At 39.8% G+C, this 115,343-nt stretch carries 93 protein-coding genes and 1 tRNA gene (2 of these 94 only partly in view); 49 read left to right on the top strand and 45 right to left on the bottom strand.

The features are described from left to right. From ACYVFA_RS20380 to ACYVFA_RS20360, 5 genes are all read left to right on the top strand, one after another. Positions 1–1,629, top strand: the 3' portion of a protein-coding gene (locus tag ACYVFA_RS20380; RefSeq protein ID WP_460473701.1) for a BamA/TamA family outer membrane protein. It extends 693 nt beyond the left edge of the window; 1,629 of the gene's 2,322 nt are visible here — the last part of the coding sequence; the start codon falls outside the window, past its left edge; it ends in the stop codon at positions 1,627–1,629. A gap of 111 nt (positions 1,630–1,740) precedes the next feature. After that, positions 1,741–2,292: a glycosyl-4,4'-diaponeurosporenoate acyltransferase CrtO family protein gene (locus tag ACYVFA_RS20375; protein WP_460473700.1), complete on the top strand. Its 552-nt coding sequence runs from the start codon at positions 1,741–1,743 to the stop codon at positions 2,290–2,292. Between the two features lie 49 nt (positions 2,293–2,341). Continuing rightward, positions 2,342–3,337, top strand: a complete 996-nt coding sequence (locus ACYVFA_RS20370; RefSeq protein WP_460473699.1) for a phosphotransferase enzyme family protein — start codon at positions 2,342–2,344, stop codon at positions 3,335–3,337. A 209-nt stretch (positions 3,338–3,546) separates the two neighbouring features. Next, positions 3,547–4,629, top strand: a complete 1,083-nt coding sequence (locus ACYVFA_RS20365; RefSeq protein ID WP_460473698.1) for a winged helix DNA-binding domain-containing protein — start codon at positions 3,547–3,549, stop codon at positions 4,627–4,629. A 9-nt stretch (positions 4,630–4,638) separates the two neighbouring features. Then, the gene (locus ACYVFA_RS20360) at positions 4,639–5,418 is read left to right on the top strand and encodes a helix-turn-helix domain-containing protein (protein WP_460473697.1); all 780 of its coding nucleotides are present in this window, start codon (positions 4,639–4,641) and stop codon (positions 5,416–5,418) included. Between the two features lie 2 nt (positions 5,419–5,420). Here the strand turns inward: ACYVFA_RS20360 and miaA are convergent, their stop codons facing one another. Next, positions 5,421–6,353 (bottom strand): tRNA (adenosine(37)-N6)-dimethylallyltransferase, encoded by a 933-nt coding sequence (miaA, locus tag ACYVFA_RS20355; protein ID WP_460473696.1) that lies wholly within the window; start codon positions 6,351–6,353, stop codon positions 5,421–5,423. Between the two features lie 269 nt (positions 6,354–6,622). Between miaA and ACYVFA_RS20350 the strand changes: the two genes are divergently transcribed. Continuing rightward, complete coding sequence (locus ACYVFA_RS20350; protein WP_460473695.1) at positions 6,623–7,258, top strand: DUF4230 domain-containing protein; 636 nt, start codon at positions 6,623–6,625, stop codon at positions 7,256–7,258. A gap of 40 nt (positions 7,259–7,298) precedes the next feature. Here the strand turns inward: ACYVFA_RS20350 and ACYVFA_RS20345 are convergent, their stop codons facing one another. Next, the gene (locus ACYVFA_RS20345) at positions 7,299–8,510 is read right to left on the bottom strand and encodes an acyl-CoA dehydrogenase family protein (RefSeq protein WP_460473694.1); all 1,212 of its coding nucleotides are present in this window, start codon (positions 8,508–8,510) and stop codon (positions 7,299–7,301) included. A 241-nt stretch (positions 8,511–8,751) separates the two neighbouring features. Here ACYVFA_RS20345 and ACYVFA_RS20340 point away from each other — a divergent pair, with 241 nt between their 5' ends. Further along, positions 8,752–10,668: a sialate O-acetylesterase gene (locus tag ACYVFA_RS20340; RefSeq protein ID WP_460473693.1), complete on the top strand. Its 1,917-nt coding sequence runs from the start codon at positions 8,752–8,754 to the stop codon at positions 10,666–10,668. 2 nt (positions 10,669–10,670) lie between these two features. Here the strand turns inward: ACYVFA_RS20340 and lysA are convergent, their stop codons facing one another. The 5 genes from lysA to ACYVFA_RS20315 form a co-directional block, all read right to left on the bottom strand. Next, positions 10,671–11,891, bottom strand: a complete 1,221-nt coding sequence (gene lysA / locus ACYVFA_RS20335; RefSeq protein ID WP_460473692.1) for a diaminopimelate decarboxylase family protein — start codon at positions 11,889–11,891, stop codon at positions 10,671–10,673. A gap of 322 nt (positions 11,892–12,213) precedes the next feature. Continuing rightward, entirely contained in the window at positions 12,214–12,606 is a 393-nt protein-coding gene (locus ACYVFA_RS20330) for a DUF3127 domain-containing protein (RefSeq protein WP_460473691.1), read from the bottom strand. A gap of 75 nt (positions 12,607–12,681) precedes the next feature. Next, on the bottom strand, positions 12,682–13,668 hold the full coding sequence (locus tag ACYVFA_RS20325; protein ID WP_460473690.1) for a DUF4249 domain-containing protein: 987 nt from the start codon (positions 13,666–13,668) through the stop codon (positions 12,682–12,684). Between the two features lie 6 nt (positions 13,669–13,674). Then, positions 13,675–16,071: a TonB-dependent receptor gene (locus tag ACYVFA_RS20320; protein WP_460473689.1), complete on the bottom strand. Its 2,397-nt coding sequence runs from the start codon at positions 16,069–16,071 to the stop codon at positions 13,675–13,677. Positions 16,072–16,546: 475 nt separating this feature from the next. Next, positions 16,547–17,437: a diacylglycerol/lipid kinase family protein gene (locus tag ACYVFA_RS20315; protein ID WP_460473688.1), complete on the bottom strand. Its 891-nt coding sequence runs from the start codon at positions 17,435–17,437 to the stop codon at positions 16,547–16,549. A gap of 78 nt (positions 17,438–17,515) precedes the next feature. Between ACYVFA_RS20315 and ACYVFA_RS20310 the strand changes: the two genes are divergently transcribed. After that, positions 17,516–18,835 carry an alkaline phosphatase D family protein gene (locus tag ACYVFA_RS20310; RefSeq protein WP_460473687.1) on the top strand — a complete coding sequence of 440 codons (1,320 nt, stop codon included), beginning with the start codon at positions 17,516–17,518 and terminating at the stop codon, positions 18,833–18,835. Positions 18,836–19,064: 229 nt separating this feature from the next. Beyond that, positions 19,065–19,592, top strand: coding sequence for a thioredoxin domain-containing protein (locus ACYVFA_RS20305; protein WP_460473686.1), 528 nt, complete (start codon positions 19,065–19,067; stop codon positions 19,590–19,592). 92 nt (positions 19,593–19,684) lie between these two features. Here the strand turns inward: ACYVFA_RS20305 and ACYVFA_RS20300 are convergent, their stop codons facing one another. From ACYVFA_RS20300 to ACYVFA_RS20285, 4 genes are all read right to left on the bottom strand, one after another. Beyond that, positions 19,685–20,926 (bottom strand): monooxygenase, encoded by a 1,242-nt coding sequence (locus ACYVFA_RS20300; protein WP_460473685.1) that lies wholly within the window; start codon positions 20,924–20,926, stop codon positions 19,685–19,687. 126 nt (positions 20,927–21,052) lie between these two features. Further along, positions 21,053–21,769: a hypothetical protein gene (locus ACYVFA_RS20295; RefSeq protein WP_460473684.1), complete on the bottom strand. Its 717-nt coding sequence runs from the start codon at positions 21,767–21,769 to the stop codon at positions 21,053–21,055. A gap of 50 nt (positions 21,770–21,819) precedes the next feature. After that, complete coding sequence (locus tag ACYVFA_RS20290; RefSeq protein ID WP_460473683.1) at positions 21,820–23,499, bottom strand: RagB/SusD family nutrient uptake outer membrane protein; 1,680 nt, start codon at positions 23,497–23,499, stop codon at positions 21,820–21,822. A gap of 28 nt (positions 23,500–23,527) precedes the next feature. Then, positions 23,528–26,809: a SusC/RagA family TonB-linked outer membrane protein gene (locus tag ACYVFA_RS20285; protein WP_460473682.1), complete on the bottom strand. Its 3,282-nt coding sequence runs from the start codon at positions 26,807–26,809 to the stop codon at positions 23,528–23,530. A gap of 431 nt (positions 26,810–27,240) precedes the next feature. On the opposite strand from ACYVFA_RS20285, the gene ACYVFA_RS20280 reads away from it, so the two are divergent. Then, on the top strand, positions 27,241–28,755 hold the full coding sequence (locus ACYVFA_RS20280; protein WP_460473681.1) for an McrB family protein: 1,515 nt from the start codon (positions 27,241–27,243) through the stop codon (positions 28,753–28,755). A 120-nt stretch (positions 28,756–28,875) separates the two neighbouring features. Here the strand turns inward: ACYVFA_RS20280 and ACYVFA_RS20275 are convergent, their stop codons facing one another. Further along, positions 28,876–29,961: an o-succinylbenzoate synthase gene (locus ACYVFA_RS20275; RefSeq protein WP_460473680.1), complete on the bottom strand. Its 1,086-nt coding sequence runs from the start codon at positions 29,959–29,961 to the stop codon at positions 28,876–28,878. 142 nt (positions 29,962–30,103) lie between these two features. Between ACYVFA_RS20275 and lpxK the strand changes: the two genes are divergently transcribed. After that, complete coding sequence (gene lpxK / locus ACYVFA_RS20270) at positions 30,104–31,153, top strand: tetraacyldisaccharide 4'-kinase (protein WP_460473679.1); 1,050 nt, start codon at positions 30,104–30,106, stop codon at positions 31,151–31,153. Here lpxK and ACYVFA_RS20265 read toward each other — a convergent pair. After that, positions 31,134–31,757, bottom strand: coding sequence for a hypothetical protein (locus ACYVFA_RS20265; RefSeq protein WP_460473678.1), 624 nt, complete (start codon positions 31,755–31,757; stop codon positions 31,134–31,136). The genes lpxK and ACYVFA_RS20265 overlap by 20 nt on opposite strands. 109 nt (positions 31,758–31,866) lie before the next feature. Between ACYVFA_RS20265 and queG the strand changes: the two genes are divergently transcribed. Then, a complete protein-coding gene (queG, locus tag ACYVFA_RS20260; RefSeq protein WP_460473677.1) occupies positions 31,867–32,802 on the top strand; it encodes an epoxyqueuosine reductase in 936 nt (311 codons plus the stop codon). Between the two features lie 41 nt (positions 32,803–32,843). Here queG and ACYVFA_RS20255 read toward each other — a convergent pair whose 3' ends face one another. The 6 genes from ACYVFA_RS20255 to ACYVFA_RS20230 form a co-directional block, all read right to left on the bottom strand. Beyond that, entirely contained in the window at positions 32,844–33,464 is a 621-nt protein-coding gene (locus tag ACYVFA_RS20255; protein ID WP_460473676.1) for an ABC transporter ATP-binding protein, read from the bottom strand. Continuing rightward, positions 33,454–34,254: an acyl-ACP--UDP-N-acetylglucosamine O-acyltransferase gene (gene lpxA, locus ACYVFA_RS20250; protein ID WP_460473675.1), complete on the bottom strand. Its 801-nt coding sequence runs from the start codon at positions 34,252–34,254 to the stop codon at positions 33,454–33,456. Before lpxA ends, ACYVFA_RS20255 begins: the two co-directional genes overlap by 11 nt. A 76-nt stretch (positions 34,255–34,330) precedes the next feature. After that, a complete protein-coding gene (locus ACYVFA_RS20245; protein WP_460473674.1) occupies positions 34,331–35,722 on the bottom strand; it encodes a bifunctional UDP-3-O-[3-hydroxymyristoyl] N-acetylglucosamine deacetylase/3-hydroxyacyl-ACP dehydratase in 1,392 nt (463 codons plus the stop codon). A 33-nt stretch (positions 35,723–35,755) separates the two neighbouring features. Continuing rightward, complete coding sequence (gene lpxD, locus ACYVFA_RS20240) at positions 35,756–36,814, bottom strand: UDP-3-O-(3-hydroxymyristoyl)glucosamine N-acyltransferase (protein ID WP_460473673.1); 1,059 nt, start codon at positions 36,812–36,814, stop codon at positions 35,756–35,758. Between the two features lie 132 nt (positions 36,815–36,946). Then, complete coding sequence (locus ACYVFA_RS20235) at positions 36,947–38,218, bottom strand: HD domain-containing protein (protein WP_460473672.1); 1,272 nt, start codon at positions 38,216–38,218, stop codon at positions 36,947–36,949. Between the two features lie 166 nt (positions 38,219–38,384). Further along, positions 38,385–39,755: a hypothetical protein gene (locus ACYVFA_RS20230; RefSeq protein ID WP_460473671.1), complete on the bottom strand. Its 1,371-nt coding sequence runs from the start codon at positions 39,753–39,755 to the stop codon at positions 38,385–38,387. Between the two features lie 175 nt (positions 39,756–39,930). Between ACYVFA_RS20230 and ACYVFA_RS20225 the strand changes: the two genes are divergently transcribed. Continuing rightward, positions 39,931–40,281 (top strand): immunity protein Imm33 domain-containing protein, encoded by a 351-nt coding sequence (locus ACYVFA_RS20225; RefSeq protein WP_460473670.1) that lies wholly within the window; start codon positions 39,931–39,933, stop codon positions 40,279–40,281. Positions 40,282–40,476: 195 nt separating this feature from the next. Next, positions 40,477–41,838: a vanadium-dependent haloperoxidase gene (locus tag ACYVFA_RS20220; RefSeq protein ID WP_460473836.1), complete on the top strand. Its 1,362-nt coding sequence runs from the start codon at positions 40,477–40,479 to the stop codon at positions 41,836–41,838. Between the two features lie 96 nt (positions 41,839–41,934). On the opposite strand, the gene ACYVFA_RS20215 is transcribed toward ACYVFA_RS20220, so the two are convergent. Beyond that, positions 41,935–42,555, bottom strand: a complete 621-nt coding sequence (locus ACYVFA_RS20215) for a hypothetical protein (RefSeq protein WP_460473669.1) — start codon at positions 42,553–42,555, stop codon at positions 41,935–41,937. 159 nt (positions 42,556–42,714) lie between these two features. Further along, on the bottom strand, positions 42,715–43,713 hold the full coding sequence (gene tsaD / locus ACYVFA_RS20210; protein ID WP_460473668.1) for a tRNA (adenosine(37)-N6)-threonylcarbamoyltransferase complex transferase subunit TsaD: 999 nt from the start codon (positions 43,711–43,713) through the stop codon (positions 42,715–42,717). A gap of 186 nt (positions 43,714–43,899) precedes the next feature. On the opposite strand from tsaD, the gene ACYVFA_RS20205 reads away from it, so the two are divergent. Continuing rightward, the gene (locus tag ACYVFA_RS20205; protein WP_460473667.1) at positions 43,900–48,489 is read left to right on the top strand and encodes a translocation/assembly module TamB domain-containing protein; all 4,590 of its coding nucleotides are present in this window, start codon (positions 43,900–43,902) and stop codon (positions 48,487–48,489) included. On the opposite strand, the gene ACYVFA_RS20200 is transcribed toward ACYVFA_RS20205, so the two are convergent. The 3 genes from ACYVFA_RS20200 to ACYVFA_RS20190 all read right to left on the bottom strand — a co-directional run bounded on the left by ACYVFA_RS20200 (position 48,486) and on the right by ACYVFA_RS20190 (position 54,760). Continuing rightward, complete coding sequence (locus tag ACYVFA_RS20200; RefSeq protein ID WP_460473666.1) at positions 48,486–49,802, bottom strand: porin; 1,317 nt, start codon at positions 49,800–49,802, stop codon at positions 48,486–48,488. The genes ACYVFA_RS20205 and ACYVFA_RS20200 overlap by 4 nt on opposite strands. A 162-nt stretch (positions 49,803–49,964) precedes the next feature. Beyond that, positions 49,965–51,380 (bottom strand): inorganic phosphate transporter, encoded by a 1,416-nt coding sequence (locus ACYVFA_RS20195; protein WP_460473665.1) that lies wholly within the window; start codon positions 51,378–51,380, stop codon positions 49,965–49,967. 209 nt (positions 51,381–51,589) lie between these two features. After that, positions 51,590–54,760, bottom strand: coding sequence for a PAS domain S-box protein (locus ACYVFA_RS20190; RefSeq protein ID WP_460473664.1), 3,171 nt, complete (start codon positions 54,758–54,760; stop codon positions 51,590–51,592). Positions 54,761–55,135: 375 nt separating this feature from the next. Here ACYVFA_RS20190 and ACYVFA_RS20185 point away from each other — a divergent pair, with 375 nt between their 5' ends. Further along, a complete protein-coding gene (locus ACYVFA_RS20185; protein WP_460473663.1) occupies positions 55,136–55,864 on the top strand; it encodes a gamma-glutamyl-gamma-aminobutyrate hydrolase family protein in 729 nt (242 codons plus the stop codon). A gap of 196 nt (positions 55,865–56,060) precedes the next feature. Further along, positions 56,061–57,623 carry a phytoene desaturase family protein gene (locus ACYVFA_RS20180; protein ID WP_460473662.1) on the top strand — a complete coding sequence of 521 codons (1,563 nt, stop codon included), beginning with the start codon at positions 56,061–56,063 and terminating at the stop codon, positions 57,621–57,623. A 4-nt stretch (positions 57,624–57,627) separates the two neighbouring features. Here the strand turns inward: ACYVFA_RS20180 and ACYVFA_RS20175 are convergent, their stop codons facing one another. From ACYVFA_RS20175 to ACYVFA_RS20165, 3 genes are all read right to left on the bottom strand, one after another. Then, a complete protein-coding gene (locus ACYVFA_RS20175; protein WP_460473661.1) occupies positions 57,628–59,307 on the bottom strand; it encodes an N-acyl-D-amino-acid deacylase family protein in 1,680 nt (559 codons plus the stop codon). Positions 59,308–59,441: 134 nt separating this feature from the next. Beyond that, positions 59,442–59,870 carry a nuclear transport factor 2 family protein gene (locus ACYVFA_RS20170; RefSeq protein ID WP_460473660.1) on the bottom strand — a complete coding sequence of 143 codons (429 nt, stop codon included), beginning with the start codon at positions 59,868–59,870 and terminating at the stop codon, positions 59,442–59,444. Positions 59,871–59,872: 2 nt separating this feature from the next. Further along, a complete protein-coding gene (locus ACYVFA_RS20165; RefSeq protein WP_460473659.1) occupies positions 59,873–60,319 on the bottom strand; it encodes a hypothetical protein in 447 nt (148 codons plus the stop codon). A 167-nt stretch (positions 60,320–60,486) separates the two neighbouring features. On the opposite strand from ACYVFA_RS20165, the gene ACYVFA_RS20160 reads away from it, so the two are divergent. Both ACYVFA_RS20160 and ACYVFA_RS20155 read left to right on the top strand, forming a co-directional pair. Continuing rightward, complete coding sequence (locus tag ACYVFA_RS20160; protein WP_460473658.1) at positions 60,487–61,494, top strand: sensor histidine kinase; 1,008 nt, start codon at positions 60,487–60,489, stop codon at positions 61,492–61,494. Continuing rightward, positions 61,491–62,192 carry a LytR/AlgR family response regulator transcription factor gene (locus ACYVFA_RS20155; RefSeq protein ID WP_460473657.1) on the top strand — a complete coding sequence of 234 codons (702 nt, stop codon included), beginning with the start codon at positions 61,491–61,493 and terminating at the stop codon, positions 62,190–62,192. The genes ACYVFA_RS20160 and ACYVFA_RS20155 overlap by 4 nt, the downstream gene beginning before the upstream one ends. Positions 62,193–62,276: 84 nt before the next feature. Here the strand turns inward: ACYVFA_RS20155 and ACYVFA_RS20150 are convergent, their stop codons facing one another. After that, a complete protein-coding gene (locus ACYVFA_RS20150; RefSeq protein ID WP_460473656.1) occupies positions 62,277–62,792 on the bottom strand; it encodes a dihydrofolate reductase in 516 nt (171 codons plus the stop codon). A gap of 174 nt (positions 62,793–62,966) precedes the next feature. Here ACYVFA_RS20150 and ACYVFA_RS20145 point away from each other — a divergent pair, with 174 nt between their 5' ends. Next, entirely contained in the window at positions 62,967–63,848 is an 882-nt protein-coding gene (locus ACYVFA_RS20145; RefSeq protein WP_460473655.1) for a DMT family transporter, read from the top strand. Between the two features lie 8 nt (positions 63,849–63,856). On the opposite strand, the gene ACYVFA_RS20140 is transcribed toward ACYVFA_RS20145, so the two are convergent. From ACYVFA_RS20140 to ACYVFA_RS20105, 8 genes are all read right to left on the bottom strand, one after another. Beyond that, positions 63,857–64,330 (bottom strand): nuclear transport factor 2 family protein, encoded by a 474-nt coding sequence (locus ACYVFA_RS20140; RefSeq protein ID WP_460473654.1) that lies wholly within the window; start codon positions 64,328–64,330, stop codon positions 63,857–63,859. Positions 64,331–64,535: 205 nt separating this feature from the next. Further along, complete coding sequence (locus ACYVFA_RS20135) at positions 64,536–65,294, bottom strand: hypothetical protein (RefSeq protein WP_460473653.1); 759 nt, start codon at positions 65,292–65,294, stop codon at positions 64,536–64,538. Between the two features lie 132 nt (positions 65,295–65,426). Then, on the bottom strand, positions 65,427–66,563 hold the full coding sequence (locus ACYVFA_RS20130; protein ID WP_460473652.1) for an iron-containing alcohol dehydrogenase: 1,137 nt from the start codon (positions 66,561–66,563) through the stop codon (positions 65,427–65,429). A 112-nt stretch (positions 66,564–66,675) separates the two neighbouring features. Beyond that, complete coding sequence (locus tag ACYVFA_RS20125) at positions 66,676–67,374, bottom strand: zinc metallopeptidase (RefSeq protein ID WP_460473651.1); 699 nt, start codon at positions 67,372–67,374, stop codon at positions 66,676–66,678. 79 nt (positions 67,375–67,453) lie between these two features. After that, entirely contained in the window at positions 67,454–67,933 is a 480-nt protein-coding gene (rfaE2, locus tag ACYVFA_RS20120; protein WP_460473650.1) for a nucleotidyl transferase family protein, read from the bottom strand. A 628-nt stretch (positions 67,934–68,561) separates the two neighbouring features. Beyond that, positions 68,562–69,554, bottom strand: a complete 993-nt coding sequence (locus ACYVFA_RS20115) for a lysylphosphatidylglycerol synthase transmembrane domain-containing protein (protein ID WP_460473649.1) — start codon at positions 69,552–69,554, stop codon at positions 68,562–68,564. Then, positions 69,551–69,901: an aspartate 1-decarboxylase gene (gene panD / locus ACYVFA_RS20110; protein WP_460473648.1), complete on the bottom strand. Its 351-nt coding sequence runs from the start codon at positions 69,899–69,901 to the stop codon at positions 69,551–69,553. The genes ACYVFA_RS20115 and panD overlap by 4 nt, the downstream gene beginning before the upstream one ends. Before the next feature lie 304 nt (positions 69,902–70,205). Beyond that, positions 70,206–71,093, bottom strand: a complete 888-nt coding sequence (locus tag ACYVFA_RS20105; protein ID WP_460473647.1) for an alpha/beta hydrolase — start codon at positions 71,091–71,093, stop codon at positions 70,206–70,208. A gap of 226 nt (positions 71,094–71,319) precedes the next feature. On the opposite strand from ACYVFA_RS20105, the gene ACYVFA_RS20100 reads away from it, so the two are divergent. The 3 genes from ACYVFA_RS20100 to ACYVFA_RS20090 all read left to right on the top strand — a co-directional run bounded on the left by ACYVFA_RS20100 (position 71,320) and on the right by ACYVFA_RS20090 (position 75,373). Then, complete coding sequence (locus ACYVFA_RS20100; RefSeq protein ID WP_460473646.1) at positions 71,320–73,527, top strand: carbohydrate binding family 9 domain-containing protein; 2,208 nt, start codon at positions 71,320–71,322, stop codon at positions 73,525–73,527. 2 nt (positions 73,528–73,529) lie between these two features. Further along, on the top strand, positions 73,530–74,222 hold the full coding sequence (locus ACYVFA_RS20095; RefSeq protein WP_460473645.1) for a hypothetical protein: 693 nt from the start codon (positions 73,530–73,532) through the stop codon (positions 74,220–74,222). A 245-nt stretch (positions 74,223–74,467) separates the two neighbouring features. Continuing rightward, a complete protein-coding gene (locus ACYVFA_RS20090; RefSeq protein ID WP_460473644.1) occupies positions 74,468–75,373 on the top strand; it encodes a hypothetical protein in 906 nt (301 codons plus the stop codon). 76 nt (positions 75,374–75,449) lie between these two features. Here ACYVFA_RS20090 and ACYVFA_RS20085 read toward each other — a convergent pair whose 3' ends face one another. Further along, the gene (locus ACYVFA_RS20085) at positions 75,450–76,658 is read right to left on the bottom strand and encodes a chorismate-binding protein (RefSeq protein ID WP_460473643.1); all 1,209 of its coding nucleotides are present in this window, start codon (positions 76,656–76,658) and stop codon (positions 75,450–75,452) included. 167 nt (positions 76,659–76,825) lie between these two features. Here ACYVFA_RS20085 and ACYVFA_RS20080 point away from each other — a divergent pair, with 167 nt between their 5' ends. From ACYVFA_RS20080 to ACYVFA_RS20070, 3 genes are all read left to right on the top strand, one after another. Further along, on the top strand, positions 76,826–78,157 hold the full coding sequence (locus ACYVFA_RS20080; RefSeq protein WP_460473642.1) for a thioredoxin family protein: 1,332 nt from the start codon (positions 76,826–76,828) through the stop codon (positions 78,155–78,157). Positions 78,158–78,471: 314 nt separating this feature from the next. Beyond that, positions 78,472–81,309 (top strand): DUF7133 domain-containing protein, encoded by a 2,838-nt coding sequence (locus ACYVFA_RS20075; RefSeq protein WP_460473641.1) that lies wholly within the window; start codon positions 78,472–78,474, stop codon positions 81,307–81,309. 57 nt (positions 81,310–81,366) lie between these two features. Then, entirely contained in the window at positions 81,367–82,419 is a 1,053-nt protein-coding gene (locus ACYVFA_RS20070; RefSeq protein ID WP_460473640.1) for a sugar phosphate isomerase/epimerase family protein, read from the top strand. Positions 82,420–82,476: 57 nt separating this feature from the next. On the opposite strand, the gene ACYVFA_RS20065 is transcribed toward ACYVFA_RS20070, so the two are convergent. Then, the gene (locus ACYVFA_RS20065; RefSeq protein ID WP_460473639.1) at positions 82,477–82,632 is read right to left on the bottom strand and encodes a hypothetical protein; all 156 of its coding nucleotides are present in this window, start codon (positions 82,630–82,632) and stop codon (positions 82,477–82,479) included. Positions 82,633–82,759: 127 nt separating this feature from the next. Between ACYVFA_RS20065 and ACYVFA_RS20060 the strand changes: the two genes are divergently transcribed. Beyond that, positions 82,760–83,683 (top strand): transposase, encoded by a 924-nt coding sequence (locus ACYVFA_RS20060; RefSeq protein WP_460473638.1) that lies wholly within the window; start codon positions 82,760–82,762, stop codon positions 83,681–83,683. Between the two features lie 15 nt (positions 83,684–83,698). Here ACYVFA_RS20060 and ACYVFA_RS20055 read toward each other — a convergent pair whose 3' ends face one another. Beyond that, positions 83,699–85,534 carry an asparagine synthase-related protein gene (locus tag ACYVFA_RS20055; RefSeq protein WP_460473637.1) on the bottom strand — a complete coding sequence of 612 codons (1,836 nt, stop codon included), beginning with the start codon at positions 85,532–85,534 and terminating at the stop codon, positions 83,699–83,701. Positions 85,535–85,594: 60 nt separating this feature from the next. Next, positions 85,595–85,879 carry a PqqD family peptide modification chaperone gene (locus ACYVFA_RS20050; RefSeq protein ID WP_460473636.1) on the bottom strand — a complete coding sequence of 95 codons (285 nt, stop codon included), beginning with the start codon at positions 85,877–85,879 and terminating at the stop codon, positions 85,595–85,597. A gap of 227 nt (positions 85,880–86,106) precedes the next feature. Here ACYVFA_RS20050 and msrB point away from each other — a divergent pair, with 227 nt between their 5' ends. The 4 genes from msrB (at position 86,107) to ACYVFA_RS20030 (ending at position 89,851) form a co-directional block, all read left to right on the top strand. Continuing rightward, positions 86,107–86,667: a peptide-methionine (R)-S-oxide reductase gene (msrB, locus tag ACYVFA_RS20045; protein WP_460473635.1), complete on the top strand. Its 561-nt coding sequence runs from the start codon at positions 86,107–86,109 to the stop codon at positions 86,665–86,667. Next, positions 86,667–87,473: a helix-turn-helix domain-containing protein gene (locus tag ACYVFA_RS20040; protein WP_460473634.1), complete on the top strand. Its 807-nt coding sequence runs from the start codon at positions 86,667–86,669 to the stop codon at positions 87,471–87,473. The genes msrB and ACYVFA_RS20040 overlap by 1 nt, the downstream gene beginning before the upstream one ends. Before the next feature lie 74 nt (positions 87,474–87,547). Next, positions 87,548–89,191, top strand: a complete 1,644-nt coding sequence (locus ACYVFA_RS20035; protein ID WP_460473633.1) for a serine hydrolase domain-containing protein — start codon at positions 87,548–87,550, stop codon at positions 89,189–89,191. A gap of 234 nt (positions 89,192–89,425) precedes the next feature. After that, complete coding sequence (locus ACYVFA_RS20030; RefSeq protein WP_460473632.1) at positions 89,426–89,851, top strand: thioredoxin family protein; 426 nt, start codon at positions 89,426–89,428, stop codon at positions 89,849–89,851. Here the strand turns inward: ACYVFA_RS20030 and ACYVFA_RS20025 are convergent. After that, a complete protein-coding gene (locus ACYVFA_RS20025) occupies positions 89,848–90,225 on the bottom strand; it encodes a co-chaperone GroES (RefSeq protein WP_460473631.1) in 378 nt (125 codons plus the stop codon). The genes ACYVFA_RS20030 and ACYVFA_RS20025 overlap by 4 nt on opposite strands. Before the next feature lie 240 nt (positions 90,226–90,465). Between ACYVFA_RS20025 and ACYVFA_RS20020 the strand changes: the two genes are divergently transcribed. The 3 genes from ACYVFA_RS20020 (at position 90,466) to ACYVFA_RS20010 (ending at position 93,095) form a co-directional block, all read left to right on the top strand. After that, positions 90,466–91,569, top strand: coding sequence for a WD40/YVTN/BNR-like repeat-containing protein (locus ACYVFA_RS20020; RefSeq protein ID WP_460473630.1), 1,104 nt, complete (start codon positions 90,466–90,468; stop codon positions 91,567–91,569). Positions 91,570–91,690: 121 nt separating this feature from the next. Beyond that, a complete protein-coding gene (locus ACYVFA_RS20015) occupies positions 91,691–92,317 on the top strand; it encodes a fibrobacter succinogenes major paralogous domain-containing protein (RefSeq protein WP_460473629.1) in 627 nt (208 codons plus the stop codon). A 166-nt stretch (positions 92,318–92,483) separates the two neighbouring features. Next, positions 92,484–93,095 carry a hypothetical protein gene (locus ACYVFA_RS20010; protein ID WP_460473628.1) on the top strand — a complete coding sequence of 204 codons (612 nt, stop codon included), beginning with the start codon at positions 92,484–92,486 and terminating at the stop codon, positions 93,093–93,095. A gap of 109 nt (positions 93,096–93,204) precedes the next feature. Here the strand turns inward: ACYVFA_RS20010 and feoB are convergent, their stop codons facing one another. Both feoB and ACYVFA_RS20000 read right to left on the bottom strand, forming a co-directional pair. Further along, on the bottom strand, positions 93,205–95,313 hold the full coding sequence (gene feoB, locus ACYVFA_RS20005) for a ferrous iron transporter B (protein ID WP_460473627.1): 2,109 nt from the start codon (positions 95,311–95,313) through the stop codon (positions 93,205–93,207). A 37-nt stretch (positions 95,314–95,350) separates the two neighbouring features. Further along, positions 95,351–95,596, bottom strand: coding sequence for a FeoA family protein (locus ACYVFA_RS20000; protein WP_460473626.1), 246 nt, complete (start codon positions 95,594–95,596; stop codon positions 95,351–95,353). Between the two features lie 338 nt (positions 95,597–95,934). On the opposite strand from ACYVFA_RS20000, the gene ACYVFA_RS19995 reads away from it, so the two are divergent. From ACYVFA_RS19995 to ACYVFA_RS19975, 5 genes are all read left to right on the top strand, one after another. Further along, on the top strand, positions 95,935–96,597 hold the full coding sequence (locus tag ACYVFA_RS19995) for a heme exporter protein CcmB (RefSeq protein WP_460473625.1): 663 nt from the start codon (positions 95,935–95,937) through the stop codon (positions 96,595–96,597). Positions 96,598–96,687: 90 nt separating this feature from the next. Next, positions 96,688–97,359 carry a cytochrome c biogenesis protein CcsA gene (gene ccsA / locus ACYVFA_RS19990; RefSeq protein ID WP_460473624.1) on the top strand — a complete coding sequence of 224 codons (672 nt, stop codon included), beginning with the start codon at positions 96,688–96,690 and terminating at the stop codon, positions 97,357–97,359. A 25-nt stretch (positions 97,360–97,384) separates the two neighbouring features. After that, positions 97,385–97,591, top strand: coding sequence for a CcmD family protein (locus tag ACYVFA_RS19985; protein ID WP_460473623.1), 207 nt, complete (start codon positions 97,385–97,387; stop codon positions 97,589–97,591). Further along, positions 97,588–98,040: a cytochrome c maturation protein CcmE domain-containing protein gene (locus ACYVFA_RS19980; RefSeq protein WP_460473622.1), complete on the top strand. Its 453-nt coding sequence runs from the start codon at positions 97,588–97,590 to the stop codon at positions 98,038–98,040. The genes ACYVFA_RS19985 and ACYVFA_RS19980 overlap by 4 nt, the downstream gene beginning before the upstream one ends. A gap of 4 nt (positions 98,041–98,044) precedes the next feature. Further along, positions 98,045–98,434: a thiol-disulfide oxidoreductase DCC family protein gene (locus tag ACYVFA_RS19975; protein WP_460473621.1), complete on the top strand. Its 390-nt coding sequence runs from the start codon at positions 98,045–98,047 to the stop codon at positions 98,432–98,434. A 55-nt stretch (positions 98,435–98,489) separates the two neighbouring features. On the opposite strand, the gene ACYVFA_RS19970 is transcribed toward ACYVFA_RS19975, so the two are convergent. Next, entirely contained in the window at positions 98,490–100,775 is a 2,286-nt protein-coding gene (locus ACYVFA_RS19970; RefSeq protein WP_460473620.1) for an ATP-dependent helicase, read from the bottom strand. A 232-nt stretch (positions 100,776–101,007) separates the two neighbouring features. Continuing rightward, positions 101,008–102,603 (bottom strand): hypothetical protein, encoded by a 1,596-nt coding sequence (locus ACYVFA_RS19965; RefSeq protein ID WP_460473619.1) that lies wholly within the window; start codon positions 102,601–102,603, stop codon positions 101,008–101,010. 218 nt (positions 102,604–102,821) lie between these two features. Between ACYVFA_RS19965 and ACYVFA_RS19960 the strand changes: the two genes are divergently transcribed. From ACYVFA_RS19960 to ACYVFA_RS19915, 10 genes are all read left to right on the top strand, one after another. Beyond that, positions 102,822–103,514 (top strand): XAC2610-related protein, encoded by a 693-nt coding sequence (locus tag ACYVFA_RS19960; protein WP_460473618.1) that lies wholly within the window; start codon positions 102,822–102,824, stop codon positions 103,512–103,514. A gap of 94 nt (positions 103,515–103,608) precedes the next feature. Then, positions 103,609–105,960 carry a glycoside hydrolase family 20 protein gene (locus ACYVFA_RS19955; RefSeq protein WP_460473617.1) on the top strand — a complete coding sequence of 784 codons (2,352 nt, stop codon included), beginning with the start codon at positions 103,609–103,611 and terminating at the stop codon, positions 105,958–105,960. A gap of 83 nt (positions 105,961–106,043) precedes the next feature. Then, positions 106,044–106,115: transfer RNA gene (locus tag ACYVFA_RS19950), tRNA-Arg, on the top strand. 332 nt (positions 106,116–106,447) lie between these two features. Next, complete coding sequence (locus ACYVFA_RS19945; RefSeq protein ID WP_460473616.1) at positions 106,448–107,656, top strand: phage integrase SAM-like domain-containing protein; 1,209 nt, start codon at positions 106,448–106,450, stop codon at positions 107,654–107,656. A 187-nt stretch (positions 107,657–107,843) separates the two neighbouring features. Beyond that, on the top strand, positions 107,844–108,008 hold the full coding sequence (locus tag ACYVFA_RS19940) for a hypothetical protein (RefSeq protein ID WP_460473615.1): 165 nt from the start codon (positions 107,844–107,846) through the stop codon (positions 108,006–108,008). 438 nt (positions 108,009–108,446) lie between these two features. Next, entirely contained in the window at positions 108,447–108,980 is a 534-nt protein-coding gene (locus tag ACYVFA_RS19935; protein ID WP_460473614.1) for a hypothetical protein, read from the top strand. Then, on the top strand, positions 108,922–111,240 hold the full coding sequence (locus tag ACYVFA_RS19930; RefSeq protein ID WP_460473613.1) for a hypothetical protein: 2,319 nt from the start codon (positions 108,922–108,924) through the stop codon (positions 111,238–111,240). Before ACYVFA_RS19935 ends, ACYVFA_RS19930 begins: the two co-directional genes overlap by 59 nt. Before the next feature lie 7 nt (positions 111,241–111,247). Continuing rightward, positions 111,248–113,272 carry a hypothetical protein gene (locus tag ACYVFA_RS19925; protein WP_460473612.1) on the top strand — a complete coding sequence of 675 codons (2,025 nt, stop codon included), beginning with the start codon at positions 111,248–111,250 and terminating at the stop codon, positions 113,270–113,272. 1 nt (position 113,273) lies between these two features. After that, the gene (locus ACYVFA_RS19920; protein WP_460473611.1) at positions 113,274–114,728 is read left to right on the top strand and encodes a hypothetical protein; all 1,455 of its coding nucleotides are present in this window, start codon (positions 113,274–113,276) and stop codon (positions 114,726–114,728) included. 92 nt (positions 114,729–114,820) lie between these two features. Then, on the top strand, positions 114,821–115,343 hold the start of the coding sequence (locus ACYVFA_RS19915) for a Clp protease/crotonase-like domain-containing protein (RefSeq protein WP_460473610.1). Its footprint extends 776 nt past the window's final position; 523 of the gene's 1,299 nt are visible here — the first part of the coding sequence; the start codon lies at positions 114,821–114,823; its stop codon lies beyond the right edge, outside the window.

Below are 115,343 nucleotides of genomic sequence, written 5' to 3'. Positions count from 1 at the left end.
ATCTGGAATTACATAGCTATGCGTTATGGTAAAGATAATATCTCGAATATCCTGAATCTGACCCGTATTATCCGTACCGAAGAATCGAGCATAACCAGCACATTGGGTATCTCTTACAACCGCTTCATGAAAGAGTGGAAAGATTTTTATCTGAGTGGGGCTTATGCCAATACCAACGAGAAACTTGACGAACCAAAAGAAAAAACAATTGTTTCGCCTAAAATAGAATTAACAAAACCTAAAGAAAAACTGGTTTTAGAAAAAGGAGAAGTAGACACAGATAATTATGAGTTCGATGCCGAGAATGTGATTAAATCGCTGGCCAACGAAACAGCTAGAGCAAAGGTTGATAACACGGATAAATCAATACCGAAATCGGGCAGATACAGAGAAACATTGAAAATCAAAGGCCCTTATGCCTATGAAAATCTCATGATTGCCAACGATATGAAGTTTGATTTCCTGATGGATCCGGTGCGCCGGATGGGAGTAAAACTAAATCTGGTATTGAATGATTTATTAGAAAATCATAATATCAAGCTAGGGCTTTTCGTGACTCCGATACTCAAAAATCATGATGTTTTCTTAGAATACAACAATAACGCTAAGCGTGTCGACTGGGGCTTTGGTATCATGCGTCGCTCTATTTCATTGGGCGAATTAGATTCCCGTAGTTTATATCTGTTCCGTCCGTTAGGTATTACTACCCCATCAACAGCCATTGTGCCTATGGATAGACGCTTGTATTATAACAAGTTTTCGGTCTATGCCAATTATCCTTTCAGCCGCAATCTGCGTGTAGGTATTTCACCTTATCTGATGACAACCACCGATATTGATTTGGCAGAATTAGGCCGTAAAACCCTGAGTTCTAATTACCTAGGGTATAAAGCTGAATTGGTTTACGATAATACTACACCGCTTTTCAGCAAAGTCTTGTTAGGAACGCGTGCAAAAGTGCGTTTAGAGCGCAATTACAGCCTTAACTCAAGTACCGAGAATTTCAGCCGTCTCGTAATAGATGCCCGTCATTATCAAAGAGTTCTGAACAGCTTTATTTTTGCGGCTCGTTTGTCTTATAGCCGTTCGTTGGGCAGCGCGCCAAAAGAGACATTTCTGGGTGGTGTTGAGAATAGCATTAACCGTAGCGTTGAGCAGATAAATGGGCAAGGTACAGGTATTCCACGTGATTTGCGCGATATTCTTTTCTACGATTATGCCGGAAACTTAAGAGGTTTCAATTTTGCTAAATTATATGGTACCAGCCATTTATTAACCAATTTCGAATTACGCCTGCCATTAGCGCAATATTTCTCGAAAGGCTCGCTTACTTCTAATTTCTTACGCAATATGCAATTCGTAGGATTCAGTGATATCGGTACAGCCTGGTATGGCAACAAAGGGCCATTCAACCGTCAGAATAGTTTGAATACAGAAGTAATTGGTGGAGGTGCTAACCCGTTCAGAGCAACCGTAACCAATTTCAAAAATCCATTCCTGATTGGTTATGGAATGGGTGTAAGAACCACGATTCTGGGCTATTTAGTAAAAGCCGATTATGCCTGGGGTCTTGAAGACAAAGAAGTAGGCAAACCAAAGCTATACATTTCGCTTGGTTACGATTTCTAATAGATACATAGCCTTCAGTTAGAATAAACGCTATCTGAAGATGATATAGAAAAACCCGTTCCTACCGAATGGGTTTTTCGTTTGTTTAGCACCCAACCAACCAATAACCTGATGAAGGCCGACCAGAAAAAAATCCAACAGACCGCTATTTTATACAACCAATTGATTAATTTCTTCTGGTCGATAATGGCATTTGCGCCTGTGGTTTATTTCTGCTATCAGTATCTGCCCCTAAAACTCTTGTATCTATTCACAGGCATTAGTTGCATAGTTATTTTCCTGCCTAATGCTATGCTTGATAAAATTCAGCTAAGCCAATCTTGCAATGCCTATCAAAAAATCGGAATCCGCTTCATTAAGAAATATACGCAGGATGGAGACTGGGTAAATAGATTCATCAAAACCCGGCACACTCAATATAAATATGTAGAGAACCGACAGGCTATTAAAAAGCTGATTAGTAAATCTTATATGCAGGAAAAATTCCATTATCTGGTTTTTGTATTCTTTCTCTGCCTCATGGTTTATGCCATTTTGCTTGGCCTCTTTGGTTGGGCAATTTTTATCGGCATAGCTAACATTATCTATAATATCTATCCCATTTTTCTGCAACAATATAATCGGATCAGGATTAATCACCTCTTGAAAAGGCAAACCAACTGAAAACAAAACCAATAAGCATTATCCACTTTTTTTAACCATCTTATAATCAATGAATCATTTTCCTGTTACTACCTCTACGCTTTCCGAGCCACACCTGGCCTTGTTTTTACAAGAGAAATACGGCCTCAGCACTAATACCACCTGTCGATTATTAAAGGCCGGAATCAACCATGCCTATCTGGTAAGTGATGGCGAGAAAAAATCTGTTTTCAGAATTTATAGCCTCAACTGGCGGAAAGAAAAAGAGATTTCAGAAGAAATCAGACTACTGAACTTGCTGAACGAAAATCAGATTCCTGTGTCGTATCCAATAGCCGATACCCAAGGAGATTATATTCAAACCCTGAATGCCCCGGAAGGAGAAAGATTCGGTCTGATGTTTTCTTATGCCAAAGGCGAGAAGATTCTTAATTTCTCACCCGAAGTGCATGAGAAAATAGGCATAATCATGGCAAAATTTCATCGTGTCACTCAGGATCTTTATTTAGATAGGGTTACCTACACGCCCGAAGAATTATTGATAAAGTCGCCGCAACATTTCTTTGGTTTTTTACCTGATGATGCCCCGGAAGTAGAATTCATCCGCTATGCACAAAAGCATCTGCTGGCGCAGTTGAAGAAAGTCGATGAAACGCAAGTGCGAAAAGGCGTAATACATCTCGACATCTGGTTTGATAATATGAATATTCTGAATGAAGAAGAAATAACCCTGTTCGATTTTGATTTCTGCGGCAATGGCTGGCAATGCTATGATATTGGCTACTATATCTTACAGATTCATAGCATAGAGGCAGATGAAAACGAGTATAAACTCAAAGCAGAAAGTTTCCTGAAAGGCTACGAGTCTGTCACCGCGATTAGTGCCGAAGAAAAACGTTTGCTACCTATGTTGGCCGAATGTATTTACCTGTTTTATCTGGGCGTGCAATGCCGGCGATTCAACAATTGGTCAAATACCTTTATCAATGATGTATATCTAACAAGGTTCATCAATCTTCGTATCAAACGGTGGTTTGATTATAATAAACTGGGTGAGCTTATCTAAGGCTCATACAAACTATCGTTTCGTATAGGAGATGTTCAAAATTTTGAACCCTTACCTCTCAAAATAAAACTTTTGACTATTAACAAAAACTTTGCATCAGATACTTTTCTAGGTGGGGTTTTAATTGGCAAACGGTCAATATAACAGGTTATTGAAAAATGCGACTTTGTTTGTAATTTTATCAATTAAATTACAAACGCAGAATACACATGACCAATAACGAAATCATTGCACATAGGCTTTATAACCAACAGATTACTGAAACCCAATTGACCAGACCAGAAGAAGTGGTTTCATGGCTGGTAGCGGTTCAGGCGCAGGAATACGCCATGTCAAAATGGGCGATAGGATTGAGAGTAAATGGTGTTAATGAAATCCAGATAGAGCAAGCCATCGACGAGGGCAAGATTTTGCGTACGCACCTCATGCGCCCAACGTGGCATTTCGTAAGCCCTGCCGACATCAGATGGTTATCGGCATTGACAGCCCCTAGAGTGCATGCCTTCAATGCCTATCAATATCGAAAAAACGGTCTGGATAGCTCGGTTTTTAACAAGTGCAATGATATTATGGTCAAAAACCTGGAGGGTGGCAAATCGCTTACCCGCGCTGTTTTAAATACCGCGTTTCAGGAGGCTGGTATTGCAACAGATACCATTGCTTTAAGCTGTATCATGATGCAGGCCGAACTGGATGGGATTATCTGTAGCGGCCCACGTCAGGGTAAGCAATTTACCTATGCCTTGATTGATGAGCGCGTGCCAGCTACTCAACCATTAAGTCAGGAAGAAGCATTAAGCCAGTTGGCATTGAGATATTTTACCAGCAGAGGCCCAGCCACAGCACAGGATTTTGTCTGGTGGTCGGGTTTAACCATGAAAGAGGCCAAAGCAGGCATAGCTAATCTCCCTCCATACTTTATTCATAAAAAAGTAAATGGGCAGGAGTACATTTATGCACCTGCCAATCCAAAAGAAATAGAACACCCGACACATTCGTTTCTGATGCCCGATTATGACGAATACGGTATTGCTTATAAAAACCGCGAAGCCATTTCGTTGCCTAAGAATAAAGTTGTTATTAATCAGGAAAAAAATGGTTTTCCATTTAACCGTATGATTATTATCAACGGAACGATTGCAGGGGCCTGGCAAAGAACCATAAAAAATAAAAAAATAAACGTTGAGCTTGCCCCATTTTATGCCTTTAATGAGCAAGAAAACGCCATTGTTGAGAAGTCTGTCAACCGATTGAAGACTTTCTTTGGTGGGGCTATTGATGATACTGAGTAATAGATTATTATGAGCCTGGTTACCTACATTCCGAGCGATATACTGAAACCTTATATAAGGTTATTAGCTATTTCTGAGGCTACTCAGGAGGCAGAATATAAGGTTTTGCCCGGCACTTCGCTGGTGATGGGGTTTCAATACAGAGGGCGTCTGGCAACGATTGAAGACATCAGTGTAAAACCTCTGGATACCGCAGGAATTACAGGCTTGCAGGATAAATTCAGAATATTTCAGAATTCAAATAATATTGGTACAGTGCTGGTTTTCTTCAATGAAACAGGAGCCGCTTACTTTTTCAAAGCACCTATGCATGAGTTGTTTGGAGAAAGCGTTTCTTTAGAGAATTTTACAGGGAAGTCGCTACTGAATGAAATAGAAGAACGATTATCTGAGGCACAGACTGCCCGGCAGCGGATTGATATAATCGAGCAATTTCTGATCAACCATTTACAACCTATCCAGGCCGATGCACTGGTACAATCAGCTATTCAGCAGATTCAATTGGCTAAAGGTAATATCCGAATTAGTGAACTGGCTAAACAATTATATACAAGTAAAAGCCCTCTTGAAAAACGATTCAGAAAGATAGTAGGGGCATCACCCAAAAAATTTGCCTCAATCGTCCGGTTCAATGCTTTGTTGAAAGAATCCACTCATGAAAAATCATTGACAGAATTAGGATATGATGCAGGCTATTTTGATCAGGCGCATTTCATTCATGATTTCAAGGTCTTTACCGGCGAAACACCGGAAACTTATTTCAATAAGAAAAACAATTCTCATAAATGACTCTATGAATCAGTGTCAGCTTTAATTTCCGATTGTATATATGCATAAACTCCCTTAGAATCCTCGGCATTAAACCATTGAAAATTATCTTGATTCTTGAACCAGGTCATTTGTCTTTTGGCATATCTTCGTGAATTGCGTTTCAATAATTCAACCATCATCGGGTAATCATACACACCATCCAGAAACTCAAAAACCTCTTTATAACCTACCGTTTGTAAGGCATTATGGTTTTTATAGTTGGTCAAGCCTTTCACCTCGTCCATTAAACCATTAGCCAGCATCATATCCATACGTCGGTTGATACGGTCGTAAAGTTCTTCCCGTGGGCGTTCAATGCCTATTTTGATGAACTCAAAACTTCGCTTTACTTTAGTCTTTTTATGAAATTCCGAAAATGGTTTGCCCGTACTCAAACAAACTTCCAAAGCCCTCACTACTCTTTGAGAATTCTGTAAATCAGCAGTGGCAGCGTATTCCGGGTCAAGCTTTTTAAGTTCTTCTGCTAATATCGCCACACCCTCAGTCTCTAGTCTTTGCATCAGGTTTTCGCGCAAGGCCAATGGCGCTTCAGGCATATCATCCAAGCCATCAGTGATAGCCTTCACAAATAAGCCAGAGCCCCCGGTCATGATTACTACGTCTTTCCGTTTGAAAATATCTTCTTCCAATATTCTGATGACATCTCTCTCAAAATCTCCGGCACTATAATAGGTATCAATGCTATGCGAATCAATAAAATGATGCACAACGCCATCCATTTCTTCTTTAGTTGGTTTGGCTGTACCGATACTGAGTTCTTTGTAAAACTGTCTTGAATCCGCTGAAATAATTTCAGTATCCAGTTGATGAGCTAATTTTATAGCCAAGTCAGTTTTGCCAACGGCAGTTGGGCCGACTAATAGAATTAAGTATTTACTGGGTGTTTGTGTCAAGTTTATTTAAAGTGCTTTTAGCTGCAAAAATACTGAAAAACGGCTTATGATATATCTTTATAAATGAAGAACTCTTATATGCCTTATGTTCTTTTGTTTTCATGGTCCTGGGCTATTACTTTTTTTCAGCTAAAAAAAGTAACAGCCCAGGACTATGAAAAACAAAATGATCTAAAGACAACAGCATCATACCGTAATATTTCTATATTTGATTAAGAAACCCTTATCTGAATTTTACGTCTCAATTAAAAAATTACGCTTTGGAAAACATGGACTTTCTGCTTTTTATTTTAGCGCTTGGTGTAGGTGGAATTGCCGCCTGGCAGGTTTTTAATTGGATGTACGGCAAGAAAATACGTGATAACCGCGAGCAATTGCGACGTGAATCAACTCTGTTACTTGAACGAATAGAGAAAGTATTCAAAGTAGTAGTAGCCGAGGGATATTTTACCGAGATCTACGACCATAGCAGCAAGAAAGACTTCTGGGGGCTTTTCAAAATCAATAAAAAGGCATTGGTAGTGTCAAGAGCAAAGGTTTCGGTAGGGTTTGATTTTGGTAAAATGAAAGTCAGACGAGATGAAACCACCCGCAAACTGATAGTAGAAGCGTTTCCAGCTGCCGAAGTAATCTCTATTGATACCGACTATAAATTTTATGACATAGACCAGGGCTGGCTCAATAAATTCAGCCATGAAGACTATACCAATATCCTGAATGAAGCCAAGAAACTGATGCAGGAAAAAGCACTGGAAAGCGACTTGCCCAAAGTAGCCAACCGCCAGATAGGCCTAATGATGAATCAACTAGCTGCCTGTGTTAATTGGGAAATCGACTACAAGCAACTGGAGACTAACAATAAAAAAGAGTTATCTGAATTCGGTGATTTTCAGGAGGTACAATAGCAATAAACAAGTTTAATTAATCACTAAATCACTCAATAAATTATTTGAACGCCGCAATCCCTGTAATGGCATTGCCTAAAATCAATAAATGTATATCATGTGTGCCCTCGTAGGTCACTACCGATTCGAGGTTCATCTGGTGGCGCATAATCGGATATTCACCAGTAATACCCATCCCTCCATGTATTTGTCTGGCTTCACGGGCAATTTCAAGTGCCATTGCCACATTATTTCGCTTCGCTAACGAGATTTGTGCTGAGGTTGCTTTACCTTGGTTTTTCAGATTCCCCAATCGCCAGCAAACCAGTTGCGCTTTGGTAATTTCAGTCAGCATTTCAGCCAGTTTCTTTTGTGTTAACTGGAAGGCCGCAATCGGTTTATCAAACTGGATGCGTTCCATGGCATATCTACGTGCAGAATCGTAGCAATCCATCGCAGCACCTAAAGCACCCCAGGCTATGCCGTAGCGGGCATTATCGAGGCACGACATAGGCGCTTTCAATCCATCGGCATCTGGTAAGATATTGGTTTTAGGAACCCTTACATTATCAAATACCAACTCACCCGTAATACTTGCTCTCAATGACCATTTGCCATGTATTTCAGGCGTGCTGAATCCTTCCATGCCGCGTTCTACTATCAAGCCCTTAATGCGTCCTTGTTCATTCTTTGCCCACACCACAGCTACATCTGCTTTAGGTGAATTCGAAATCCACATTTTAGAACCATTCAGAATCACATGGTCACCGTCTTCTACAAAATGAGTGGTCATGCCACTTGGATTTGAGCCAAAATCTGGCTCCGTCAAACCAAAACAACCTAAGAAATCTCCATTTCCAAGCTTAGGCAGAAATTTCTGTTTTTGTTCCTCACTACCATATTTATAGATAGGAAACATAACCAATGAGCCCTGTACCGATGCCGTAGAGCGCATCCCTGAATCTCCCCGTTCAATCTCCTGCATCATCAATCCATAGGATATATAATCCAACCCCTGTCCGCCATATTCAACCGGAATTGTTGGGCCGAAAACGCCCAATTCGCCAAATTTCTTCACAATAAACTCAGGAAATTCGCAACGTTGGGCGGCATCTTCAATAATGGGTGAGATTTCCCGCTTCACAAAATCACGAACAGCCGAGCGAATCATCAGATGCTCTTCGGTCAGTAAATCATCAATCCCATAAAAATCGGGTGATTCAAATGCATCTTTTTTACTTGAGCGATGGAAATTTTGTTCAGAGGCGATCATGTCAGTACTCTTATGGTTGATGCTTCAAATGTAAACAATCTCACAAAGTAGTCAAATGATCCTGATCACTTTTTACAATTTATCGATAGGTGTCTTCGCCTGCAAACACTAATTCTGAGAACAATTTTCAGAATTAACCTTGTTTTGATGAAAATCAGAGCTATTTTTACTGAACCAAACTGTACCCAAAATCTAAAAAATATACAATTACAGGGCTGCTGTCTGCTGTTGTTAAAAAAGTATGAAGTTTTTGCTTGTGTTACGAATGTCGCTGTGCATTCTTTTCTTTCATGCCTGTTGTCAGGCTCAGGTTAATTTTACTGATTTGCCCAAAGATTTGCAACTCTTCGCAAGAGATAATGCCAATAAAGCAATAGTCAAGCTGGCTGGTATGATTGAACCTTCCGATTTCAGGAGAATCAGTGTTTATGTGAAAAAAGACAATGCTTTCTTTTTTCATAAAGCCTCACCGCTGCGCACTAATTTTTCGCAGCCCTTTCCCTTTCAGTTTCAGGTCGAAATCTACGCTCAACCCCATGAGTATAATTTCAGTATTTATTTACACAATCCGACAGGGGATTCAGTAGAGATTTGCCGAAGAGAACGAATCGTGTGCGGAGATTTCTATGTTTTGTATGGGCAATCGAATATGATAGCTGCGGGTGGCATAGAAGAATTATATAGAGATTTTGATGATCGTTTGTTCAGAAACTTCGATTATGAAGGCACTAATTACCAGCCATCTGAATTGAAGTGGTTTTCGGGCGGGCAACCCTTTGCACATGTTGGCGGAATAGGGATGCACCTGCAAAAACTCATTCTGCAGAAATACGGTATTCCCACCTGTATCATTAACGGAGCAAAAGGAGGGTTGGGGATTCAACAATTAAGCGAAAGGATAGAGAGTAACCCGATGGCTCCGTGGACTTCCTACGGGCAATTATATGCCCGAGTTAAATACGCAAATGCCATAGGAAAAATAAAGGGAATTGTATGGCGGCATGGTGAATCAGAAGCCTGTGGGAATCCAATAGAAATAGATAATTATCCGATACATTTTGCGAATTTATATAATCACATGAAAGCAGATTTTGGTGGATGGGATAAATTCTATAATATACAATTGGCGATACAGGGATGTAGTTTTTTGGAAAAAGCAGGAGAATTGCGTGAATATATACGAAGAACCAAATATTTGTTTGATGGACTTGAAACTACAACTGCCCTTGGCATAGCTTTGGTCGATGGATTCCATCATTCAAAAGAAGGGAATCAACAATTAACCAGTGAGATTTTCAGTATGATACAAAGAGATACCTATCATGCGCCACAAAATGCTGAATTACACCCGCCTGATATTCAGAAGGTATTTTACTCGGCTGTTGATAGCACGCTTACACTCGAATTTGAACAGGGACAACAAATGCGCTATCCGGCTGATACAATGGTCGATTCAAGACTATGGCAGATGAGAAACGCTTTCTTTGTCAATAGCACAACCGATGCGAATACTTATCTGGTAGAAAGCGGAGTGGCACAGGGAAATAAAATTATACTGAAACTTAATTCTTCTATTAATGGTGGATTTTTAACTTATCTGCCATCTTATTCCAGACTTAATCCGCCTCAGCAACAGGTTCATCTGAAAAATAGCAGAGGTTTAAGAGCCCTGGCATTTTATCAGTTTCCTATTGCAAATAAATTGGTTAATTCAGAAATTGATTCAATCAGATATATCACCGAAGGGCAATTGAGACTATTTTTTAATAATGCCAATACTACCATTATTGAAAGAAGAAAAAGCACTGAAAACGGTTTTGCTGAAATTGCACGGGTCAACGGTGGTGTTTATACAGATAATTTAAATACAGATAATATAGAAAAAGTCTATTACCGGATAAAGAAGATAAACCCAACCTCAGAGTCTGATTATAGCCAGACAAAATCTATAACCTTAAGTGATTGTGCGAATAATCTGCTTGTGCTATCGGGTACTATTACCGGAACAAGCATAAAAAAGAGCCAGAAAATTGAATCAACTCAAAAAATAAGGGCCAATACCAAATATGCATTCAGCAAAAAAGTAGAATTAAAAGCAGGTTTTGAAACTACTAATAATTCTACTTTTGAGGTCAGTGTAACGGGATGCCCTGATTAATATTATATATCTAACACAACCTGATTTTTCAGGATGTCTTCCATTGTTTCACGCTTACGGATCAATTGTGCCTCGCCATTGTAAATCAATACCTCGGCCGGGCGAAAGCGTGAATTATAGTTTGATGCCATAGAGAAACCATAAGCCCCGGCATTCTTTATCACAATAATATCACCTTCTTTTACAGTCGGAATCGTACGGTCTTTCCCCAGCGTATCAGTCTCGCAGATATAGCCTACAATATCATATTTCTCTTTCTCTTCTCCTTCAGGATTCGACCCATTGATGATTTCATGATAAGCATCATACATCATCGGGCGAATCAAATGGTTTAAACCCGAATCTACCCCCACAAAATTACGTGCAGGATTATGTTTCACCACATTGGCACTTGTCAATAAATACCCGCACTCACTCACCAGAAACTTACCCGGCTCAAACCATAGCTGTACTTCTCTACCATATTTCTCACAGAATTCATTAAATACTTTCACTACGCTTTTGCCTAGTTTCTCCATATCCGTCACGTGGTCGTCTTCGCGGTAGGCTACTTTAAAGCCTGAACCCAAATCGATGAATTCCAGATTCGGGAAGTATTTGAAAGCTAAGTCGAACAGCTTCTCTGCGGCATCAATGATTACATTCGCATTTTTGAAATCTGAGCCGGTATGTTGGTGAAGACCAACTACTCTCAAATCGTATTTCTGTACAATCTCATATATTTCGTCAGCTTGCTCAATCGAAATTCCGAATTTAGAATCTTTGTGCCCGGTAGAGATTTTGATGGTACCACCCTCCATAATATGCGGATTGATACGTAAACAGATAGGCAATGAATTACCATATGTTTGTCCGAATTTCTCTAATAAGGGCAACGAATCCAGGTTCATTCTTAAACCCAGTGCTACGGCTTCCTGCACTTCGGCAAAAGCTACACCACTTGGCGTATATTGTATCTGATGCGGCTCGTATCCGGCCAGAATTGCCAGGTGAGCTTCCTGTGTAGAAACCACATCAATATCTACTCCGTTCTTTCGCATCAATTTCATTATATTGATGTTGGTAAGTGCCTTGCAGGCATATTTTAGCTTAAGGTTGGTACCTGCAAATGCCTTGCGCATCTTGCCGACTTGTTCCTCAATTTTATTGCCGTCATACACATACAAAGGTGTTCCGAATTGATTGGCTAAAGACTCAACTGTATAATTCTGAATAGAAAACATAGCTTTTGCTGTAAAAACAGCTATTTAAGAATGAATTAATGAGGTGTTTAGTACAATTGATTTTTGTAGAAATATATTAAATGATGGAGAGGAAATAGGATAATTTTAAAAATACAGACATTTGATATGATTTATACTAGGATTTCTATTGTTGTGGTAGGGGTTCAAAATTTTGAACCCCTACCAATTATCATATCATTATGTTTTTTATCAACCCCTATTTCCCAGCCAACAACACATACTATCTCTCTATTATTTACAAAGAAACACAGAGATTCATCAATCTCTGTGTTTCAATAAACTTCAGATATATTTTTTCTGATTAAAACGGCAAATCATCTTTGCTATCTTCAGCCGTAATCAAGAAATCAGGTGCCGGAGCCTTATTGGCTGATGGAGCACTTGTCTGTTGGTTTGCTGCTGCATAATATGGTTCAACCGGAGCGCCACCACCTGCTTCTTCTACTTTCCATGCTCTTACATCGGTATACCAACGTCCGTTAAACTCACGGCTTTCAATATCGAAAGATACATTTACTTCTTTGCCTACAACCAGCATTTGCTCGCTAACCTTGTCTCCCCATGCCGAGATACAAACTTTTTTAGGATATTGTCCTTCGGTTTCTATCACAAAATCCTGTTTTTTCCAGACACCATTTTTACCCTGACCTGTTTGTAGAGGCAATAACTGTACGATTCTACCTGTAATTTCCATTTGATTAAAAGTATTAAAGAATAAGGCCGCAAAGATACAAAGCAATAACAATAAATAAAACCCCAAGCAGGTAGATTAGAAAACAATTAACTGTATGGCTTTGTTAGATGCCGCAAAACAACCCAATCCGTTTCTGACATTGGTAGGTATAGGCACAGGTTCCACAAATGGGTTTCCACCCTGTCTGTTATTAATGCGCACAGCCCTATGATAATCATAATAGTTTTTATCGGTATTCAGGACTTCTAAATAAATATTGACATTTTTACCTATAACAGAGGCTTTGTATCGGTCGCCGTTATTAGTCATAACCTCATTGCTATATTGAAGAATTCCGGTAGGAGTTGAAAACACCGCTCCATCGCGGTTCGTATCGGTCTGGTATTGTGCCTGTCGGTTTTCTTCATCCCAGTAGCCTGTATAGGTAATGATTCTTTCCATTGGAATATTATACTGATTGCCGGGTGTAGGTAATAATAGCATTCTAGCATTTATACTGGCCTTCATGGTATAGTAATTTGTTTGTGAGGGAAGATCTTTCCAGTCGAAATTGATCCGGTAAGTCTTAAAACCGCCTTCTCGGAGCGTATCTATGGTATAGGCGGTTACAGGAGTAATATCTTTGGGTACTGTACAACTGGCCTCAACATTACCCTTAGGCGTTTCTGCCGTAATGGTATAAGTTTCCCCTGCTACAATCGGAAACTGGCGCGCATCCAGCATATAAAGTCCTTCACGCTTGATATAAGGGATACTAACCGATTGTTTTTTAGAGTCAGATAAAATAATAGTGGCATTTTCTATCACGCCACCTGTGTAATAAACAGTATCGTTGCCTATAATGGCATATCCATAACCGTTGTTTTTATGTATGCCCAATAAAGGACTTGATGCCGTAAGCTTTACCAGTATAGCCGTGTCTTGCGGGGTAATATAGGCGTGCAAAACCACTTTTTCTGTGCCTTTCGGTAGCTTGCTTTCGGGAATGGTAGTCACCAGACTTTCACAGGAAAATAAACCTCCTGTAATCCCTATCAATAGTATTTGAATGATATGTTTCATGTCTAATCAAAATTTAAAATTGTAGGAAAAAGCAGGCACAATCGGGAATAATGAATACTTTTTCAATACTGTTTTGGTCTCTGTCCCAGAGGTGGTATTCGCCGTTATTTCTGTTGAAAGGTCGTAAAAGAACGGATTCCGGCGGTTATAGGCATTATACAAGCTGAATTCCCAGGTACGTTCGTGGTGTTTGAGTTTCTTATGAAACTGAATCCCAAAGTCTAAGCGATGATATGCTTCTGCTCTGAACGAATTCTTTTCGCCATATTCATTTACCCGCTGGCTACTCCACTGGATACGGTCCAGAAATGTCGGGTTTCTCCGGTTATTATTAAATCGATCGGTATAGGCATCGTAGTTGGCAATAGGTAAAGTGAGTGCATTACCGGTGCCATATACCCAGGTACCCGAAAGTGTGATTCTAGGACTTAATTCATAAATCCCTACTACCGAAATATCATGTCGGCGGTCATATTTCGGGAAGAATTTCTTACCTCCATTTAGTTCAGGAAATTGCCATTGTGTCCATGATAAAGTATAACCTACCCAGCCGGAAAAACGCCCAACCTTGCGTTGCAAGAGAAATTCACCACCATAAGACCATCCTTTACCTGCTGTTACATTATCTTCCCAATTGACTTCCTGTGCGCCCAATCCATCCAGATTTAAGAAGGTTGATCCCTCTTTATAAGCCAGAATATTGTTCATGACTTTATAATATCCCTCTACCGTCAGCGTCAAATCATGCTTCGGGAAATCTTTGGCGATGCCTGCTGCCACCTGCTTCGAATTTTGTGGAGCTACCCGTTTGGTAGTAGGTACCCATAAATCGGTAGGTAAACCAATACCAGTATTTGAGAGCAGATGCACAAACTGATTCATTTCGGCATAAGAAGCTTTCGCTGATAGATTTTCTGCCAGTTTTAAAGCAGCCGAAAAACGTGGTTCCGGGCGAATATAATTACGTTGTTGCGCCAGAAAATAACTCAGGCGCATCCCTACATTCATTTTGAATTTATCGGTTACTTTCCAGACATCCTCACCGTAAATGCCTGATTCCAGCACATCAATCGGTGTCGCTTCTTTATCCAGATTCGCCTGATTGCTTTGCAACACAATAGCCGACGGAATAAAACGATGGCGGGTAGCAGCAATACCCATACGCACAGAATGCCTGTGGTCTGGGAAGTAATCAAAATCACTTTTGATTCCAATATCATTGATTCTGGAATTGTATTTCAGAGTATAATCTTCCGACGATTGTACTTTGTCTCTATAAAAACTACCGATACCAAACTGATAACGGCTTAGAATAAAAGATGTATTAGCAAAAAGCTTTTCGTTAAATAAATGATTCCAACGGGCGGTAGCCGTAATATTCCCCCAGTTCAGGTTCGATTCGTTGGTTTCAGAACTATTTTCTGAATCGGCATAGAAGCGGTCTTGTCCGAAGTAGCCACTCAGATAAACTTTATCTTTCCGCCCGAAATCATAGTTCAGTTTGGCGTTGAGGTCGTAAAAATAATAGCCCCCATTTTCTTTGCTGTCACTCTCGGCCTGAGCCTTAATAAAAGGACGGGCAATGACATCCAGATAAGTGCGTCGACCTGATATTAGAAAAGAAGATTTTCCTTTTTTGATAGGGCCTTCGAGTGTCAATCTTGAAGAAATTAGCCCGATGCCACCTTCTCCATGCAGCTTTTCTTTATTGCCTTCTTTCATATTCAAATCAATCACCGACGATAAGCGACCACCATATCGGGCAGGGAAACCACCTTTAGTAAGCTCTACACTTTTGAGTGCATCACCATTGAAAGTTGAAAAGAAGCCGAACAAGTGATTAGCATTATAGACAATGGCATCATCCAGAATAATCAGATTCTGGTCGGCACCACCGCCGCGTACATAAATCCCCGATTGTCCCTCAGAGCCTTTCTGCACACCGGGCATCAGTTGCAATACCTTCAACACATCTTTTTCGCCCAGAAAAGCCGGAATTTTCTTTATCTGATTCACAGGCAAATCTATGGTGCTCATTTGCACTGATTCACTGACTTTCTCTTCCTGTTTTCGGGCAGAAACCACTACTTCCTGCAATTGATTGGCTGGTTCTAAATCAATATTCAGTTCCAGATTTTTTTGCAGACCGATTCGTTTTTCGATGCGCTGATAGCCCACAAAGGAATAAATAACCGTAACCGAATCCTGTGCGGGAAGGGTAAGCGAATAAAATCCATAGGTATTGGAGGTAGTGGCAATAGATGAATTGGGTAGATAGACATTTACCCCGATTAATTGTTCCTGACTGCCTTTTTCACGGATATAGCCGCTTACAGTAAAGCGATTCTGTGCGAAAGTGGTGGTAGTGAGTAAGAGGAAAAAAAAAGTAAAAAGTTTATTCATAAAAGCGTTCTCGCAAGATTGACTCTTATGAATAACGAGCGTTGAGAAGCATTATTGAACATTTCAGAAGAAATAGTGTTTCCCTGAGCAACTACTCCACCTTCATAGAGAATGGCTGAAATACTTATTTAAAGAGTAAAAGTATGCCGAAGCTGATAGAACTGGCCTTGTAAGAGTCTCAGAAACAATCGTGGTCTGTAAAGTATTCTGGGAGAATTATGATGATGCACATACGCAGATATCCAGAGAAACGAACCATTATATCCTCGCAGAAAAAGACGGTGGGTTTAGTATTGTGGGATTGGTGATAACTGGGGAGTAGGCCAAGTGTCTATCAAGTGTGGCACGCGTATCCTCGTCAGAAAAAGCGCGTGTCACACTTACTTTGGACTATATAATTGCTGGTAACTCGGATTATATGTTGATAAGTAGCTTTATTCACTGAGTACTTATGCGTGCCAAACAGGTCTGTGTTTCACACAATCATCTCAATCCTATTCCCCAATACTTCACCCTGTACAGGCGTTTCTCCTTTTACTTCCCCATCAATCACTAATATAAGAGGTTCAGCCTCAATGCTGAAACGTTTGGCTTTTTTATAAATTACCAATGGTGAGTGAATATGCTTGCCTGAGAAAATTAAAGGAAATAAGCGAAGTAGATGAAAAAATGGTACGTGTTTAATGACCAGAATATCCAATAGTCCATCATCTAGTACAGCCAAAGGTGCTATTTTCATGGCTTTTCCGGTATGCTGGGTATTGCAGGCCAAAACAAAGCAGAAATTGCCTGTAAATGTCTCCTCATCCACTGTTACTTTTCCTGCAAATTTAGGATTCTTAAAGATATGGATAATGGCTGCCAGACTATATCGCAAACCACCCAGCCAACGCAGTTTCTCTGCCGTCAGGTTAATGTTCGATACCAAACCCCAGCCAATAATATTGAAGCCATAAAGCATTTTTTTGTTAACAGGAGCATTCGGGAATTCTACCCTAAAGATGTCTATTTGCTTGATATTATTCTGATGGAATTTCTGCATTGAACTTTCCCAATCCAGATTATTGATATCATGATTGAGCGCTTTCCCACCACCGCAAGGGAATAGCAGAAGGGGAGGGGTAGCGCCTTTTTCGGCAATACCATTGGTTACTTCGTGCATGGTACCATCGCCACCAAAGATGATGATTTTCTCATATTGGCTTAAGTCTTCTTTTTGTAAGAAATCAACAAAATGACCTTTATATTGACTCACAAGGGTGTTAAATTCATAGCCTGGTAAGTTTCGTTTGAGATATTCGCAGGCTGCTAGACTTTTGCCCGAACCCGAATAAGGATTAACCAGCAAAAGAAGTTTCTTAGGCATTTTACAGAAGTTTAATACAAGGTTTGTTCAGAATAGGTTAATTTTGTCGGGATTCGCGAATAATAATTTCTTAATATTATGATAAAAAAATTACATCTGCTAGTACTCATCGTTTTAATCGGTGCATCTTCGCTTTCCGCACAGATACAATCAGGGCCGATGCTGGGTTATTCTGAAATGCGTGAAGTGATGCTTTGGGTACAAACCAAAAAAGCGGCTTCGGTAAAATTTGTGTATTGGGACAAAGAAAAACCAGCCATAAAATATTCAACCGACGAAGTAAAAACCACTAAGGAGGATGTTTTTGTAGCAAAATTGGTAGCTGATGAAGTATTGCCGGGTAAAAAATATAGCTACGAAGTTTGGGTTGATAAAAAGAAAGTAGCAATCAATTATCCCTTAGAGTTCCAGACGCAAAGCCTTTGGCAATGGCGCACAGATCCACCTGCATTCAAGTTTGCAGTAGGAAGTTGTGCTTACATCAATGAAGATGGCTTTGATCGGCCGGGTACACCTTATGGTTCTGAATATGAAATCTTCACTAGCATCTATCAATCAAAGCCTGATTTTATGTTGTGGAGCGGTGATAATATCTACCTGAGAGAAGTAGACTGGAACACTAAAACGGGTATTCTGAAACGCTATACCCACACCCGTTCGTTGCCTGAAATGCAACCGATGCTAGGCAGTATACATAACTACGCCATATGGGATGACCATGATTTCGGCCCTAATGATGCCGATAGAGGTTTTGTGAGTAAAAAACAAACGCTGGATGCCTTTAAGCTTTTCTGGGGGAATCTGAATTATACTTTTAAAGACGAGGGTGTAACGGGCTCTTTCCAATGGTCAGATTGTCAGTTTTTTCTAATGGACGACCGTTGGTGGAGAACACCCAATGAACGCACTACTGGCAGCAGAGAGTATTTTGGACAAAAACAGGTTCAATGGCTGGTAGACGCTTTGAAATTCTCGAATGCGCCATTTAAATTTGTAATTGTAGGTGGACAGGTAGGTAATCCGGCGAAGATATTCGAAAACTTTGCCAATTATGAGGAAGAACGCAATCAATTATTTGATTTGATAACCAAAGAGAAAATTCCTGGTGTTATCTTTATCAGTGGAGACCGCCACTGGACATCCCTTTGCAAAGTCGACCGTCCAGGCTCTTATCCTTTATACGATTTAACCATTTCAGCCTTGACCTCAGGCCCCTCAAAACCAGTAAAAGAAGAGGCTGATGCTCCTTATGTAGAAGGTACAAGTGTTACCAAACACAATTACGGTTTATTGGAAATATCTGGCCCTCGTACTGGCAGAGTGCTAAAAATCAATGTATTGGATAAAGACGGCAAAGAATTATGGACAAAAGAGATTAAGGCTAGTGAATTGAGGTAGGATGATGGGAAATATATTGTTTTTTGTAGAGACGTAATGCATTACGTCTCATGGGCCTGTCTAATCCAACAAATGATGTTTAAAGGCAAAAAACAATAAATAATTTGTTTGACTATCGCAGGCCAATGGAAACGTAATGCATTACGTCTCTACAAAAAAATATAAAATGAACTCAAAAACAACCATAAAGCAAAAATACCTAAACCAGAGACAAACAAAATCTCTGTTAATGTTTTTACTTTATGGTTTTATTACCCTTAGCTCTTACGGGCAAAAACTCAAAAGCGATAATACCTCAAAATTCAATTTCTCCGACCTCAGCCAGAATAAAGCCTCAATAATTGTTTTTTTTGATATTGATTGCCCTATCTGTGAAAAATATACCAAACTGCTCAAAGAAATCAATCAGAAATATAGCCCGCTGGGTATCGGAGTTTATGTAGTGTATCCTCATAAATATATCGATTTAAACGCCATTAATTCGTTCAAAAAGGATTTTCAATTTGAATTACCCATTTATTTCGATAAAAAAAGAGAATTGCTTCACCGGCTCGGGGGCAGTGTAACTCCCGAAGTATTTTTGCTCAATAATCTGGGCGTAACCGTTTATCACGGAGCCATAGATAACTGGTTTTATAGCTTAGGTAAAAACAGAGCCCAAGCCACAGAAAACTATCTGCTAGATACAATTGAAGCTTTGATAAAAGGTGAAAGCGTGAAAATTAATTATCATGAAGCTATTGGGTGTGCGCTTTAGTTTATTGAGTGATTGTGTGAGTTAGTGATTGAATGATTAAAAAATATCTTTTAATGAACCCGGATATTTAGTAAATAATTGCAATCACTAAATCACTCTCTCTCCTCCACATAATACAAAACCAGATTCAACATTTCATCAGTCGTTCCCCAACCATAGGTAATGTCCCTTGGAGGGTCAAAAGGATTTTCTGGATTGTCAGCTGTATTATCATAGGTCGCTTCTACAATAAAAGTTGAACCTGCCGGAATTCTGAGTAGTTGTTTAAACTGATAAGTCATTTGCCAGTTAAAATCCCATTTATCTATTTTTACCAGATTGATTACTTCGCCAGAGGGTGTGACAGTAAATGCTCTCAAACTCTTGCCAATGAGGTGCATGTGTGGTAAAACAGAAATCAAAGAGACGGTTTTGTTTATTTTTTTTGATATATAAAAGGTCGGTTTTTCTCCTGCTTTAATAATAAAAGGCTTATTAGATATATCGTTTTCACGCAGGGTAAAGTTCTTTACTTCTCTTTCAACAGGGTTTTTAGCAAAATAGAGCCTGATTTCTGATTGGTCGATGCTACTCACTGGCGAGGGCGCATAATGCATATTCAGAATAAAATCAGAATGGGCATTCAATTTAACTCCCGTGCCAGGTGGAAAATAAATACGGTCATTGCCAGGTACCCAACCATAGAGAAATTCTTCCTTCAAGGCTGTTTTCTGAAACTCAACTACTTTAGGGTCGGTTTCAGCCAGGCCATCAATTTCTCGTATTTGGTTAGTAGTATCAACCATCAGACGACTATGATGGACTAATTTCTTATTGCCAGGCGAAAACTCAATAGAGGTAATGTACTGGTCTTGGGGCAGGTGTGTAGGTAAACTAAAGAAGCGGAAATCTTCGCTGTTATCTCCTGCAATGCCATAAGGTTTTTGCATTTTCAGCACTAAATCGGGTACAGCTTCATTGTTTGAAATAATAGGTTTATATTCTTTCTCTGTTTTTTTTACCCCTTCTTTCATGCCACCTTCAATCCAGAGTTGAATAGTGGCAATTTCGCCAACAGTCAGACTTCTTTCATTCAGGTAAGATTGGAATTTTCTATCTGCCGGAAAAGGTGGCATATATCTCGCCTGCGTGACTTTACCGATGAATCTTCCTCTTTTGCTCACATCTTCGTAGCTTATCAAGCTAAATGGTGCTGTTTGATTAGGCTGATGGCAAGGCGTGCAGTTTTTGTGAATGATGGGTGCAATATGGTCGTAGAAATTTATCTCGCTTGCTGATTGAGAAAAAGCGGCAGAGCTAACGCATAGAAGAAAGAAAAACAAAACCTGCCGCATAAATAGCAATTATATCTGGTGGAAAATAACCCCATCCATATCCTTCTCCAGTTTGGCATAAAGTAGCCAATCTGGAGAAGGGAATAGAGGGAATGGGGTATTTATCCTAATAAACAAACTATAAACCTAACGGACAGTAAAGGTCAACTGACAGTTCGAGTTAGCCTCAGAAACCGGAGTTGGGTCTGCACAGATCGAGTCAGGATTCCAGGTATTGAATACCTGACCATCGCTGGTAGTTAATACCCACGTAACTACAAAACTATCAGCACCTACACTGCCATAACCGGCTGTCTCGGCCGGTCTGAACCAGGCGCCCGCCGGACGGGGTCTTGCCGGGTTATTAAACACGTTCACTTTATTTACTTTGTCATAAGCAACCGAAGCATTTTTGTATGCCTCATATACTTGTTGCGCCGAAATACTATAAGTATTCCATTGGCGGTTAGCTGCAGGAGTACTGATGGTAGTAATCAGTTTACCTTTACCGTTTTCGCTCAGATCGGCTACTTTGGGGTTACCATCTGGGTCGTTATAAGACTCTAATACTCGCACATAAATTTCGATTTTGCTTACCGTCAATTTATTGTCTAAGGATACCCAACGGGTTTTCAGGTCAACTTTTGAGGTGTTCTGGCTAGTCTTAGAGAAATTTTTTGCATTGGCTACTTCATAAGGCTGAGGTCTTGCCAGAATATTTCCATTGAAATTGATGCCATCAAAAACCGTGAAGGCATGCACTCCCGGATCCCAACCCGGAAGGGGATTTAGCGATTCATCCCGGCATGCACTGAACGCAAACAAGAGAGATGTAATGACTGAAAGGCTTAATATTTTTTTCATGTTGTAATCAATTAAAATTTTTGAGATTAATTAAATTGTAAAACCATTGATTAAAACTCCCATTTCAATTTAATTTTATCCCAGAATACAGGGTCTCTGTCGAAAATCACTTCTGTTAGTTTTGGTGTAGCATTTGAGTTCAAACTACCCTCCTGAGATGGATAAGGCAAGCGCAACGCAAACTGACGGGAAGGCTTGATAATCGGGTTGTTGATGGTTGACGGATAACCCGTACGACGCAATGCATTCCAGATTTCATTCCCTTGTCCCCACGAACAGAACCACATTTGTTTCATTACTACATTCAATTTAGCTGTATTTGATGGGGCTGCATCATATAGGCTCAACATACTATTCACATAGGCATCAATATCGGTGCTTGCCGGAGCTTTGGCATTGGCTGCATCTACACTTAAACCTAAATCAACTACACGTTTGATATGCTCTCTCATGGCGGCTTCAAATATGCTTCTGGCATTGCCATCACCACCACCATCAAGGATAGACTCAATCTGATAAAACTTAACGTTATTGCTGGTCAATAAAGGCCAGATACCATTGCCTGAGCCTCTACCACCTGTCAAGGCTTTGGCAGCTACACTTCGGCCACCATATAAACCACCCGCAGGATAAGTTCCGGGAGCCGTACGTAAAGCACCATCTTGTGGCACACCTGTATTATCTCCTCTGTCGCGACCGAAGAATCCGGCTACATAGCTAGAATCAGCTTTGGTTGGTTTGCCAAATACCGTGTTCCATTTTTCCCAGAAAGCTGGTTTCAATACCAGATAAGAACCTCCGTAAGGAATAGTGCCTCTGTCAGTTGGGTTCGATGGATCAAGAATTTTATCTGTCTGACGGTAGAAGTAGAAATCCAGACGAGGATCTTTATTGAATATCATTTCAGACATCAACTGGTGACTTGGATAGGCAAAACCATTATCTGCCAGATAAGCAGAAGTAAACCAAGGATGACGGCCTTCTGGTGCTGATGAGGTACTGAATTTAAACATAAAATCATCGGCAGGGTCTGTAATGTATCCACCTGCGGCTAAAGCAGCTTTTAAATCAGCGTTGCCACTGGCGCGACCTTTACGAGAGGTTAGTAATAGCTTGATTTTTACTGTTTTAGCTAATTTAATCCATTTGGCGATACTTCCTTTATAAAGAAAATCTCCCCCTTCGGTAGCTACTGACACAGGGCTTGTTTTTGAAAGGTTCACTACGGCCTGGTCGCATAGCTTAATCAAGTCTTCATAAATATCAGAGTCCTTATCAAATTTTGGTGTCAGAATCGCCGTTTCAGCATTTCCTTTCCATGCTTCTGAGTAAGGCACATCGCCAAACATATCTACAAAATTACCAGTAGCCAAAGCCTTCAGTGTCTGCCCGATACCCAGATAATGCGGGCTGTTAGCACTGGCATTGATAATGGCCTGCACATTGTTCATATCACGGTAGAACGCATTCCATGTACCGTTATACGATTGATTATTCAAATCATAATTATCAGCACTACTCAATAAACCTGCAAAACCCAATGAGTTTTGAGAAAGAGTAGTAAGCGTATTCACCACAGCTGTTTCAGCTGTTGGCAACAAGAGTTTTACAGCAGCTACCGACGGGCGGTTCAAATCCTGGTTAATGTCCAGTTCCGTCATATCGCAACTACTCATGATACCGACAATACCAGTTGTCAGCACTAATTTTGATATATATCTTAATTTCATTGTTTCTGATGTTTAGGTTTTCCCGGAATTAAAATGTTACTGCAAGGTTAACTCCATAACGACGAGTAGAAGGAGCAGCCCCCAGGTCGAAACCCTGAACGTTTGAATCGGCAAAGTTTGATAATACCTCTGGGTCGAAGTTCAACCCTTGTAGCATATTTGGTGCTTTAAACCAAAGATTTCTGCCTGAACCTGAAATTCTCATGCTTCCAAAGAATGGTAATATTCTCTTCAGGAAAGCCTTTGGTACTGCATAACCCAACGAAACCTCACGCAGACGGATGGTAGTGATGTCATAGATATTAGTCTCATCTGCTCCATAAGCACCAAAACCGCTTGAGAAATGGTATTGGAAGGCTGTCATCGGAATCGTATTTCTGATTTCTTTACCTGATTCGTCCAGCAATGGTTTATAAGTTTGAGGGTCGCCCAATACACCCGGAATTACGCGCATACCTTCGCGGTCTTCAGAGTTTTTCAACTGGCCTCTCAATAATAAAGAAGCAGCCGTTGCCGAGAACATACTTCCACCATGACGATAATCCATCAAAGCTGTCAGAGTAAAGCCTTTGAATGAGAAGGTGTTTGTCCAGCCTACGGTAAACTTAGGAGCAGGATTGGCGATAATATCAGAAGTAGGGCTCAGAATTGGCAAACCATTGATTGGACTGATCAATAATTTACCATCTGCATCACGTGAGTTTTTAGATCCGTAAATCATCCCATACGGATAACCATTGCGGTGCATCGTACCTGTTGATGATAGACCAGTACCACCCAGGAATAATTCACCACTCGGACCAGCATCAACGATTTCAGAACGCAGACGGGTAAAGGCTACAAAAGAGTTCCAGGTGAAGCCATTGCTCAATTTTACAGGCACAAGGTTCAAGCCGATTTCAAGCCCTTTATTTTTGATTTTTCCGGCATTGGTCGCTTTATAATCAAAACCTGTTGAGGTTGGCACGCGAGCTGTTACAATCAAATCGGTTGAAGTACGGTCGAAATAAGCGACGTCCAGACCAATACGGTTTTTGAAGAATTGCAATTCAGCACCTACCTCTACCTCAGCCGTAAACTCAGGTTTTAATCCGGCGTTGTTCAGCGTAGTTGGTAAACTTTCTGACGAAATAGGAGTGGCATTATAATAAGTAGCTCCTAAGTTATAGGCTGTATAAACCTGATATGGATCGGCATCCTTTCCTACTTTAGCGTAGTTGGCACGCAATTTACCAAAACTCAATACATTAGTTGGTATTTTGAACGCCTCTGTGAATACAAATGAAGCACTTACTGAAGGGTACAAATAACTATTATTGGCTTTTGGTAGAGTAGAAGAGTGGTCATTACGAACGGTTGCTGTCAGGAACAGGATATTGTTATAGCCAGCAGTATATTCAGCGAAGAAGCCATAAAGTCTTCTTTTTTCACGATATTCAGAAGCAAACTGCGCATTAGTACCACCAATTACAGGTAAGTTCGGGTCAATAACTGTATTACCTGTAACAGAGCTGTAACTCTTGGAACGTTGGTTGGCATTGAAACCTACCATCAGTCGCATATTTAGTTTTTCGCCGAAATCCTTAGTGGCAGTAGCCAGGAACGTGAAGTCAATTTCAGTATTAGTAATATCACGACGGCTTACACTTCCCAATGGAACACTGGCACCACCCGGACGAAAAACACTGCGACGAGTCTCGCTATATGTATTCATACCGCCTTTAGCAGTCAGATTCAACCATGGAGTAACATCATAATTCAGCGCCATATTACCGAATACACGGTTTACAGTACTATTATATAGATTGTATTTTGATGTCCAGAGCGGGTTATCCAACGCACGGAAATAAACGTTTGAACCATCCACAGGGTTTTCGAATGGGTATCCATTCAAATCGTAGTTACGTGGTTGGTAGAATAAACGCCCGTAGATAGAACCCCCAAAGCCCAACCCACCGTAGTCAGCATAGTAACCTGCACCAGATTGTGGCGATTGTTGCTCTGTATTTACGTAGTTTACATTACCACTCATCGTAATCTTATTTGCCAGAACTGCATTCCCTCCAAAGTTCAGGGTAGTACGGCTGGCAGTTGAGTTCGGGATAATACCTTTATTTGTCATGCGTGAAGCACCTGCGCTGATGGTCGTTTTATCACCAGTTGAAGAGATATTCAGGCTATTTTCGAATACGCTACCTGTGCGGAAGAACCCTCCGATAATATCATGTGGTTTTAACTCTACACCTACTGGTTTGCCATTGGCATCCAGTAAATTCGGAAATACAGAAGTATAACGGGCTGCTCCATACGCAACCCCTACTAATGGGTGAGGAACCTGTCCGGCAGGATAATTGGCATCAATTACTTTTGAATAACGTTCAAAACCCAAAGCCTGATTCACCCGGTCAACTTCTGATGGAAACACTGTTCCCCAGTTACCAATGAAACCACCATTATAAGTCTGGTTTGACCCTTGTGTATAGGTATTCTGATAATCAGGAACAGTAGAGATTTTCTCAGTAGAATAAGAAGAAGCATAAGTAACCTCTAAGCCTTTTTTAGCATTTTTGCTACCTGCTTTGGTCGTAATAACCACCACGCCATTAGCTGCACGAGAACCATAAAGCGCTGAAGCGGCTGCACCTTTCAATACCGTTAATGACTCTACGTTATTAGGATCGATGTCATACGCACGGTTAGAAGTAACGGTATTCATATTGAAACCGTCTATGGCATTCACCGAGTTATCAAACGGAATACCATCTACAACGAATAAAGGCTGGTTATTACCGGCAAATGAGTTATTACCACGAATGGTGATACGGGTAGCCTGCCCGGGCGCACCGCCACCGGCAATGATGTTAACCCCTGGCACTTTGCCATTCAGGGCTCTGAGTGCATCAGGCTCCGAGCGCTGTTGCAGGTCTTCTGCTTTAACATTAGATACGGCATACGCCAAGGCACGTTTTTCACGTTGAATACCAATGGCTGTTACCACAACTTCTGATAGTTGCTTCGTATCGCCACCTAAAGACACATTCAGAACAGACTGATTGCCCAGTTTTTCTTCTTTGGTATTCATACCAACAAAACTAAAAACTAAGGTGGCGCCAGAAGTAGCTTCAATAGAATAATTGCCATCTACATCTGTTTGCGTACCTTTGGCAGTACCTTTAACTTGAACAGAAACACCCGGCAGGGAAGAGCCATCATCTGAAGAGGTCACTTTACCGGTAATCTTCCTTGTTTGCGCAGTTGCGGCAATAGCAAGCCAGACTCCCAGTAAACTGAGAAGTAGAGTTTTTTTCATGAACAGTTTAGTTTAGGTTTATTAAAACATGATGCGATAGAAATAACTAATTTTACAAAAAAGTATAAAATAACTATCTCTGGCCATCACAGAATAAACTTATACTTTTTTTAGAAATAAAGAAAATAAATACAAGAAAAATTATAAAAAACTTTATTAATTTATTCTTTTTATAAATAGAGTACAAGGTTTTGTTATATTTTAGTAAATTGGGAAAAAGCCAAATAAAATTCTGAAATTACTGAAATGTATGTGTTTTTTGCCTTTTTAGAGTAGAGCTTAATAGTAAAAAATACTTATTTTTAATCGAAATAAGTATTCTATTTTAAGTACAAAGGGTTAGGGTACTACTCAAAAATAGATAAAATTCATTTTGTTGCGACGAAAAAAAATATTGTTGATATGATTATAAAAAATATATAGACGAAAAAATGATTACGCCATCTTCAAATAAGGAGTTACTTATAAGAAAATTACAGGAAATTGGTAATAAAGAGGCTTCTTTGAGGTTTTTTGTACTTTTACAAGAATTAATCGAAGTAACTAACCTTGGTGTCGACGACCCTCGCATCGCTTTTTCTATACGTAAGGATAAGGCTATTACAGCCAACATAAATAACTATATTGCCCTTGATTTCAGACGTAAAAAGGGTGTATGGTTTGATATGCTATTCTGTAAACGACATGAGCAGTTATTCTCAAAACACACAACGATTGAAATCTCTCCGTTGAGTAATCCTGATTATTTTTACGCACATATTCCCTTTGAAGAGAAACATTTAATTGAAGATACCAAGATAAGAAGCGCTTGGCAGGAATGTCTGGACGAACTAAAAGCAATGGCGGTATCAAGTGCCAGAAAAGAACGACACAACCCCTATATCTATGAAATTGCCGAAAATGAAAACCTGAGAAACGAGCTTTTCTGGGAAATAGATAATCCTGAAACGCCATATTCTGCCGATGTGGAAGATATAATAATCGTAAATGAAGACGATACTGGCTATTTAGCTAAACTGGCTATTCCGCTGAATCTGGTTTATTATGGTCCTCCAGGCACTGGCAAGACCTTTGAAGCACAAAATATTGCTCAAAAAACGCAGGCTGAGTTTATCACTTTCCATCAATCATACAGCTACGAAGAATTTATTGAAGGCTTAAGACCCATTTCTAAAGGCGGACAAGTACATTATGAAGTAGTGAAAGGTATTTTTTATAAAGCCTGTCTGGAAGCATTGAAAAAGGCCGGATACAAAAGCTTTGCAGCTTGTATAGATGATAATAAAGAAAACCGCGAGAGAAAACTTCGAAATGCTGAAAGCCATGTCTTAATTATAGATGAACTGAATCGGGCCAATATCTCAAAAGTCTTTGGCGAATTAATCACTCTGATTGAGACAGATAAACGCTTAGGGGACACAAACGAACTCTGGTTGACATTGCCTTATTCGCAGGAATGTTTCGGGGTTCCGGCTAATCTGCATATTGTTGGTACTATGAATACTACCGACCGCTCGATTGCCTTATTGGATTTAGCCCTAAGACGAAGATTCGAATTCCAGGAACTCCTGCCGAAGCCCTATTTATTAAAAGAAATAGATGGCATTGATTTAGAAAAACTATTAATCAAGCTCAACCAGCGCATAGAGTTTTTGCTAGACCGCAATCATACCATAGGTCATGCCTATTTTCTTGAAATTGAATCGGCAGAAGACTTGTACCGGATATTTCTCAATAAAATCATTCCATTGCTACAAGAATATTTTTATAACGACTGGGAAAAGATACGTCTGATTTTAGGGCAGGACATTATCTTAAGAGAAACTATCAGAACCAGGGATGTATTTGGCAAAAATCTGGATAACTATGATGATGAGACTTATCGATATATTATCAATCAGGAGTTGGATGTAGAGATATTGAAGAGAATTTATTTAAATACCTAGGCCTGTGTGGCACGCGTATACTCGTCTGCAAAAGCGCGTGTCACGCATATTTTTGGCAGTAAATGATTGCACTCAGATGACAAACTCATAAAAATGAATGAAGATATAGTCTGAGACACGCTAGCCCAAAAGACTCAAATCCCAACCCTTCTCAGTATCATATTTCAGAGACCCATTTTCAACCGTAAGTGGGCTCTCTATATTATTATGGTATAGGGCACCTGTACCTAATCCTTGCGGAAGCGGGTTTTTATATTCGGCTGTAAACTGGGCAATGGCATTGAGGCCGATATTTGATTCAAGTGCAGAAGTAATCCACCAGCCAATCTGTAATCTGGAAGCAATTTCAATCCATTCGCGGCAATGTTGTAAACCACCCAATAGAGTCGGTTTCAGAATAATATATTGCGGCTTGATTTTCTTCAACAACTGCATTTTTTGCACATAATCGCTCACACCAATCAATTCTTCGTCTAAGGCGATTGGCACAATACCTTTTTCGCTCAGGTTTGCCATCGCTTCGATTTGATGCGCCTTAATTGGCTGCTCGATACTATGCAATTGATAGTTACTCAACCGAGTTAATTTCTCTTCTGCTTCGTCTACCGGAAAAGCCCCGTTAGCATCTACCCGCAGACTGATTTGTTCGGGCGTGAATCTTTCTCTGATAGATGCCAGAATAGCTAGTTCATCCTGAAAATTAATCGCTCCGATTTTTAGCTTTAAAGTATTGAATCCAGCCGCTAGCTTTTCTTCTACCTGACTCACCATAAATTCCTTACTTCCCATCCAGATTAAGCCATTGATAGGAATAGATTTTCTGCCATCTACAAAGTCATTATCAAAAATAATCCTTTTGCCACCGTTCATAAAGTCGAGCAGAGCAGTTTCAAAACCGAACTTGACCGAGGGGAAGGCTTCGTCAATGAGTTGCGAGAGAAGAATATTCAGATTCCAGGGGAAGACCTCTAAATCAAGACTGTTGAAAGTATCGCATACATTGTTCAGCACCTGTTCAAAATCAGGTACAAAATCAATGCTCAAACCTTGTAGAGGGGCCATTTCACCCAATCCAAACACCGAAGAATTTTCGGTATCAGCAATGTGCAAAATGAAAGTTTCTTTCTCGGTATAAACACCTCGAGAAGTCCCCGCCTCGAATTTGAACTTCAGTAAGTGTTTAAACCATTTAGCTTTCAGCCCCATCGAAAAAATGCGTAAGTTTGCAAAAGTACAGAAAGTTTTATTTTTTATGCCAAAAGCAAGCTATTTTGTGTGGTTTTCTTGTGAAAAAGTGTAAAAAATCTAATGTTTCTGCCATAATCGGAATACATACCCGAGATTTTCTATGTCTTTTATTCTACAAATAGTTTTATTCCCGTTGTCATTTCTGCTTTCTTGTATAATTTACACAAGAAACTGGCTCTATGATAAAGGTATTCTGAAAAGCACCCATCCAGATGTTTTCACAATCAATGTAGGTAATCTGAACCTGGGTGGAACAGGCAAAACCCCGCATGTAGAGTATCTGGTTAATTTATTAGCTAATCAATATAAAACTAGTATTCTTAGCCGGGGCTATAAACGCCAGACAAAAGGCTTTGTATTGGCCGATAATAATGCCACAGCCCAAACTATTGGCGATGAACCAATGCAATACTACCTGAAATTTAAAGATAGAGTCAAAGTAGTGGTTTGTGAAGACAGGGTAGCAGGTGTCAACCGGATTCAATCTGATTCCCCGGATAATAAATTGATTATTCTGGACGATGCTTTTCAGCACCGTAAAATCGCACCGCATCTCAATATACTTCTCTGCGATTATAATACGCCTTTTTATAAAGACTATCTGGTGCCTGTGGGTAAGCTAAGAGATATTCGCCGGAGCGCTAACCGGACTCATGCCGTGATTGTCAGCAAATGTCCGGAAATTATTTCTGAGCAAACGAAAGAAGAAATGAAAGCGGGCATAAGTCAATATGCTCTAGCAGGCACACCTGTTTTCTTTTCTCAGATTCATTATAAAACTATTGCGCCTTATACAGGTTCAGAAACATTCAATGCTAAAAATCCGGCCATAGTTTTAACAGCCATTGCCAAGCCGGAAGTATTTCTTCAATACCTGAAAAGTAAAAGATATAAAATAGAGCAATCAAAAGAGTATCCAGATCACTTTGCTTTTTCAAGAAAAGAGATTGAGGAGATAATTAATAAAAATAACCCTTCACAACAAATCATCACTACTGAAAAAGACATGGTAAAAATAAAGCCCTTGCTACATGAGCAAGAGCTTGAAAGATTTTTCTATATTCCTATCGAGGTGATTATCTCAGATAAAGAAGAATTTGACAATTTCATCTTATCAAAGGCTGCCAGTACTATTTTAAAAAATATCTGAAACCGATACCTAAAGCAGGACTCAGGCTTATGTCAGTACCCATTGAAAAGTTAGACTGGTTTGCTATTTTGGAGAAATTAGCAGAGATGTTTACCAGAGACGTAACGCCTTCAAGAGCCCATTTTTCATTGAGCATATAGATAACACCGGGTCCTGCACTCACACTAACTGTTGTTCCTTTCAGTTTGGCGTCATCATTATCGTCGTAAGAAGTAGTTGTAAAAAAATAGCCTACACCGCCTCCATATCGGATAGACACCCCGAATTTTTCGTTAAACATCTTGTAATTGCTTAAATAAAAACCTGCCGACATTGTATGCAATGAAGCCTTCTCCAATGGTTGATTATACATTGGTTTAGCTCCTGCAGTAGAAATAGAATATCCAAGTGAAACAGTGAAAGCAGAATTATCTTTCGTGAAACTTGTAATAGAAGGAGAAAGACCCAACATAAAAGTGTTGGCATAAACCACATCATTCGATTTGACTTGAGAGACGTTAAAGTTTAAATCGCCTCCAATAAAACGCGTACCCTTAGGAATTACCTGTCCGAAAGTAGTGATAGAGATAAAGAGAAAGAGAGATACACACAGCTTTTTTTTCATGATTAGTATACGTGTTTGTTTATTTGTTTAATATAATGTTTACCAATATAAAGAGTAAAGAGAAATATTTAACCTAATCTATACGAATGATTAGCCGTATATTTGCACCATGCTTCAATCTTATTCAGTCACATATGCCAATTTAATCAAAAACAAAGCCAAAGAATTGGGTTTTGATTTTTGTGGCATATCTAAAGCTGAATTTCTGGAAGAAGAAGTTCCCCGGCTAGAAGCGTGGCTCAATAAAAATTATCATGGCAAAATGGCCTATATGGCCAATTATTTCGATAAACGCCTCGATCCCAGACTCTTGGTAGAAGGAGCTAAATCTGTTATTACGCTTATCCTCAATTATTATCCGGAAAAACAACTGCCACAAGAATCGGAAGACCTGAAACTCTCTAAATATGCCTATGGTAAAGATTATCATTTTGTGATGAAAGATAAGCTGAAAGATTTAATGGAAATGATTTCGGAAGAAATAGGAGAGGTGAATGGCAGAGTATTTGTGGATTCGGCTCCAGTGATGGATAAGGTATGGGCTAAAAAAAGTGGAGTAGGGTGGATGGGAAAACATACCAACTTGATTAATCGCGAAATAGGCAGTTTTTTCTTTATCGGTGAAATCATCTGCGATTTAGAACTACAGCCCGATGGTGCCATTAAAGATTATTGTGGCACCTGTACCCGCTGTATAGACGCTTGCCCGACCGATGCTATTACAGAACCTTATGTAGTAGATGGTAGTAAATGTATCAGCTATTATACCATTGAGTTAAAAGAAGCGATTCCCGACGACGTAAAAGGCAAATTTGAAAACTGGATTTTTGGCTGTGACATCTGTCAGGATGTCTGTCCCTGGAATTCCTTCGCCCGCCCGCATTCTACGCCAGAATTCAATCTGAATCCTCAACTGGCAGAATTTACCAAAAAAGACTGGGAAGAAATCACAGAAGAACTCTTTCAGGAAATTTTCCGCCGCTCGGCTGTTAAACGTACTAAACTGGAAGGATTGAGACGAAATATTGGGTTTGTGGGAGAATAAATGTAAAACGATTTGAAAAATGGTTTTACACGTTAAAAAAATTACTTCTTAAAATCCCTCACATCCACAATATTCTTACAAAAAGCATATTCGCTGGGTTGGTTGGAGCAGATGATGAGCAGACGGTCTTGTGTATGTTCTTCTACCTGATTCAGGTACCATTGAGCTGCCTGAGCATCAAGGTTAGAGGTAGGTTCGTCGAGCATGATAATCGGGCAGTCAGAATAGAAGGCTAAGCCGAGTTTCAGGCGTTGTTTCATGCCCGATGAAAAATTCTTGACCGACTTGTTTTTATGCGGAGCCAACTGCATGATTTCGAGCAGTTGGGTAGGAGAGATGTGATTTTTGAAAGGCTTGAATTTCTGATGAAACTCCACCATTTCGAGCAAGGTAAATTCTTCAATCAGTTCAAGATAAGGCGCAGCTATCACTATTTGCTTGTAAACATCATCAATACTGACTGCCTGATTACCCGATGTATAAGTGATTTGTCCTTCTGATTGTGGTAAGACACCAGCAATAACTTGTAGAAGAGTGGATTTTCCGCTACCATTCGGGCCTACGAAAGTATAGCTTTCTTTAGCCGAGAAAGTCAGGTTAGCGTTACGGAAAATCCATTCATTCCGGTATTTCTTCCCTATATTAGCCAGATCAATAGTCACTTTCTGAAACTTTTTTTGCAGGGCTTTTAATGATTCCTCTTTCAGAATTAGAAATAAAGTTCAGAATCTCATCACGTTCCGGTGAAGCCTGAAACTCTAATTCTACCTGTGTGATAGCATCACTATTATTTAATCCTTTCAGGTAGATATAGCGATAAATATCCTGTATCTCGGCAATCTTTTCGTCGGTGTGTCCTCTGCGTCTCAAGCCTACTGAATTGATACCCGCATACGAAAGCGGCTCACGCGCAGCTTTGATATAAGGAGGCACATCTTTACGGATTTGCGAACAACCGCCAATATAGGTATGCTTGCCGATTTTTACGAATTGTTGAACGGCCGACATCCCACCGATATTAGCGAAATCGCCTACTGTAATATGTCCTGCCAATTGTACACAGTTGGCCAGAATCACGTTATCTCCCACAATACAGTCGTGAGCAATGTGTGTATAGGCCATTATCAGGCAGTTTGAGCCAATTTCGGTGCGGTATTTATCCACCGTTCCTCTATTGACTGTCACACATTCTCTGATAGTGGTATTATCACCGATAATGGTTTTTGTATCTTCACCTTTAAATTTCAAATCCTGAGGCACCGCAGAAATCACGGCTCCTGGAAATATACGGCAGTTTTTACCAATTCTTGCGCCCTCCATGATAATTGCATGAGAGCCTATCCATGTTCCTTCTCCAATTTCTACGTCTTTGTTTATCACAGCAAAGGGCTCAACAACAACGTTATGAGCGATTTTGGCGTCCGGATGTATGAATGCTAATGGTTGATTCATAATTGTTTGATTTTGCTTATTTTTGGTAAGCTAAATCATAAGTCAATAAGCCTATCGATTTAGCCTGAGGTTGTGCTTATTTGGCTTTTTTTACTAATCGGGCGGTCATGTTTACATCACACACAAGGTTTTTGCCAACCCACGCATCACCGTGCATTTTTGCTACACCCAGTTTGATTGGTGCCAATAATGAACATCTGATAATCAAGGTATCACCAGGTAATACATTTCTATAGAACCGACAATTATCTATACTTACCAGATAAGGCCAGTAAGCTTCAGGATTTCCCGTAGAAGTAAGAACCAGCACACCGCCATTTTGTGCAATTGCTTCAATTTGCAATACACCCGGCATTACAGGATTATCAGGGAAGTGTCCTGTAAACTGTGGCTCGTTCATGGTAATATTTTTAATACCCACAACTGTTTGCCCATCTAGGTATACAATCTTGTCTAATAAAGCAAACGGATAGCGGTGAGGCAGCAATTTGGCAATATCATTGACATTCAGTACTGGAGGTGTATTAGGGTCATATTGCGGCGCACCTTTGGCCGAATCAAGCATTTGTTTCTTGATTTTCTTAGCCAGTTCTACATTCGGTTTATGACCTGGGCGAGCTGCCAGAATATGTGCTTTTAACGGACGACCTACCAAGGCAAGGTCTCCCATTACATCTAACAGTTTATGGCGGGCAGGTTCGTTAGGGAAACGCAAAGGCTCATCGTTCAGAATACCTGTTTTACCAACGTTGATTTTCGGTTTATTCAGTAATTTTGATAATTCTTCAACCTCTTCTTCCGAAACCTCTTTATCTACAATCACAACCGCATTGCCAATATCTCCACCTTTAATCAATCCGGCCTTGAAAAGCGCTTCCAGTTCGTGTAAAAACACAAACGTACGGCAAGGAGCGATTTCCTCTTTAAACAACTCAATAGCATGCAATTGAGCATGTTGGCTATGCAGGATAGCTGAGTTATAATCTACCATTGCAGTTACACGGTAGTCGTTCAGCGGTAGTGCTGCTAGCTCAATACTACGTTCGTCGTTTCGGTAATGTATGGCTTCTGTTACCTCATAATAATTACGCAATGAATGCTGCTCTTCAACACCTGCTTCTTCTATCAATTCAACAAACTTAATGGCGCTTCCGTCCAGAATCGGTATCTCAGGGCCATCAATCTGAATCAAAACGTTGTCAATCTGTAAACCAACCAGGGCAGCCAGAATATGCTCAGTTGTATGTACCCTTGCTCCTTCTTTCTCCAGCACTGTGCCTCTTGAGGTATCTACTACATAATCTACATCGGCCTCAATAATAGGCTTGTTATCCAAGTCGATTCTTTGAAACTTATAACCATGGTTAATCGGAGCAGGTTGTATAGTGAGCGTTACATTTTCGCCTGTATGCAATCCTACGCCTGTGATTGATACTTTACTTTTAATGGTTTGTTGTTTAACGTTCATTGGCAAGTTTTATATTTTGCAGTCTTAGATGGATTATACTTCAGCGAATACTCCCTCATTAATCAGTTCTTCAAGGCGTTTCTCTAGGTCGCGCACTTGTTTGTCTAATTGCGGAAGTTTTTTGAAGACCGTCAGTGACCGCAGATAGTCGTTTATCTCGAAGGCAAATGTACCTGTTATCGAAGTATTTTCTTTTTTTATGGTTTTTCTAATACCGGCTTTTGCACCAACTTTTGTGCCATTTGCAATAGACACATGGCCAACCATACCTACTTGCCCGGCCAACACACAATTTTCGCCAATAGTGCTTGAACCCGCAATTCCGGTCTGGGCTGCAATAACGGTATTTTTTCCGATTTCGACATTGTGGGCAATCTGTACAAGGTTATCGATTTTTACACCCTGACGGATAATTGTTGAGCCCATCGTTGCACAATCGATAGTTGTATTGGCACCGATACTCACATTATCCTCAATCAGGACATTACCCAATTGCGGAATAGTTTTGTATGTACCATCTTCCTGCGGAGCAAAACCAAATCCATCGCTACCTATCACTGCCCCTGCATGAAATACACAATTATTACCGATTACTGTATTGCTATAAATTTTTACACCGGCATAAATCAATGTATTATCACCGATTACTACATTATCACCAATATGAACCTGCGGGTAAATTTTTACATTTTTCCCAATTCTGGTATTTTTTCCAACGTAGGAGAATGCTCCCTGATAAGCCCCTTCACCAATTTCAGAACCCTGGCCAACAAACACTGGTTGTTCGACTCCTGTCTTAGAAAAATTCAAAATCTTCTGATACTCTTCAAGTAGTCTTGTAAACGAAAGATAAGGGTCTTCAACCAGAATTAATGAGGCAGTAATGTCCTTTTTAGGGACAAAATCTTTGCCGACAATAACAGCTGAAGCCTTAGTAGTGTAGATAAATGACTCGTATTTCTGATTGGCGAGAAATGAAATATCGCCTGTATTTCCTTGTTCAATCTTGGCTAACTTGTTGACAGTCAAGGAATCATCACCCCGAACTTCCCCGTTGAGTAAGTGAGCTATTTGCTTTATCGTAAATTGCATAAGGTACTTCAGCGTGTTTAAATTTTGCTTATATCGATACTATTACATTTTAGGTATATTCTTAGACGACAAAATAATTTTTGTCGAAAATATTCTTGAAATAGTACAAAAATAATTCACAACATAGCAAAATCATTGCAAATATACATTTTTGCCCCAACATACATAGTATTTTTTCACGATGTTGCTCAATGCCTTGATAGTAGGCAAATCTGATGCATCGGCAATGTCTACTACTTCTTTATTTTTGGTGCAAATGTAAATGGTTTCATCGCCGCGTACGTAGCCTTTGTTGCTCACGCTATCTTCGGCAATAAAGTAGTCTAGTTGATTTTCTGGAATACCTTTGTCAATGAGTGCTTGTTTTAATGAACTAATGAGTGCTTTTTCAATGGGCGTATTAGAAATTTTGATTTTGAACAGGTTTCTGTTCAGCAAATCTTTACAAATGGTTGATAAGACTTTATCCGAATGAAACTGCCAGTTTTTGATACAAGCCCAGATATCGTAGTCGTCTAATAGTGTAAACGCTTGTAAATACTTCTCATTGCTTTGGAAAGCTTTTAAACTAACATTTTCTTTCAGGAAAATCATAAATGCCGGATTAGCAAACAATTCTTCTCCTGCATTAATTATTTCTCTGGCACGTCTGATAATCTGCATCAGCATTGCCTCGGCACAGATAGCGGTCTTATGATAATATACCTGCCAGTACATCAGGCGGCGCGCATTCAGAAAGTTTTCTACGCTCAACAAACCTTTTTCTTCTACTACTAACTGATTTCCCACCACATTGAGCATTTTGATAATTCTGTCTACACCAATTGCCCCCTCAGCTACACCCGTAAAAAAACAGTCCCGGTTTAGATAATCCATCCTGTCCATATCTAGCTGGCTGGAAATCAACTGATGGAAAAAATCCCTTTCGTAAGTGCCATTAAACATTTCAATGGCCAGCGAAAGTTTTCCGTCGAACTCGTGGTTAAGCCGCTCCATCAATAAAGACGAAATATGCTCATGGTGCACTTCATCCAAAATAGTGTATTCCAGCACATGAGAAAACGGCCCGTGGCCAATATCATGTAGCAGAATAGCTACCTGAGCGGATTCCATTTCATGTTCTGAAATGAGCTGCCCTTTCGCTTGCAGAACAGTTAATGCCTCTTGCATCAGATGCATGGCACCCATTGCATGATGGAAACGCGTATGCAATGCACCGGGGTAAACCATCTCTGCTAGCCCCATTTGCTTTATACGACGTAAACGCTGGAAAAATGGATGCTCAATGAGATCATAAATTAAATCTGAGTGTATTGTTACGAATCCATAAACCGGATCATTGAATATCTTGCGTTTATTGGTCGTCATCGGAGCGCTACCTGTAACGTTATTGGCAAACGTCATACTTGATTTTTCGGAAATTTATTAATAAAAAATTAATCACTTCTGCACAAACAACATAAACAAGACGTAATTGGTTGTGAAAAGGCTGAAAATACGGATGAAATTTCTGAAATAGTTGAGCAAACCCCCTTTTAATAAGAGGAAACTTCACAGGTGTAAAGAAGTTTCAGAGATAATATCGCTGAAAACACTTGGCTATCAGCGCCGTAGTATAAGCATCAGATTGCCAGATTAAGATATTACGAAGCAAGGTACCACCCGAGAAATAGACCCCGCCATCCCAATAACATTGGTTATCTTTGCGGTGTGCTTTTGTCACTAAAAAATCAATAGCTTTTCTGATATTTTCTTCGGGTATAGCTTCACCTTTGTCACGCAAATCGAGCATAGCATGCAGGGCATAGGCTGTCGACTGAACAATATCTTTTTTATTCACCCAGGGCTTGCTTTCAAAACTCCCATCGGCCTGCTGGGTTTCAATCAGGTGTTTCAATATACCTTTAGCCACCTCATCTAATTCTTTTACACCATTCCGATAAGCCTTAGCTGCGGCATAATCTAAATGGTAGCTGTTCGGATAATAGACTGCGCCAGTGCTCCAAAGATTTTTCCGTACACTATGTTCAATCACTTTTACCGCACCACTTTTACCCATACTTTTATTAATTTGTCTGGTAAGTGATAAGTAATTTAAAACATTACTATTAACCACCACATCTACATCATTAGCCCCAAAAGGAATCCAGGGTTCATAAGCAACTGGGAAAGCCGAACTATTGGGAGTGAATATTAATAATAATGAAAAATAAGTGGTAATAGGGTTCCAATGATTATATTCATATTCCTGATGATGCCAGGTAAGATATGCCCCTGAATGATGTGGAGAAGGCAGCATAAAATTATACCAGTTTCGATTTCTACGTTTTTTATCAATATATTCATCAAAACCTACATAAGAAAGCGCTTTGAGTGTATCCTTAAAAATCCGGTTATGATAATAAGTAGCCGTATTGCCCAGCGCCGTATCATCGGCATCTTCCGGTACATTGGCTGTTTTATTGATAAATCTTGAACCAAGCGGATAATTGGTCGGGCGCCTTACCAATAGATGTGGGTCTTTGCCGAACATCCGGTGGTTTCGGGGTGGAGGCAGCAATTTCCAGAAATTATAACGATGGTCTACTTCGTAGCTTTGAATCTCTTGATAGGCTTTAGCCAGCACAGGTTTCAGCTCATGCAAAGTAGTATCATGCAGGTAAATTTCTGAGAGAAAATTATGTACGGCTGATATATTAAAACAATTGGAATCACGGGCTTTCTGTTTTTTGCCAATGAACAGATAAGGCTCAATCAGATTCATATACACAGGCCATTCGCCAGCATATTGTTTGCCTGTAATGGTAGAATCGCACTGGGTTTTAATCAGAAAATTGATTGATTCTTTAAAAATCTGTTGTGGAGTAGGGGCTTGCGCAAATGATTGAAAAGAAAGAGAAAGAATAAAAAATGTAATTACTGATTTTCTGTTTTTTAACAAAAGATATGTAAGTTTGGAAATAAGCATGAGTTGTAATTGGCGCAAATAAAGCAGCATTTTAAGAAAAAAATCGGAGATTGAATAGTGTATTACGATTTTTTAAATCGTAAAGGAAGTGTATATTGCTAAGATCCATATAAAAAGGCTTTATGTTTAATCTAAAAACAAAAAATAAATGGATTACAGTAGAATTCTACAAACTCAAAAAGAAATTTGTCAAAAGTGGCAGGCTGATTTTTTTGAGTCTCCGTTAGATTTAAAAATTGGAATTGCCGAAAATATTAAAAGTGGAGTATTACCAATTAATGGATTAAGGCTTTCTCCAGAAGGTGATTCCTCAGGTTGGTACATTTGGGCTGGGGAAGAGCTATCAAAAGACAAGGATTTCTTTAAGCCATTGCATCTCCAACATTTAGAAAGCTGGATACCAGATATACATAGGTATTTAGGTTTACCACCTGGATGGCGTTTTTTAATAGCTGATGGTTATGAAGATATTTGGTTCGATGAGGAATTGTTAAAATGATGAATTTCAGTAAATGGATTTACATACATTGTTTAGGATGAAACATTTTGGCTATACAGCGAAATCTTATTTATAAGATAAGCCAATAAGATTAACCTCATATTAAAATGACAAAAATCATCTTTTCAATTCAGTAAATTTTGTAAATTTGCGTTTATTAATTGTGTTTTTTTTAGTTTGATTGATACACTACCCATGTTGAAAAAATCGCTCCTCTTTTTGAGTGTTGCTGTTATTGGCTTGTCATTTAATGCCTGTAAGCCTAAAAGTGATGCCAAAATTTACAACGCTAAAGCCGCCGACCCTGAGCTTTATCACCAATCAGTTGAATTGTTGACCGAGGTTATCATTCACGATATTTTCAAGCCGCCGGTTGCCAGCCGTATCTATGCCTATTCTACATTGGCAGGTTATGAAGCAATGGTGCCGGGATTTCCTGAATACGAATCTCTAGGCGGAAAACTCAAAGGATTTACTAAAGGGCCTGAGCCTGAAAAAGGTAAAGAATATTGTTTCCCATTAGCGAGTACAAGGGCATTTCTGAAAGTAGCTCGTAACCTCACTTTCTCGGGCAATTTCTTTGATGATTACGAGAAAACTTTCTTCAAAAAATATGAAGAAATGGGCGTACCAGAAGACGTAATGGAGCGCTCAATGGCCTATGGCGATAGCGTAGCTGCCCATATCATGCGTTATTCGGGTAAAGACAAATATAAACAAACACGCGGTATCCGCTTCACGGTAACTAATCTGCCGGGTACATGGGTGCCAACGCCTCCGGCGTATGCCGATGCCTGTGAGCCTGAATGGAACAAAATTCGCGCTTTTGCATTGGATTCAGCAGGGCAGTTTCCTCCGCCACCACCGCCGCCATATAGCCATGATAAAAAGAGTGCTTTCTGGAAAGAAACCATGGAAGTATATGAATTAGGTAAAAATCTGACAGAAGACCAAAAGAACACGGCTTGGTTTTGGGATGATAACCCTTTTGTGATGAATGTAATGGGGCACGTAATGTTTGCCAATAAAAAAATGACTCCTAATGGCCACTGGGAGGCTATTCATATGACGGTTTGTCGTAAAACGAAAGCATCTTTTCAGAAAAGTGTAGAAGGATATGTCTTAAATTCAATTGCCTTGCTTGATGGATTTATCAGTTGCTGGAGAGAAAAGTACCGTAGTGTTAAAGTTCGTCCTGAAACAGTAATTAACGCTGAATTGGATCCTAAATGGCAGCCATTCCTGCAAACTCCTCCTTTTCCTGAATATACCAGTGGGCACAGCACTATCTCTGCCGCAGCCGCCGAAGTATTGAGTTATATACATGGAGATAATGTTAGCTTTACCGATTCAACCGAATACAAACACGGGCATGGTGTAAAATCATTCAGCTCATTCAGAGAAGCAGCTTTAAATGCCAGTGTGAGTCGTATGTATGGTGGGATCCACTATTGGTCTGGTTGTAATGAAGGCAATAAATGCGGTGTGAAAATCGGACAGGAAGTTATAAGAGTAGCCCAGACGCGGAAGAAGAGCGCTGTAGCGGTGAATAAATGATATAGTGAATAGATAAAACGAAAATGCCTCGCCAATCAGCGGGGCATTTTTATATAATATCATCAGAACGCATTCCCTCGAACCAAAAATGGGATTCTACCTTAAAATTAATAATATAGTTGTTAATATTAGGCTTGTTATGATTGAATTTCTTACAGCTGAATTCATTGAACCAGAACTCGAACCTAGATAGGTTCTTGATTTACTGGTAGCTTCTTCAGAATAATATTGAGAAGTTTTGGCAAATGCAGAGTATAGTCTTCTTTTTTTTCCTGGAGTCGCTGACATGTCTGCTATACTCTGGAAATAGCTGTATTCTTCTGCTTTTTCAAAAGTGACTATTTTTTCAATTTCTTCCGTGCTTGTATTTTCTTCGGTCGCTTTTTCTTCGCGCTCTTTTTTGACAGCTAAGCGTAATTCTTTAATCCTGTCCATAATTTCAGTTGATAAAGAAGTTTTTTTAGCATAGGTTTCATAATAAAAAGCAGCAGCTAAATAATGATTCTGGCCTTCATAAGCCTGAGCCGATTTATAGAAATAATCAGGATCTTGTTTTCCGGCTGGAGAAATCTTTTTTAAGGCCTCAAGTGCCTGATTGAAATCTTTAGTCTTTTCAATGGCATGTTTCGCGTCCGACATCAGGTCTTTATCAGTCTGTGCAGAAAGTTGATTTGAAAAATATAAAACTGTAATGATTAAAGAGAGCAGTGTCTTCATAAAATGCAGCTAGTGTAAGGTTTTGATTGGTAAAATATAAATCAACATACCGCATCTTTAAGAATCATATTCTAAAAGTACGGTACGCTTAATTAATATTGACAAAATGAATGCCATACATTTTGCGAATGTATAGAAAGCGGAAGAGAAATTATTTTCCTACCACTCCATCCTAGGCAACGGACTCACCTCCTGTGAGGTAAATTCTCCTTTCAGGTATTTAAAATGGGCTGCCATCGCAATCATTCCGGCATTATCGGTGCAGTACTGAAATTGAGGGATATAGACATTCCATTTTTCTTTTTCTCCCAATTCCTGCAAAGCCTTTCTCAAACCCAAATTGGCCGAAACCCCTCCGGCAATAGCCACCTCTTTAATGTTCAGTTCACGGGCAGCACGGCGCAGTTTTTGCAGCAACATTTTTATCAGCGTATGTTGTACACTGGCACAGATGTCAGCTATGTTTTCTTCAATAAAATTCGGGTTCTTTGCCTGATTTGCCTTTAAAAAGTACAAAATTGACGTCTTGATACCACTAAACGAAAAATTGTATTTAGGCATCTCAGACAACGGAAATTCATAAGCCTCGGGATTCCCCTGCTGGGCATATTTATCTACTAAAGGGCCACCAGGGTAGGGTAGACCGAGCAATTTGGCCGTTTTATCAAAAGCTTCACCAACGGCATCATCCTGCGTTTCGCCGATTACTTCCATCGTCAGATGGTCTCTTACCAATACAATTTGCGTATGTCCGCCGCTTACAGTCAGACATAAAAACGGGAAAGCAGGCGCAGGCTCATCAATAAAATGTGCCAGCACGTGTGCCTGAATATGATTGACCTCAATCAATGGAATATTGAGCCCTAAAGCCATGGCTTTGGCAAAAGAAGTACCTACCAGCAGAGAGCCTAAAAGACCCGGTCCACGTGTAAAAGCTATGGCATCCAGCTGATTTTTTGCTATCTTTGCCTTTTCTAAGGCATTTTCAACCACGGGCAAGATATGTTGCTGGTGGGCACGAGATGCCAGTTCGGGCACAACTCCACCAAAACGCTCATGAATTAGTTGTCCTGCTACAATGTTGGAGTAGATTTTACCGTTAGAAATAACAGCCGCTGACGTTTCGTCACACGAAGATTCGATAGCTAATATATTCAAAACTAAAGAGTATAATTTTGTGTTTTCAAAAGTACCAGCGAATGAATTCGCTGTCTAAGACAACAAAGGTTTTTTATTTACATATGCGGACTCAAGCCCGCATTACACTTATTAAAACACAAAATTACTATTGCTAATTCAGTAATTAATTAATTTGTTAATTATTTTGTTGATTCATTAAAGTATTTGCGCCGGATAGCCAAAATATCGACCAGAATCCTGCTCAATCTTATTTTCATTATTTTTATGGGAATAATGGTTGTGTTTTATGCGCTACAACTTCCTGAGATTCAAACAAGTGTTCTACAACGAGCTACTGCATATCTTTCCGAAAAATTAGGTTCAAAAGTAAAAATCGAAAAGGCCAAGCTTACTTGGTTTGATGAAATCACGCTGGAGAACGTAACCATCTACGACTACAAAAACCGTGAAATGATTTTTGTGAGAGAATTGTACGTAAACTCCAAAACCAATTTCAATTTTGATTGGAATACCTTTCTGACATTCGATAATAATCTCGACTATGTAATGGTGCTCGACCCTCGGGTAAAACTCATCTACGAGCCCGACGGAGAACTGAATATCGATAAATGGATAGCAAAAATTGAATCGCTGACTTCAACACCAGATACAGCTAAGGTGCGTATAGAACATAATATCCCATTTACGATAGACGAAGCTTATATTCAGGGGGGAACATTTACGCTGCAAGACCCGGAAGAACCACGTTTCCCGAAAGAGGAGTTTGATTATAACAACTTTACTGTCAATGGAGTACAGGGTTTGCTGAAAGATTTCTTCATACAAGGTGATACCATCAAATTTGCGTTGACAGACCTGAAAGGCAAAGAACGTAGGAGTGACCTGGAGATAAAAGAACTAAATACCCAGTTTTTCTATTCAAGGCAGCACATGAGGTTCGACGATTTATATGCCAAAATCAATAATTCGACTCTCAAACGCTCGGTTCATTTCAACTATATTACCCCCAGAGATTTCAGTGATTTCAATGAAAAAGTAGAAATGGTGGGTGATTTGAACGATTGCCAGATTGATGCACAGGACCTTGGCAGGTTTGCCACCGATATGTATGAGTATCGGGAAAACTATCTGCTCAACGGCGATTTCAGGGGAACCGTGCATGATTTTCGAGTCAAAAGCTTTAATCTGAAATTTGGAACAAATAGTTACCTCGACGGAGAAATTGCCTTTAAAAATATGCCTGATTTGCGGCAGGCAGTCATGGATTTGAACTGGAAACCCTCGCAGATTGATGCCATCGATGCCCGTCAGTATGTAGGTGATTCGCTTTATCAGAAACACGTGCAGAAGTTTGGTATAACCACCTTTGCCGGAATATTTAAGGGGCTTTATAACGACTTCACCACCGATGCTTTTGTGAAATCTCAACTCGGTCTGATGGCAGGAAATATTACCATGAAAATCCCGGATGGCAAAGCGCTGCCAACTTATAACGGCTCGCTGATGGTGGAAGAGTTAGAGTTAGGCAAACTCATCAATGAGGAGAGCATACTTCAGAAAATGTCATTCAATGGTGAGATAAAAGGAAAAGGATTGACCATTAAAGATGCCCTGCTGAATTTCGATGGAACGGTAAAGCATATCTGGTTTAACGGCTATGATTTCAAAAATATCCATGTGGATGGTTCCATGAGCCAGTCTTTATTCGATGGGCGAATCAGTGTAAAAGATACCAATCTGACTTTTAATATTGGTGGGAAGGTAGATTTTAAACCTGCACTTAATCATTTCGATATTCATGGAATCGTTCAGAATGCCAACCTTCGTGCTTTGGGCTATGCCAGGAATGATGTAAAGCTACGCTCTGAAATAAGCCTCGATTTTGAGGGAAATGAATTAGACAACTGGATTGGTAAAGCTCAGCTCTTACATACCGTTTTGCAATATGATAACCGCAAACTGGGTATTGATTCGGTGTTTGTTACCTCGGCATTAGATAGTAATTCCCGTCACATAGGTCTGCTTTCAGAATTCTTTAATATTGATATTAAGGGGAGATTTATTCCAAGTCAGGTGATAAGCGATGTGACTCGTTTTTCAAAAGAATATACGCAGTACTTCGTTGAAGACGAAGCCACGCGTATGGCTTATTATATTAACCTGCCTGTGAGTGCCTATCAGCCAAGATATGGTTTAGATTATAAGGTCATGTTCAAGAAATCGGAGCCATTCTTTGCTTACTTCTATCCTGACCTCTATATATCACCCAATACCGAATTAAATGGACAGCTTAATATCAGAAATACCGTTGAATTTTCATTAGCCGGAAAGATTGATACGCTCCGGCATGGTAGTTTTGCCTTTTATAATAATGAGTTAGACTTCAATACTTCTAAAGAGGTTTCATCGCCAAAAATTCTGACATCTCTGGTGTTTGAGTCAGAAAAACAGAAGTTAGGAGATATGACTCCTACTGAAAAACTGGAAGTGAATGGAGCCTGGGGCCAAGCCAATGTGATTGAATTTGATGCCCGGATTAAACAACAGAAAAGCTCAAACAGGGCACAGGTTTTCGGGCAGGTGACCTTCCTGCATGATGAAATTGATGTAAACTTTAATCATCGGAATACCAAGCTTGATTTATTAGGCGAAACCTGGCAGGTAGCTCAGAACAACCTGATTAACTTCTATCAGTCTGATATTTGTTTTCAGGATGTAGCCATTTCTAACAAAAATCAGAGTATCTCCATGAATGGCTATTTATCGCCTGATAGTCTGAAAGAAGCGTATGTAAATGTAGAAAATTTTAATTTGCAAACCCTTGAGCCTATTACCAATGTAGACCTGAAAGGTACCGTAAATGGCAACCTGATGCTGAAAGATGTTTACAGCGATGGAGTGATCACAAGTAAGTTTGGAGTTGATAAATTATATTATAAAAACAGCTTGATAGGTACGATTGACGGCGCCATACTTTGGGATAATCTGATTCAGAAACTGAATATCAATGGTAATATTGTCAGAGAAAATAATGAGATATTCCGGTTGGCAGGTACCTATGACCCTAAAGACGATTATGACCCATTGAATCTGGAAGCTAATCTAAATAGAGCTAATCTTGAAATCTTCCAGTCGTTTGTAGAGGATATTTTTACTAATGTAGGTGGCTTTGGTTCAGGAAAACTAACCATCAGAGGCACGCCAGGTGACCCGATTATCAGAGGTAGTGTTGCCGTTGAAAAAGGTAGCCTGATAGTAAACGAGCTGAATATTCCATTGTATTTTGATGATAAGATTAATTTCAATGAAGAGGGTTTTGTTGCACAGAAAGGCTTTAAAGTTCGCGATGCGGTAGGCAATGAAGCTGAACTGGCGGGAGGAGTTTTTAATGGTGGTAGCGGGAATTTCATGTTGGGACTTCATGCTTATATGCGTGGCCGAGATGGATTCAGAATCATGAATACCACCATCAAAAACAACGAAGATTTTTATGGAACAGGAGTAGCTACAGGAGATGTACACATTACAGGAAGTCTAAAAAATGTAACCATTGCCGGTAATCTTACCAGCAAAAAAGATACGAAAATCACGATACCTTTAGATGGGGCCACCTATGTGAACACCGAAGAAGAGGGCATTACTTTTGTGACAAGAAATACGAAAGATCTGCAAGATAAGCAAGCCAAAAAGGATTCGGTAGTGAATGAAGAATCGGGTAGCCTGACGATGGCTTTTAACTTTACAATTACACCTGATGCCGAGTGTGAAGTAATATTTGACAGGATTAACAAAGATCAGTTAACGGCTGTAGGTAGCGGGCGTATAAGCATTGAATATGATACCCGTGGTGGTTTTACCATGACAGGCCCTTATACCATTAAAAGTGGTAAATACGATTTCAGCTTACAGAATATATCTCGTGTACGGAAATTTGATATTGCTGATGGAAGCTGGATTCGCTGGTCAGGAGACCCTTATGATGCAGACATCAGTATCAATGCCATTGTAACGGCGAATGTGTTTCTGCCGGACGGTATTGCGTCTGGTACCAATAGTGCTGAATTGAAAACCCCTTATCCGGTCAGTGCCTATGTGATACTGACGGATAAATTGATGAAACCTACCATCAAATACGATATTAAATTCGACCAGCGCCGCCTGCCTCTCAATCTCCAGCCCCAGGTAATTGCTTTCGAGCAGCGCCTACGGAATGATGAACAATTATTAGCCAATAACTTTGTAGGAGTAGCAGCCTTTAACCGGTTGTTTTCAGATAATAGTTTCAAAGATGCCGTTGATTCTCAATTATTGCTGGATAATGTGAGTAGCTTATTAACCAACCAATTGGGTACTATTGCTTCAAAAATAGACCCAAAACTGGAAATTGGAGTGCAACTTGGTGTGTTGAGTAGCAGTGTACGCCAGAATTTGTTTAATAATATGCAACTCAATTTTTCGTATCGTTTCAGCAATAACCGCCTGAAATTGAGTGTCAATAATACCATCCTCCAAAATCAGGAACAAACTGCGGGAAACTACTTTTATGGTGGCGAAGTAGAATGGATGCTGAACGAAGAAGGTAGCTGGCGCCTGAAAGCCTATAGCCGCAACGTACCCAACTATTTCTACAATTTCAACACCAACGTAACAGTAAACGGCGTGAGTCTTCAACACACGCGTAATTTCAATACGATATTCAAACGTAAATCAAGCCCCCCCGCCCCTAAAGGAGAGCTTACTAATTCTACGTTTTTGTATAGTTCCCCTTTAGGAGTTAGGGGTGCGTCTCTCTAAAATCTATACTGCACCCGACAAGTAAAATTATTATCTTTCAGATCTTTATTGTAATCAGCCAGAGCCGTTTTTTCATTCTGTGGCATTTCGTACCAAAGCATCAGACGGACATTGTCGTAAATATAGGTCAGGTAGCCAAAGCCAAGCGTATTAAATCTTACATCGGCACCTGTAAATCCTTGCCCTATTTCTTTGCCTTTTACACTTTTGTTAGGGTCGTACCAATCGTATTTCACTATTAACTGATGTTTTTTGCTACCTAAATGTTGCAAAAAATAAAAGTAAGCACCATCAAATTTGCGAATGTATAAAGGAGCTAATTTGCCGTTTTCTAAAGGAATAATGGCAGGTGTTTCAGTAGTAGTTTGAATGGCAGTTTGTGTACCTCTGATATATTCCGCTCTGAATTCAGTTTCACCCACACGGTTTGGAATTCTGATTTGTATGTCAGCACCATAGTAATTTCTTGGGGCAATTTTTCCGACATTGCTTGCCGATGAATCGACAGCAAAATGTCTGGTACCCTCATTCATCCGATAAATCTGATTGGTAAACTGCTCCATTCCGCCAAAGAAACCGGATACACTTCCACTCACAATGAGTTTAGGCGCTAAGGTAAAATGCTTTACTGAAAGCCTGGTGATGAGGTCTTTATGATTATCAAAATCAGCAACAGTGTTAACTCCCTGCCCGTTGAATAAGCCTAAGTCAAACTTAATATATTTCAGAAAATTGGTTTTAGCACGTGGTTCGTAGCTACCCATAAAACCAAAATCCCGTTCAACTTTCATCAGAATCTGAGACATCCTGCCACGCTCGGGCGATTCACGGTCTGGTGAGCCATAGCCTACCTCAAAGCCAAAAGGTCGGGCAAACATACCAGTGGTCAGATAAAAAGATTTGAATTTATTTTCGTAGATACGTCCCCAGAAGTCCCGGATAAAAATACCTCTTTCTGTGCCATCAAACTGGAAGATAAAATAAAGTTTGGGCATCCCATTTTCAAAATATCGGGCATAATCAAATCGCAGACGTCCCCTGCGCATCATGAAGCGATTGCTGGCATTAGGCTGAAAATCTCCACCATTAAAATTCTTTGCTCCACGAGTTCCTATCCACTGGAATTGTGGCTGAATATAACCACTAATACCTACATATTCGTATTTCTTGAGAGTAGAGAGAAGTTTTCGGGCAGTAACTGTATCAATCTCTGTCAAAGATCCATGGTCTTGTGCAAAAGAATAGGATAGCGAAAAATAGCACGAAAAACAGAGCACTGCTGCTCTTATACTAACATTAAAAAAGAGTTTCATATTTGGTGTAAAATCAAAATGGGTGCAAAATCGTTTGAATTCTGCTAAATGCAAAAGATTTTGGAGTAGAAAAACCTATTCCAAAATCTTTATTTTATATTTCTATAAATCTGAATTAAAAAAAGAAACGTGTTCCTTGTTCCATATCCCTTTCTCCAACCCTTACAATATCCAGCGGAAGAAAAGGAATAAGGTAGCTGAAAGGATAATGGCTACTGGTAGAGTAAGCACCCAAGCCAAAGCGATATTTTTGATAGTACCAGACTGCAAGTTTTTGATACCTTTGCTGGCAACCATTGAACCTGCAATACCCGACGATAAAGAGTGAGTAGTACTTACAGGCAATTTAAACCATGAGGCCATTCCGATAGTAGCAGCGGCTACTAACTCGGCAGAAGCACCTTGGGCATAGGTCAGGTGAGATTTACCGATTTTTTCACCAACAGTTACTACGATTCTTTTCCAGCCAATCATCGTTCCGAGACCTAATGACATTGAAATCATCAGGATTACCCACATCGGTGCGTGGTCAGTATATTTTCTGATACCTTTTTCTTCTTGTACGGCTGCGGCTTTCAAAGCGGCTTTGTCAGCAGTACTTAGAATAACATCTGAATCTTCTACCAGTTTTTTAGTGTTTCCACTAATAGTAAGAAGCGCCTTACGTGCATCTAAGGCATGAGCCTTGTCAACTTTATGACTATCTGCCAACGCATTCAGGAATGCAACACTTTCTTTGATTTTGGCGATTCTCACCTTTTCAACATCTGATGTTTTAGTAGTATCAATTAAGGCTACTTTTTGTGAGATTGTAGCTAAATCAGGTCTGATTTTATCAAAATCAATTGTATTGTTAATTGCAAAGTAAGCCGGAAGTATACCAATCAGAATTAACATTACCAAACCGATACCTTTTTGTCCGTCATTGCGGCCATGGAAGAAGCTTACCAGTGTACAGGTAGTTATCAGAATACCTCTTACCCAGAAAGGAGGTTCTTCGTTTTTCTTAGGTTCGTCGAACATCTGTTTTCTGATATCTTTATTCAATGCTCTCCGAAGCGTAAACATCAGAATAACGGCTAAACTGAAACCCACTAGTGGCGACAAGAATAAAGCATAGAATATTTCTTTGGCTTTATCCCAGTTTACGGCTGCTACTCCTGCTGTATTGTCGGGAAGCAATGCGTATCCCAGGCCTACACCTAAGATCGCTCCGATTAAAGTATGCGAACTTGATGCCGGTATTCCAAAGTACCAGGTTCCAAAGTTCCAGATTATCGCACTGAATAACAAGGCCAGCACCATCGCGATACTGTGATATACATTCTGGTCGATTAATAATTCAACTGGTAGTAAGTTGACAATACTCATCCCTACACCGACACCACCCGTAACAACACCCACGAAATTAACCAGACCAGACCAAACCACCGCTTGGGTTGGTTTAAGCGAATTGGTATAAATAACAGTGGCAACGGCGTTGGCAGTATCGTGAAAACCATTGATGAATTCGAATGCGCAGGCTGCTAAAAGGCAGAAGGAGAGTAACAGAAAAATGTCGGTTTCTAAGCCAAACATAAGGGATTTTGGGTTTAAGTTATTACAGTATGATTATATTGGTGTTCATGGTGCAAAATTCCGAAAGTTTCGAAGATAGTAGAAAGAAAGTGTATTAAGAAATTGTAAATACTTGAAAAGGAAGGATTTAAAAAAACACTGAGTGAATGAGCGATTGAGTGATTAAATTATTGTTTAAGAATCACTCATACGCTCATTCACTCAATTCTTCAGACAAAGCTCATTATCTTATCAAAAAGCTCTCTTTGATTGAAAGGTTTGGTGATGTATTCATTCATCCCGATTTCAATACATTTGTCTTTTTCTCCCACTAATGAGTGAGCTGTCATAGCCATAATCGGTGTTGTATCTTTCAGTTCTTTACGAATATAAGTAGTGGCCTGATATCCATCCATTTCTGGCATCTGTAAGTCCATCAGAATAATATCGTATTGATTATCCCTTACTTTTTCGGTAGCAATCCTGCCATTTACTGCCAGATCGCTTGTAAAACCAAATTTTTCAAGTACACGTAAGGCTAGTTTCTGATTCAGGATATTATCCTCTACAAGTAATATATGTACTTTTTTATCGCTGATCAGCAGCACATTATTACTGGTTTTATTCTTATCAACCTCTTCTTTTACTGTTTTATAGGTAAGTTTAAACGCAAAGGTTGAGCCTTCATCAGGAACACTTTCCACCCATAATTCTCCGTTCTGCAATTCTATCAACGATTTCGAGATACTTAAGCCTAAGCCGGTTCCTCCATATTTACGGGTGGTATCAGAATTGGCCTGCGTGAAGCGGTCGAAAATCATATCCAGCTTTTCCTGAGGAATACCAATTCCGGTATCTACTACCTTAAATGTGATAGTACTTTCAGCATCGGTATTGCTTACCTGGTCTACTACAATATTCACAGAGCCTGAATTTGTGAACTTAACGGCATTATTGGTAAGATTGAGCAATATCTGGTTAAGTCTGGTCGGGTCTCCTAATAGTGTATTAGGTACATTGTCATCTACATGGCAGTCTATTTTAAGACCTTTATCATTCGCCTTCCCTTTCAGAATGTTCTTCACTGTTCGCACAATTTCCTTCACACTGAATGGCACTTCTTCAATCACAATATGCCCAGACTCAATTTTCGAAATATCCAGAATATCGTTGATAATACCCAAAAGATTTTCAGTTGAAGTAGTGATATATGATAGGTATTCAGACTGTTCTTCGTTCAGCGGCGTATCTTTCAGCAAATTGGCAAAACCTACAATGGCATTCATAGGTGTGCGTATTTCATGGCTCATATTAGCCAGAAATACGTCTTTTGCATGCGCATTCTGTTCGGCCTGAACTTTGGCCTTGATGAGTTCTTTTTCTATCAGAATACGCTCGGTCATGTCTACGGCATTACCGATCACATACTTCTCACCATCAATCAGTTCCGAAAGAATATTGTTATACATCCAGGTTTTGAAAGACCCATCTCTATGTTGCACTTTCATCAATCCCTTGAAACTACCTTGCTCTTTTATCTGATGCAGATAAGCTTTTACCACACTGGCGTATTCAGCAGGTACGAGGTCAAACAAAGTCTTTTGCAGATATTCTTCGGCAGAATACCCCAATAATTGCGCTCCGGCAGGGTTCACAGTCAGGAATCTGCCTTTCAGGTCATGTGTACACATCAAGCCTTGCGAGTGTTCGAAAAAACCTCTGTGGCGCTCTTCGCTGAGCATAATCTTACGCTCCCATATCTTCTTGGCAGTAATATCTTTGGCAATGCCTACAAAGCCTGTAATCTCGTTAGAACTATAGGTAAGAGGAGTGAGGGATAACTCAACTGTAATTTTTGTTCCGTCCTTGGTAATATATGTCCACTCGTTGGAGTCAGTATTACCCAATCGGGCTTTGGCAATCAGCGCTTCATCAGGTACATGAAGTTTAATGTCGAGTTCTTTAGTTACTTTTTCGGCATAGGCATAAATCTCTTCCGGGTCGTGGAAAATATTCGCTTTATGAATTCCTACTACTTCTTCTGCCTTGTAGCCTAACATATTTTCAGCCCCTTTATTGAAAGTTCTGATATTGCCGAAATCATCGCTGGTAATAATAGCAATGCCTGAATCAGCATCCAATATTGCTTTCAATTCAGTGTAAACCTTGTCTAATTCAAGTCTTACCTGTTTTTCTTTGTCAATATCTTGCAGCGTTCCATACAGAATATATGGTCTACCATTGTCAAACTCTGCTTTTCCTACGGCTCTTACCCATTTTCTGTTATTTTTGGCCGTAATAATCTGGAATTGAGTATCGAATGATGAGCCAGTTTGAATAGATTCATTCACCATTCTTTCAACCATCTCTCTGCTGCTGCTAGAAAGCAGAATATTATTTTCTACGGTAGGGACATAATCAGTGCCAACTTCATAGATTTCTTTCATAATATCAGAGAACCATATTTCATACGTCTCCAGATTCACTTTCCAGGTACCGATTTTAGCCACCCGATTGGTCGATTCAAGCATATTCTTGGTTTCTACCAATTCCTGCTCTACACGGTTCTGATCGGTAATATCGCGGGCAATGGCATAAGCATTACCTGTCTTCGGGTCTATTGTTGCTACCCATTGCAGCAGCTTATAATCACCATTAACTGTCAGGTATCGGTTATTTACGCTTACAGTCCCGACTTTATTAGAAATATCTTTAAGTTGGTCTCTGGAATATTCTAGATCATCAGGATGAATAAAGTCCTGAATTGGTTTGGTCAGCAATTCCTCTGTTGTCCAGCCAAGCGTTTGCTTGAATGCCGGATTAATCTTTTTAAAATGTGCATCTTCAACCACACAAATCAAATCTTTCGAAAGATTAAACAGGGTCTCGTAATCTTTCAGTTCTTCTCTTTTTTTACGTGCTAATATCTGTGAAATAACTTCTTTAGCTAATATATTGAGCGCTTCTTCCTGATCTTTGCTTAACTTTCGTGGTTTATCGTCAATCACACACATAGATCCCAACGCAAATCCATCTGGGTCAATCAGAGGATAACCTGCATAGAAGCGTACATGCGGTTTGCCTAACACCAATGGATTGTCTTTAAAACGTTCGTCTTGGGTAGCATCTTCCACCGTTAAAAGAACATCATCCATAATCGTATACTGGCAAAACGAGTCCTCACGGGGTGTTTCATCATCATCTAGGCCGATTTTGGATTTAAACCATTGTCTTTCTTCGTCAATAAGCGTAATGACAGACATGGGGACTCCACAAATAATAGAAGCTAATCTGGTCAGACGGTCAAACTCCTCTTCATTTACAGTATCTAGTAAATTGTATTTTTTCAGGGCTTCTAGTCTTTCCTTTTCATTAGCCGGAACAGGTAATAAAGCTGTCATGTCGATTGTTTAATAATCCCTTATAAAACTTAACCATCAAAATTTGTCATAATTTTATCTGGCATAAATAAAATCAGATTTTAGTAAAACATTCATTAAAAATAATGAAGATTGCAGCAGACGTCTGGTTTTAGAAAGATTAAGTAAAAGTTATATATCTTGTATGCAAAAGCCGGAACAGCAAACGAATAAACTATTTGTTTTTGGCCTGATAAATTGCAATTTTTGTGAGTGCAATTCAATGTTTAGTATTCAAAAATCATACCATCCAAGGCTTTTTGTAATGTTAAATCTTCTATCCCGAAATAATCAAAAGTTTTTTTATTAAACGGATACAAGGCACTATTTTCTGTTACCAAATTCACTATTTGTTCGATGAAACTAACAATTGGCATTACTGATTGCGGTGAAAAACATCCGATTTATGAAAAATGGATATTAAGCCATAATGACGATATACGTATAATCAGACTCGGCTACAAAGAAAACAATTTGGCCTTAATCAGTCAATGCAATGGCCTATTATTAACAGGTGGAGAAGATGTTCACCCACGCTTTTATAACAAGCCCGAGAACCTGCCGCTATGCAATCCTGAGTTTATGGATGTGCAGCGTGACGAATTTGAATGGAAGGTTTGCGAATATGTTTTTGCGCATAAAATACCTCTATTGGGCATTTGCAGAGGGTTACAGTTTGCCAATGTTTTCTTAGGTGGAACATTGATAGGGGATATTCCGAGCATCGGGAAAAACAATCATTCGAAGTATTACGAAGGCAAAGACCGCTATCATCAGATAGGAGTTGTGCCAGACTCAAATCTGGCAATGATTGTGGGCACAACAGCGGGAGAAATCAATTCAGCACATCATCAATCGGTTGATATGCCTGCTGAAACTTTGGTAGTCAATTCATTATCAGAAGATGGTATTGTAGAAGGCCTGGAATGGAAGACCCCAAACAACCATTCGTTGACACTGGTACAATGGCACCCTGAACGCATAGAAGATTCAGGAAATCCATTTAATAATCGTATCAGAGAGGTATTTATTCAGGCGGCGGAGGAGTTTAGTCTTAAACTATGCCGCGACGGCGGACCGTTTTAGCTGATTTATGTGATTTCACTGACGCTAATTATGATTGATTTTTGATAAACCTCAATAACTTTTTTGTTCATACTTAATTATTTCAGCAAATTAGTCTCATAAAAATTATAATCAGTACAATCACATAAATCAGCTAAAACGGTCCGCCGTCGCGGCATAGTTCAAGACTAAAATCACTCATTCACTAAATCACTAAATGATTCACGACATAGTTATCATAGGCGGAGGCCACAATGGCTTGGTAGCAGCTTGCTATCTGGCTATGGCAGGTAAGAAGGTATTGATTCTGGAGAAAAACGATTATATAGGAGGAGGTACCACCTCGCAGAAAGTTTTCCCTGACTATGAGGCTTATCTTTCACGCTATTCTTATTTAGTTAGTCTTTTCCCGAAGGAGATTTTTGAGGAACTGGATATTCATGTAAATCTACTTCGCAGAGAAACCGCTTCTTATACGCCTTATCAGCAATACGGGCACAACAAAGGTTTAATTATTAGTAATATCGATGAAAATCTTTCGAAGCAATCGGTTCTTGACTTGGGCTATGGAGAAGCAGAGTGGGAGGGGTATCAGGCGATTCTGCAAAAACAACAAACCTTTGCCGATTTGATCTGGGATTCGTTTATGCAACCGCTCAAAAATAAGGAAGAATGGAAAACATATTTTGAAAGACATGGGCAAAGCGAACTCTGGAAGAGTTTTGTGGAAGAACCTATTGGTAAACTGATTGAAAGCCACGTGAAATCAGATATTCTGCGAGGTGTATTAATGACTGATGCCAAAATAGGCTCTTATACCCATGCCTACGATCTAAGTCTTTTGCAGAACAAAACCTTTATTTATCATATTATTGGCAATAAAACAGGCGAATGGCGGGTACCACAGGGTGGTATGGGCAATCTGGTAGCACAGTTGATAGAAAAGGCTCTTGAACTGGGCGTAGAAATCAAAACAAATGCCGAAGTAATGCAGATTGAAAGAGGAGAGGAGTTGAAAGTCATGTATCAGATGAATGAAAGAACATATAGTATAAAAGCCAAAGATATTTTATTGAATGCCCCGCCTAAAGTATTAGAACAGCTCTTAGGAAATATTCCGCTGCCCAGCCACCCAACCGAAGAAGGAACGGCCTTTAAGATTAATCTCCTACTGAAAAAACTGCCTCAACTGAAAGATACTCAGGTAAGCCCCGAACAGGCATTTGCCGGAACATTCCACATCAATCAATCGTATGAGCAGATGGAAGAAACCTTTGACAGGGCTTCTTCAGGCAAAATTCCTGACCCGATTGCCTGTGAAATTTATTGCCATACTTTGACAGACCCCTCTATACTTTCAGAAGAATTACAGGAACAGGGGTATCATACACTCACAGTTTTTGGCCTTGATTTACCTTATGAGTTATTTGTCAAAGATAATGAAGCCGCTAAAAAAGAAGTAGTAGCCAGATTTCTGAAAGGCATTAATGCTTATTTAGCCGAACCGCTGGAAGATTGTCTGGCCAGAGACAAAAACGGTAATCTATGTCTGGAAGCCAAAAGCTCGGTAGACTTAGAAAAAGAACTAGGCATGACACGGGGAAATATCTTCCATAATGGCTTATCCTGGTTTTATGCTGAAACTTCCGACGCCATAGGTAAATGGGGAGTAGAAACCCCCTACGACCATATCTATATCTGTGGCTCTGGTGCTGCCAGAGGCGGTGCAGTCAGCGGAATACCGGGCAGAAATGCAGCGAAGGTAGTGCTAGGTGTATAACAATTTACTGTTTCCAACCTGGCCCTTTTACGAATCTGCCTGATTTTACACCTGTATGCGTGCCGTCTTTCAATACTTGTTGCCCGTTTACAAAGACGTGTACCATGCCATCGGATAATTGATGAGGTTTTTCGAAAGTGGCATTGTCTTTCATTTTAGCCAAATCAAAGGCTAATACATCAGCAAAATACCCAACCTTCAATCGCCCTCTTTTCTGGATTTTCAGGTTATCGCAAGGTAAAGACGACAATTTTCTGATGGCTTCCTGCAAAGAAACCACCTTTTCATCTCGCACATATTTACCAATTAATCGGGTAAAACTACCGTAAGCTCTCGGATGGGCGCTTGATTTAAGAAATACGCCCTCTGGTGCCATCGAAGCTGCATCAGAGCAGAAACTCATATAGGGCAATTGTATCTGTTTTTTTACATTCTCTTCACTCATTAAGAAGTACACTACTTCTACTCTTGAATCATCGTCAATCACCAGATCCATTGCCGTTTCATACCAGGTTTTGTGGCGTATGGTGGCCACTTCTGCCAGAGTTTTGCCAATATATTTTTTCAAAGAATCCTGCTTGAATCCAATCAATAAAGTTTTATCTGCTCCGGCTGCCAGACAAAGATTTTCCCAGTCTTTTTGTTTGGCTTGCATTTCTTCGCCAACTCTTCTTCTGATAATCTCTTCTTTAATTCTTCTGCGCCATTGCGGCAAGCCACCCTCTTGTACCCATGGTGGCATGGCGGCATCCAGACCGGTTGCTCCGGCAATATAATTATACATATCTGCGGTGATATTGATACCAGCCTTGCGGGCGCTGTCAATTCGGGCAATCACTTTATCTAATTTATACCAGTTATCTTTTCCGGCAGCTTTCAAATGATATATCTCAGAATGGATATTGGCATCCTTTCCTATTTTGATAATTTCATCAACAGCCTCTTCCAGTTTGTTGCCCTCGCTTCTGATGTGTGAAATATACATACCGCCATATTCTGAAGCTACTTTGGCTAATTCGGTCAACTCATAAGTATTGGCATAAGTGCCGGGTACATAAATAAGCGACGAACCAACCCCCATAGCGCCCTCTTGCATTGCCTTTCTTACCTGTTGCCTCATTCTTTCCAGTTCTTCTTTATTCGGAGGACGATTGGCATACCCCAATTCATTGGCTCTTACGGTAGCTGCGCCAACAAAAGAAGCTACATTGGTAGAAACTCCTCTTTTTTCGAGATAATTGAGATACTCTCCCAGGCTTGTCCATTCAATTTTATATTTAATATCACCTTGCAGGCGTTGTGCATAGGCTTTGACCGAATCGCTCAATGGTCCCATCGAATCACCTTCTCCCATTACTTCAAGCGTAACCCCTTCTTTGATTTCTCCCAGAGAACGACCATCCTGAATCAGGCTTTCCGTACTCCAGCTTAGCATATTCACAAAGCCCGGCGAAATCACTAGTCCATTCGCGTCAATGGTTTGTTTGGTGCCCGATTGACCCGATAAATCACCAATAAAGGCAATAGTATCAGCCATAATAGCAATATCAGCTTTTTGTGGTTCACCACCACTGCCATCATAGACCAAGCCGTTTTTAATGATAATATCATAGGTAGATTTTTCCTCGCAGGAACTCAAAACTAATAGCGTAAGCAGAAATAATAAGAGTCGGCAGTATCGCATGTGTTTAGGGATTAAAATAATCGGTGCAACAAATTACGATTATTAGATGGATAATTATTGGAAAAATGCAATAAAAAAAATCTACACTAGAATTCTAGCATAGATTAATGAATTTCTAACAAACTATATAAATTTTATTTCTTGTCTTCTCTGGCGAAAATTTTACTAACTACTTTCCATTCCCCATTGATCTTCAGTAAATTGAAATAATCGGTTAGTTTAGTGGTTGGCATATCTAATTCTAATTTAGCTTGAGCGGCAGTTCCTGTAATATCAATGCTCAGAATTTTGGTTGTACGGTCAATTTTTTTTCCTGCATTTGCCTTACCACCCTCTAGGTATTTGGCAATAGGTACATCTCTGAACTCTCCGGTTTTTACGTCAACAAATTTCATAAAAGCCGTTGGGTGAAATACCTTAGCCATTTTTGCCGTATCGCCATAAGTACCACCATCTAGATAGTTCTGAATGGTCTCTTTTACTAATTCAAGATCTGACTTTTGTGCTAATGCAACCGATAATTGCGTTAAAAGACAGAAAACAATAAGCATCAATTTTTGCATGATTAATTGAGATTTAGAATGATTTTTTTACGTTTTTCTTTATCATCGGTCCAGACTCTATACACTTTGAATACAACAATCTGCATAAAGTCATCCCGACGTTTTTCATTGAGGAAAACTGGACCATCCGGGCGGAATTTTTTCAGAATCGGTCGGAAATTCTCTTCACTCTTGCGATACGTCAGACTGTCAGGATATTCAGTAATCAGTACAATATTATTACTGACACTATCGGCCTTGTTGACCAGCATATAATAAGAGCTGATAATACCCTGCTTGATGGCTTCTTCTCTAAAGACTTTCCAATTGTTCTCAAAAAAGTAGTGGGCTTCGTTCCAGAGTCCGTTTTTGACCTTGACAATGTCCATAATCACATAAGTATCTTTTTGAGCATGGGCTTTTTGCCAGAATAGAAAACCTATCAGTAATAGGAGAGTTAGCTTTTTCATAAATATATTTTTGATGCAATATTAGAGTAGTGGCAACACTCCAGAAACATTATTAGACCGTTGCCTCATTTTTTTCGACCTACCTATCTTTATAAGAAAGCATCGAAAAAAAGAGCAGATGTATCGAAATAATTAGGGATAATTGCCTAAAAAAAGGAAATTTGGATATGAATCAGACTCGAATCAATTTCAAGGGTATACAGGTAGTACTTTGGGTTATGGTATATACCATGCTTATTATGTATTTTACCCAAAAAAACAGATGGGAAATGGGATTCGTAACTGCCAATATTTTTGTGGTTTTCTTTTTGGCGGCAGTTTATGGGAATGCTAATTATTTGATAGTCAAGTTCTTTCAAAAAAGGAAATATTGGGAGTATGGTTTGTACTCTGTTACGTTTTTGTTAATCACGGTTTTTCTGAGAATGTTTATTGAAGACCAATTGCTCAATAGAATATTTATCAGACACACCTTTTACGGATGGAACTTTACCCATTTTTCTTTTTTGTTAATGACACAGTTTTTAGCCTTTCTCTTTGGGTTCCTGCTTCGTATTTCAATTGATTATGTAGATCTATTGCATACACAGGAGATACTGAAAAACAAACAATTGACTACTGAACTGAACTTGTTGAAAGCACAGGTGCAACCCCATTTTTTGTTCAATACACTCAATAATATTTATTCACTAAGCGTCTCGAATTCACCCAGAACTCCTGAGATGATAGCCAAGCTATCAGATATGATGCGGTATTTTGTGGATGAGGCTACAAAAGAAAAGGTGCTATTGGAAACTGAAATACAATTTCTTGAAAACTACATTGAATTGGAGCAAATCAGAATGGTGAATCCCTTGAAATTGACCTTTACCAATGCCATAACAGACAAGCACTTTATGGTTTCACCTATGTTATTGATACCTTTTGTGGAGAATGTTTTTAAGCACGGAGTAAACAAGACCATGAAAGACAACGAAGCCGAAATATCCTTAAATCTGGAAAATAGTATTCTATATTATATAGTAAAAAACAAAACATTCAACCAGAAAGCAGGCACTTGGAGAAGTTTGGCTAATTTGCAGAAGCGATTAGATTTACTATATCCTGCTGGCTTTGGTTTCGAAGCCTACTGCAAAGAGGGCTATTTTTATGCATCTTTATCGTTCCCTGTATGATTAAATTCAATTGTCTGATTGTAGATGATGAGCCGCTGGCTGTTTCTTTGATGGAAAACCACATCAAACAAGTGCCATTTCTGACATTGGCTGGCAAGTGTTTTAATGCCATGGAGGCCATTGCTTTTCTGGAGAAAAACGAAGTAGATCTGATTTTTCTAGATATTGAAATGCCTTACCTCACTGGTATGCAACTCAAAAGCTTTCTTCCCGAAAAACAGAAAGTAGTATTCACTACAGCCTACTCTGAGTTTGCGATTGAAAGTTATGAAAAAAATGCTTTCGACTATCTGTTGAAACCCATCACCTTTGAGCGTTTTCTGAAATCCGTCAAGCGTTTGCAAAGCCCTGAAACTACCAGGTCTGCAGTAGCAAGCCCGGCAGAAATACATATTTTTGTAAAATCAGGCAGAGAAATTATCAAATTGGAATATGATGATATGCTGTATATCGAGGGACTGAAAGATTATGTAACCATAGTAACCGACAACGAGAAAGTAGTTACCTATAAACTCATGCGGGAATTAGAGGAAACCCTGCCACCCAATTTTGTCAGAGTACATTTGTCGTACATTATCAATTGCAATAAAATCAGGAAAATCAGCGATAATCAGGTGATTATTCAGGAAAAGAGTATACCCATTTCAGAAAAATATCGGGAAGGCTTTTTGCAGAAAGTAAGCGACAGAATGTTGTAGCTTATTCAAATAAATCACTCCATTGCAGCAATATCTTCATCCTTCCTTGAATGTGTCATTACCATTATTGATTTATAATTATATCTACCTGAATCCTTCCCATTGATAAGTCAAAATAGAAATATCATAAGGTGTGTTTTCTCCCGCTCTGAATTCTTTGCGGTCTATTATATCGAACTCTTCTTCATCAAAATCCGGGAAAAAAGCATCTGCATCGAAGACCTGATGTACAATCGTCAGATAGATTTTATCTGCCATCGGTATAGCTAATCTGAATATCTCTTCACCACCTAATACAAATACTTCTTCCTGATCGGCGCATTTTGTCAATGCTTCTTCTAAACTGCCTACCACCTCAAAACCGGCCTCCACTTCATAATCCTGCTGACGGGTGATAACATAATTACCCACCTCCGACCATATCCTATGCGGATTATCATAGCTCTTCCGCCCCATAATCATCTTTTTGCCTTTAGTAACGGTTTTTAGATTATCCCAATCGGCAGCAATAGGTTCCCAGGGTAACGCATTATTGAGCCCGATGGCTCGGTTTTCACTCATCGCAGCAATTAAAGAAATAATGGGCATGGCTGTTAGCATAGTTTAGATAATAAGTACGAAAGTATCAATTTCTGGTAATTGTGCAAGTTTATTTCGACATTAATGCCGACTTTAGTCGGTATATAAAATAAAATTTATTCCTTTGTTTTCTTAGCGGTGAATTTATTCACCGAAAGCCCGGGCAAATTGTTGCAACTTAAACCTATTATAAGCTTGACTAGTGCCACTTTGATACTTACCCTAGCCGTTTTACTAAGAATCTTTTCCAATCCGTTTGCCAATGTTTTTCAGAAAAAACTGACTATTCAAGGGCTTTCGCCTTTGTTTGTCAATTTCTTGACTTATTTCATTTTAGGATTGGTTTGTCTGGCTTTTACTTTTCAACTAGACTGGAGCCGTATCTCTGCTGATTACTGGATTTACTCCATCATCATGGGTTTATTAGGCGCTTTAGGAAACCTATTTCTAGTAAAAGCTCTACAAGCTGGCGACCTTTCAGTTCTGGGGCCTATTAATGCTTATAAAGCGGTTATAAGTATGATTATTGGCGTTTTCCTGTTGCAAGAGATTCCGGGTATATGGGGATTGATAGGAGTGGGGTTAATCATTGCCGGAAGCTATTTTGTATTAAACACCACCGAAGAAGGTTTTAGCTGGCAACTTTTTAAACGAAAGGAAATCCAGTTCAGAATCTGGGCAATGATTCTGACAGCTACCGAGGCCATCATCGGGAAGAAAGTAATTCTGGTTTCTTCTTATATCCATTCTTTTTTTAGCTGGTGCTGGTTTGGTACCCTTTTTTCATTGATTCTGATTCTATGGAATAGAGAGAATGTGCTTAAGCATGTTCAGAAAATTGAATTTAATACAATGGGTATATTTTTAGGGCTTATTCTATGCATCGGTATTACACAGTTTTCAACCACTTATATATTCCAACTGATGCCGGTAGGCTATGCCTTATCGCTTTTTCAACTTTCGGTTCTGGTAAATATTTTTCTGGGCTACCGGATTTTCCAGGAGCAGGATATTTATAAAAAACTGATCGGCGGCGTGATTATGATTATTGGCTCGGTATTGATTATTTTGTTTTGATAAATCTATCATCCCTTCACATAAGCTAATTTTTCGGCTACCTTCCCATTACGAACTTTGAAAACATCTACACCTCTCAGATGCCAAGGTTTGCCATCTTTGGTTTTGCGATAAATCCATCTTACCACGCATCGGTCGCCATCGGCAAATATATCCTCTGCTTCAAAAAAAGCGTCAGGGTTATTCGTGAAGAATTTTGTCCAGTAGGCTCTTACTGCCTCGGCACCAACTAAGCGCGTGCCGTCTGGTGCTGGATTCGTATTCTCAAAAATACAATCTTCTGTCATGGCATTCATCACGGCATCTACATCATGGCGATTGAATGCTTCGTTGAATCTTTCTACAGCGGCAAGCGTAGTACTTTTGGTAGAAGTATTGGTTTCAGTTATCATACCTGTCCGGGTTTGTTTATGTTTGGAACTGAGTTTGCAAGATGCCAGAATCATGGATACCAGCATAAGGAATGTCAATGTTTTATTCATTTGATTAAAAGCAGTTTAATTGAAATGAAATAAAAACGGAACGCAAGATGCCGAGGCTATCGCATCAGCAATCCAAGCCTCCTTAAAAAGGAGTAACTATCGAACGGAGGAAAATTAATATAAAGATTCTGTGTAGACAATCTCCTCAAAAAATTGGTGAGGGTTGGTGTAATATGCCGCCCGGCGACGGCCGAGCGGCGAAAAATTATAACGTATTCAGCGAATCATAATATCTGAAAACTTCAATTAACCCTTGCTCGGTTTTCAGATTGATTTTATTGTTTCTTATAAATTGCTCAAGTAATGGTTTTTTGCCTTTTGGGAAAGACTGAAGTGCTTTCTTACCCAATGTTACTGCCCGTAGCATATCGTCCTGAATAGTGTAGTACTTCTGGTATTTTCTGAACTCCCCCTCATACTCAGAGTCCGCTCCTTGCGTTTCATAACCTGTTTTTTCAGCACTTTTGGTGTTTAGAATACAATCGTAGCCTTTTAGGAAAATGTTTTGCCCCAGATAAAGTGTCTCAAGGAATATATTTTCGTATTTTCTGAATGTATGTCCTTCGATTGTAAACTCATCCGGTCGCACCTCCAGCGCATCGCCCTGAGAATTTTTTACAACATAAACCACATTTTTATGAATATTATAAGCCATCAGAAAATGCATATCTTTCCCATTTTCTGCACTCATCATTCCTTTAAACCATCCATTTTTAAAATAAGGAGTGCCCTTGTAGACTTTCGTAAATTCTTGGGTAGTCCTGCTACCTAAATTCTGCGCTTTATAATAGGCCACAAGCGTAGTATCACCTTTTTCATTAATAACAATCTTGGTTTGATTGTTATCCGCAGTTTTTTCGTCTCTGATAAAATACCGGTAATCTTTGGCCGGATTATAGAGCTCCTGCCCCATAACACAGCATGGCAACGCCACAAGCGTGAAAAGAAGTACGAACGTTTTCATAGGTAGTAATACGAATAAATATCTATAACAAAATTAAAAACAAAAAATGTATTTTTCTTATAATATCTTTGAATATTATAAGAGTCATTGATGCTTATTTCGTCAAACCTATCATGTCTATACTTCTTTGTTTTACAGCGCTTCCAGATACAACGCCTTGAAATCTTCCCTGCTCACAGGTTTGGGATTATTCGGGTGGGCAAAGTCGGCAATAGCTAAATCTGCTAAGGTTTCTATATGCTCGTCTCGTACACCAATCTCTCTTAAACGGTGTGGAATATTGATACGACTGTTCAGGTTGAATAAGTAGGTTACTACGGCATCACCTGTTTCGTCTTTCAGGTCTAAAGTGCGGGCAATTCTGCGGAATTTGTCTTCAAACCCTGCAATATTGAATTTCATACCATAAGGAATATTCACGGCATTTGCCAACCCATGATGCGTATCAAGCAAAGACGAAAGCGGATGCGCCAGCGAGTGTACAACACCTAAGCCTTTCTGAAAAGCAATTGCACCCATCATCGAGCCTAATAACATCTTGCTACGTGAATCAACATCAGGACTATGAACCGCCTTTTCTAATGAGTTGTGGATTAATGAAATACCCTCAAGGGCAATACCTTCACAAATAGGGTGGTACATTTTGGCCAGAAAAGCCTCCATGTTATGAGTTAAAGCGTCCATTCCGGTAGCTGCCGTTACGAATGGTGGTAAATCCATCGTCAGAAGAGGGTCAGCGAAAACGATTTTTGCCAATAATTTAGGCGAAAAAAGAATTTTCTTCTGATGCGTCTCGTCATCGGCAATAATGGCACTTCTTCCTACTTCACTACCTGTACCCGAAGTGGTTGGAATGGTAATAAAATGCGGTACATCGTTGGTAACATAGATGTCGCCGCCAATTAAATCGTCATATTTAAATAAATCTTCTCTATGATTGATGCGTAATACAATCGCTCTTGCCACGTCCATTGCTGCACCACCGCCAATGCCTATAATACTGTCTCTTTCAGTAGCATAGTAGGCTTCATCGCCCTTATAAACGTCTGATTTAACAGGATTTTTATGGATGTCAGAGAAAATTTCTACGCTAATACCTTTAAGACGTAAATTCTCTTCAATTCGCTTTAGAAAAGGTAAACCTGCTACTACTGGGTCGGTTACAATCAATGGTTTTGAGAGACCATTATCTTTCAGGTAATCAGCCAGTTCGTCAACGGCACCAGCGCCAAAGCGTATTTTAGTAGGGAAGTTGTAGGTCGAAATCACAATAGAAAAGATTAATAAAATGAATAATAAACAGAAAAACCATCAATCAAACAAAAGTAATTAATAAGCTCGTTTGATTGATGGTTTCCCAATATTTTTTTGTTGACAGGTCTTAATCGCGTCTGCCCAGATACATACTCAGGTAGTAGAGCAAATTGGCTACTGCGCCAGCGGCTGCAACTACATAAGTAAGGGCCGCCCATTTCAAGGCATCTTTAGCCATCGCATGTTCACGACTATTTACTACACCTCTGTTTTCCATCCATGCCAGGGCACGATTGCTGGCATCATACTCTACCGGCAAAGTAATCAAGGCAAAGGCCGCAATCAATCCATTGGCTACTACTAAAGCCAAAAGCACTGTTTGCGCAAGGGCAGTATTTCTGGAAAGGAAATAAAATATACCAAAAATACCGAACATATACACGAAGTTCATGACATTAGTAGCTACATTTACAATAGGTACCAAAGCTGAACGCATCTTCAATGGAGCATAGGCTACTGAATGTTGCACCGCGTGCCCGCATTCGTGTGCTGCCACAGCCGCTGAAGCCGCACTGTTGCCATTATATACATCGTAGCTCAGATTAACAGTCTTATTAGTAGGGTCATAGTGGTCTGTTAATTGCCCTTCTACCTGCGTGATTCTTACATCATATATCCCGTTATCGTTCAGCATTTTACGGGCTATTTCTGCGCCTGTCATACCATTAGACAATCCAACTTGTGAGTACTCGGCAAATTTTCTCTTTAATCTTGACGAAACTGCCAAGCCAAGCAGCATAAAAACAATACTTATTACAAAAATCATAGCTTTACTTTTTCATTTAAATTCTGATTGTAGTTTGACGGATTTTAGTTGAGTAGGTTTAATACTACTCGTAAAGGTATCAGTCTAAATCCTTTATTTTTTTGATGATAGCCGTGGTTGAATAACCATTTACTAATGCCACTGTTTTCACCTCTCCTCCATTAGTTATAACAAAATCTGCTCCAACAATGTTCTCAATAGTATAGTCGTCACCTTTCACGAGAATATTCGGACATATTGTCTCAATCAGTTCTTTAGGCGTTGGTTCATCGAACAAAATGACAGTATCTACAAATTCAAATGCCGACATCATTCTGGCTCTTGCATATTCATTCACAACCGGACGACTTGGGCCTTTCAGCCTTGATACTGAGGCATCTGTATTTAAACCCAATACGAGTTTATCGCCCAGGTTGCGGGCTTTCTCCAGATAATCGATGTGTCCTAAATGCACAATATCAAAGCATCCATTAGTAAAAACGATTTTCTTCCCCTCAGATTGCCATTGTTTTACTTGTTGGGTGGCCTGTTCTTTATTTAATATTTTTGATTCGGTCATTTTTGTATTTAAAATTATCTTTACATTCTCTTCCTCAATCCATTAAACATCTTAATTATCTTTATACCTTTTATTGACTCACTTCAAGAAAAAGTTTTCTGATAAATATTTGATGTTCTTAGTTATTTTTTGGTACTATTTCTAGTAAGTCTTTCAATATTTAAAAAATCAATAATATTACCTTTCCACATTATCACTCTCTTTTCTTTATTCAGAGCAAAAAAATAATCAACCTCTGGCGGCACAGCTGAACTAAGTGTATCTATACCTCTTCCACATAATCTTTTTTGATATATAGTAAATTGTACAGTTGGGTCAATAAGTGTTTTATGCTATTTAGCTTATTGGCTGATAATATTTTCAATTCAAAACCTGTAGAGTCTTCTCGAATTATAGTCTTGTACTCATTTTTTACTAGTGTAACAGTATCTCCACCACTATAAAATACTATCTGTTCATTTAAATCGATTGAGCTCTGGCTCTTACTTATTAAACCTATAGTACTCATTATGAGAACTATCAAGATTTTGAGATGGACCATAATTTTTCCTTATAATTAAATGTTTATCTGTAAGAAGTTATTTTTAAATTATATAGGTCAATACTAAATTTAGAAATTATTCATCCCTCAAACACTTCCCACCTTTTTCTTAGGCAAAACAAGCGTCAATGCAAACGCGACAACACCAAAAAGTACCACTAAAACCAACCCTTGTATCGCGTGTAGGAAAGTAGCTAAAGTGATACCGTCCTGCTCTGATAATCCATAAAGCACTACTATACTTCCTACCAGAAAGTGATAACTGCCGATACCACCTTGAGTTGGAGCTGCCATTCCAATAGAGCCCATTACGAAAATAGTGAGAGCTGCCAAAGGCGAAAGGTTAGCCGTTTCAGGTAAGGCGAAACACAGTACATAGGTGGTAAGGTAGTAAACTACCCAAATGAAAACTGTATGAAAAACAAAGACCATCGGGTTTTTCAGGTTTCTTACACTTAAAAAACCATCGGCAAGTCCCGAAATAACTTTGCTGACTTTCTGATATAATGGCAATTGAGAAATTTTATCTTTATGGCGTTTAAAAGTCATCCAGGCCATAAAAGCCAGAATGATAAAAGCTGCTCCTAAACCCAATAGCAAAATCGGATTCTTGAATTTATCACCGAAGAAGTTGAAAAAGAACGTGCTTAACCGGTCGAACTCTAATATTAAGTTCAAAAAAATTAATACTAATAAAACCAGTACATCAGCTATTCTTTCAGCCACTACAGCTCCAAAAGATTTCTCAAACGGAATATCTTCCAGATTCTTTAAAGTACCACAGCGGGCAAATTCGCCTGCTCTTGGAAAAACCAGATTGGCTAAATATCCTACCAGCACTGCCAGCGTGGTTCTGAAAACAGAAGGATTATAGCCTAGTGGTTGCAACATTAACGCCCAGCGATACGCCCGGCTCCAATGCGCTACCAGCGCCAGAACACCCGAAAGTGCTACCCATCTATAATCGGCCTGTTTTATTTTTTCCCAGAGGGCATTTAAATCAATGTCTTTGAATACAAACCACAATAAACCTCCGGCTATGGCCAGAGAAATAACGTATTGTAAAACTTTTTTTATCATTTCACTACACGGTTATTCTCATCTGGGAACACGACAAGGGGTTTATGAGTTTTAGCTTCTTCCGGCGACATCCACGCGTACGAAATGATAATCACAATATCACCTACTTCTGCCTTGCGGGCAGCTGCGCCATTCAGACAAATAATGCCCGAACCTCTTTTGCCTTTGATAGCGTATGTTTCCAAACGCTCACCATTGTTATTATTCACTACCTGTACTCTTTCGTTTTCCATGATACCCGCGGCATCGAGCAAATCTTCATCAATTGTAATACTTCCCACATAGTTTAACTCTGCCTGAGTCACTTTCACTCTATGAATTTTCGACTTAAAAATATTAACAAGCATAAGACCTTCCTTTTTTTGATAGTGGTGCAAAATTATAAAAATGCTTAGTAAAGAAACATTATGCTATTGAATAAAATTCCGTTTCATTGTTTTGGTTATTTATATGACCTCATATCATGAAATAGGCCATCCTGTAGGACGGCCCGTTTCACCGAATAGAATTCGGTGGCTAAAATAACAAAGGAACTATTTACATACATCGCCGGACTTAAGTCCGGCTTACATAGAAATAATTCCGCGCGGCGACCGCTGGACGGCGGACCGTTTTTATTCGCCGTTAGCTTGGTTGCTATTTGAGAAGAAATCATTTTTCCACTACAGCCGAACCATTACTCTTCAAAACCTTGCTAAAGAATAACAGATGATAGGGTAATGAATTCTGCCAGTATTCCCAGGTATGGGCACCTGGTCTTTCAGTATAATCATGTGGTACATTAGCATAAACCAGACGATGGTGTAATTCTCTATTGGCTTCAATCAGGAAGTCATCTACGCCACAATCAATAATTACTGGCATATTGTTCTTCTTGATAGCATCTACCATATTGATGATTGAGTTTCTTACGTAGATATCGTTGGAAGTATCTGAAGTGCCCAATAGCTTCTGAAAACGGTCTTTCAATGATTTGGCAAAGTCTTCATTAATCCGGAATTTAGTATAGTTCATATCCATTGCCCCACTCATCGTGCCTGCAGCACAGAATAAGTCAGGATGTCTGGTCGAAAGATACATTGCCCCATGTCCACCCATCGAGAGCCCGGTGATTACACGGCCTTTGTTGCTTTTAACAGTCCGGTAAGTATTATCAATTTTCTGGATTACCTCTTTCGTAATATAGGTTTCAAACTTGTTGGTAGGGTCTGCAGGGCTATCGAGATACCAGCCGAAAGTTTCACCCTCAGGCATCACGATGATGATATTAAACTGGTCGGCCAGATTTTTTACCAGCATTTTATCAGGAGTTTTGTTCAGCCAGTCATTAAAATGACCTGACCCACCATGCAATAGATACAATACCGGATAAGAAGCTTTGCTATTGGCATACGAAGCCGGAAGTACCACAGCGGCTTTATAAGCTTTGTTCATCACGGCACTAGGTACATCAAGACTATCGACCGTAGCAGCTTGTGCATAAAGGCATGAGAAACTAAGAAAAGAAAAAACGAGTAAGCGGAGTTTTTGTAACATCATAGATTGAAAATAAATTGTAAGAAGACTCGATTAATTCAGACTTAAAGTCTGAAGGCAAAACTAATGAATCGATGGAGATTATCTAAACAATCCACAAGATTTTAAGGCTGAGTCGTTTTTTCGGCAAAATGAGCCAATTACCAGATTTATTTCGCAATTTGTACCGAGAAATAGTTTAAAATGCTACTTTTTTTTATTTTTGTAAAAGTGAAAAGCTATCTAACGTATGATTAAAAAACTACCTATTTTTTTATTTTTTATAACTACTTTTTCTTTTGCCCAGGACGCTGCAATATTTAAGCCCGACTCGATAAAAAAAAAGATTGAAGCCATACAAATCACTAATACGCTACGAATAGATGGCGTGATGAATGATGCCGAATGGAAACTGGCCAGACCTGTCTCTGAATTTATTCAGATTGAGCCTTATCAGGGAAAACGACCTACCCATAGAACAGAAGTACGGGTATTGTACAATAAAAATTACCTGTATTTCGGGATATTTTCCAGAGATTCTCTAGGGAAAAAGGCCATTCGTGCCACCGATTTTAAGCGTGATTTCAATTCAAGACAACATGATCTGGTAGGCGTATCGTTTGATGGCTTCAACGATAAGCGCAATGCTATGGCTTTGGTGACTAATCCTTATGGTGTGCAAAGAGACTATCTGTCTTTTGACGATATTTATTATGATATTGACTGGGATGGCCTCTGGCGTGTGCGAACGAGCCGGACAGATTCAGGCTGGGTGGCTGAAATGGCTGTTCCCTGGAAAACCCTGCGTTATCCAAAAACAGATTCCCTCACTCAGAACTGGGGTTTTAACCTGTATCGTAATCGACGGTTGACAAACGAGCAAACGGCTTTCTCGCCTTATCCCCGTTCGTTTACGAATACCCGTATGGACTATGCAGGGGTTTTAACCAATCTGCAACCACCTCCACCCTCGACAAACCTACGTATTCAACCGTATTTTCTGACTTCATTTGACCGTTATAAGAATTTTGACAATAAATCTGATAAGAATAATTATAAGATTGGGGGAGAAATTAAATGGGCCATTAACCCCAATGCTATTCTGGATTTGACCGCCAATACCGATTTTGCACAGGCCGATGCTGACCGCCAGGTAAACAATGTGACGCGTTTTTCTGTGTTTTTTCCTGAAAGGCGACAGTTTTTCTTAGAAAATGCCTCTTTGTTTGGCGTAGGGGTTGGGCCTAATGACGACCTTTCAGGAGGGAGTATGCGTGTGCAACCGTTTTTCAGCCGTACCATAGGCTTGGACAATAGCGGTAATCCGATTCCGATTGATGTAGGAGCGAGATTTGTGTATCGCTCGCTAAAAAGAAACTATGGGGCCATTGCCATGCGCCAACGTGAGGTAGGAGATAGCCCCGGGACCAATTTTTTTGTTGGTCGATACTCTGAAAACTTTGGTAAACAAAACCGTATCGGAGGATTAGTAACCGTAAAGAATAGCCCTATCAGTACGAATATGACAGGTACTATAGATGGATTTTTCCGACTAAGCGAGTCTCATTCATTGAATACAATGGTAGTATATTCAACTTCTACCAATGGCAGTAAATCAGGCTTTTCAGGTTTTGCGCAATATTATTACTCTACCAACCAATTCAAACTCTGGTGGACACAATCTATCGTTACAAAAGATTTTAACCCCGAAATGGGCTTCGTTTCAAGAAGCGATGTCATCGGTACTACGCCCGGAATATTTTTCTTTAACAGAGGCAAATGGATTCCGTTCAAGAAGTTGATACGTGCCTTTGAGCCGGGTATCATGACCGAGTTCTATCATCAGGCATCTACTGGAAAACTGATTGAGCGCCAGTTAAATATTAACCCTATCTGGTTTAACTTCCAGCGCGGTGGTTTCTTCGGTTATCTGATTAATCCGACTTTCCAACGCCTTACAGAGCCATTTGTTCCGCTTGGCGTAACGATAGGCACAGGCAATTATAATTATGTAAGGCATCAGATTTATGCCAGTTCCAATCCATCGTCTGTCGTTAGTCTGAATACTTCATTCGAATGGGGTACGTATTTTAATGGCCGATTGAATTCGCATGATATTCGTTTACAGATTGCACCGATTCCGCATATTTCCATTTTAGCCCGTTACAACCGGAATCATTTCAGAGATATGGGTGTCGATAATACCACAACCAAAGTAGATTTATATAGTGTTGAAGGACGTTTTGCCTTGAATCCGCGCGTGCAATTGATTGGGTTTTATCAGAAAAATGCCGAAAACCTGTCACAGAATTATAATATCCGCCTCTCATGGGAATATCGCCCATTATCTTATATCTATGTGGTATATAATCATCGGGAATTTGATAATCTGCTGCAAAAACCAAAGCAGTTAGAAGACCACGTGATTGCCAAAATCAGTTACCTTAAACAATTCTAAACATGAGACTATTAGTCATAGGAGGTTTATTAATTACCTTGCTTCATTCGTGTACGTCAAAGACTGATGAACAAAAAGCCGACTCAACCGCTTTGGCTGATAGCAGCACTGCAATGATAAATGAATGGGAATGTATCCCTGGCGAAAAAGTGGGGATTATCACAAGCACCAGCAGTGAGCAGGAATTAATAGATAAATTGGGCGCAGCCAACATAAGTGCACACGATACTGTTTATGGGGCAGAGGGAATGTTCTCCATAGGAACTATTCTTTACAAAGGCACACCGAACGAAGCCCATATTGTCTGGAAAGATACCGTTAATTTTAAAAAACCTGAATTTGTAGAAATAGGTTTTGTAGAACCGGGCAAAGAAAATCAGGTAAAATGGTACACCACCAATGGTGTAAAAGTAGGTACAAAACTGACAGAACTAGAGCAGATAAACGGTAAACCCTTTAACTTTTCAGGTTTCGGCTGGGATTATGGCGGTTCAGTTGTCGATTGGAATGGCGGAAAACTCATGAATGCTGACAGCACCAGTTATCTGGCTATTATTCTGGGATACGATTATGAAAACCAGGCTTTGAACCCTATATCTGAAAAAGTGATGGGCGATCAGGCATTTTCTTCAAAAAATCCTAATGCTCAAAAGCTGAATCCTTTCGTGTCGCATTTGATTATAAGCTTTAAATGATAAAATGAGTAATTAAATTAAACATTTGCCCTAAATTTCTTACCTAGTGAACCGTAGAACTCCGGGCAAAACTCCGTGATACTCAGTGGTAAAATAGTAACACCTGATTCTTATCGTTTAAGGATATAATTTTAATAATAAAAAAACAGCCTAAATGCTTAAAAATCAATTGCTTTGGTTTTATTTGTGTAAAAATTTTATTGCACTCTTTTACCAACATTTACTAACTCAAACTCTGAAGCAAAATGGCAACTAACAAGAAATCCGAAACCACCGACAAAGTAGAAGAAACAAGTACTCCGGCAGAGGCAGTATCAGATGCTAAAGCTGCTGTTGAAGAAACCATAGAAGCAGGCAAAGAAAAAGCCGCAGAAGTAAAAGAAGAAGCAGCCGCAGCTGTTGAAGAGGCCAAAGCCGTAGCAGAAGAGAAAGTAGAGGAAGCAGCCGCTAAAGCTGAAGAAATTAAAGCTGACGCTACAGAAGCAGTAGAAGAAGCCAAAGAAACAGCCGCTGAAAAAGCGGAAGAAGTAAAAGCAGAAGCGGAAGAAAAAGTAGCGGTAGCAGAAGAGAAAGTAGAGGAGGTAAAAGCTGATGCAGAAGAAAAAGCCGCAGAACTGAAAGAAGAAGCATCTGCTAAAGTAGAAGAGGTAAAAGCTGGTGTTGCTGAAAAAGTAGCAATAGCAGAAGAGAAAGTAGAGGAGGTAAAAGCCGAAGCAGAAGAAAAAGCACAGTCTTTCACAGAAGCAGCTACTGATAAAATCAACGATTTGAAAGAAGATGCTGCTGATGCTATTGATGCCGCTAAAGTCAAGGCTCAGGAAGTGGCCGCTACTGCAGCCGATAAATTCGAAGATTTTAAAGAGGAGGCTAAAGAAGCAGCTGCAGCAGCCAAAGCGAAAGCGCAGGAGATAGCAGCGGAGGCCTCAGAAAAAATTGAAGAATTGAAGGCAAAATATGTAAACGAAGAAAAGATTAACGAACTGAAAAATCAGGCAGCTGAGAAACTGGAAGATATCAGAGATGATGCAGCTGAGGCAATTGAAACAGCTAAAGTAAAAGCCCAGGAAATAGCTAACGAAGCAGCAGAAGCCGCCGAGAAAGTAACAGAAAAAGCCAAAGGTTTCTGGAGTCGTTTATTTGGTAAAAAATAATTGTAAAGTTTTATAAAGAATAAGGGCAATGAAATTTTGTTTCGTTGCCCTTTATTTTTACTTGCTGTATTTTAAATCAAACCAGAAAATTCCCCAGCGTCTGCAATTTCATTTCAGTTTCAATCCATTCTTTTTCTGCATTTGAATCGGCTGTAATACCACAACCTGAATAAAGTGTTGCGACTCCGTTTTGTAACTTCATCGTGCGCAGATTAACAAAAATATGCGATTCCTGCTGGATATTGACAGGCCCAAGAAAACCGCTATAAAACTCACGGTTATATTTTTCGTTGGCCAGAATAAACTGTTTGGCTGGTTCTTTAGGCATTCCGCAAACTGCTGAGGTCGGGTGCAATAAATCGAGCATCACCGTAGCCATTTCCGGAAAATTAATTTCAACTGTATCTACAATATAATCCATACGCAGGTGCATCAGATTACCAGCTATTACCGTTTTTGGGCCTTCTTCTTCAAACTCACGCACCCGTATTTTTTTCAGGCAACTCACAATATAGCGGCTCACCAAGGCATGCTCCTCAATTTCTTTTTGTCGCCATAAAGCTTCTGATGGTTTAATAGGATTACCCTCCGCATCAAAGGCAGATTGTGTGCCTGCCAGAGCCATTGTCCTGAATATTCCCTGTGCATCCTGACTCACCAGTGTTTCAGGAGAAGCCCCCATCCATACTATGCCCAGCCCCGGAATCGAAACCGCTGAGACAAAGGCATTAGGATAAGCTCTGCATAATTTATCAAACACAGCCACTACCTCAAAATCATTGGGGATATTGATATTCTTGGTTCTCGAAAGTACTACCTTCTTAAATTTTCCTGCCTCAATATCATTAACAGCGGCCTCTACTTCCTCAATAAAATCTTCTTTGGTGGTAGCGTCTGCAACCGTTTCTTTTTTTGAAAAGAAAAAAGGTTTATCACTAGCTTTTGCCTGTAATAACTCAATAAAAGCAGGGTCGACAGAGGACGGGGCAATTACTTCCTGAAATTTTTCGTTTTCGTTAAGCGTATCAGAAAATATGTAATAAAGGTCAGCCTTTAAAAAATAGGTATCGTTACCATCGGGATTAATAAAAGGAGAAAAGGCAAAACCTGGCCCTAATTCTTCAAATTCTATCTTCGTCTGTTCAGGATTTTTGAGGAAAGATGTTAAGAAATGCTTTTCGTTTTGTTTAGGCAAACGCCACATGACTGTTGGGAAACCTGATTCAAGCGCTGCATTCCAGAGTGTTTGTCGATAGGTGTTTGTCTTTAGATTTGTTGTTGTCATATCGCGGAACTATATCTTCGCACAAAAGCCAGGATATAATGTATTGAGTAAATCCTTTAATAATACAACAAATTTGGGGCGAAAACCTCTCAAAAAAAAGCAGATTTTTTAGGATGTGGGTTTATTAATATAAATTTGTTAGAAATGTCCAAAAACTTGTCAAAGCTATGAAAAAATTACTCTACTTATTGGTTTGCATAGCTTTTTCAGGCTATGGCCATGATACCAAGGGCATCCGATTCACCGAAGGCACGTGGGAACAGATACTCTCCGAAGCCAAAGCGCAGCAGAAACTCATTTTTGTAGATATTTATACCACCTGGTGCGGGCCTTGCAAGGCCATGGAAAATAATGTGTTTACCAATGCCGAAGTAGCAGATAAGTTTAATACGTCTTTTATCAACTATAAAATAGATGCTGAAAAAGGAGAGGGTATTACGCTGAAAAAAAAATATACGATTACCGGCTTTCCAACCTATCTTTTTGTGAATCATGAAGGGGAACTGGTGTACAAGACCATAGGCTCTATGCCAGCTTATAAATTTATGGCTGAAGCCACTAAAGCCTTACAGATTGGGAATGATTTCAAGTCTACCCCCGCAATGGAAAAGGATTTTCTGGCTGGCAGACGAGATGCGAAATTTTTGTACGAATTTCTGGAAAGAAAAAAACTGATTGGGGAATCTACTGATTTAGTCCTGGAAGAATATCTGAAAGCCATTCCAGAATCGGCACATAAGACCGAAAAAGTATTGATGATTATCTCAGAAAACATCGGCGCCATTGATACCAGAGCCTTTGAGATTCTGAAAAATTCGCTTCAGCGTTTTATGAATATGACCCCTGAGCAACAAAGATTTGTATTAGAGGGTATTTCAAAAGCCAAGCGAAGTACTTTCAAAAAAGTCGTTGAAACCAAAGATAAAATACAATTCGAACGGTTGATTGATGCAGTGAGACAAACCTCTTATAGCGAAGCGGGATTTGAAGCCGAAGAACGACAATTCAGATTGGATTTTGCCAAGATTACCCTCGATGCGGACAATTTCAGAATGATAGCCTCAAAAGCCGGAGCAAAATTGATGGAGAAAACCAATGAACAATTGGCCACAGAATCTCAACAACAAACCGAACGATTTATACAAAGTGCCAAAGCCAGAGGCATCAAAGAAAATACCAGAGATTATGAATTGGCTTTAGAGGATTTAAAAAACAGCGCCGAAAAAAGAACCGCTTTTCACCTGAATGAATATGCCTGGGGCTATTTTCAGTTAATTGAAAACAAAGAAGAACTGGAAACCGCGCTGAAATGGTCAGAACGTTCGATAGAGCTATTCGAATCACCTGTTAACCTACATACTTGTGCTAATCTTCTATCTAAATTATGTAGAAAAAAAGAGGCGATTAAAACAGAAAAAGCAGCGATTAAATTGGCAAAGAAACAGGGTATTGAGACTAAGGAATTGCAGTTGGCTTTGAAGGAGATGAAGAAAAGATAATTATTTATTGTGTGTATGGTAGAGACGCAAGCATTGCGTCTCAAGAGCCTGTGAGTAGATGATTATTGGATGTGTTGGCTCTGGCTGTTCCTTGCCCAATTATATATACTGGATTGCAGAATCCAATGAGACGCAAGCATTGCGTCTCTACAAAAGCAATTATTATTAAATAGATACTACATAAATCTCTTTCCCTCACCAATCTCCCCTAATCCCCCAATTTGCCGTTTTAATCTAGGAATTTGTCGATTTTCTTGGAAGTATGGGCTTTAATGAAGTATTTTTATTCATTATATTATTTTTCAAATAAAAAAATGAAAGTATCTAAGAAAAGCCCTTCCAAACCACTGAAAATTTTCTTATCTGTTGCTTTTTGTCTTTATCTAATCAGCTCTTGTAAAACCAGTCAACCTAATCAAAATACGGTTAATTCAGCTAGTACAACTGCTGTTCCACAGCAAGATCTGGTAAAAGACGTTATTAATTCATTTGCTGCTACCTCACCGGAAATGTCGCTTCCCAAGGACGCTGATCCGGATAGTGACGACTGGAAAGGCATAGACTTAGAAGCGAAACAACCTGTTAAACCCTTATATGTATCAGAAGAAGCTGAGCGATTTATGCTTCCTCCTGGCTATCATATCCAAGCGGTGCTAACAGAGCCGGCTATTCAACAACCCGGTGCCATTGCCTTTGATGGCAACGGCCGTATGTATGTGCTGGAATTACGGTCTTATATGCTAACGGCCGATTCAAAAGACGAATTAGAACCCACCAGCCGTATATCCAGATGGGAGGATAAGAATAACGACGGGGTCTATGAAACAGGCACTACTTTTATTGATAATCTGATTTTTCCTCGCTTTGTATTGCCTTATGGCAAAGATTGTATCCTAACGATGGAGTCTGACGCTGATAATGTCTATAAATATACAGATACAGATGGCGATGGAAAAGCCGATAAAAAAGAACTATTTACTAATAAATATGGACGCTCAGGTAATGTTGAGCATCAGCAGGCTTTTATGTACTACGGCATGGACAACTGGCTGTATAGTACCGTAAATGCTTTCCGTGTGCGTGAAACGCCTGGTGGAGTAGTTCGTGAAAAAACGGGCTTTAACCGTGCACAATGGGGTGTTACCCATGACGATGACGGCAAACTATGGTTTCAGGGGGGTGCAAGTGGATTGCCTTCATATTTCCAGTTCCCGATTCATTACGGAAACTTTGAAGTACCTGGCGAATTTGCCAAAGGCTTCGATATTCCTTATGGAGCAGCTGTAAAAATATCAGATATGCAGGGAGGTATGGACGAAATCAGACAGCCTGACGGTTCGCTGAAACGCGTGACCGGTTCAGCAGGAAATGACGTATATCGGGGAGACCGCCTACCGGAATCATTGAGAGGTCAGTACTTCTATGGTGAGCCGGTAGCCCGTATCGTTCGTCAGATAAACCCTGTTGTGAAAGAGGGTCTTACTACACTTCATAATGTCTATCAGGATCAGCAATCAGAGTTCCTACGTTCTTCTGACCCACTCTTTCGTCCGGTTGATATGGCTACTGCGCCTGATGGCACTATGTATATTGTAGATATGTATCACGGTATTATTCAGGAAGGACAATGGACACAAAAAGGCACTTATCTACGTACCAAAATTGAGCAATATCAATTAGATAAAGTAGTGGGTTTAGGTCGTATCTGGCGCATTACGTATGATGGTAAAGAGCGCGACAAAACCAAACCGAATATGCTGAATGAAAAAACGTCAGCTCTGGTAAAACATCTGGAACACCCGAATGGCTGGTGGAGAGATGCTGCCCAACAACTGATTGTATTGCGCAAAGACGTTTCGGTAGTTCCTGCTTTAGATAAAATGGCTTTAAACAGCCCGAATGTATTGGCAAGAATGCACGCCATCTGGGCATTAGAAGGTTTGAATGCTTTGAAAACCGAAACGGTACAAAAACTATTAAGCGATGCAAATCCTCGTATCCGTGTGCAGGCACTAAGAGCCGGAGAAACACTTTATAAAGCCGGACAAAAAGAGCTGGAGGCCAGCTATAAAACAGCTTTGACTGATGCCAATACAGATGTGGCGATTCAGGCAATGCTCAGTAGCAAATTCCTGAAATTGCCTGATCTGGAAGCTAATATTAAAAATACAGTAACCAATAATAAAGCAGCAGGTGTAAAACTGGTTGGCGAGCAGATTATTACTCCACCAAGAGTGACCAGAGGATTGGGAATAGGTGCAGAACTGAATAAAGACCAGCAGGAAATGATTAGCCGTGGAGCAGTGATTTATAACGAATTATGCTCACAATGTCATGGTAATACAGGTATGGGGACTCCGGCAGGAGATGGCAAATTATTAGCTCCGGCATTGTCAGGTTCTTCTCGCATTCAATCGCATCCTGAGTATGCTGTTAGAGTAGTGTTACACGGTATGGATGGTGCCATTGAAGGCAAGACTTATGCAGGAGGCATGATGGCTAGTATGAAAGAGCAACCTGATCAATGGGTGGCCGATGTGATTTCTTATATCCGCAATGGCTTGTCAAATGACGCTTCGTTGGTTTCAACAAATATGGTGGCTAGTATACGTCAGAAAACGGCTGACCAGTCGGGTATGTACAAGTTTGATAACCTGATTAAAATTGTACCACACGAATTACAACAACGTGATGGCTGGAAAGTAACAGCCAGTAATACGGCTTCTACTCGTATTGGAGGGAATGTTTCGCCTACCAGTGCATTCACTTATGAAGGCTGGTCGACGGGAGTGAAACAGGAAAAAGGGATGTGGTATCAGATAGAATTTCCGAAAGAGACGGCTATTAGCGAAATACAATTTAATTCAGCGGCTCAGGTGAAAAAAGGCTGGGTTCCTAAACCCAATACGCCATTTAATCAAAGACCTATGGTACAAACCCATCCGCGAATCTATACGGTAGAAACTTCATCGGACGGTACTAACTGGCAACCAAGTCTGAGCACCCAAAAAGGAAATGACGGTGACAATGTCATTGTCCTGAACCCGAAAAAAGCTAAGTTTATCAGAATAAAACTCGACCAGGGGTTAGAAAATCCGGAAGATGATATTCCGTGGACCATGAAACAATTAAAAGTATTTGAACTCAATTAATAATCGACCTAGTCATTTTTCATAATCGTAATAAAGTAAGCGAAACATAATTATCCAATGGAAAAATCAAATAATCCCTCTGTGTCACGCCGCCAGTTTTTAGGAACTGCCGCAACACTTGTTTCAGGTTCGGTACTAGCAAGCAATTCGGTTTTCGGAGCGCCTGCTTTCATAAAAAATCTTTTCGGACCTAATTCACTTATCAATGGTGTTCAGATTGGCGCAATCACTTACTCATTCAGAGAAATGCCAGATCAAAGCGCAGAAGCTGTATTGCAATATGTAAAAGAATCGGGTATAAGTGCCATTGAACTATTAGGTGACCATGCAGAAGTTTTTGCAGGCAGACCTAAAAGCACGGTTGATATGCGTTCTGTTTTTCCTTTAATGAGAAAAAGAAATGAGAAAAAAGAAGAATTAACAGAAGAGGAGAAAAAGAAATTAGCCGATGCCGAAGCAGCTATGAAATCTTTCAACGCTGAAGTGGCAAAATGGAGAGAAACCGTTTCTATGGCGAAATTTGAAGAACTAGGCAAAGCCTATAAAAGTGCTGGCATTTCTATCTATGCTTTCAAACCAAACGCTTTTGGCAAAAACAACTCTGATGCTGAAATTACCTATGGCATGAAAGCAGCCAAGGCTTTAGGTGCTAATCAGATAACGCTTGAGCACCCTTCTGACGATGCGCATACCTTGAAACTAGGTACGATGGCTCAGAAAATGGGTGTAAAAGTAGGCTACCATGGCCATGAGCAACAAACATTTACGCTTTGGGATACTGCTCTGTCACAATCTCCGGCTAATTCATTAAATCTTGATTTGGGACACTTTGTGGCAGCAGGAAATGCGAATCCTTTAGATATTATCAAACAAAAGCATGAGCGCATTGTAAGTATGCACATCAAAGACCGCCAGACTCCGGCGCACGGCAAAGGAAACGTGGCATGGGGACAAGGGGATACGCCTATCAGAGAGGCTCTAAATCTGATGAAAGACAATAAATATAAATTCCCGGCAACTATCGAGCTGGAGTATAAAATACCGGAAGGCTCGAACTCGGTAGCAGAAGTGAAAAAATGCCTTGAGTTCTGTAAGAATTCTTTGAGTTAAGAGTTTTAAATAAGTGTAAAGGCGAGCTTTGAGAGAAGCACGCCTTTATTTTTGATTTTACGAACCCAGTTGAGCGAGAAAATCCGGACCGGCATCGCCTGACCCATTAATTATATTATTGCTTAAAATAGTAAAGTCAGGACTTACCCATATAGCCTTTTTTTCAATAGGTTGTTCGTCAATAGCTGGTTCTGATACGTTTGATTGATTCATGTTAATAAACTTTAGCGGTTAGATTGAAAATGTATATTATAATGCGAATAATGGGTTAAAAAAGCAGAAATAGCGACAAGACAAATAAGACTTACTTTTATGGTGACAAAACTATAAAAAAAGACTTATGTTAGAGTATGAACTCATAGCCTTGTACCTCTATTTCTGCGAGTGCTATAATAATGAACTTCGTTGGTATAATCAGCGATTTAGCAATAATTCTTCACCGAGTAACGAAAAAATTACAGATGAAGAACTTTTGACTATCTATTTTTATAGTCGTCGGTATGAAAACAAGCATTTAAAGAAGCAAATATGGGATTTTGCCAATCGCTATATGCGTTCATGGTTCCCCCATTTACGAGCGTATTCTAATTTTAATCATCGGCTTAACAATTTATCGGGTGCCATACTGGCATTAGTTGGCAATCAGCTAGAAACACTAAAAGACATTGAGAATGCCTCAATTAACGAAAATATTTCACTAGTTGATTCCTTACCAATTATGCTTTGTTCAGGTAAAAGACAAGGCAAGGTAGCCCTTGAAATAGCTGACAAGCGGAACGCCGCCCGAACTTTTTGTGCGACAAAAAGCATCTATTATTTTGGAGTTAAACTGCATTTTGTGGCTTTTCGACGAGTAAAAAAATTACCTTTACCTGAATTCATAAGCCTTACCAATGCTTCTGAGTTTGATTTAACAGCCTTGAAGCCTATTGTATCTAAACTCACTAATAGAGCTATCTTTGCTGATAAAGCTTATGCCGATAAGTTGCTTAATGAACAACTTTTAAAAGACAGTAATACTTACATTTATACACCTGTTAAACTTATTAAAGGTGAGCATGAATCTGTTAGACAATTTAAAAAAGCAGCAGATGACCTATTTTCTACTGCTGTTTCTATTGTTCGACAGCCGATTGAAAGCCTATTTAGCTTTTTAATTGAAAGAACAAAAATTCAGAATGCTTCAAAAGTCAGAGCAACAAATGGACTTTACTCCCATATCTGGGGTTCAATCGCCACCGCTCTACTTTTTTGGATGTTTTAACCCATTATTCGCATATTATAATATTTGTTGATTTTTAAGTGATTGAATAAAAGAAAATATAAGTACAACCATAGTGGCATAAATATCTCCTTTATCTAATTGCTTTGCCACATTTTTTTGATTCATATAGGGTCTTGCAAAGGCATATTCAGCATTATATAATAATTTATTTTTCTGGACTTTCAATAAGTCAATCCGGTCGTTGAAATCAGGTGAATAAGCATTTTTTGATTTACGCCACACAATTTCATCAGGTACTATACCTCGCATCGCCTCTCTGATAAGTCCACGTCTGTATCCATTCTCAAACAAAACTTTTTCAGGAATATCCAGATAAAATTCCACAATCTTTTTGTCAAAAAATGGCGTAGTTTTTCGCAAACCGAAATAAGCATCTCTATAATAAAGCTCCTGATGCTCTCGCCCAAGGTTGCCGGCGTTCATTGCTTCCAGCAAAAAATCCCGCTGGTTAACACTTTGGATTTTATCAATCGCTAGTATCTTTTCTTCAATAGATGGCATAAAATAAGCTATATCCGTATCTGTTTGCCTTTTAAGCAATTTCTTTAAAAAAGCATAGAATGGAATAAAAGTGAGTATGTCAGACCTGATTAACCTGATGGTTGAGTGTCCATAAGTTTTCTTTAATAATCTAAAAACCCTAAAAACTTCGCCCAATTGCAAACGTTTTACCGATTCATATACATACCGTTTCCTGCTATTTGAAATGGCATGATCACCCCCATATCCATTAAACAATAGTCTGATATTCCTGTCTCTGGCAGCTTCCAGGAAAAGTGTATCCAGATAATGAAAAGGATTGAATGCGCCATCTCCTTGTGCAAACAGCTGTTCTAGATTGTCAAACGGATTAATATTTTTAGGAGGAGTGATAAATACCTGCTCCATATTAGGTAAATGTTTTCCTAATAAATTGATATAGAAACTTTCATCTTTTGATTTCTGAGGGTCATCATCTTTTAAAACAGATGAGAAAGCCGTAAACGATTTATTTTTTTTGAGGAGAGTTTCACTTAGCAGGGCTGTAACAAACGAGGAGTCCAGACCACCGCTTAATTTAACGCCCATCGGTTGATTGATGTCAATCCGATGCTCAATGGCTTCTGTCATTAATTCTCTCAGGCATTCTCCCCAATCGGCTAATGTCTTAAAATTATACTTACCCGGTATTCTGGCTGTCCAGTACTTTTTTAGACACAGACCTTTTTCAGAATTATAAGTAAGATAATGACCTCCTTTTAAAGCCTGAATATCATGTATATAAGTATTACCATCATAATTTCTGACAAAGCATTTTATAATAAACGCTTCATTAAAAGAATGGGGCGAAGGTTTCATGGCCAGAACTGCCTTTATTTCACTGGCAAAAATAAAGTGTTCTGCAGAATCATAATAATAAAAACTCCGATGGCCGATAGGGTCAGAGGCGGCAAAAAAAGAGTGAGTGATTTTATGGTATATTAAAAAACTAAATTCACCTTCCAGATAATCAACGCAGTTTTCTCCCCATTTAATAAATGCTTCTACTACTAGTTTCTCAGCAGTTACTTCGTCTGGTTTCTCAGCCAGACCTAATAGCTTTATCAACTGAACCCCATTGTCAATGCGTAAATCACTTACTATTACATAATCGTTTGACTCATAAGGCATTCTTGCCTTTTCTTCTGAAACATGTAGCACTAATTGGTGATAAGCCAGCATGGCACCTTCTTTTATAAAGACTCTTTGCCCTTCCACTGCATGATGCAGGAGCTTATGCTGCATTAATTCAATCTCTGCAGAATTTACCGATAAGTTTCGCTTATCAATAATTCCAAAAATTGCACTCATAATTCAATATCGTAGAATAGATAGATTATTTATTCGTTTAAGGCTTCGGCACCAAAATGTTTAGTCTGCTATTGGTATTAGCATTTTCTCATTGAGCATTTTTCCCAAATAAGCCTCTGTTTGTAAGGTACATAAAGTTTTATCTACCTCGTATCTTTCAGTAAGTTGTTTAATGAGAGATTCAACTGAAATGGGTTCTTTGATAAGCTCCCAGATATCGGTAGCAACAGGATTCAGACCCATAAAACCTCTATTTATAAGATTCATCATGACCGATTCATCGCCTAAGGGAGTTAGGAGAAATGACTGATCATTTCTCTTGATTTTAGTTAGCAGTTTACGCATTTTTCTAAGGTAGTGCTGATATGAGAGAATTTTATTTATCTACAGCAATTTCTGGGTAAATATAAGTAAAATTACAGGTACTTAATTTCGAAAAGAAATTTAAAATTGACATTTAACGACAGATATTGATATTTTGAAAACAGACTTCATACTAAGGAAACATTTAGAATCAGCTAAACGTTATTGATATAAAGGGCATTTAACTTTTAATTTTTGAGCAAATAGATATGAGAGCGATTCTTAAGTATAAGATAATTGTCTTTGCCATTATTTCATCCACTATTCTGAGCATTTCTGGTTGTCAGAATACATCAAAACAAAATACTATGCAAACCGAAGAAATCAAAAAAGGGAATCCTTATTATTCTCATACTGATAAAACACCATTGCACATAAGTGATGCAGAATGGAAAAAAATATTACCACCTGATGTATACGCCATTATGCGCCAGAAAGCTACTGAAAGAGCATTTACCGGGAAATACTGGAATTATACAGGCAAAGGTACCTACTATTGTGCTTCTTGCGGTAATAATCTATTCCGCTCTGATGCCAAATTTGCTAGTATGTGTGGTTGGCCGAGTTTCTTTGAGCAGGAAGACAAAAGCAGTGTAGTGTATGAAGAAGATTATTCGCATGGCATGCACCGCACCGAAGCCCTTTGCGGCCGTTGTGGCGGTCACTTAGGTCACTTATTTGACGATGGCCCGGCACCAACCCATAAACGCTATTGCATGAATTCTATCGCGATGGATTTTGAGCCGGATGATAAGACGCAGGTGGAATAATGAAACACTTACAAACAGGGCAATTTCATGGGCAGACCAACCGGACTATCTCGTTGGACGGCATTACTTTGACTGATACTGAATATACCCTTGATAAAGTAGACTGGCATTACCACGAAAATGCCTATTTCACTTTCATTCTGGAAGGAAAAGTGATAGAGGGGAATAAGAAAGAAGTCTACAATTGTGATGCCGGAAGTTTGCTGTTTCATAATTGGCAGGAACCTCACTACAATATCAAGCCACCTGGCTTTACCCGTGGTTTTCATATTGAACTGACTCATCAATGGATTAAGGAACTGGATTTTAGTCTTGATAAATTGACGGGTAGTCTGAATCTCTCAAATCCGGAATTAAAGTTTCTGCTTTATAAGATTTTCAGGGAATCAAAAGCAGATGATATGACTACTGCCTTGGGGGTGCAGACTTTATTGTTGCAATTGCTGAGCCAGATGGAAAGAGAGAATAAGCACCTCTATAAAAGTCCGGTATGGGTGGGGCAATTGAAAGAATTATTGCATGATACTTTTGCAGACCAATGGAGCCTGACCCAATTATCTGCTGAATTAGGCATTCATCCTGTGCATCTTTCGAGAGATTTCTCTAAATACTTTCATTGTACAATAGGGGAGTATATCCGCAAACTGAAAGTGGAAAAATCTCTTTCACTGCTTTCTCAAAAAAACAAATCGTTAGCCGATATAGCTTTCGAGTGCGGTTTTGCCGATCCAAGCCATTTTGGCCGATGTTTCAAGGCCATCAACGGCATAAATGCTTTAGAATACCGTAAAAATGTTTTGAGTTAGCCCCTGATGTTAATTCTGTTCTATTTTTGAAACAAAAGAACTACTTACCTTTGTGAATCAAAAAAATGAACAAAATGAAAAAGCTAATCTTAATTTTATTAACCTTCTACGCTGCCGCTGCAAGCGCACAAATCAAAGACATCGTGCAAACCGATGGTTTCGTTAATCCATTGCATCAAGCCAATGTCGGGCGCATAGCCTTTCTGCCAAGCGATATTCCTATTGACCGATTAAAAGAAAGCGATTTCCTTACCAGTTTTGAATTGAAATATGTATCTGACTTAAGTATCAGGCCATTTCTAGGCAATTCCATTACCAATTATCTGCACCAATTGGCTCCTGATATCCCCGCAGATGAAATCATCACGAAAGGGAATTATCAGTTTTCCTTTTATGTCGATGGCAAACTTATCTACAAAGAAAATCTTCACTATGGCGCTGGCTTGAAAAAACATACCACAACTACTTTCAGAGTTCCGATAACTACCTCAAAAGGAGAAGACTGGTGGGCGGTTTATATGTTTAACAGGTTCATGTTAAGAGGCGGAGAAGATGCCCTTACCGATGGAACGCATCAATTCAAAATAGAAATGCGGCCCTATATTAATTTAGAAAAAGAGGTAAAAGTAGGAGACCTGATTGCGCAGGGTGAAATCAAACTCATTATTAAAACGCCAGTGCTGACGCGTGAAGAAATAGCCATTCAACCGATTAAACCTAATTCAGGCTGGGAACTATCTAAGGCTTCTATCGATGCCTCAAAAATAGAAGAAATGAACAGACTGGTCACCATAAATAAACTTAAAGAAATAACCAGTGTGGTTGTGATAAAAGACGGCAAACTGTTATTGGAAGAATACTTTAACAAGGCAGACAGAAATAGCTTGCACGACACGCGTTCGGTGGGTAAATCATTTACCTCAACCATGATGGGTATTGCCATCAGTGATGGGTATATTAAAGATGAAAACCAGACATTGGACAAATTCTATGATTTGAAACAATTTGCGAATTATAGCCCAAAGAAAGATAGTATAAAAATTAAAGATTTATTGAGAATGAGTTCGGCATTTAATGGTTCAGATAGCGACGGCAACTCACCAGGTAATGAAGAAAATATGTATCCGACTGATAATTGGGTAAAATTCGGGCTGGATTTAGGTATGGATGACAAGAAAGTAAGCGGTAAGCAATGGGATTATTTTACAGTAGGTGTAGTTTTATTGGGTGATATTCTGAATAAATCAGTACCGGAAAGTCTGGAAAAATATGCTGATAAAAAACTCTTCACTCCTTTAGGAATCAAGAACTACGAATGGCAATATACTCCACAGAAAGTGGTCAATACTGCCGGAGGCTTAAAGATGTCGGCCTTAGATTATGCCAGATACGGACAACTCTACCAGAACAAGGGCAAATGGAATGGCAAGCAGATTCTACCGCAAAACTGGGTTAATAAATCCTTTACCAAATACCTGCCGATTCCGGGTAGAACGCATGAGTATTACGGCTATTTATTCTGGAATAAAACCTTTACCATTGACGGCAAGGATTATGAAACATTCTATTGCGCAGGAAATGGGGGCAGCAAAATCTATGTATTCAAAGATATTCCGCTAACGGTGGTTATTACAGCCAAAGCCTATAATCGTCCGTACGGCCACGCACAAGTAGATAAAATGATGCAGGAGTATATTTTGCCTGCGGTGGTGAAATGATGATTAAACTTATATCGCGACTCATCGAATGAATTCGGTATTTAAGACAACAAAGGTCTGTTTTGCATTCAGTATCGGACTTAAATCCGATACATAAACATAATATTCCCTTTGTTATCTTAGACGGCAATTTCAGTCGCTGATACTCAAAGTGCCTCCGTGCAAAACTCCATGAAACTCTGTGGTTAAACTTTACTTATTTTCATTAGCTTTGTAAGAATGATAAGTCGTGATATGAAAAAACATATTATCTGGATATTATTAATCGGATACACAAGCCTTGCTCAGGCGCAAATGAAATTTGTACATGGGCGAGATAAAAGTATGCAACAGATATTGGCAGATGCCAAAGCCAAAAAGCTGATTGTTTTTGTAGATGTATACACCACCTGGTGTGGGCCTTGCAAATGGATGGACGAACATACTTTTGTTGATGCCCGTGTCGCAGAAAAATTCAATAAGGAGTTTATCAACTTTAAAGTCGATGGAGATACTTCCGAGGGGCAGGTTGTCAGAAATTTGTACAAAATAGGGGCTTTCCCGACTTATCTGTTCATTGCTCCCGAAGGAAAAGTCCTCCATCGAATTGAAGGCGTAATGCCAGCACAGGTTTTGATGGACGAGGCCGATTTTGCCGCCAAACGGGCAAAAGAAAATTAAGCTAAATCTTCAAAACGTTCCAGCATCAGAATAGAAGCCTGTGGCAGAATCACATATCTTTCGCCTTCATACATTACTTCAATGGCATGGCGCTGTAAATAGATAGCCAGATCTCCCTCTTGTGCTTGTAGTGGCATATATTTTACCTTTTCTTCAGTTTCTTTCCAGGGTTCATCTTCGGTTTGTTGCGGTAGCGGATAGCCCGGCCCAACCTTTATAATATAACCCGTTTGTACTTCTTCTTTTTCGGTTACGGTAGGGGGCAGGTATAAACCCGAATTCGTTTTATCAGACGGATTATTCGGTTTTACCAATACTTTATCGCCTACTACAATGAGTCTCTTTAATTTGTTATCTGCGGTTACGCCAATCATAAATCATGAATATAAAATGGGATACAAAATTAGTAGAAAATATTGAGAACCTGTTTAAAAATGCTTTTGCATTCGACTGAGGCTAGAGAAATAGCCCGATTTTCATGTCTCAGGCAAGTTTTACATTTCATTTACATCTTTTTACTAACCATTAATCTTGTTATTGGTCAAACGCTGTAAGTTTGTCACAATTCCTTATAACAAAAAAATGACAAAGTACTTACATATAAAATTTAAAAAATGAAAAAACTATTTGTATTTGTTCCGGCTATCCTCTTGGGAGTATTTCTACTGAATTCTTTTGTACTGAAAGAAAAGGAGGTAAAAAAGACCCTAATAGAAGAGGGTAAATCATCTGAGATTGCCAACATTATTTTTAAATCTGTTGACGGCGGACAAACCTGGCAGGACATTAGCAAAGGGCTGCCTGAAAAATTGCAGAAAGAAGGTATATGGAGAGATGGTTTAATTGCAACTAATAATGGACTTTATTTACGTGCTGGCAATGGAGTTTATCACAGTGAACCAAATTCTGCCACTACTTTTTGGACAAAAGAGGTTTTCCCTGGTAAACAGCGTAACATTACTACTGGCAACAATGGGATATTTGCCTATGATTTCAGAGGGCAATTTTTACAAAAAATAAATGGAACGAGTGATTGGTCGCCTATTTACACGAATTTTCAGGAGCAAGCAGTACGCTTAGACCCAACAATAGATTGGATGTACAAGAATTATAAAGCGAGACAAGTATGTTCCGTTTTTGAAACTACCCGAGGCACAGTTTTCATCGGTGCTGGCAACAGCCTTTACAGGTCAGCGGATAAGGGAGAAACCTGGGAACGAGTGCAGATTGGGGGCGGATTAATGAAATTGATAGAGTCAAACGGTGTACTTTTGGCTATCGACAAAGAGGGAATATTAAAATCGACTGATGAGGGCCAAAACTGGGATCGCGCGATTGGTGAAGGAGGTTATGGCATCGCTATGGAACGTATTGATGGAGGCTTTGCTGTTATAGTAAACAACCCAAAAAATAAGACAAACAGCATACACATTTCGCTAGATAATGGAAAGACCTGGAATGCCATAGGCCAAGACCTTCAACCTACCTGGAGTCATTTATTTATGAGAAAAGTAGGCTTACTTAAATCTTCAACAGATATTTTATCTATCAAGCAAATGGGTAAATATTTAATATGTGGTCGCGCAGATGGTATATTCCGGTCATCTGATATGGGCAAAACATGGCAAAAACTATCACTTCCCTCCACAGAGAATTTTGGCTTTAGCTTATCTGTTTCTGGAAACGTGATGTATGTCATACCCAATAAAGGGTGTTGAAAAACGCTGAACTTAGCACTCCTTTGTTGTTCTCTTGCCGTGTCACTCGTTAATTACAATCTGAAAGAAGCATAGCAAGACCCTAAGTTTTAACAACACATTTATACAAGCCGAACCAAATATGATAAATCAGTGCATAATTATTCTACTTGCTACCTTGTTTTTTACTCAGTCAGGAATTGCCCAATCCACCGTCACTTTTACCGACTCACGTGATGGGCAAACGTATAAAACGTTCAGCTTTAAAAATGCTTTGACTAACACCACGGTTACCTGGATGGCTCAAAACCTAAACTACAAAGTGGAGGGGAGCTACGCTTATGATGACAAAGAGAGCAATCGAAAAGAGCTTGGCTTGCTTTACACCTGGGAAGCAGCGAAAAAAGCCTGCCCCATCGGTTGGCATTTAGCAACGGATAGCGAATGGTCTATGCTGGTGACTAAATTTGGCGGAACCGACAAGGCTGGTGAAGCCCTGAAAAGCGTCAGTGGCTGGGCGGAAGACGGCAATGGTACTAACAGCAGCGAGTTTAACGGTCTTCCGGCAGGTATTCGTAGAAATAATAGTTATGAAGTCCTGAGTGTTATGGGTTTCTGGTGGACGTCTACACCCTCAGATGAGGAGGGTAAAGCCTGGGGATGGAACCTCAGTTATGGTGGCCCCGGAGAAAAACCACTTAAAACAAAAACGTTCCGTTTCGATAGCTCTCTTTCTCACGCAAAATCTGTTCGTTGCGTGCGGGATTGATTTATCTAGTGAATGCAGCGAATCATATCCGAAGTATAACGTAAAAAAGTTTGAGGATTTTAAAAGTGAAACGGGTCAGAAATAATATGTATTGCTGATTTTAGAATCATTTCTCAGTTAGTATAAACTATGAAATACATACACCTACATGCTTTGATGCTGATGTTTGTTTTTTGCACTTCCTGAGGAGGACAAAACAGACAGCTCAAAAGAAAAAATCAAGTCTGACCCCACATATAAGTACACTGATGCTATCGGTAAGCGTCTGCTCATACAAAACGGTTTCCCCAAGGGTGAAAAATACACAGACCCCAATGGAAAGGAATATTTTAAAATTATATTCTGGACTCGAATAAGCAATGAAACAGATACTCCTCTGGAATTGAAGATTAACTTTCCTGAAGATTCATATGAGGTTCCGGCTTTACCCGGCAAATACTATAAAATATTGGTTCCTCCCGACACAATGACAGTTGATAAAGAACCCTTATTTAATTATGGTTTGACAGATTTAAATTTTTTTCTGGATAATAATCTTTCTAAACCCTCTTCGTTGAAACGGACTATTCATCCAAAAGAATCAAGTGGTTTTTATGTGGTAATACTTCGTCCGACGAGTGAAGGCGCAAATGGCACGTTGCGAACAGGACTTAGCCTAAAAGGGCAAGATCTTTTTTATCGAATCAAGTTACTGGAACCCAAATCGTTTCGTGTGATATACGATAAAGAAATACTTTGCGGAAGTATTAGTCTAAAAAAATTGAAGTTACAGAAATAAATATAAGCCAGCGTGCTACATTGCGTTGGCTTTATATATTTCAATTTATCTTTTGTTCAGGTATTGGGAAGTACTATCTGGAAGTCTGAGACGATGAAAATATAAAGTCTTATTTCAAAATCTGATAAACCACCAATGCTGCCACATATGCCAGCACTGACATATAGCCTAACTGAATCAATGGCCATTTCCAGCCCTTGGTCTCGCGATAAACAGTGGCGATGGTACTCATACACATCATGGCAAAAACATAGAATATCAGGAGAGAAAACGAAGTAGCTATCGAAAAAGTGGGTTGATCCGTATTGGCATTCACCTCGTTGCGCAATCTCTCTTTAATGGTCGATTCATCATCCGGGTCGGCGCCTATGCTATAAATAGTAGAAACTGTTCCGACAAATACCTCACGTGCGGCGAAAGACGTAATCAGGGCGATGCCGATTTTCCAGTCATAGCCCAGTGGTGCAATGGCTGGCTCAATGAATTTGCCAAAATGCCCTGCATAAGAACTTTCAAGTTTAACAGAGCCAATTTTTGAAGCCAGTTCTTCCGGTGTTTTAGTTGGGTTAGCGGCCAATACCTGTTTCTCCGCCTGTTCCATCTCATTACCCGGGCCATAAGAAGCCAATACCCACAACACTATCGAAATCGCTATAATTACCTTTCCGGCCTGAAAAACAAAGGTTTTTACTTTTTCAATAATCATAAACCCTACCTGTTTCCAGCGTGGCATTTTATAGGTAGGTAATTCCATAATGAAATAACTACGTTCTTTCGATCGCAGAATCAGTTTCATAATCCAGCCTGCCACCAAAGCAGAGAAAAAACCCAGTAAATATAAGCCCATTAAGGCAACCCCTTGCAGATTGAAGATACCTAGTACTTTCGTATCTGGCACAACCAGAGCTATCAGAATAGTATAAATAGGCAATCTGGCTGAACAACTCATCAAAGGCGTAACCATGATGGTTATCAAACGGTCTTTCCAGCTACCAATCGTACGAGCCGACATAATAGCGGGAACGGCACAAGCCATACTGGAAATCAATGGCACAACCGATTTGCCACTCATACCAAAACGACGAATCAGTTTGTCCATCAGAACTACCACTCGAGCCATATATCCGGATTCTTCAAGAATGGAGATAAAAGCAAACAAAAAGGCAATCTGTGGGATAAAAATAACAATCCCACCAACGCCGGCAATCAGGCCGTCAGTTAATAAGCTTACAAGAATACTTTCTGGTAATACAGATTTCAACCAATCATTCAAGCCAGCTACCCCTGCATCAATCAAGTCCATCGGATATTCAGCCAGAGAGAAAACGGATTGAAAAATCAGGAAAAGAATACTAAGGAAAATAACATAACCCCAGACACGGTGCAGGAGAACTTTATCAATTCGTTCGGTAACGGTTTCTTTTTGCTCACCTGTTTCATGCACAACCTGAGAGAGTGTACCGCTGATATCATGATAACGGTCAATCGTTTCAGCCGACTGGAAAGCGTCAGCATTGAAATTGTATTTTTCCACCAATGTTTGCAGGTCTTTCTGGGCATTATCACCTAAGAACATCATTTTAGGCGATTGAGCCACATATTGCATGGCTAAATACTTATTGGAAATATTATATTTTTTGCGAACCTCAGAAGCAATGGCCTCTGATTTATCATCAAAAATAGGCGGGTTAATATGGGTCTTTCTGGCTTCAAGTTGCTGTAATATGGTATATTTCAAACCATCTATACCAATCCCCTGACGGGCATTTAATTCTACTACCGGCACACCAAGAATTTTAGATAATTTGCCTGAATTGATAGAAATACCCATCTCTTCTGCTACGTCTAACATATTTAAAGCCAGAATCGTCGGGATGCCTAAATCGCTCACTTGCTCAAATAGTAGCATATTGCGTTTCAGATTTGCGGCGTCAGCTACAACTACAGCTACATCGGGGTATTCAGGGTGTTGCGGATTCGCCAATACTTCCAACACTACCTGTTCGTCTAGCGAATTAGGATAGATACTATAAGTACCAGGCAAATCAAGAATTTCAATATCTGTTTTGGAATCTAAACGGCAGAAGCCTATTTTTTTATCAACTGTAACGCCTGGGAAGTTTCCGATTTTTTGTCGGAGTCCGGTCAGTTGATTAAATAGAGAAGATTTACCTGCATTAGGGTTGCCCAAAAGGGCTATTACTTGTTTGTCTTTCACCTTAAATCCAGAAATTTTAAAAAATCAAGCAGCATAACTACCCTTGATTAGGTTTTAACACGATGGTTGCCGCTTCTCTTTTTCTTAAAGAAAGATGATAACCTGCTACTCTGATACCAACGGGACAACCTAAAGGAGCAATGAAATCTAAGGTAACTTCAGTTCCGGGTAAACAGCCCATTTCAAGCAATTTCAAAGACATAGCAGCATCTTTAAAATCAGTAATGATTCCTTTTTCTCCAATGTTTAGGTCTGCAACGGTTTTTTCTGAAAACTTTACCACACTTATTTAGAATAATTTTAAATAAAACGCAAGTTTAACTGTTTTCGTTCGGAAATAAAAATGAATTTTTACAATAGTATAATATCCTGTCACAATTCAATTAACATAAAATGCAATAGATGTACTTTTTCTCCCTGTTCGGTAAAAATAACATGGTATAACATCGAGTATTTGGGGTACTTTGTAATAATCATTATTTATTTAAACGCCAAAGTTATATGGGGTTCAAAATTATAAGAGTAAAAACCTGAAAAAAAGAATTAAAATCATAAAATCCTAATTGTTTGCGTACTACCTTTGTGGCACGATAGTACGACAAGGCAATCGTGGTTCAGTACATGCAAGAAATAAGAGCGCTTATAGAAAAAGAAATACGTTTAGAGTTGCGTCAGAAATACGCACTCAATGGAATGCTCCTTTACATTATCAGTACAGTTTTTGTATGTTATCTGAGCTTCAAGCTAAAGGTGAATGTTATAGAACCTATCACCTGGAATACCCTCTTCTGGATTATTTTATTGTTTACCGCTGTTAATTCCATTACCAAAAGCTTTACGCAAGAGGGCACCGGCCGCCAACTCTATTATTATACGCTAGCTAGTCCGCAAGGAATTATTCTATCTAAGATAATATATAATACCCTGTTGATGTTAGTATTGTCGGTGCTGGGCTTTGGATTTTATGTCGTCATGATGGGTAATCCGGTGGGTAATCTGCCAATGTATCTGGTATGTCTTTTATTAGGCTCCATCGGCTTTTCAACTACCCTGACTATGGTAGCTGGAATAGCCTCTAAAGCCGAGAATACATCAACCCTGATGGCTATTCTGAGTTTCCCGATTATATTACCCATGCTGATGATGATTATCAAGTTATCCAAAAGCGCTATGGATGGTTTAGGATGGGATACAAGCTATGATGAAATCGGAATCCTGCTAGCTATTGATGCTATTGTATTAAGTGTCAGCTATCTGCTTTTTCCGTATTTGTGGAGAAGTTAAGGAATTTTGAAAAACTGTTTTTATTATATTAAGTGTCTGGTAAAATTGGTCGATTTTTATATTCACCATTCACTAATTCGCGATTGACTTATGAGAAAATCCTGGTGGAAAATTCTTTGTGTAGTGATATTGCTCTACACGATTATACAAGGGTTGATTGGCACTATCCCTCGCCAGCCTATCCTGAACGAAACCCTGCGTAATGTGTATTTTCATGTACCACTATGGTTTGGCATGATGACACTCATGATTGCCTCGGCATGGTTTGCAATCAAATACCTGAGAGAAGGAAAAGTTGAGCACGACGAATTTTCGGCCGAATTTGCCAATACAGCTATGCTGTATGGCGTTTTAGGCTTTGCTACGGGAGCCGTATGGGGAAATTATACCTGGGGAGACCCGCTACCAAAAGACCCGAAACTGATTTCGGTTGAAGTGGGATTGTTGATATATTCAGCTTATTTTATTCTGAGAAGTTCTTTCGAAGACGAGCAGAAACGTGGACGTTTATCAGCCGTTTACAATCTTTTTGCCTTTGCTGCCTTTATGCCCTTAGTCTGGATTCTTCCAAGATTAACTGACTCACTACACCCGGGCAATGGTGGTAACCCTGCATTTGGTAAATATGATATGGACAGCCGCGTAAGAATGGTATTTTACCCTGCCATCATTGGCTGGACGATTCTGGGTGTCTGGATAACAAGTTTAAGAATCAGGTTGAGAATCATTAAGCGATTGAAAGCTGAGCAATCTTATAAATAAATATAATTAATTAACATCGAGATATATGAAACGAATAGTTGCACTTTTAACTGTGATGCTCCTTTTTGCAACCAACCTTTTTGCCCAGCAAGAAGTAGAAATGGCTGATAAAATGCGTGCAGACGGGAAAATATGGGTAGTTGTCGCAGTAATTACCGTAGTTTTTGTGGGAATTATTGGGTATTTAATTGTGTTAGATAGAAAGATTAGTAAAATAGAAAAAGGTTTATGAAAAAATCACATATCATCGCATTGGCAGTGATTGCAGCGGCTGTGGGTATTATTATCTCAACAGTGGGTGATGCCAGTACTTACGTAGGTTTCAGCGAAGCAGAAGAATTGGCGAAAGATGGAAACAATAAGTCTATCCACGTAGTTGGTACATTAAAGAAAGATACGCAGGGAAATATTGTAGGAATGATTTATGACCCTGTTGCTGACCCGAATAGTTTTCAGTTTACAATGATTGACTCATTACATCGGGAAGAAAGAGTGATTTATAACCAACCAAAACCACAGGATCTGGATAAATCGGAGAAAGTGGTGGTAGTAGGTAGTATGGATGTACAGAATAAAGTTTTCCGTGCAGAACAAATCTTATTAAAATGTCCATCGAAATACAATAATAATACGCTGGAAGGAGAGGAAAATAAACAGGCAGTTTCGATGCAAAACAAATAAAGCCATGGTAATTCTATTTGATGGTGTTTGTAATTTCTGTAATGCCTCCATCAATTTTCTGATTGACAGAGACAAGAAAGGCGCGTTTAAATTTGCTGCCTTGCAATCAGAACCCGGAAGAGAAATTTTAGCAAAATATCACATAACCTCTGTAACTGAATTTGATAGTGTGATATTAGAAAAAGACGGGAAACTCTATCAGAAATCGGATGCAGCACTAGAGATTGCCCGAAATATGGATGGTGCCTGGAGGTTGCTGTATGTCTTTAAAATAATTCCGGGATTTATTCGGGACTTTGTATATGATTTAGTCGCTAAAAACCGCTATCGCTTTATGGGTAAAATGGATGCCTGCCGGATACCAACGCCGGAATTAAGAGCTAGATTTTTATAAACGAAGAAGCCTGTTCAACAGAACAGGCTTCTTCGTTTATCTATCTGATTATTTCTTACAATATCCTCAACTTAGCAAAGCTCAACAAAAGCGTCTTCTCGCCTTGTCCGTCAAATACAATCGTTGCTTTTCTGTCTGTGCCGTTTATATCCATTCTTTTCACAGTTCCGAATCCGAATTTCGGGTGTTCTACTTTATCTCCTTCCTTTAGATTACTGGTGTCGCTGGCCACAAAATCACCTGATGGCGTATGTTGAGTATTAGCAACCGCTTTGTTTACAGGTTTCAGATTAGAGATAATACTCTCTTTCTTGGCAAAGGATAGGGTAGAAGTAGGGCGGTCGTTTCTGGTAGAAGTATCTTCATAAGAAACCGAACGACTTTTCGACATCTGCAAGAAACTCTTATCTATCTCTTCCAGAAAACGACTCGGCTCGCAATAATTCAACCGGCCATAGTTATAACGGGTTTCGGCATAACTCAGAGTCAGTTTTCTCTCTGCTCTGGTGATAGCCACATAGAATAACCGGCGTTCTTCTTCTAAATCGGTGCGGTTTTGCAGCATCATTTGCGAAGGGAAAAGGTTTTCTTCCAGACCTACGATATATACATACTTAAACTCCAATCCTTTCGCTCCGTGAATAGTCATAAGTGTTACGCGTTCGCTATCACCATCTTCATCTTCCTGATCGGCAGAGGTCATGAGTGTAACAGTTTGCAAAAAGGCGCTCAACGTTTTTTCTTCATTTTCAGGATTATCCACAAACTGTTTCACTGAGTTCAGCAACTCCTGCACGTTTTCATAACGTGATAAACCCTCTACCGTTTTATCTTCATACAATTCACGCAAAATGCCCGACGTTTTGGCAATATAAGCCGCTACTGTATAGGCATCTTTGCCTTCTTCAATCATCAATTTGAAACTCTTGATCAGTGTAGCAAATTCATCTATGGCCTGACCAGCGCGCCCGGCTACATATTGGGTGATATTACTCACTACCTCCCATACCGAGCGGTTATTCTCCGCAGCTGTTACAATGATTTTAGCAACAGTTGTATCACCAATTCCTCGTTTGGGTAAATTGATGATACGCTTGAAAGCCTCTTCGTCATTCTGGTTAATCGTGAAGCGCAGATACCCCAATAAGTCCTTGATTTCTTTCCGTTGATAGAAAGACAGACCTCCCACAATCCGGTATTTGATATTGAGTTTTCTTAATGCCTCCTCAAATGCTCTCGATTGCGCATTGGTTCGATAAAGCACCGAAAACTCACTATTTTTTAACCCTTCATTATTCTTGGCCTCAAAGATATTGGTAGCAATCAAACGCGCTTCTTCATTGTCAGATGCTGCCTTGATAACCTCAATTTTCGGCCCTTCGTCATTATCAGTAAAGACATTTTTCTCTAGCTGTTCCTTATTACGGGCAATCACCGAATTGGCGGCATTCACAATCGTTTTGGTAGAACGGTAATTCTGCTCCAGTTTAACGACGTGCAATTCAGGGTAATCATTCTTGAAATTCAGGATATTCTGGATATTCGCCCCACGAAAAGCATAGATACTCTGGGCATCATCACCCACTACACAGATATTCTGATGCACAGAAGAAAGTTTCTTCGTAATAAGGTACTGAGATACGTTGGTATCCTGAAACTCATCTACCAGCACGTGTTTAAACTTGTGTTGGTATTTGTTCAATATATCCAGGTGGTCGCGGAAGAGGATATTGGTATTAAACAGCAAATCGTCAAAATCCATGGCATTGGCCTGGAAACAACGCATCTGGTATGTTTTATACAAGCGTCCGATTTCCGGCATTCGGGCAGCCTTATCATCCTCCATATAAATCGGATTATTGGTATAAGACTCCCACGAAACCAAAGCATTTTTGGCATTGGAGATGCGATTCAATACATAGTTCGGGCGATAGGTTTTATCGTCCAGACCTAATTCTTTAATAATAGTACGGATCAAAGATTTTGAATCGTCGGTATCATAAATCGTAAAATCAGAAGTATAACCTAGTCTTTTTCCTTCAAAACGCAGGATTTTAGCAAAAATCGAGTGGAAAGTGCCCATCCACAGATTTTTGGCATCGCTCCCTATAATCTGCTGAATACGGTTACGCATCTCACCAGCAGCTTTATTGGTAAAAGTCAAAGACAGAATATTAAACGGGTCAACACCCTGCTCAATCAACCAGGCAATCCGGTAAGTCAATACACGGGTTTTGCCTGAGCCAGCACCCGCAATAATCATCAGCGGACCTTCAGGGTGAGTTACAGCTTCACGTTGGGGTGGGTTAAGTTTCTCTAAGTAATTGTTATGGTTCTGCACGGAATCCCTTTCTTTAAATGTAATGCAAATATAAATATATCGCGGCGATATATTTTTGTCAAGTCTTTTCTAAATTCTATTGATAGTATAAGGAGAGAGAATACAAAGGTAATAACAATATTATGGATTGTTTAGTGTGTGTGGGAATTAATTGTTTTGGTTGTTTTTTGAATAGGCGTAATGCATTACGTCTATTCAAAAAACGGCGATTTCAATGAGCATTCTTTAAAATTCAAAACTCCTTCGGCTTCTTAGGCGCAGGCTTCAACGAGAAAGGAATTTCTTTTGTCACCCACTTGGCAGCCTTATCAATCTGAATGGTGGCTGGTTTGCCCCAGTAGATGTATTCCATATAGTTTTTGCCGTCTTTCGAACCGCCTGTATAAAATCCTTCTACTCGTTTCAACGGCATCCCGTTGGCAGCATAGGCACGTTTTGGTTTTAATTCGCCCGAATTATCCAGATCATCATCAAACCTGAAAAAGGTTACCGTAAGCGGATTTTTCATTTCAAATTTATCTGCAGGGGCATTGACAGGAAAAACCTCTGTAATGATTTCTACCGGATAAGTGATTACAACTGTACCTTTGATCAAATCTGCGTCAATGGGCTGGTCGCCTCCCGGAGGGTCAAGTCTGAAACTAAAGGTTTTGGGCTTATCATCATAAAAAGCCCCTTGTGGCTCGAAAGGGGAGTTTTTACCGCCATTAGTAGCTACTACATCTTTGAATTCTACTTTGGCAAAAGCTGAATTGATACTATTAGGTGCTGATAAAATAATCAGATGATTATTCAACCCATCATTCGTTCTATCGGCTTTGAGGCTTAGATTAGACAGGTCAGCTTCTGATAATTTATCGTATTTAACCGGAGGAAGATTGTCGTAACGCTCATTGGCTATATTCATTTCACCATGTGGGAAATCTGGTGTTCTATGCACCACAATCGGAATCTTTTTAGTGCTGATACCTTTGGGTTTAACAATCACTACTTGTGCGATTGTTCCGAGTGCTTTCACATAACTGATAATAGGTTCTTTGCGCAGATTATCAAATTTATCAACCAGTTCTTTCTTTTTGTCTTCGGGTATCTTTCCATTTTTGTCTAGTAAATTATAGACAGTCTTTGGTACTTCCGAGCGCATTACGGTCAATTCAAGTGGTTCTCCTTTGGCATTCAGCGCATAATAATTCATCTGACTATCTTCGGTTTTGCGGTTAATCTCAAAAACAGCAATGTCATTCTCTATCGACATCAGCTTTACCATTTCACCTTCCAGATCTTTTTCTTTGCCTATATCTGCTTTGGTCAGTATTACCTGCTTAAATTCTGTTGGATAAGTAAATGAAAAAGTGCCTTCAATAGTATTCAGGGTTTTCCCGTTTTGTGGTTTATAAGTGACTACTTCATTGAAAAAATCCATCGATGACATTCGGTTCGGCATAGGACTGGGTACTATTTCCAGTGCGCCGCCTTCCTGTGTCGTGGCTTTATTCCAGATAAATTGCCCGTTTACCAAATCCATATTCGGTAAATGGAACACGTCGGCTTCAATGCGCGCTTCATTATCCCGGAAACTTGATTGCTGGAAATAAAAGCTATTCGTAAATAAGGCAAGTCTTTTATCAAAATCGGCTGAATTGAGATTAGTAGGCAAACCTTTGGCTGAAATCACATCGGGAACGGGTGTTTTGCTGGGTGTTGGTTTTCCGAAGAAATCAGAGAGCATTTCAACGGCCTTTATCTTGTCTTCTCTCGACATTTTCTGAGCAATGGCAAGCGAGGAACTCATGCCAGTTATAAGCAATAATAGGATGTATTTTTTCATGGCTTCTGAACGGTTTAGTACTAAACGAATTTCAGTCTTATTTGGTTATTTTGTTCGATTTGAAGCTAAAATCTGGCTTAAATTTTACTAGATGGTAAAAAAGGCAGTTCCGAATAGTCTTCAATCAAAAATATTCTGATAATCAAATATTTATTCATGATTCTTTTTCAATGAAACTGGATTTTTAGCGTTGTAAGCATATTGAAAACCACTAGAAAATGTACCTGCCTAGACTAACATTGTTACTCCCAATTTTATATTGTTGCATATCTGGTTGCTCTCATGAAACCAAGCAAACTGGGAAGATAGATTCGACTAAAGTAAGTATCCAACCAGAAGCAATTACGCAAGAATGTAGTTATACTAACTTATCCAAGGAGTTTGATATAAAAGTATTTTTAAAACGTTTTAAAGTAGAGGATAGCCCTTTTGATTCATGCATAGTGGATTTAACTTTATTTGATAAACAAAACCACCAAAAAATTGATATATTAGAGTTTACTTCTTCTTATTTTTGGCCTGATTTTTTCCAAAACTGCAATAAGGGTGTATATTATTCAACCAATGTAGATATTGAGAATGGTAAATCTGATGAAAATTACCCTGGTGATATAATCATTGCCGATTTGAATTTTGATGGTAAAGAAGATATAGCAGTAATTCAAAGTTTTGGAGCAACTACCGGAGGATATTACATATTTTATTTGCAAAAATTTAAAAAATTTGTTTTAGATGAGTATTTAACTTACACAGTAGGTCACTTTCCAACTAAAACTAACAAGTATAAAAGAACATTAACTACCTATCAGCATGCCAATGCACGCTACTTAGGTGAACAAATTTACTTTCTCGATAAAAAGACTAATAAGTGGCGACAGAAGAGCCATAAATTTGTTCCATATATCGAATAACCTTAATATATTCTCAAAAAACACCAATATCCCCAAGTTTTTTGCCAGATAAAACCTATTTTTGCCCAGGAATCAATAAAACCTAACTTTGCACATGAAAAAAATCTTTGGCTTGCTAAGCCTGCTTATTCTCTCGTTTTCTACTATTGCTCAAAACAAATATGCGATTATCCCCAAGCCATTAGAGCTAAGCCCTCAGACTGGTGAGTTTACTATTGATGCCCAAACCAGAATCCTGATTCCAAAAGGTTCTACGGACATTCGTCCTCTGGCTGAAATGCTGGCTGAACGTGTGGCTGTAACCTCGGGTATTCAATTGCCAATTGAGGAATCAGACATACCCAATACTTTAATACCTGCCAACAAAACCATCGTATTTGCGCCTTATAAAGCGCAGGTAATGAATAAGATGTTGGGCGACGAGGACTATATTCTGAAAGCAGATGCCAAAGGTGTGATTCTGGCAGGTGCTACTGGCAAAGGCGAGTTTTATGCCTTGCAAAGTTTATTGCAACTATTACCTCCACAGATATTCAGCAGTTCGTTGGAAAAAGGTACTAAATGGACTGTTCCGGCTTGTACAATCTTCGACCGTCCCCGTTATGGGCATCGTGGAAGTATGTTGGATGTTTGCCGCCATTTCTTCCCGGTATCATTTGTGAAAAGGTATATTGATTTACTGGCACTACACAAAATGAACCGTTTCCACTGGCATTTAACAGACGATCAGGGTTGGAGAATCGAAATCAAGAAATATCCGAAACTGACCGAAATAGGCTCGAAGCGTAAAGAGAGCATGAAAGGGCATTATAACGACTGGAAATTTGATGGCACGCCACATGGCGGATTCTATACGCAGGAAGAAATCAAAGAGGTGATTGCTTATGCTCAGAAGAAATACATTACCATCATTCCTGAGATTGAAATGCCCGGCCATGCGCTGGCCGCTTTAGCTTCATATCCTGAACTGGGTTGTACAGAAAAATCGCTGAAAGGTGGCCCTTATGAAGTGACCGGAATCTGGGGTGTGCATGATGATGTGTTTTGTCCGACTGAAACTACCTTTCAGTTTCTGGAAGATGTTTTGACAGAGGTAGCTGCGCTGTTTCCGGGTGATTATATCCATATCGGTGGTGATGAATGTCCTAAAATAGCCTGGAAGCAAAGCAAATTCTGCCAGGATCTGATGAAAAAAGAGGGTTTAAAAGATGAACACGAATTACAAAGCTATTTCATCAAGCACTTTGACAAATTCCTGACTTCGAAAGGCAAGAAAATCATAGGCTGGGACGAAATCCTGGAAGGGGGCATTTCTCCGAATGCCACCATCATGTCGTGGCGTGGGGTAGAAGGGGGGATTGCGGCCGCCCAACAAAACCATGATGCCATCATGACCCCGACAGGTTTTTGCTATTTAGACTATTATCAGTCAGACCCAACTACCGAGCCTCTGGCAATTGGCGGATACCTGCCACTGGAAAAGGTATATTCTTATGACCCAACCCCTAAAGGTTTAACCCCTGAGCAGGCCAAACATATACTGGGCGTACAGGCCAATCTCTGGACTGAGTACATTCAAACCCCGAGCCAGGTGGAGTATATGCTGTATCCTCGTGCCTGCGCCATTGCAGAAACAGGCTGGACATCGGCCAAACTGAAAGATTATGCCGATTTTACCACTCGTCTGAAAACCCATTTCGAGCGATTGAAATACCTGGCAGTAAACTATGCTAAGAGTTACTATGATATTTCGGCATCGTCGTCGATGAATGAAAAAAGTCAGGTGATTGTAAAACTACAATCGACTGATAAAAGTGTGGTAATCAGATATACCATTGATGGCTCTGAACCTACCGCCAGCTCGGCTGTCTATCAGGCTACGGGCGTGGTGCTTACCAGTGATGGTAGCGTGCGGGCCGCAGCTTTCTCAGCCAAAGGAGAGCAATTAGGCAAAGTACTCACCAAATACTTCTTCATCAATAAAGCGACAGGTCGCAAATACACTTTGGTAAACCAACCTAAAAACTATACCGGAGGCGAAACCTATGGCTTAACCAACGGTGTGAAAGGTGAAGATGCCAACAGTGCTACCTGGGTAGGCTTTGAAGGCAAAGACCTGGACGTAACCATTGATTTAGGCCAGGCCATGACTATCAATAAAGTGTCATTTGCTTTCAAAGGCGCAAGTGACTCATGGATTATGTTGCCAACCGAGGTAGAAGTATTTACTTCTGCTGACGGTAAAAACTTTACAAGTGTCAAGAAAATCCCGATGGCTGCTACTGCTCCCAAAGGTAGTTCTGTGCAGCAATTGGGGGTGGCGGTTGACGGCAAAAAAGCTCGCTATGTAAGAGTATTTGCCAAAAACTATGGTAAACTTCCTGACAACCACCCGGGTAATGGCAACCCTGCCTGGCTTTTCGTCGACGAAATCTCGGTAGAATAGCCAATTTTTAAATAAAATTGGTAATTTGAAACAAAAAATTGCTCAAATTTGTAGTTGAGTTAGATTACGCTAACTCAACTCTAGACCACGTAGTTCAACGGATAGAATAGAAGTTTCCTAAACTTTAGATCCGGGTTCGATTCCCGGCGAGGTCACTAGCTTATCATCAATAGAATAGAAGTTTCCTAAACTTTAGATGCGGGCGAGACGCGCAGTCCGGGACGCGCAGTCTTCGATTCCCGGCGAGGTCACTAGCTTATCATCAATAGAATAGAAGTTTCCTAAACTTTAGATCCGGGCGAGACGCGCAGTCCGGGACGCGCAGTCTTCGATTCCCGGCGAGGTCACCGAAATAGATGGTGATGAATTGTAGTAAAGAAAGTAGCCCCTGCAACGATGTTTTAGGGGCTATTTGCTTTATCAGGCTTTACCAGAGTACAACAGAGTTTGACATTTTTTACAGGGAATTTTACAGGGATTTCAAAATATGAAAACAATAACCTTTACTCCAGAGCTGGACTCTTATATTAAAAAGGATGGTAGTCAAAATATAATGATAAGAATTACTCAAGACGGTAAGCATAAAAGAGTGGGGATAGGGCATTCTGTAAAATCTGAAATGTGGGATAATGAAAACAAACTTGTTAGGCGTAAACATCCTTTGTCATCAATGCTGAATGACCTAATTAAAATTCAACTTGCTCAACTTGATAAAAAATATCTGGGTAGCAAGTTGCAACAACAACAGATAACAGCTAAACAACTTCAGAACACATTAAAGAATAATGTTTTAGGCGACAATTATTTTAAATATGCCAAAAATGTGATTTCGCGATTTACTAACGTAAATACAAGAGACGCACAAAATGGGGTTTTGAATGGTCTGAAAGAGTATTTAAAAGGTTCTGAAGAATTATATTTTGCAGATATAAATTATGAGTTTCTGGAGGAGTATAAGGCTTATTTAAAGAGAAAGAAGCTAAGCACGAATACAATCTGGAGTATAATGAAAACATTAAGAGCAAGATATAATGATGGTTTAAAGGCTGGTATTTTCAGACCCGAAGTAAATCCATTTACATTAATTGATATAAAAAGGGCTAAATCTAAGCGCGTTAGGTTTAGTGAAGAACAAATAAAAAAAATAGAGGACTTCATGCCATCACAAAACCTGGTAATGTTTGATGCTAGAAATGTATTTTTATTTTCCTACCTGCACTGGGGAATGCGTGTTTCTGATGTGCTTAATTTGAAATTTGTTAACATAGTTAATGGCCGACTTATCTACACAGCCTTAAAAACCCAAGAAACTCAGAAAAATTTTAATATTAAAATACATCCTAGAGCAGAAAAAATTATTCAGTTCTACCTTTCACAAGAACATAAGCCTTCAGACTTTCTTTTTCCATTTCTAAGAAAATTACCTGTTAAACATTCTGATTTACAGTTTAATCAATTTATTGCTTCTAAGACAACTTTAATAAATAAGAATCTTAGGAAAATGGCAACTCTGTTAGAGCTTCCAAAATTCTCAACTAATTCAGCCAGGCATAGCTTTGCTGAAATTGTTAGAGGTAAAATGGATAAAAAAAGCGCATCTATGGCATTAGGTCATAGCTCTGAAAAAGTAACCGAAGCTTATTTCAATTCGGCCTCAGAATATCGGAATGATGAATTAAGTGATGCTATCTATTAATTGTATAAAATAAGGATGGGAATAAGATAAAAATAATGATAATTGTTTTGAAATTGAATTTTTGTAGATTTGTGTAGTATATATAATGATTATATGCCCTCATTGCGGGGGAGCATATAGTTTTTAAAAACCAAAATCTCGTAAAATGAAAGAAAAGATTGACGCGATCGTCAAGCTCATACCGAGCATGACGAATCCAGAGCTATTATCGCTCATTTCTCCCCTTATTCAGGAAGCCACTAAACGTGGTGATGAAATTCTGAAAGCAATCCCTCACAGTGCTACCAAGGTTGAAAGGTCTAATATCCTGACATTAGCCGCTATTGGAAAGTTGTTCGAAACAAACAATTAAAAAAGGGAGCCCCGCATTGCGGGCGGAAACTCCCAAGCGTTCCCAAAATCTCGTGAAAATTGAAGAACATCGCAATTTAACAAATTAAGATTTGCTAACAAATTTTTTGCAGTAGTAGCCTGATGGACGACAGAGCCACGGGCGCTACTGTTTTTTTATGTAGATTTTGTTAACAAAATTTTCTTTCCTGAAAGCTTCCGGAAGAAATCGATTTGAGAATTTGTTAACAAATTTTTGTGCCGGTTCAGCTGGCCAACAAATGCCAGGGAAAATTTTGTAGACAAATTGGAAATTTGTATATTTGTTATACAAAAATAGCCGTCGCGCTAACGACGGCCGGGAAATTTTTCTTCGGGTATATGTGCTTCGGACGGGAGCAAATATACCCTATTTTTTTGCAAAAGTATAACCAAGGATGTCCTTTTTTTTCGTCGTCAAATGCAATCAATTTTTGTACCTGTGACTGAGAACAACTACCAGTTTCTCAAGCGTATACACCCCGCCCCCTTTCGTTTTGCCCTGAAAGATGATTTAGGTTTTAAATTAACCTCGCTCTACAAAATCTACTCCCGTACCTACAAGGCTTATCAGGAGAAGTTCGACAACGCCTATTATCCCCGTCATATCAAAATTCAGATTCGTGAAAATATCTTCTATTATGTAGATAACATTTCGCTGGAGGGGGTGAATGCAGTTAACACCTATGTAGATAAGCTTATCAAGAAAGCTGCTTATGAATTTGTAAAAGAGCAAAGAGAAGTAAATAAGAAAGTCAAGATAAGAGCTGCACTGACGCAATTTATCAACAAAAACGGTCTTTCTATGGATGCAACGGAATTGTCAACTTTGGATAGAAATGAGAGAAGAAAGCGCGCTTCGAACGGCGAACTTCTCTATAAACGCAAATCCAAGAATGTCATTAACGCAAACCAACTGGAAGGCAGAGAACTACGGGCAAATCTATCGGCTTAAGCTAGGTTTAGCTAGTAAGCTGAGCGAACAAGATTTTCAGACTCAGTCAGTCCAGAACACAACTTTTAAATCCGGCCAGGGCTGGATTTTCGACAAAACCAAATCTGATTTCGATTTCGGCGACCTGACGGTCATGCAATCGACCGAAAACGGGATTGTGAACGATGTGATTTTCAAGGTCATTATTAACAATGATCTGTTAAAAGCACAGTTTGACCTGCCTTTCAGGAAACTTGAAGGTAGATTGATAGTAGCAGAAATTACTACTATGAACGACCGCGTTGTAACAGTAGCGCCCCTGGTGTGCACGTATGAATACAAACAGGCAGTGACGCCCGGCGATGTATCTAAGTACGAATTTACGTTCAGGAAAGTAAGCTATGTGAATTTTGACGATTACGTGTTTCCGGACATTCTGAGTGAAGAAATAGGTGATATTGTTGTAGACAGTAGCACCGATGGGAACATTAAACTAAAGGTTTCGCGGCTGCCGCCTTATGGCTGGGGAAGTTTTACGCATCAGATCGGATGGTCGTTACTGGACGATGTAAGTACCGTAACGAACTGGACGACGAACATGGACGGCACTGCCCTGCTGCTGAGCAATGTGCCTAACCAGCAAACGATCTACATTTTTGTGAAAGGGTATTTCACGCCTACCGTCTACAAATCGAAGCAGTATTTTGTGAATGTAGAGAAATACACATTCACATCGAACATGATTGCCATCGACCCTAATAAACCCGTTGAAAGTGATCTGGAGGAATATTCGGGCTCAAACGCTGCGCGTATTGCGTCAGGTGCTACCGGAACAACTGTGCAGTCGGTTCAGCCTGATTTCATTATCAGTTTTGCCCCGATGTTCCCACAGGCTGATCCTGAGCAAACCGTGAAGGACATGAGGGCCTTTAAGGCAAAAGGTGCCAAGTGCGTGCAGGTTAACATTGAATTTGATGGGGTTTTCAAAAGCTTGTCACAGTACAATGAAACTAATGCTGATTTACTGAATAAGTATTTTGAAAAGAACGACTATCTGATAAATGCAGCTAAGGAGTTTGACAATGTGATATTCAGGATCATTGTGAATTATGATGATAGCCGGTACTACTTTCAGGAGCGTGACGAAACCGTAGGGCCTATCTACACCGATTTCTCTAATGCTACTTTTAATTTATTTACAGAGATTGCCCAGGATCAATTCGGCAATCCGCTACGGGCCTATAATTCGCAAGGGAAAGGGCATGGCAGCTTGGCGGTAGACTCGGCAAAAGCTAAAATGAAAGGCTTTGTGCAAAAGGTGATGGATAGATATTATCCGATCCTGGGCAGAAAATTTTTCGCGGTAGCGGTTGTTACATCGGCACAACAGGAAGCAGGAGCAGATTTCGGATCTTATAACTATGTAGGGCCTGCGATGGATTATCCTTGCGAAATGGATTACCACCCGACAGCGATATCGAAGTTTCAGGATTGGTGTGTAACGGTAAGATATCCAACTTTGGCGGCCTATAATTCGGCTATGGGCACCAGCTGGACAAATAAACTCCAGATTCAGCCGCCGAAAGTGGCCGTTTCCACCCTTCAGCAAATGACTACGGCCTTATTACAGGCGATGTATAATACAGATTTGTTTACGCTGTGGTACAAGTTTCAGGAAAAATTGATGATGGATTTTCAGATGGAGTGTGATATTATCATCAAAGGAAAAAATCCGGATATATTAAACATCTTCAGTCCTGGTTCAACTTCTGATGCATTAGGGGCAGCCCGTAAAACCTATAATTATATTAAAATAGGTACAGTTGCTCAGGTTCTGCACACCCAAAACGGATTCACGAATTTTAACGGCACGAAGATTCCGGCGGCGGATATGGTTCGCGCTTTTGGGGGTATTATTGCCACTGAGCTGAATGTTCAGGATTTGATTACCAACACACCGCCGATCACGGATCCTACGATTGTAAGAAACACGATTTATCAGCAGGCCCAGATGTTCAGGCTAAATAAAGGCAGAATATTAAACCTGATAGTAAGTAGTGTAACGCACCCGGCACATTTTAATAATATGCTGGATATGGTAGAAGATCTGTATAGATGGGATGCCAACAAAGCAGACACCTTCAGCGAAGGGCCTACGATGAACGTGAGCCTGAAAGCCCTGGTGAAAAACTATGCAGCTTTCAATACGAATTATTTAAATCTAAATCCACCCACAAACGAAGTCGGCCGCGTGAAAATAGTTATGACCGACGATTTATAATCTACACATGAAAAAAATTCTTTTGTTTTTGCTGATAGCAAACAGCTTGTTTGCACAGCTGGATATCCGCACCTATCGCACATTGACCGAGGCCTGCACGCAGAATCAGCCAGGAACGGGTTATACACCCCAAAATTTTAAATTTTATGTTCAGAAAGGCGGCCTGATAGTAGGTAAAACGGTTTGGTCGAGTAGCTCCCCTACTTCAAAAATTAAACTTCGCCCGGGTAACTATTATGTAGTACAAGGAAACCAGGCGATGAAGATCGACCAGCTCGGCCGGGTGGCTAATATAATCAGTTGCGAGTCGGGTCCGGTGAATCCAACGGAAAGCCAAAGTTATCTGATTTCACAGGTTCCCAATCAAATTAACTGGAGCCAGTTCGGCAACTTTCAGAATACTTTCGGCCAGGCGGTTTACGGCTATGGTAATCCAAGGTTCAGCAACGAAACCGGGCCATCTGGTGATGCCCTGGCGCATGGGTGGACACATACCGACGGCGTAGGCCTGAATACAATTGCGCAAGTGCCTATAAACAAGGCATCGAAATTTATGGATTGCAATGCCGTATTTGATAACCAGATTGTGCCGGAACTGATAGCGGCAGGCAAGGCTGATGCAGCTGGAATGAGTACGAAAACGGAAAATCTGACGAGCGTAAGTGATGCAACGGCCTTTGAAGCGGGCAAAAAATTATATTATAGTAGTTGGGGTGCCTGGGTGCCGGAAACAAATAGCTACGGTGTGCGAATCGGCGTGCCCTTCTGGAACGAAGAAATGTGGCAGGGCAGATGGGAGGAGAAAGGCCGATTAATGAAGCAGATCATATTAGGCGCGAAAGACAGAGCCACCGCTGAAGGCAAATTCTTTGAGCCGATTCTTTACGGCTATTTGTTTAACAGCTGCCTTGGTAGCTTTACGCTGAATAATGCTTCTATACCCTTCGGCGAAAAGCGATTCTTTCCGTACCACTCCAGCGCTGAGATAGCGACTTTCAAAAATGCTTCAGTGAATGTGACTCCTTACCTAGGTATTGCAGGTATACAGCACGGGTTGTTTTCGTATGAAAAAGTGCCGTTTCCGATGTACGAAAGCCTGTATAAGAAAGATTCGGACGGTAAATATGTAATGTCTGGCGGCAGGCGTGTCTGGAGAGACACTGATTTTACGGAGAAACAGAACGGGCAAACCATCAATTTTTATGCAAGCCCGAAAGATGCCCGGGAGTATTATTATGAAAACGATTATCTGCCGGAAGTCTGGTATGCAACGATTCAGCCTTATGCCTTATACTCGCACCTGGTGTTTGCCCGGATGGGCTTGAAGAAATTCAATAACGGGAATTATGACATAAGCACACCGGACAATTTCACGAACAAGCTATGCCATATTATTCGCGATGAAACGGAAGGTACTTTCTTTTCGATGACGAAAATCTCACGGCCAATCTCGCAGTATATGGCCGAATTTCAGGTTTACCTAACCTATCTGATAGGCGTAAAATCTATGTATGTCTGGACAGATTACGGGCCCAGGGCCGGACTAAATGAGCCAGGAGGCTATCCGGTGAAGCCGTATGGCCAGGACTATAATTTATTCAAAGACGGGCAGATTCAGCCAGTGCCGCGCTACTGGGGAACCTTCGAAAGCTATACAGCTTCGCTTAAGTATTTGCAGGATATACATAATAAGTATAATGTGTTTTCGGGCAGTGAAAAATACTGGCAAGCCACAGCGCCAAGCGACCAGACAAACCAGGTGCTATTATTCGGGGTGCTATCAGGAAAGAACCTGGTAGTTTTCGGCACTGATCCGCGACTGGATAAGGATGAAGAAATAGTAGTGAACATGAGCCTGAGCAATCAATCAGGATTTAACAAAACATTTAAAATCAAAGGCCGACAGCACTTTGTGAACGCGTTTGAGCTTCCGGCAGGCACTTACACCACTGATAATATCAGGCTTCAGTATAACGACTTATATGGTGTGCAGCACAAGCACACCGGAAACCTACTAAACCCTAACTGGTAAGATGAAATTTCATACGGCCACACACAGCATCACCTACACCAATAGCGTAGATTATGCAAACCCGATCTACTGGGAACTATATCAAAACAATCAATTGATTAAGTCTTGCCTTGCAGTGCAGGGAGGTTTTTATAATAATATCCGGCAGTTTAATTATAACAATCACCCGGATAGTAGCATCATGGATTTGCCTACTGGAGTTGATTATACCTATAAATTGAAATTCTGGAACCTTGGTAAGACAGGTTTGCCTTGCCTTTTCATCTTGTTCAGAGGTGATAGTAGTAATACTAATAATATGCTGGGCATGGTTGATTTCCATGCGTATACCGTTTATGGTGGAGAGTACAAAGAAATCACTTTCCAGATGGAAAATTATAGCCCGTATGGCTATTATAAATTTAATTGCAATAGCGGTTGGGTAATGCCTGAAACGGATATTGATCCACATAATAGAGATTTTACCCTCGTAACCCCACCACCGGGAGTGAGTTTATCTGATGTGACGGGAACAACTGTGCCAAATGCAATCGTGAATATTTTAAGTCACAGGTTGAAAAACAATCAGCTGGAGTGGTATAAACTAGCGACTGGCGTTGCATCAGGAGCAGTATTACCGAACGTAACACCTTTGGCCGGAGTGACAAACCCCTACTACATTGCGCCATCAAGCCCAGAAACCAATTTAGCCTATTACTATTTCAATAGTGCTGATTACTTTAACCCTAATCAGAACCCTGCACCACGTAGCCCGATTACATTTTGTTACGGTTTGCCAGCGGTGGCGGTAGCAACGATGAAAACACAGCAGCTGAGGCGACATAGCACTGAAAGCCTACGTCTGGCTAGCCCGCCGAATCTCGATCCGTCGGTTTATGTGAATAGCGAAGATGGATTTTTATTTGTGAAGATGGGAGCTGTGGGGCAATCGCTCGCCCTGGTGTTTGTGAATCCGCTGAATAGTAGAGCTGGTGTGAGGGTGCGAGTAAAGAAAGCGACCTACACGAATAACTGCCGCCTGACGATTAAAAGCTCGGATGCAGCGATTAACCAGGTGACGAATATTACGGCCGCTACTGAATACACCTCAGACTACCTATCGGCTGCCCCATGCGCTGAGGTATATGTTTACCTGGAGCAAACAGCTGCCACCGGTGACGGGCTTGCCGGGTTGAGTTTCTCGGTAGAGTTTCTATGTAACAATATCGGCGATATTGTAGAGCCTACTTTGTATCAGGAAACGGGCAAACTATTGCTTGGAAAAAACGCAGTAGCGCCTAAGTTGATGGAAAGCTTTGTGAGTACCGTTGACTACGCTAACCTTACTACCATACCGGAAACGGCATGGCAACCCACCGACATAGTGCCTATTCCGGCTACAGGCACTTATTATGTTTTTGTCCGGTTTACGCTTAACAATGGCGAGAAATATACCTTCAGAGCCCGGACATTCTGATAAGCTAAACACCACCAAAAAGAGGTAAGTCAATTGACTTACCTCTTTTTTTTGTCCTTCTACACCCCGAAAGATTGCGTGAAATTCGAATCATGAATTCGAGCAGACACAACTTAATACACGCCCTGACCTCACAGTATTGGTACATACAGCCGGATACTGCTTTAGCATTATTGCCCACTGTGGTAAATGTTTTACAAGGCGGAAAGGCACATCTTGACGACGAGGATAACAACAGCGAAGATCGCCGGAAACGTAAAGAAGGACGTGTATTAAGTTTCATGAAAGCCAATTCGCAGGCTGCTGTACCTTACGAAGTACCAGACGCAAATTATTACTCTAATCCTCCTTTTCGGGTGGGTAATGTGGGTGTAATACCTGTGTTTGGTACTATTATGCAGTATGATAGCTGCTATGCCGCTGGCACTAAAACGATCATGGCCTGGTACGAACAGATGCTTAACGACCCTGAAATTGTTGGGGTGGTTGAGCTGTGTAGTTCGGGTGGTGGCTCAGTGTTGGGTACCAGTGAATTAGCTAACTACAAGCTAAGATTCAAAGCTGAAAAGCCTATTGTGAGCCTTTGCGAAGGCCTGATGTGTTCGGCGATGTATT

It is taken from the genome of Emticicia fontis (assembly GCF_054779675.1).
This window is presented reverse-complemented; position numbering and strand designations above follow the sequence as displayed.

Coding starts and splice junctions, on each gene's coding strand:
- ACYVFA_RS20235 (WP_460473672.1), bottom strand. CDS start 38,218: ATGACGTTTGCCAATAACGTTACAGGTAGCGCTCCGATGACGACCAAT.
- ACYVFA_RS20375 (WP_460473700.1), top strand. CDS start 1,741: ATGAAGGCCGACCAGAAAAAAATCCAACAGACCGCTATTTTATACAAC.
- ACYVFA_RS20275 (WP_460473680.1), bottom strand. CDS start 29,961: ATGGGGCTGAAAGCTAAATGGTTTAAACACTTACTGAAGTTCAAATTC.
- ACYVFA_RS20020 (WP_460473630.1), top strand. CDS start 90,466: ATGAAAAAACTATTTGTATTTGTTCCGGCTATCCTCTTGGGAGTATTT.
- ACYVFA_RS20365 (WP_460473698.1), top strand. CDS start 3,547: ATGACCAATAACGAAATCATTGCACATAGGCTTTATAACCAACAGATT.
- ACYVFA_RS19930 (WP_460473613.1), top strand. CDS start 108,922: ATGTCATTAACGCAAACCAACTGGAAGGCAGAGAACTACGGGCAAATC.
- ccsA (WP_460473624.1), top strand. CDS start 96,688: ATGAGAAAATCCTGGTGGAAAATTCTTTGTGTAGTGATATTGCTCTAC.
- lysA (WP_460473692.1), bottom strand. CDS start 11,891: ATGTTTTCTATTCAGAATTATACAGTTGAGTCTTTAGCCAATCAATTC.
- ACYVFA_RS20150 (WP_460473656.1), bottom strand. CDS start 62,792: ATGCTAACAGCCATGCCCATTATTTCTTTAATTGCTGCGATGAGTGAA.
- ACYVFA_RS19940 (WP_460473615.1), top strand. CDS start 107,844: ATGACGAATCCAGAGCTATTATCGCTCATTTCTCCCCTTATTCAGGAA.
- ACYVFA_RS20370 (WP_460473699.1), top strand. CDS start 2,342: ATGAATCATTTTCCTGTTACTACCTCTACGCTTTCCGAGCCACACCTG.
- rfaE2 (WP_460473650.1), bottom strand. CDS start 67,933: ATGACCGAATCAAAAATATTAAATAAAGAACAGGCCACCCAACAAGTA.
- ACYVFA_RS20340 (WP_460473693.1), top strand. CDS start 8,752: ATGAAGTTTTTGCTTGTGTTACGAATGTCGCTGTGCATTCTTTTCTTT.
- ACYVFA_RS19980 (WP_460473622.1), top strand. CDS start 97,588: ATGAAAAAATCACATATCATCGCATTGGCAGTGATTGCAGCGGCTGTG.
- ACYVFA_RS20225 (WP_460473670.1), top strand. CDS start 39,931: ATGGATTACAGTAGAATTCTACAAACTCAAAAAGAAATTTGTCAAAAG.
- ACYVFA_RS19955 (WP_460473617.1), top strand. CDS start 103,609: ATGAAAAAAATCTTTGGCTTGCTAAGCCTGCTTATTCTCTCGTTTTCT.
- queG (WP_460473677.1), top strand. CDS start 31,867: ATGCTTCAATCTTATTCAGTCACATATGCCAATTTAATCAAAAACAAA.
- ACYVFA_RS20300 (WP_460473685.1), bottom strand. CDS start 20,926: ATGCGGCAGGTTTTGTTTTTCTTTCTTCTATGCGTTAGCTCTGCCGCT.
- ACYVFA_RS20180 (WP_460473662.1), top strand. CDS start 56,061: ATGATTCACGACATAGTTATCATAGGCGGAGGCCACAATGGCTTGGTA.
- ACYVFA_RS20345 (WP_460473694.1), bottom strand. CDS start 8,510: ATGATCGCCTCTGAACAAAATTTCCATCGCTCAAGTAAAAAAGATGCA.
- ACYVFA_RS20135 (WP_460473653.1), bottom strand. CDS start 65,294: ATGAAAACGTTCGTACTTCTTTTCACGCTTGTGGCGTTGCCATGCTGT.
- ACYVFA_RS20305 (WP_460473686.1), top strand. CDS start 19,065: ATGTTTTTACTTTATGGTTTTATTACCCTTAGCTCTTACGGGCAAAAA.
- ACYVFA_RS20295 (WP_460473684.1), bottom strand. CDS start 21,769: ATGAAAAAAATATTAAGCCTTTCAGTCATTACATCTCTCTTGTTTGCG.
- ACYVFA_RS20200 (WP_460473666.1), bottom strand. CDS start 49,802: ATGAAACTCTTTTTTAATGTTAGTATAAGAGCAGCAGTGCTCTGTTTT.
- ACYVFA_RS20125 (WP_460473651.1), bottom strand. CDS start 67,374: ATGATTTTTGTAATAAGTATTGTTTTTATGCTGCTTGGCTTGGCAGTT.
- ACYVFA_RS20060 (WP_460473638.1), top strand. CDS start 82,760: ATGTTAGAGTATGAACTCATAGCCTTGTACCTCTATTTCTGCGAGTGC.
- ACYVFA_RS20325 (WP_460473690.1), bottom strand. CDS start 13,668: ATGAAACATATCATTCAAATACTATTGATAGGGATTACAGGAGGTTTA.
- ACYVFA_RS20025 (WP_460473631.1), bottom strand. CDS start 90,225: ATGATTGGCGTAACCGCAGATAACAAATTAAAGAGACTCATTGTAGTA.
- lpxD (WP_460473673.1), bottom strand. CDS start 36,814: ATGCAATTTACGATAAAGCAAATAGCTCACTTACTCAACGGGGAAGTT.
- ACYVFA_RS20330 (WP_460473691.1), bottom strand. CDS start 12,606: ATGGAAATTACAGGTAGAATCGTACAGTTATTGCCTCTACAAACAGGT.
- ACYVFA_RS20015 (WP_460473629.1), top strand. CDS start 91,691: ATGATAAATCAGTGCATAATTATTCTACTTGCTACCTTGTTTTTTACT.
- ACYVFA_RS19960 (WP_460473618.1), top strand. CDS start 102,822: ATGTACCTGCCTAGACTAACATTGTTACTCCCAATTTTATATTGTTGC.
- ACYVFA_RS20100 (WP_460473646.1), top strand. CDS start 71,320: ATGATTAAAAAACTACCTATTTTTTTATTTTTTATAACTACTTTTTCT.
- ACYVFA_RS20265 (WP_460473678.1), bottom strand. CDS start 31,757: ATGAAAAAAAAGCTGTGTGTATCTCTCTTTCTCTTTATCTCTATCACT.
- ACYVFA_RS20320 (WP_460473689.1), bottom strand. CDS start 16,071: ATGAATAAACTTTTTACTTTTTTTTTCCTCTTACTCACTACCACCACT.
- ACYVFA_RS19965 (WP_460473619.1), bottom strand. CDS start 102,603: ATGAAAAAATACATCCTATTATTGCTTATAACTGGCATGAGTTCCTCG.
- ACYVFA_RS20170 (WP_460473660.1), bottom strand. CDS start 59,870: ATGCAAAAATTGATGCTTATTGTTTTCTGTCTTTTAACGCAATTATCG.
- ACYVFA_RS20085 (WP_460473643.1), bottom strand. CDS start 76,658: ATGACAACAACAAATCTAAAGACAAACACCTATCGACAAACACTCTGG.
- ACYVFA_RS20115 (WP_460473649.1), bottom strand. CDS start 69,554: ATGATAAAAAAAGTTTTACAATACGTTATTTCTCTGGCCATAGCCGGA.
- ACYVFA_RS20195 (WP_460473665.1), bottom strand. CDS start 51,380: ATGTTTGGCTTAGAAACCGACATTTTTCTGTTACTCTCCTTCTGCCTT.
- ACYVFA_RS19920 (WP_460473611.1), top strand. CDS start 113,274: ATGAAATTTCATACGGCCACACACAGCATCACCTACACCAATAGCGTA.
- ACYVFA_RS20055 (WP_460473637.1), bottom strand. CDS start 85,534: ATGAGTGCAATTTTTGGAATTATTGATAAGCGAAACTTATCGGTAAAT.
- ACYVFA_RS20175 (WP_460473661.1), bottom strand. CDS start 59,307: ATGCGATACTGCCGACTCTTATTATTTCTGCTTACGCTATTAGTTTTG.
- ACYVFA_RS20360 (WP_460473697.1), top strand. CDS start 4,639: ATGAGCCTGGTTACCTACATTCCGAGCGATATACTGAAACCTTATATA.
- ACYVFA_RS20310 (WP_460473687.1), top strand. CDS start 17,516: ATGATAAAAAAATTACATCTGCTAGTACTCATCGTTTTAATCGGTGCA.
- ACYVFA_RS20245 (WP_460473674.1), bottom strand. CDS start 35,722: ATGAACGTTAAACAACAAACCATTAAAAGTAAAGTATCAATCACAGGC.
- ACYVFA_RS20165 (WP_460473659.1), bottom strand. CDS start 60,319: ATGAAAAAGCTAACTCTCCTATTACTGATAGGTTTTCTATTCTGGCAA.
- ACYVFA_RS20190 (WP_460473664.1), bottom strand. CDS start 54,760: ATGACAGCTTTATTACCTGTTCCGGCTAATGAAAAGGAAAGACTAGAA.
- ACYVFA_RS20080 (WP_460473642.1), top strand. CDS start 76,826: ATGAAAAAATTACTCTACTTATTGGTTTGCATAGCTTTTTCAGGCTAT.
- ACYVFA_RS20050 (WP_460473636.1), bottom strand. CDS start 85,879: ATGCGTAAACTGCTAACTAAAATCAAGAGAAATGATCAGTCATTTCTC.
- ACYVFA_RS20140 (WP_460473654.1), bottom strand. CDS start 64,330: ATGAATAAAACATTGACATTCCTTATGCTGGTATCCATGATTCTGGCA.
- ACYVFA_RS20105 (WP_460473647.1), bottom strand. CDS start 71,093: ATGATGTTACAAAAACTCCGCTTACTCGTTTTTTCTTTTCTTAGTTTC.
- ACYVFA_RS19935 (WP_460473614.1), top strand. CDS start 108,447: ATGCAATCAATTTTTGTACCTGTGACTGAGAACAACTACCAGTTTCTC.
- ACYVFA_RS19995 (WP_460473625.1), top strand. CDS start 95,935: ATGCAAGAAATAAGAGCGCTTATAGAAAAAGAAATACGTTTAGAGTTG.
- lpxA (WP_460473675.1), bottom strand. CDS start 34,254: ATGAATCAACCATTAGCATTCATACATCCGGACGCCAAAATCGCTCAT.
- ACYVFA_RS20030 (WP_460473632.1), top strand. CDS start 89,426: ATGAAAAAACATATTATCTGGATATTATTAATCGGATACACAAGCCTT.
- ACYVFA_RS20070 (WP_460473640.1), top strand. CDS start 81,367: ATGGAAAAATCAAATAATCCCTCTGTGTCACGCCGCCAGTTTTTAGGA.
- ACYVFA_RS20315 (WP_460473688.1), bottom strand. CDS start 17,437: ATGCCTAAGAAACTTCTTTTGCTGGTTAATCCTTATTCGGGTTCGGGC.
- lpxK (WP_460473679.1), top strand. CDS start 30,104: ATGTCTTTTATTCTACAAATAGTTTTATTCCCGTTGTCATTTCTGCTT.
- ACYVFA_RS20160 (WP_460473658.1), top strand. CDS start 60,487: ATGAATCAGACTCGAATCAATTTCAAGGGTATACAGGTAGTACTTTGG.
- ACYVFA_RS20065 (WP_460473639.1), bottom strand. CDS start 82,632: ATGAATCAATCAAACGTATCAGAACCAGCTATTGACGAACAACCTATT.
- ACYVFA_RS20215 (WP_460473669.1), bottom strand. CDS start 42,555: ATGAAGACACTGCTCTCTTTAATCATTACAGTTTTATATTTTTCAAAT.
- msrB (WP_460473635.1), top strand. CDS start 86,107: ATGAGAGCGATTCTTAAGTATAAGATAATTGTCTTTGCCATTATTTCA.
- ACYVFA_RS20285 (WP_460473682.1), bottom strand. CDS start 26,809: ATGAAAAAAACTCTACTTCTCAGTTTACTGGGAGTCTGGCTTGCTATT.
- ACYVFA_RS20035 (WP_460473633.1), top strand. CDS start 87,548: ATGAAAAAGCTAATCTTAATTTTATTAACCTTCTACGCTGCCGCTGCA.
- ACYVFA_RS20185 (WP_460473663.1), top strand. CDS start 55,136: ATGAAACTAACAATTGGCATTACTGATTGCGGTGAAAAACATCCGATT.
- ACYVFA_RS20090 (WP_460473644.1), top strand. CDS start 74,468: ATGGCAACTAACAAGAAATCCGAAACCACCGACAAAGTAGAAGAAACA.
- ACYVFA_RS19925 (WP_460473612.1), top strand. CDS start 111,248: ATGAAAAAAATTCTTTTGTTTTTGCTGATAGCAAACAGCTTGTTTGCA.
- panD (WP_460473648.1), bottom strand. CDS start 69,901: ATGCTTGTTAATATTTTTAAGTCGAAAATTCATAGAGTGAAAGTGACT.
- ACYVFA_RS20350 (WP_460473695.1), top strand. CDS start 6,623: ATGGACTTTCTGCTTTTTATTTTAGCGCTTGGTGTAGGTGGAATTGCC.
- ACYVFA_RS20155 (WP_460473657.1), top strand. CDS start 61,491: ATGATTAAATTCAATTGTCTGATTGTAGATGATGAGCCGCTGGCTGTT.
- ACYVFA_RS20280 (WP_460473681.1), top strand. CDS start 27,241: ATGATTACGCCATCTTCAAATAAGGAGTTACTTATAAGAAAATTACAG.
- ACYVFA_RS20075 (WP_460473641.1), top strand. CDS start 78,472: ATGAAAGTATCTAAGAAAAGCCCTTCCAAACCACTGAAAATTTTCTTA.
- ACYVFA_RS20290 (WP_460473683.1), bottom strand. CDS start 23,499: ATGAAATTAAGATATATATCAAAATTAGTGCTGACAACTGGTATTGTC.
- ACYVFA_RS20040 (WP_460473634.1), top strand. CDS start 86,667: ATGAAACACTTACAAACAGGGCAATTTCATGGGCAGACCAACCGGACT.
- ACYVFA_RS19975 (WP_460473621.1), top strand. CDS start 98,045: ATGGTAATTCTATTTGATGGTGTTTGTAATTTCTGTAATGCCTCCATC.
- ACYVFA_RS20095 (WP_460473645.1), top strand. CDS start 73,530: ATGAGACTATTAGTCATAGGAGGTTTATTAATTACCTTGCTTCATTCG.
- ACYVFA_RS20220 (WP_460473836.1), top strand. CDS start 40,477: ATGTTGAAAAAATCGCTCCTCTTTTTGAGTGTTGCTGTTATTGGCTTG.
- ACYVFA_RS19985 (WP_460473623.1), top strand. CDS start 97,385: ATGAAACGAATAGTTGCACTTTTAACTGTGATGCTCCTTTTTGCAACC.
- ACYVFA_RS19945 (WP_460473616.1), top strand. CDS start 106,448: ATGAAAACAATAACCTTTACTCCAGAGCTGGACTCTTATATTAAAAAG.